The organism is Tolypothrix tenuis PCC 7101 (assembly GCF_963874875.1).
In the GTDB taxonomy this organism is placed as follows: domain Bacteria; phylum Cyanobacteriota; class Cyanobacteriia; order Cyanobacteriales; family Nostocaceae; genus Aulosira; species Aulosira tenue.
In genome coordinates, this window is record NZ_CAWNJS010000001.1 from 346,028 (window position 1) to 461,370 (window position 115,343).

93 protein-coding genes, 1 tRNA gene and 1 CRISPR repeat array (2 of these 95 running past the window's edge) are annotated in these 115,343 nt (G+C 41.0%); of the genes, 51 read left to right on the plus strand and 43 right to left on the minus strand.

Annotation, left to right across the window (positions count from 1 at the left end):
- Together AACU25_RS01380 and AACU25_RS01385 are read right to left on the minus strand one after the other, a co-directional pair.
- Positions 1 to 181 carry the start of an ABC transporter permease gene (locus tag AACU25_RS01380; protein WP_096573569.1) on the minus strand. Its footprint begins 665 nt before the window's first position, so only the first 181 of its 846 coding nucleotides appear in the window; its start codon is at positions 179 to 181; its stop codon lies beyond the left edge, outside the window.
- 443 nt (positions 182 to 624) lie between these two features.
- Positions 625 to 1,380, minus strand: a complete 756-nt coding sequence (locus AACU25_RS01385; protein ID WP_096573570.1) for a Uma2 family endonuclease — start codon at positions 1,378 to 1,380, stop codon at positions 625 to 627.
- A 207-nt stretch (positions 1,381 to 1,587) separates the two neighbouring features.
- Here AACU25_RS01385 and petP point away from each other — a divergent pair, with 207 nt between their 5' ends.
- From petP to AACU25_RS01405, 4 genes are all read left to right on the plus strand, one after another.
- The gene (gene petP / locus AACU25_RS01390; protein WP_096573571.1) at positions 1,588 to 1,782 is read left to right on the plus strand and encodes a cytochrome b6f subunit PetP; all 195 of its coding nucleotides are present in this window, start codon (positions 1,588 to 1,590) and stop codon (positions 1,780 to 1,782) included.
- Between the two features lie 72 nt (positions 1,783 to 1,854).
- The gene (locus AACU25_RS01395) at positions 1,855 to 2,955 is read left to right on the plus strand and encodes a Get3/ArsA fold putative tail anchor-mediating ATPase NosAFP (RefSeq protein WP_096573572.1); all 1,101 of its coding nucleotides are present in this window, start codon (positions 1,855 to 1,857) and stop codon (positions 2,953 to 2,955) included.
- A gap of 199 nt (positions 2,956 to 3,154) precedes the next feature.
- Positions 3,155 to 4,195, plus strand: coding sequence for a chlorophyll synthase ChlG (chlG, locus tag AACU25_RS01400; protein ID WP_096573573.1), 1,041 nt, complete (start codon positions 3,155 to 3,157; stop codon positions 4,193 to 4,195).
- Positions 4,196 to 4,286: 91 nt separating this feature from the next.
- Positions 4,287 to 4,574 carry a hypothetical protein gene (locus tag AACU25_RS01405; protein WP_096573574.1) on the plus strand — a complete coding sequence of 96 codons (288 nt, stop codon included), beginning with the start codon at positions 4,287 to 4,289 and terminating at the stop codon, positions 4,572 to 4,574.
- A 153-nt stretch (positions 4,575 to 4,727) separates the two neighbouring features.
- Here AACU25_RS01405 and AACU25_RS01410 read toward each other — a convergent pair whose 3' ends face one another.
- Positions 4,728 to 5,552 (minus strand): Rpn family recombination-promoting nuclease/putative transposase, encoded by an 825-nt coding sequence (locus AACU25_RS01410; protein WP_096573575.1) that lies wholly within the window; start codon positions 5,550 to 5,552, stop codon positions 4,728 to 4,730.
- 484 nt (positions 5,553 to 6,036) lie between these two features.
- On the opposite strand from AACU25_RS01410, the gene AACU25_RS01415 reads away from it, so the two are divergent.
- From AACU25_RS01415 to AACU25_RS01430, 4 genes are all read left to right on the plus strand, one after another.
- Positions 6,037 to 11,235 (plus strand): choice-of-anchor I family protein, encoded by a 5,199-nt coding sequence (locus tag AACU25_RS01415; protein WP_096573576.1) that lies wholly within the window; start codon positions 6,037 to 6,039, stop codon positions 11,233 to 11,235.
- Positions 11,236 to 11,461: 226 nt separating this feature from the next.
- Positions 11,462 to 12,778 (plus strand): cytochrome P450, encoded by a 1,317-nt coding sequence (locus AACU25_RS01420; RefSeq protein ID WP_096573577.1) that lies wholly within the window; start codon positions 11,462 to 11,464, stop codon positions 12,776 to 12,778.
- Positions 12,779 to 12,786: 8 nt separating this feature from the next.
- Positions 12,787 to 13,554 (plus strand): hypothetical protein, encoded by a 768-nt coding sequence (locus AACU25_RS01425; protein ID WP_096573578.1) that lies wholly within the window; start codon positions 12,787 to 12,789, stop codon positions 13,552 to 13,554.
- 109 nt (positions 13,555 to 13,663) lie between these two features.
- The gene (locus AACU25_RS01430) at positions 13,664 to 14,692 is read left to right on the plus strand and encodes a threo-3-hydroxy-L-aspartate ammonia-lyase (protein WP_096573579.1); all 1,029 of its coding nucleotides are present in this window, start codon (positions 13,664 to 13,666) and stop codon (positions 14,690 to 14,692) included.
- Between the two features lie 119 nt (positions 14,693 to 14,811).
- Here the strand turns inward: AACU25_RS01430 and AACU25_RS01435 are convergent, their stop codons facing one another.
- Complete coding sequence (locus AACU25_RS01435) at positions 14,812 to 15,351, minus strand: hypothetical protein (RefSeq protein ID WP_096573580.1); 540 nt, start codon at positions 15,349 to 15,351, stop codon at positions 14,812 to 14,814.
- A gap of 669 nt (positions 15,352 to 16,020) precedes the next feature.
- On the opposite strand from AACU25_RS01435, the gene AACU25_RS01440 reads away from it, so the two are divergent.
- Entirely contained in the window at positions 16,021 to 16,659 is a 639-nt protein-coding gene (locus tag AACU25_RS01440; RefSeq protein WP_096573581.1) for a histidine phosphatase family protein, read from the plus strand.
- 130 nt (positions 16,660 to 16,789) lie between these two features.
- Here the strand turns inward: AACU25_RS01440 and AACU25_RS01445 are convergent, their stop codons facing one another.
- The 7 genes from AACU25_RS01445 to AACU25_RS01475 form a co-directional block, all read right to left on the minus strand.
- Positions 16,790 to 17,341 (minus strand): Uma2 family endonuclease, encoded by a 552-nt coding sequence (locus AACU25_RS01445; protein WP_096573582.1) that lies wholly within the window; start codon positions 17,339 to 17,341, stop codon positions 16,790 to 16,792.
- Between the two features lie 406 nt (positions 17,342 to 17,747).
- Positions 17,748 to 20,450, minus strand: a complete 2,703-nt coding sequence (locus AACU25_RS01450) for a CHAT domain-containing protein (RefSeq protein WP_096573583.1) — start codon at positions 20,448 to 20,450, stop codon at positions 17,748 to 17,750.
- A 9-nt stretch (positions 20,451 to 20,459) separates the two neighbouring features.
- The gene (locus tag AACU25_RS01455; protein WP_096573584.1) at positions 20,460 to 22,316 is read right to left on the minus strand and encodes a ShlB/FhaC/HecB family hemolysin secretion/activation protein; all 1,857 of its coding nucleotides are present in this window, start codon (positions 22,314 to 22,316) and stop codon (positions 20,460 to 20,462) included.
- Positions 22,317 to 23,551: 1,235 nt separating this feature from the next.
- Positions 23,552 to 24,234: a CRISPR direct-repeat array (repeat unit 37 nt; unit sequence GTTTAAACTTCACTTAATCCCTATTAGGGATTGAAAC).
- A gap of 859 nt (positions 24,235 to 25,093) precedes the next feature.
- On the minus strand, positions 25,094 to 25,495 hold the full coding sequence (aroH, locus tag AACU25_RS01460) for a chorismate mutase (RefSeq protein ID WP_199347539.1): 402 nt from the start codon (positions 25,493 to 25,495) through the stop codon (positions 25,094 to 25,096).
- A 213-nt stretch (positions 25,496 to 25,708) separates the two neighbouring features.
- Positions 25,709 to 26,530, minus strand: a complete 822-nt coding sequence (gene sppA, locus AACU25_RS01465) for a signal peptide peptidase SppA (protein WP_096583423.1) — start codon at positions 26,528 to 26,530, stop codon at positions 25,709 to 25,711.
- A 136-nt stretch (positions 26,531 to 26,666) separates the two neighbouring features.
- A complete protein-coding gene (locus AACU25_RS01470; protein ID WP_096573589.1) occupies positions 26,667 to 26,876 on the minus strand; it encodes a hypothetical protein in 210 nt (69 codons plus the stop codon).
- Positions 26,877 to 27,622: 746 nt separating this feature from the next.
- Positions 27,623 to 27,919: a hypothetical protein gene (locus AACU25_RS01475; protein WP_096573590.1), complete on the minus strand. Its 297-nt coding sequence runs from the start codon at positions 27,917 to 27,919 to the stop codon at positions 27,623 to 27,625.
- Positions 27,920 to 28,471: 552 nt separating this feature from the next.
- Here AACU25_RS01475 and AACU25_RS01480 point away from each other — a divergent pair.
- From AACU25_RS01480 to AACU25_RS01500, 5 genes are all read left to right on the plus strand, one after another.
- The gene (locus tag AACU25_RS01480) at positions 28,472 to 29,269 is read left to right on the plus strand and encodes an MlaE family lipid ABC transporter permease subunit (RefSeq protein ID WP_096573591.1); all 798 of its coding nucleotides are present in this window, start codon (positions 28,472 to 28,474) and stop codon (positions 29,267 to 29,269) included.
- A gap of 119 nt (positions 29,270 to 29,388) precedes the next feature.
- Complete coding sequence (locus AACU25_RS01485) at positions 29,389 to 29,775, plus strand: DUF3119 family protein (RefSeq protein ID WP_096573592.1); 387 nt, start codon at positions 29,389 to 29,391, stop codon at positions 29,773 to 29,775.
- Positions 29,776 to 29,960: 185 nt separating this feature from the next.
- Positions 29,961 to 31,256 (plus strand): DUF3086 domain-containing protein, encoded by a 1,296-nt coding sequence (locus AACU25_RS01490; RefSeq protein WP_096573593.1) that lies wholly within the window; start codon positions 29,961 to 29,963, stop codon positions 31,254 to 31,256.
- Between the two features lie 110 nt (positions 31,257 to 31,366).
- Positions 31,367 to 32,047 (plus strand): glycerol-3-phosphate 1-O-acyltransferase PlsY, encoded by a 681-nt coding sequence (gene plsY / locus AACU25_RS01495; RefSeq protein ID WP_096573594.1) that lies wholly within the window; start codon positions 31,367 to 31,369, stop codon positions 32,045 to 32,047.
- Positions 32,048 to 32,736: 689 nt separating this feature from the next.
- Positions 32,737 to 33,936 (plus strand): argininosuccinate synthase, encoded by a 1,200-nt coding sequence (locus tag AACU25_RS01500; protein ID WP_096573595.1) that lies wholly within the window; start codon positions 32,737 to 32,739, stop codon positions 33,934 to 33,936.
- A 209-nt stretch (positions 33,937 to 34,145) separates the two neighbouring features.
- Here AACU25_RS01500 and AACU25_RS01505 read toward each other — a convergent pair whose 3' ends face one another.
- The gene (locus AACU25_RS01505; protein WP_096573596.1) at positions 34,146 to 34,775 is read right to left on the minus strand and encodes a DedA family protein; all 630 of its coding nucleotides are present in this window, start codon (positions 34,773 to 34,775) and stop codon (positions 34,146 to 34,148) included.
- Between the two features lie 463 nt (positions 34,776 to 35,238).
- On the opposite strand from AACU25_RS01505, the gene AACU25_RS01510 reads away from it, so the two are divergent.
- Positions 35,239 to 35,592, plus strand: coding sequence for an STAS domain-containing protein (locus tag AACU25_RS01510; RefSeq protein ID WP_096573597.1), 354 nt, complete (start codon positions 35,239 to 35,241; stop codon positions 35,590 to 35,592).
- A 356-nt stretch (positions 35,593 to 35,948) separates the two neighbouring features.
- Here the strand turns inward: AACU25_RS01510 and AACU25_RS01515 are convergent, their stop codons facing one another.
- Both AACU25_RS01515 and rpsF read right to left on the minus strand, forming a co-directional pair.
- Positions 35,949 to 36,512, minus strand: a complete 564-nt coding sequence (locus AACU25_RS01515) for an Npun_F5560 family protein (protein WP_096573598.1) — start codon at positions 36,510 to 36,512, stop codon at positions 35,949 to 35,951.
- Positions 36,513 to 36,698: 186 nt separating this feature from the next.
- Positions 36,699 to 37,025 carry a 30S ribosomal protein S6 gene (rpsF, locus tag AACU25_RS01520; RefSeq protein ID WP_096573599.1) on the minus strand — a complete coding sequence of 109 codons (327 nt, stop codon included), beginning with the start codon at positions 37,023 to 37,025 and terminating at the stop codon, positions 36,699 to 36,701.
- Between the two features lie 232 nt (positions 37,026 to 37,257).
- On the opposite strand from rpsF, the gene AACU25_RS01525 reads away from it, so the two are divergent.
- Complete coding sequence (locus AACU25_RS01525) at positions 37,258 to 38,031, plus strand: fumarylacetoacetate hydrolase family protein (RefSeq protein WP_096573600.1); 774 nt, start codon at positions 37,258 to 37,260, stop codon at positions 38,029 to 38,031.
- Positions 38,032 to 38,034: 3 nt separating this feature from the next.
- Here the strand turns inward: AACU25_RS01525 and AACU25_RS01530 are convergent, their stop codons facing one another.
- The 3 genes from AACU25_RS01530 to AACU25_RS01540 all read right to left on the minus strand — a co-directional run bounded on the left by AACU25_RS01530 (position 38,035) and on the right by AACU25_RS01540 (position 39,245).
- Complete coding sequence (locus AACU25_RS01530) at positions 38,035 to 38,514, minus strand: Tic20 family protein (RefSeq protein WP_096573601.1); 480 nt, start codon at positions 38,512 to 38,514, stop codon at positions 38,035 to 38,037.
- Between the two features lie 81 nt (positions 38,515 to 38,595).
- Positions 38,596 to 38,793 carry a hypothetical protein gene (locus AACU25_RS01535; RefSeq protein WP_096573602.1) on the minus strand — a complete coding sequence of 66 codons (198 nt, stop codon included), beginning with the start codon at positions 38,791 to 38,793 and terminating at the stop codon, positions 38,596 to 38,598.
- 251 nt (positions 38,794 to 39,044) lie between these two features.
- Entirely contained in the window at positions 39,045 to 39,245 is a 201-nt protein-coding gene (locus AACU25_RS01540) for a hypothetical protein (protein ID WP_096573603.1), read from the minus strand.
- A gap of 104 nt (positions 39,246 to 39,349) precedes the next feature.
- Between AACU25_RS01540 and glyA the strand changes: the two genes are divergently transcribed.
- The 3 genes from glyA to AACU25_RS01555 all read left to right on the plus strand — a co-directional run bounded on the left by glyA (position 39,350) and on the right by AACU25_RS01555 (position 43,231).
- On the plus strand, positions 39,350 to 40,633 hold the full coding sequence (gene glyA, locus AACU25_RS01545; protein ID WP_096573604.1) for a serine hydroxymethyltransferase: 1,284 nt from the start codon (positions 39,350 to 39,352) through the stop codon (positions 40,631 to 40,633).
- A 165-nt stretch (positions 40,634 to 40,798) separates the two neighbouring features.
- On the plus strand, positions 40,799 to 41,839 hold the full coding sequence (locus AACU25_RS01550) for a glycosyltransferase family 4 protein (protein WP_096573605.1): 1,041 nt from the start codon (positions 40,799 to 40,801) through the stop codon (positions 41,837 to 41,839).
- Between the two features lie 135 nt (positions 41,840 to 41,974).
- Positions 41,975 to 43,231: a competence/damage-inducible protein A gene (locus AACU25_RS01555; protein ID WP_096573606.1), complete on the plus strand. Its 1,257-nt coding sequence runs from the start codon at positions 41,975 to 41,977 to the stop codon at positions 43,229 to 43,231.
- A gap of 25 nt (positions 43,232 to 43,256) precedes the next feature.
- On the opposite strand, the gene AACU25_RS01560 is transcribed toward AACU25_RS01555, so the two are convergent.
- Together AACU25_RS01560 and AACU25_RS01565 are read right to left on the minus strand one after the other, a co-directional pair.
- The gene (locus AACU25_RS01560) at positions 43,257 to 44,240 is read right to left on the minus strand and encodes an alpha/beta hydrolase family protein (RefSeq protein ID WP_096573607.1); all 984 of its coding nucleotides are present in this window, start codon (positions 44,238 to 44,240) and stop codon (positions 43,257 to 43,259) included.
- Positions 44,241 to 44,292: 52 nt separating this feature from the next.
- Entirely contained in the window at positions 44,293 to 44,919 is a 627-nt protein-coding gene (locus AACU25_RS01565; RefSeq protein ID WP_096573608.1) for a class I SAM-dependent methyltransferase, read from the minus strand.
- A gap of 94 nt (positions 44,920 to 45,013) precedes the next feature.
- Here AACU25_RS01565 and hemH point away from each other — a divergent pair, with 94 nt between their 5' ends.
- A complete protein-coding gene (gene hemH, locus AACU25_RS01570) occupies positions 45,014 to 46,177 on the plus strand; it encodes a ferrochelatase (RefSeq protein ID WP_096573609.1) in 1,164 nt (387 codons plus the stop codon).
- Between the two features lie 343 nt (positions 46,178 to 46,520).
- Here the strand turns inward: hemH and tnpA are convergent, their stop codons facing one another.
- Positions 46,521 to 46,928, minus strand: a complete 408-nt coding sequence (gene tnpA / locus AACU25_RS01575; protein ID WP_096573610.1) for an IS200/IS605 family transposase — start codon at positions 46,926 to 46,928, stop codon at positions 46,521 to 46,523.
- Between the two features lie 79 nt (positions 46,929 to 47,007).
- On the opposite strand from tnpA, the gene AACU25_RS01580 reads away from it, so the two are divergent.
- Positions 47,008 to 48,345, plus strand: coding sequence for an RNA-guided endonuclease InsQ/TnpB family protein (locus tag AACU25_RS01580; RefSeq protein ID WP_096573611.1), 1,338 nt, complete (start codon positions 47,008 to 47,010; stop codon positions 48,343 to 48,345).
- Positions 48,346 to 48,424: 79 nt separating this feature from the next.
- On the opposite strand, the gene AACU25_RS01585 is transcribed toward AACU25_RS01580, so the two are convergent.
- The 3 genes from AACU25_RS01585 to AACU25_RS01595 all read right to left on the minus strand — a co-directional run bounded on the left by AACU25_RS01585 (position 48,425) and on the right by AACU25_RS01595 (position 51,111).
- On the minus strand, positions 48,425 to 48,988 hold the full coding sequence (locus AACU25_RS01585) for a DUF4126 domain-containing protein (RefSeq protein ID WP_096573612.1): 564 nt from the start codon (positions 48,986 to 48,988) through the stop codon (positions 48,425 to 48,427).
- 235 nt (positions 48,989 to 49,223) lie between these two features.
- The gene (gene purB / locus AACU25_RS01590) at positions 49,224 to 50,519 is read right to left on the minus strand and encodes an adenylosuccinate lyase (RefSeq protein WP_096573613.1); all 1,296 of its coding nucleotides are present in this window, start codon (positions 50,517 to 50,519) and stop codon (positions 49,224 to 49,226) included.
- Between the two features lie 40 nt (positions 50,520 to 50,559).
- Complete coding sequence (locus tag AACU25_RS01595; protein WP_096573614.1) at positions 50,560 to 51,111, minus strand: DUF421 domain-containing protein; 552 nt, start codon at positions 51,109 to 51,111, stop codon at positions 50,560 to 50,562.
- 797 nt (positions 51,112 to 51,908) lie between these two features.
- On the opposite strand from AACU25_RS01595, the gene AACU25_RS01600 reads away from it, so the two are divergent.
- The gene (locus AACU25_RS01600) at positions 51,909 to 52,871 is read left to right on the plus strand and encodes a protochlorophyllide reductase (RefSeq protein WP_096573615.1); all 963 of its coding nucleotides are present in this window, start codon (positions 51,909 to 51,911) and stop codon (positions 52,869 to 52,871) included.
- A 213-nt stretch (positions 52,872 to 53,084) separates the two neighbouring features.
- On the opposite strand, the gene AACU25_RS01605 is transcribed toward AACU25_RS01600, so the two are convergent.
- The gene (locus AACU25_RS01605; protein ID WP_096573616.1) at positions 53,085 to 57,986 is read right to left on the minus strand and encodes a PAS domain S-box protein; all 4,902 of its coding nucleotides are present in this window, start codon (positions 57,984 to 57,986) and stop codon (positions 53,085 to 53,087) included.
- Positions 57,987 to 58,305: 319 nt separating this feature from the next.
- Between AACU25_RS01605 and AACU25_RS01610 the strand changes: the two genes are divergently transcribed.
- The gene (locus AACU25_RS01610) at positions 58,306 to 58,863 is read left to right on the plus strand and encodes an NUDIX hydrolase (RefSeq protein WP_096573617.1); all 558 of its coding nucleotides are present in this window, start codon (positions 58,306 to 58,308) and stop codon (positions 58,861 to 58,863) included.
- Here AACU25_RS01610 and AACU25_RS01615 read toward each other — a convergent pair.
- Positions 58,799 to 59,230, minus strand: a complete 432-nt coding sequence (locus AACU25_RS01615) for a hypothetical protein (RefSeq protein WP_096716298.1) — start codon at positions 59,228 to 59,230, stop codon at positions 58,799 to 58,801. The genes AACU25_RS01610 and AACU25_RS01615 overlap by 65 nt on opposite strands.
- A gap of 118 nt (positions 59,231 to 59,348) precedes the next feature.
- On the opposite strand from AACU25_RS01615, the gene AACU25_RS01620 reads away from it, so the two are divergent.
- The 12 genes from AACU25_RS01620 (at position 59,349) to cls (ending at position 77,004) form a co-directional block, all read left to right on the plus strand.
- The gene (locus tag AACU25_RS01620) at positions 59,349 to 59,708 is read left to right on the plus strand and encodes a VOC family protein (protein ID WP_096573618.1); all 360 of its coding nucleotides are present in this window, start codon (positions 59,349 to 59,351) and stop codon (positions 59,706 to 59,708) included.
- A gap of 96 nt (positions 59,709 to 59,804) precedes the next feature.
- Positions 59,805 to 61,097 carry a recombinase family protein gene (locus tag AACU25_RS01625; RefSeq protein ID WP_096573619.1) on the plus strand — a complete coding sequence of 431 codons (1,293 nt, stop codon included), beginning with the start codon at positions 59,805 to 59,807 and terminating at the stop codon, positions 61,095 to 61,097.
- Positions 61,098 to 61,774: 677 nt separating this feature from the next.
- Entirely contained in the window at positions 61,775 to 63,394 is a 1,620-nt protein-coding gene (locus tag AACU25_RS01630) for an ArnT family glycosyltransferase (RefSeq protein ID WP_096573620.1), read from the plus strand.
- Between the two features lie 81 nt (positions 63,395 to 63,475).
- Positions 63,476 to 64,144 carry a peptide-methionine (S)-S-oxide reductase MsrA gene (gene msrA, locus AACU25_RS01635; protein WP_096573621.1) on the plus strand — a complete coding sequence of 223 codons (669 nt, stop codon included), beginning with the start codon at positions 63,476 to 63,478 and terminating at the stop codon, positions 64,142 to 64,144.
- 327 nt (positions 64,145 to 64,471) lie between these two features.
- Positions 64,472 to 66,244, plus strand: coding sequence for a M61 family metallopeptidase (locus AACU25_RS01640; protein WP_096573622.1), 1,773 nt, complete (start codon positions 64,472 to 64,474; stop codon positions 66,242 to 66,244).
- Positions 66,245 to 66,404: 160 nt separating this feature from the next.
- On the plus strand, positions 66,405 to 68,267 hold the full coding sequence (locus tag AACU25_RS01645; RefSeq protein ID WP_096573623.1) for a sensor histidine kinase: 1,863 nt from the start codon (positions 66,405 to 66,407) through the stop codon (positions 68,265 to 68,267).
- 293 nt (positions 68,268 to 68,560) lie between these two features.
- Positions 68,561 to 69,160, plus strand: coding sequence for a WGR domain-containing protein (locus AACU25_RS01650; RefSeq protein WP_096573624.1), 600 nt, complete (start codon positions 68,561 to 68,563; stop codon positions 69,158 to 69,160).
- Positions 69,157 to 71,622, plus strand: coding sequence for a PAS domain-containing sensor histidine kinase (locus AACU25_RS01655; protein WP_096573625.1), 2,466 nt, complete (start codon positions 69,157 to 69,159; stop codon positions 71,620 to 71,622). Before AACU25_RS01650 ends, AACU25_RS01655 begins: the two co-directional genes overlap by 4 nt.
- A gap of 355 nt (positions 71,623 to 71,977) precedes the next feature.
- The gene (speB, locus tag AACU25_RS01660; protein ID WP_096573626.1) at positions 71,978 to 73,015 is read left to right on the plus strand and encodes an agmatinase SpeB; all 1,038 of its coding nucleotides are present in this window, start codon (positions 71,978 to 71,980) and stop codon (positions 73,013 to 73,015) included.
- A 285-nt stretch (positions 73,016 to 73,300) separates the two neighbouring features.
- Complete coding sequence (locus AACU25_RS01665) at positions 73,301 to 74,392, plus strand: glycosyltransferase (RefSeq protein ID WP_096573627.1); 1,092 nt, start codon at positions 73,301 to 73,303, stop codon at positions 74,390 to 74,392.
- 311 nt (positions 74,393 to 74,703) lie between these two features.
- Positions 74,704 to 75,540 (plus strand): endonuclease/exonuclease/phosphatase family protein, encoded by an 837-nt coding sequence (locus AACU25_RS01670; protein ID WP_096573628.1) that lies wholly within the window; start codon positions 74,704 to 74,706, stop codon positions 75,538 to 75,540.
- 21 nt (positions 75,541 to 75,561) lie between these two features.
- Positions 75,562 to 77,004 (plus strand): cardiolipin synthase, encoded by a 1,443-nt coding sequence (gene cls, locus AACU25_RS01675; protein WP_096573629.1) that lies wholly within the window; start codon positions 75,562 to 75,564, stop codon positions 77,002 to 77,004.
- A gap of 71 nt (positions 77,005 to 77,075) precedes the next feature.
- On the opposite strand, the gene AACU25_RS01680 is transcribed toward cls, so the two are convergent.
- On the minus strand, positions 77,076 to 77,204 hold the full coding sequence (locus AACU25_RS01680) for a hypothetical protein (RefSeq protein WP_321206547.1): 129 nt from the start codon (positions 77,202 to 77,204) through the stop codon (positions 77,076 to 77,078).
- 61 nt (positions 77,205 to 77,265) lie between these two features.
- On the opposite strand from AACU25_RS01680, the gene AACU25_RS01685 reads away from it, so the two are divergent.
- Positions 77,266 to 78,303 carry an aldo/keto reductase gene (locus AACU25_RS01685; RefSeq protein ID WP_096573630.1) on the plus strand — a complete coding sequence of 346 codons (1,038 nt, stop codon included), beginning with the start codon at positions 77,266 to 77,268 and terminating at the stop codon, positions 78,301 to 78,303.
- A gap of 870 nt (positions 78,304 to 79,173) precedes the next feature.
- On the opposite strand, the gene AACU25_RS01690 is transcribed toward AACU25_RS01685, so the two are convergent.
- On the minus strand, positions 79,174 to 80,394 hold the full coding sequence (locus tag AACU25_RS01690; RefSeq protein ID WP_096583425.1) for a HetZ-related protein: 1,221 nt from the start codon (positions 80,392 to 80,394) through the stop codon (positions 79,174 to 79,176).
- 369 nt (positions 80,395 to 80,763) lie between these two features.
- Complete coding sequence (locus AACU25_RS01695; protein WP_096573631.1) at positions 80,764 to 81,423, minus strand: L-threonylcarbamoyladenylate synthase; 660 nt, start codon at positions 81,421 to 81,423, stop codon at positions 80,764 to 80,766.
- Positions 81,424 to 81,622: 199 nt separating this feature from the next.
- On the opposite strand from AACU25_RS01695, the gene larC reads away from it, so the two are divergent.
- Positions 81,623 to 82,894 (plus strand): nickel pincer cofactor biosynthesis protein LarC, encoded by a 1,272-nt coding sequence (gene larC / locus AACU25_RS01700; protein WP_096573632.1) that lies wholly within the window; start codon positions 81,623 to 81,625, stop codon positions 82,892 to 82,894.
- A 176-nt stretch (positions 82,895 to 83,070) separates the two neighbouring features.
- Here the strand turns inward: larC and AACU25_RS01705 are convergent, their stop codons facing one another.
- Complete coding sequence (locus tag AACU25_RS01705; protein WP_096573633.1) at positions 83,071 to 83,610, minus strand: hypothetical protein; 540 nt, start codon at positions 83,608 to 83,610, stop codon at positions 83,071 to 83,073.
- Between the two features lie 78 nt (positions 83,611 to 83,688).
- The gene (locus tag AACU25_RS01710) at positions 83,689 to 84,255 is read right to left on the minus strand and encodes a DUF6658 family protein (RefSeq protein WP_096583427.1); all 567 of its coding nucleotides are present in this window, start codon (positions 84,253 to 84,255) and stop codon (positions 83,689 to 83,691) included.
- A 585-nt stretch (positions 84,256 to 84,840) separates the two neighbouring features.
- Between AACU25_RS01710 and AACU25_RS01715 the strand changes: the two genes are divergently transcribed.
- Positions 84,841 to 85,764 carry a lysylphosphatidylglycerol synthase transmembrane domain-containing protein gene (locus AACU25_RS01715; protein ID WP_096573634.1) on the plus strand — a complete coding sequence of 308 codons (924 nt, stop codon included), beginning with the start codon at positions 84,841 to 84,843 and terminating at the stop codon, positions 85,762 to 85,764.
- Between the two features lie 35 nt (positions 85,765 to 85,799).
- Here AACU25_RS01715 and AACU25_RS01720 read toward each other — a convergent pair whose 3' ends face one another.
- Complete coding sequence (locus AACU25_RS01720; RefSeq protein ID WP_096573635.1) at positions 85,800 to 87,134, minus strand: hypothetical protein; 1,335 nt, start codon at positions 87,132 to 87,134, stop codon at positions 85,800 to 85,802.
- A gap of 1,208 nt (positions 87,135 to 88,342) precedes the next feature.
- On the opposite strand from AACU25_RS01720, the gene AACU25_RS01725 reads away from it, so the two are divergent.
- Positions 88,343 to 91,237 (plus strand): glycerol-3-phosphate acyltransferase, encoded by a 2,895-nt coding sequence (locus AACU25_RS01725; protein WP_096573636.1) that lies wholly within the window; start codon positions 88,343 to 88,345, stop codon positions 91,235 to 91,237.
- The gene (locus tag AACU25_RS01730; RefSeq protein ID WP_096573637.1) at positions 91,234 to 91,584 is read left to right on the plus strand and encodes a cupin domain-containing protein; all 351 of its coding nucleotides are present in this window, start codon (positions 91,234 to 91,236) and stop codon (positions 91,582 to 91,584) included. The genes AACU25_RS01725 and AACU25_RS01730 overlap by 4 nt, the downstream gene beginning before the upstream one ends.
- A 64-nt stretch (positions 91,585 to 91,648) precedes the next feature.
- On the opposite strand, the gene AACU25_RS01735 is transcribed toward AACU25_RS01730, so the two are convergent.
- Together AACU25_RS01735 and ruvB are read right to left on the minus strand one after the other, a co-directional pair.
- Positions 91,649 to 92,455 (minus strand): tetratricopeptide repeat protein, encoded by an 807-nt coding sequence (locus AACU25_RS01735; protein WP_096573638.1) that lies wholly within the window; start codon positions 92,453 to 92,455, stop codon positions 91,649 to 91,651.
- 162 nt (positions 92,456 to 92,617) lie between these two features.
- On the minus strand, positions 92,618 to 93,718 hold the full coding sequence (ruvB, locus tag AACU25_RS01740) for a Holliday junction branch migration DNA helicase RuvB (RefSeq protein ID WP_096573639.1): 1,101 nt from the start codon (positions 93,716 to 93,718) through the stop codon (positions 92,618 to 92,620).
- Between the two features lie 155 nt (positions 93,719 to 93,873).
- Here ruvB and hisF point away from each other — a divergent pair, with 155 nt between their 5' ends.
- From hisF to AACU25_RS01755, 3 genes are all read left to right on the plus strand, one after another.
- Positions 93,874 to 94,647, plus strand: coding sequence for an imidazole glycerol phosphate synthase subunit HisF (gene hisF, locus AACU25_RS01745; RefSeq protein WP_096573640.1), 774 nt, complete (start codon positions 93,874 to 93,876; stop codon positions 94,645 to 94,647).
- 100 nt (positions 94,648 to 94,747) lie between these two features.
- A complete protein-coding gene (locus AACU25_RS01750) occupies positions 94,748 to 94,939 on the plus strand; it encodes a hypothetical protein (protein WP_045869562.1) in 192 nt (63 codons plus the stop codon).
- Between the two features lie 82 nt (positions 94,940 to 95,021).
- Positions 95,022 to 95,094, plus strand: a tRNA-Ala gene (locus tag AACU25_RS01755).
- A gap of 1,271 nt (positions 95,095 to 96,365) precedes the next feature.
- Here AACU25_RS01755 and cas12k read toward each other — a convergent pair.
- Both cas12k and AACU25_RS01765 read right to left on the minus strand, forming a co-directional pair.
- Complete coding sequence (cas12k, locus tag AACU25_RS01760; RefSeq protein WP_096573641.1) at positions 96,366 to 98,402, minus strand: type V CRISPR-associated protein Cas12k; 2,037 nt, start codon at positions 98,400 to 98,402, stop codon at positions 96,366 to 96,368.
- An 87-nt stretch (positions 98,403 to 98,489) separates the two neighbouring features.
- Entirely contained in the window at positions 98,490 to 98,657 is a 168-nt protein-coding gene (locus AACU25_RS01765) for a hypothetical protein (protein ID WP_190445541.1), read from the minus strand.
- 135 nt (positions 98,658 to 98,792) lie between these two features.
- Between AACU25_RS01765 and AACU25_RS01770 the strand changes: the two genes are divergently transcribed.
- The 7 genes from AACU25_RS01770 (at position 98,793) to AACU25_RS01800 (ending at position 107,139) form a co-directional block, all read left to right on the plus strand.
- Entirely contained in the window at positions 98,793 to 98,957 is a 165-nt protein-coding gene (locus AACU25_RS01770; RefSeq protein WP_010996845.1) for a ribbon-helix-helix domain-containing protein, read from the plus strand.
- A gap of 197 nt (positions 98,958 to 99,154) precedes the next feature.
- On the plus strand, positions 99,155 to 101,653 hold the full coding sequence (locus AACU25_RS01775) for a type I restriction-modification system subunit M (protein ID WP_096573642.1): 2,499 nt from the start codon (positions 99,155 to 99,157) through the stop codon (positions 101,651 to 101,653).
- Entirely contained in the window at positions 101,644 to 102,867 is a 1,224-nt protein-coding gene (locus tag AACU25_RS01780) for a restriction endonuclease subunit S (RefSeq protein ID WP_096573643.1), read from the plus strand. Before AACU25_RS01775 ends, AACU25_RS01780 begins: the two co-directional genes overlap by 10 nt.
- Positions 102,868 to 103,156: 289 nt before the next feature.
- Complete coding sequence (locus AACU25_RS01785) at positions 103,157 to 104,461, plus strand: SprT-like domain-containing protein (protein WP_321206548.1); 1,305 nt, start codon at positions 103,157 to 103,159, stop codon at positions 104,459 to 104,461.
- Positions 104,462 to 104,735: 274 nt separating this feature from the next.
- The gene (locus tag AACU25_RS01790) at positions 104,736 to 105,221 is read left to right on the plus strand and encodes a hypothetical protein (RefSeq protein WP_096573645.1); all 486 of its coding nucleotides are present in this window, start codon (positions 104,736 to 104,738) and stop codon (positions 105,219 to 105,221) included.
- Positions 105,222 to 105,249: 28 nt separating this feature from the next.
- A complete protein-coding gene (locus AACU25_RS01795) occupies positions 105,250 to 105,693 on the plus strand; it encodes a hypothetical protein (RefSeq protein WP_096573646.1) in 444 nt (147 codons plus the stop codon).
- A 69-nt stretch (positions 105,694 to 105,762) separates the two neighbouring features.
- Entirely contained in the window at positions 105,763 to 107,139 is a 1,377-nt protein-coding gene (locus AACU25_RS01800; protein ID WP_190445544.1) for a hypothetical protein, read from the plus strand.
- A gap of 299 nt (positions 107,140 to 107,438) precedes the next feature.
- Here AACU25_RS01800 and AACU25_RS01805 read toward each other — a convergent pair whose 3' ends face one another.
- Positions 107,439 to 107,696, minus strand: coding sequence for a hypothetical protein (locus tag AACU25_RS01805; protein ID WP_096573648.1), 258 nt, complete (start codon positions 107,694 to 107,696; stop codon positions 107,439 to 107,441).
- Between the two features lie 197 nt (positions 107,697 to 107,893).
- Here AACU25_RS01805 and AACU25_RS01810 point away from each other — a divergent pair, with 197 nt between their 5' ends.
- A complete protein-coding gene (locus AACU25_RS01810; protein ID WP_096573649.1) occupies positions 107,894 to 108,196 on the plus strand; it encodes a hypothetical protein in 303 nt (100 codons plus the stop codon).
- Between the two features lie 245 nt (positions 108,197 to 108,441).
- On the opposite strand, the gene AACU25_RS01815 is transcribed toward AACU25_RS01810, so the two are convergent.
- The 7 genes from AACU25_RS01815 to AACU25_RS01845 all read right to left on the minus strand — a co-directional run.
- Positions 108,442 to 108,954: a TniQ family protein gene (locus AACU25_RS01815; RefSeq protein WP_096573650.1), complete on the minus strand. Its 513-nt coding sequence runs from the start codon at positions 108,952 to 108,954 to the stop codon at positions 108,442 to 108,444.
- A 54-nt stretch (positions 108,955 to 109,008) separates the two neighbouring features.
- The gene (locus AACU25_RS01820; RefSeq protein WP_096573651.1) at positions 109,009 to 109,929 is read right to left on the minus strand and encodes an AAA family ATPase; all 921 of its coding nucleotides are present in this window, start codon (positions 109,927 to 109,929) and stop codon (positions 109,009 to 109,011) included.
- A gap of 5 nt (positions 109,930 to 109,934) precedes the next feature.
- Positions 109,935 to 111,836, minus strand: coding sequence for a Mu transposase C-terminal domain-containing protein (locus tag AACU25_RS01825; protein WP_096573652.1), 1,902 nt, complete (start codon positions 111,834 to 111,836; stop codon positions 109,935 to 109,937).
- A gap of 308 nt (positions 111,837 to 112,144) precedes the next feature.
- Positions 112,145 to 113,701: a hydantoinase B/oxoprolinase family protein gene (locus tag AACU25_RS01830; RefSeq protein ID WP_096573653.1), complete on the minus strand. Its 1,557-nt coding sequence runs from the start codon at positions 113,699 to 113,701 to the stop codon at positions 112,145 to 112,147.
- A 65-nt stretch (positions 113,702 to 113,766) separates the two neighbouring features.
- Positions 113,767 to 114,312, minus strand: a complete 546-nt coding sequence (locus AACU25_RS01835; RefSeq protein ID WP_096573654.1) for a protein-tyrosine phosphatase family protein — start codon at positions 114,310 to 114,312, stop codon at positions 113,767 to 113,769.
- Between the two features lie 76 nt (positions 114,313 to 114,388).
- Positions 114,389 to 114,952, minus strand: a complete 564-nt coding sequence (locus tag AACU25_RS01840) for a hypothetical protein (RefSeq protein ID WP_096573655.1) — start codon at positions 114,950 to 114,952, stop codon at positions 114,389 to 114,391.
- Between the two features lie 133 nt (positions 114,953 to 115,085).
- Positions 115,086 to 115,343: the 3' portion of a hydantoinase/oxoprolinase family protein gene (locus AACU25_RS01845; RefSeq protein ID WP_096573656.1), read on the minus strand. The gene runs 1,842 nt beyond the window's last position; the window shows 258 of its 2,100 coding nt (coding positions 1,843-2,100); the start codon falls outside the window, past its right edge; its stop codon occupies positions 115,086 to 115,088.

A 115,343-nucleotide genomic window follows, 5' to 3' on the forward strand; every position in this document is an offset into this window, starting at 1 on the left:
AAATTAATAATTGCGATAGCTGATTCAGCAAAGGCCATAAATTGCCTAAAACGGAACCTTTGTATCGCCCTTCTAAGTCTCTTCTGACCAAAGTTCTGAGTAAATCAAACTTTACCCATAATCTTTGATCTACTGGTAGAATACGCCTCAAACTTCCTGCTTTACGTACAACTCCTCGCATTGTTCTTAGCAATTTCTGCTCCCTTGCTCATTACAGATGGCATCCTAGTGCTATTGATGAAGCTAATTAGTGATTAAGGTTCCCTTTGCATGACTAAATAAGCAAATCATTATACCAATTTCAGCAGTCTTTGCAAAATACCAATATGTATCAAAATCGCTGATGTAAATCTTGAGCAAATTATCTATGGCACAATACAGTTCAGAGTTGTGGAAACAGCTAGCTCAATTGGGGGAAAATCCCCTAAACCCCTCCAAAATTATTGTTGAGTAACTAGTTTTTTGGTGTTTTTGTCAATTAATTTTCTTAACTCAACCGTATTGATCTATGGCAGCATTTTTACTACTTGATATTAATAGAAAATACTGTCTTGAATTAATTTGCTTTAATATCAATAAAATGTCAGGCAAGGTGATAATTAGAAAAAATTAAACGCAGATTAATCAACTCAAATTATCAGGATCTACGCCTAGCGAACGTACATACTCTGCCAATTTTTCTGCACGTTGCCTTTCCTGTTCTGCACGTTGCCTTTCCTGTTCTGCTTTTTCTGCCAGGGTAGGTACCCAGCCCTGTGCATTATACCAACGCAACCATAAACCTGTGATCTGCTGATAAGTGCCTTGCCACAATCCTAATCCCAGTTCTAACTCTTCTAGCCAAAAGCGGTTTTCTGTTAGAGATATTGCTTCATAACGACTGCCTATAAGTTGAAAGATCCTCAGATGATTTTCGTAGCGATCGTATACGACATAGTAAGGAACCCGCAAAACACGTTCATAAACTTCCCATTTAGTTGGCGGTTGATTGACTTCCCTGAGAGTTCTTCCTAAGTCTTCTTGTTCTGTACCGGGTGAAAGTAATTCAACTACTAAAAATGGATTAATTCCTTCTTGCCAAACAACGTAACTTAAGCGTAAGTCTTGCTGTTGGCTAGCACCAGCTACCCCTAAAACTACGTACCAATCGGGCCTTTTGTACCACAAAGGATGGCGAGGATTGTAGTACAGGTTTAAATCGCTAGCCAGTAAAATTTCTGTGGGTAAATAGTTGGGAGGTTGACAAGTTTCAGTTAATAAATCAGCCTGAATACAGTGAAATTCGTCCGGCAAGCCTGATTCCCCTATTAATTCGCTGGGTAAATCATACATCGTCGGCATTGTTTCTTGGGGCGGGCGCGGCGGATTTGGATCGTACATGGCTGCTCGTTGACGCAAAGAAAGCGATTTTTTACTTAAATCAAATTATCAGGGTTAACTCTTAGCTATCGCAGACAGTTTATCAATTGATGTTGTGATTGATTATTTGTTGCCTGATTGTTGATCTACCTCATCATCCTAAATGTATTACAGAAGAGTCACGGATTCAGTTAAACTGAGACTTGGTTTATTGCATTATATCTAGGCATGGAAATCGGACAGAAGGTTAAGGTCTTTCGTTTGCGCGATCGCGTATCTCCCGCTGTTGTAAAAAAATTAGGACAAGTTGGTACTATCCTCGGCTACAAAATGACAGATGGTAGCAGTGTGGGTATAGTGGTGCAATTTGAAGATAATTTCTCCACTTGGTTTTTTGAAGATGAGCTAAAAGTCGTACAGTAGGCGGAAGCACAGAATATTTGCCGAGTGCTAAGTTGGAGTTGAAAACATCGGCGGTAAGGTGGAAATCAACTAATGACTCTGATATTGACATTTTTGGGCAAAGGCGGCATTGCTCGTACCAAAATTGCGATCGCCGCCGCTAAATTATTGGCTAGCGAAGGCAAGCGCGTACTTCTGGCTGGATTGGCAGAACCAACATTACCGATTCTGCTAGAAACTAGCCTAACACCCGACCCTCAAGAAATTGCTCCCAATTTGCAAGTAGTACAGTTTCAAGCATCTGTATTATTAGAACGCCAATGGGAAGAAGTGAAAAAACTGGAGGCGCAATATCTCCGCACACCAATTATTAAAGATGTTTTTGGTCAAGAATTGGTGGTATTGCCGGGGATGGATGGTGCTTTAGCCTTAAATGCAATCCGTGAATATGATGCCAGTGGCAAATATGATGTGATTGTTTATGATGGCACAGGTGATGCTTCTGGTTTACGAATGTTGGGATTACCAGAGTCTTTGAGTTGGTATATGCGACGCTTTCGGCAATTAATTGTTAACTCAGATTTGGGGAAAACAATCGCTGAATCGCCTTTAATTCAACCACTGATTAGCACTCTGTTCAATTTTAATTGGACAGCAGATAACTTCGCTCAACCGACTAATCAAGTTAATAATTTTTTAGAAAAGGGTAAAGCTGCCCTTGCCAATCCCCAGCGTGTTGCTGCCTTTTTGGTAACTACACCAGATCCAATTGAGGTAGCCAGCAGCCGTTATTTATGGGGTAGCGCGCAACAAATCGGTGTGACGGTTGGTGGTGTAATTGTTGTGTCTTCCGAGACCAACCCCAATCTCACAGAGGAATTTAGCCCTCTGTCCATTAGTGTAGTGCCTGATGCCTCAACTGGTGAATGGCGATCGCTCATGGATGCCCTACCAGATTTTGCTCAGGAAGCACTAAAAGCTCCCAAACCCATAGAAGTAGATACCCATAACCGTCAGGTACGATTATTTTTACCTGGATTTGATAAAAAACAAGTCAAGCTAACTCAGTATGGGCCGGAAGTAACTGTGGAAGCAGGCGACCAACGGCGCAATATTGACCTTCCACCTTCTTTAAGTGGAAAACCCATTACTGGGGCGAAGTTTCAGAACAGTTATTTGATCATTTCGTTTTAAGTTAGAGATAGTGGGGACTGGGGATTGGGGACTGGGGACTGGGGACTGGGGACTAGGTAAATGAGGGAAGGCAAAAATCTTAATGCCCTATGCCCCATGCCCCATGACGGCAGTTGCTACAACGGAGGAGACCTCCGCAACGCACTGCCTCCCCCATGCCCAATCCCCAATGCCCTATGCCCTATGCCCAATTAATCTTATGTCTGAATCATCTCCCATTACTCCAAATTCCAATTCGGCGGAAGCAATAGAGTCCGTTAATACTACTGAAGAGATCACCGCAGTTGGCGATCGCAGTTCTAAAACTCGGCAACTGTTGGGGATGAAAGGCGCAGCACCAGGGGAAACCTCGATTTGGAAAATCCGGTTGCAACTGATGAAGCCGATTACCTGGATTCCCCTGATTTGGGGTGTAGTCTGCGGTGCGGCTTCTTCGGGTAACTATACTTGGACGCTGGAAAATGTGTTGAAGGCGGCGGCTTGTATGTTGCTTTCCGGCCCCTTGCTAACGGGTTATACCCAAACCATCAATGATTTCTATGATCGCGAAATTGATGCGATTAACGAGCCTTACCGTCCTATTCCTTCTGGTGCTATTTCCGTACCCCAAGTAATTACGCAGATAGTTGTATTATTACTTGGTGGTATTGGTTTAGCTTTTGTACTGGATTTGTGGGCTGGTCATGACTTCCCCAACATTACAGTGTTGGCTATCTTTGGTACTTTTATTGCCTACATCTATTCAGCGCCACCACTGAAGCTGAAGCAAAACGGCTGGTTAGGAAATTATGCCTTAGGAGCCAGCTATATTGCTTTACCTTGGTGGGCGGGTCATGCTTTATTTGGCGAACTGAATTGGAAAATTATGGTTCTTACCCTGGTTTACAGTTTAGCTGGACTGGGGATTGCCATTGTTAATGACTTCAAGAGCGTAGAAGGCGATCGCCAATTAGGATTACAATCACTACCTGTAATGTTTGGTGTCACTACTGCGGCCTGGATATGTGTAGTGATGATTGATGTATTTCAAGGATTTATTGCTGCATATCTGGTCAGTATCCATGAGAATTTGTACGCAGCAATTCTTGTACTGTTGATTTTGCCGCAAATTACTTTCCAAGATATGTACTTTTTGCGTGACCCCTTAAAGAACGATGTGAAGTATCAAGCCAGTGCCCAACCATTCTTAGTCTTAGGAATGCTTGTGGCTGGTTTAGCACTAGGTCATGCAGGTATTTGATTTATACTTCTAGAGTAAGAAGTTTAGATATAGGGGTTAGGAGGTAACATTACTTCTAACTCCTAATTTTTAATTACTATCAGAACTTGCCGTGTTATACCTAATTGTTGCTTTGATACATGGGATTCAGGCTTTGTTAGTCCCTATTTGCTTTGTTGTTGCTTGGGCTGTCATGATTCTAGGTGGTTGGAGTTTGTGGTCAGCAGCACGAGATAGCGTCAGTAAAGCCAAGCAAATGCATCAAATACCTTGTACAGGTTGTCAGTTTTTTACCGATAATTACCGCCTCAAGTGTACTGTACATCCTTCTATTGCTAATACAGAAGAAGCAATTCACTGTCATGATTTTCAGGCTAAGACCAATTCGATGTATTACTAACAGTCTGTGCCATTAACTTTAATAGTGTTGACCGTTTACACTCAACAGTGAACGGTCAATTATTCAATAAAGTTATTATGCATTGAAGATGTTTCTTAGCTTCATGCTATTGGGGAAACGGCATTGGGTGTATTCTATCCTTGTAGTTTCTACCTATTGACTTGCTAACCAAGCCTGTAAATCAGCAAGACTAGTAAAATCTAACAGCGCTTCGCTTAAATCTTCCAAAACAGGCAAAGATAAATGAGAAATTGCAGAGCGCGTTTCTTCAGATAGTTCTCCAAACCGCTTAGTTAACAGTCGGATAACGAGGTTAGCGATCGCTTCTTCTTTAATTTCTTTGTAAACTCTAGTTTCTTTTAATGTGATTCCCAGCATAGCCTCTACTTTCCTTCTGCTGAATTGTTCAAACTTGTACACCATAATTGTCGTAATTATCTCTATTATGGCTTGACTCGCTTGTTCTGTGACTTCTTGACTAGTTCTGGTTAACAAATATCTAGCTTCTTCTGGTGCTTGACTTTCCTCTACAGTAGTCAGTACCATCAGCGCTAACCATAAAGGTAATTGACGAATATCTCCCAACTCATTCAAATACACTCGATGCACTTGTTCGCTGTTAAGCAATGAGCGATGGGGATGAACATCACCTTGTTCAATATCGCGTGAAGGATAAATTATGACTGTTTGCCAGTCGCTAAATCGATGGCGATTACGGTAGAAATATAGTGAAGACTCCGCAAATACTCTTTCGTAAAGCTGTTCATCCTTTTGGAATTGTACCTCGCAGAAATACACAACTCCCGCACCTGCATTTTCTGGCGGTAGGAACACTCCATCAATTTCAAATTTGGGTTCTTTAACAGCTACCGAATCAAATCGATAAGCATCAGGATTGCTGGGAGGATTTGCTAGTAATTGAAACAACAGACTAGGAGATTGTTGAAACAGTTTGTAAAATATTGAATCTCGGCGCATGAAGTCTTGTCAGAAATCTGTGTTGCTTGTCTAGGAAATTTTTGGATGTCGGGCATTAAAAATATTTTTATTACTTCCCGTATACGTAGTTCATCAAAACTACACATTCTTAAATATTTGGTAAATTCACATTTACATAAGCTTTTCTTAACCTGAAACCAGCCACTACATATATTTAATAAAATCAGCTATTTATAAATCTTAAGTAAATGGATCTACTCATAGCCTGTTCTTAACCTTCACCCAGTAAATCCTAAGTAACTATTTACATCTGTAGAAATACAGAGTGCTGATTTTATGCAATGAACAAAAGAATACTCAACAAGGTACGACCTGTTTCAACATAGGCCGTGATTCTTTGCGTCCTCATTCATTTGTCTTACTTTGGCTCAGTTTGATTCTCTGCATGATTGCATCCAATCATTAATCTGCTTTTGACAATTTGCGAAAAACTCTCACCGCTACTTTACTAGGAGATTTTTTGATGGCACTGAAGACAGGCGATATTGCTTTCGTAGGTTTTAACTCTGATGGTAACGATAACCTAGCGTTCGTTACCTTGGTTCAAATTGAAGCTGGAACAGAAATTCACTTTACTGATAATGAATGGACAGGCTCGAGTTTTAATACTGGGGAATCTGGGTTTACTTGGACTGCTAATTCTACTATTCTCCCTGGTGCAGTCGTCACTATCGATAATATTGGCACCGGGACAATCTCATCAAATCTGGGAACTGTAGCTTTTTTTGATTCAAGTAACCGAGGTATCGCTAATAGTACTGAGGTTGTCTATGCCTATGTTGGTACACCAACTATACCAACAGCATTTCTTACAGCTATTGGTAACAACACATTAACAGGTTCCAGCGGCGGCGGCGGAACTCTCGATGGTACTGGCCTCATAGTTGGTACTAATGCTATTGAACTTGCATCCAAAGATGCTGATGCTGATATTGCTATATATAATGGCACTCGCAGTGGAGAATCAAGCTTCGCTTCTTATCTACCGCTCATTAATAACCCTGCTAACTGGGTGACGCAAGATGCAACTGGCGATCAAAGTAATGATGGGGTTGCACCAGATTTACCGTTTAGTACATCTGGATTCACTGTTACTTCTGGTATTCCCAGCGTCAATCTCTCTGTTAGCAGTAACTCTGGTTCGGAAGCAGGGACAACAGTAATTACAGTCACTGCTACCGCCTCTAGTGCTGTTACTGGTGACCAAACAGTTGACTTAAGTGTTTTGGGAACTGGTATTACTCCAGGGGATTACACTCTTAGCAGTAATAAAATCACAATTCTCAATGGACAAACATCTGGTTCTGTCACCTTTACAGTTGTCGATGATGCTTTAGTTGAAGGCAATGAAACAGCAACTTTAACTCTCAGCAATCCTTCTGCTGGAATTACTCTCGGTACAGCTTCGCAGAATATTGCGATCGCAGATAATGATACTCCTGCTGTGCCGACTGTGAATTTATCTGTTAGCACTACTGCTGGTTCGGAAGCCAATACAACAGCCATCACCATTACTGCTACTGCTTCTAGTGCAGTTGTTGGTAATCAAACAGTGAATTTAGCAGTTACAGGGACAGGTATCACCACTAGCGATTATTACCTCAGCAGCAATACCATCACCATTGCTAACGGACAAACTAGCGGTTCTGTTACCTTTATCGTGGCAGATGATGCGATCGCAGAAGCAACTGAAACTGCAACCTTGACAATCGCGACACCTTCTGCGGGTATTGCTTTAGGTAACACCACTTCCCAAAATATTACGATTACTAATAACAACACCAGCACTTTGCAAAAAGTTGGTGGCTTCACCAGTGCGAATGGCGCTGAAATCTCCGCCTTTGATCCAGGAAGCGATCGCCTGTTTGTTGTCGCAGGTAGCACCATTGAAATCTACAATGTCAGCAACACTGGAGGATTAACAGCAGCAGGTAGCCTGACTCCTGGATTTACTGCGCCTACTGGTACGGAAATTATTCCCAACAGTGTAGCCGTTAAGAATGGAACAGTAGCAGTTGCTTACGCTATTCGTAACACCACAACTGGCGCGCAACTTCTCGGACAGGTGGGCTTCTTTAATGCCGCTAATGGTTCTTTCTTAAACTCTGTGGAAGTGGGCTATCTGCCGGATATGCTTACCTTTACACCCGATGGTACAAAGGTCTTAACCGCTAACGAAGGTGAACCGAATAGCTATAAACAAGCTGGTTCCTTTGACCCCGAAGGTTCTGTGAGCATTATTAACTTGGCGAATGGAGTTGCCAACGCTACAGTGCAAACTGCTGGTTTCACGGCGTTCAATAGCCAAATTGATGCCCTAAAAGCAGCAGGTGTGCGGATTTTTGGCCCTGGTGCCACCGTAGCCCAAGATGTAGAACCCGAATATATTGCCTTTTCGGGAGATGGCACTAAAGCTTACGTAACATTGCAGGAAAATAATGCGATCGCAATTCTCGATATTACCAGCGCTAGCATCACCGACATTTTGCCCTTGGGTGTGAAAAATCACAACCTGCCTGGCAATGGTATCGATGCTAGCGATCAGGATGGCGGTATTAATATTAAGAACTGGCCTGTGTTTGGATTGTATCAACCTGATGCGATCGCTAGTTTTACAGCTAACGGACAAACCTACTACATCACAGCCAACGAAGGCGATTCCCGCAACTACACAGGATTTAATGAAGAAATTCGTGTTGGTGCATCTGCATATGTTTTAGATCCAACTGTTTTCCCCAATGCAGCCACCCTGAAGCAAAACGCTAACTTGGGCAGATTACAATTAACCAACGCCACGGGTGATATAGACGGCGATGGAGACTTTGATCGTATTGAAGCATTTGGCGCGCGTTCCTTCTCAATTTGGGATGCTAGCGGTAAGCAAGTTTTTGATAGTGGTGATCAACTCGAACAAATTACCGCTAGTAAAGTCCCAACTTTGTTTAACTCAGAGGGCTTGGCTGCTGGCTTTGACACCCGCAGCGATAATAAAGGGCCAGAACCGGAAGGTGTGGCGATTGGAGTTATCAACAACCGCACCTATGCGTTTATCGGTTTAGAACGCACTGGCGATGTCATTATCTATGAGGTGACAAATCCTAACAAGCCAACTTTTGTTCAGTATATTAATACACCAGAAGATGTGGCAGTAGAAGGGCTAACATTTATTTCAGCCGCCGACAGTCCCACAGGTAAGCCTTTGTTGGTGACAACAAACGAAGTTAGCAGGACGGTTGCTGTATTTGAAGTTACCCCACCTGTGAGAATTAGCGACATTCAAGGAGTTAGCCACACCTCCCCATTCAATGGAAAAACTGTTACCAATGTTCCGGGGATTGTGACAGCCGTTGCAGCGCGCGGTTTCTACCTGCAAGACCCCAACCCTGATACTAGCGATCGCACTTCTGAAGGAATTTTTGTTTTCACTTCATCAGCACCCACTGTCCAAGTTGGCGATGCAGTGCAGGTTAGCGGTACGGTGACGGAATTCCGCCCAGGTGGTAATGTTAATAACTTGACAACTACCCAAATTACCAGTCCCTCAATTATCAAACTTTCCAGTGGTAATGCTTTGCCGACTGCCACAATTTTAGGTAACGGTGGTAGAACTATCCCTACATCGGTAATTGATAACGATACTACTGGCAATATTGAAACCGGAACAACCACCTTTGACCCCGCCCAAGATGGGATTGATTTCTACGAAAGCTTAGAAGGGATGCTGGTACAGGTAAATAATCCTGTTGCAGTTAGCCCGACTAATAACTTTGGGGAAATTTGGGTATTAGCGGATAGTGGCGCGAATGCTACCGGACGCACAGCTAGAGGCGGTATCGCAGTTAGTGCTAATGATTTTAATCCAGAGCGTATCCAAATTGATGATACTTTATTTACCTCTGGTAGCTCTCCCAAGGTGAATGTCGGTGCAACTTTTGCCACAATTACAGGCGTGGTTGATTATAACTTTAGTAATTACGAAGTTCTACCAACTTTTGTAAGTGTTACCTCTGATACTCTCCAAAAGGAAGTTACAAATCTTACTTCTAGCGCTGATAAATTAACAGTTGCTACCTTCAACGTCGAAAACCTTGACCCTGGCGACCCTGTAAGCAAGTTTCAAAATATTGCCAATAGAATTGTCAATAATCTGAAATCACCAGATATTATCACTCTGGAAGAGATTCAAGATAATAACGGGGCGACAAATAACGGGGTAGTTGATGCGAGTACAACTTACCAAACATTAATTAATGCCATTAAAGCTGCGGGCGGCCCTAGCTACGAATATCGCCAAATTGACCCAGTAAATAACCAAGATGGCGGTGAACCTGGTGGGAATATTCGCCAAGGCTTCTTATTTAATCGCGATCGCGTGCAGTTTGTCGAGCGTGCTGGTGGTACTTCTACTTCTAACATTACAGTTAGCGATGTTAATGGTGTACCTACCCTTTCTGCTAGTCCCGGTCGCCTTGACCCCACTAACTCCGCTTTTAATACCAGCCGTAAGCCTTTAGTCGGTGAATTTACTTTCAACGGGCAGACTGTTTATATCGTTGGTAATCACTTTAACTCTAAAGGTGGTGACCAACCTTTATACGGGCCAAATCAACCGCCTACTCTCACCAGCGAAACTCAGCGTCAGCAACAAGCTACGGTGGTGAAAAATTTTGTTGAGAGTATTTTAGCCATCAACCCCAACGCCAATGTCGTAGTAGCAGGGGACTTGAATGATTTTGAGTTTTCCAAACCTGTCAGCACTCTAGAAAATGCTGGACTAAGTTCCCTCGTTGAAACCTTGCCGGAAAATGAGCGTTATACTTACAATTTTGAAGGTAATGCCCAAGTACTTGACCATATCCTTGTCAGTAAGAATCTGCTAAATCAACTCGATGGCTATGATGTAGTACATATCAATTCTGAGTTTGCTGACCAGGATAGCGACCATGACCCCAGTGTAGCGAGATTTAACATACCAGTTCCTAACACCATCAATGGCACATCCGGTAATAATATCCTCATCGGTACTGACAAAGTTGATATTATCCGGGGTTTAGCTGGTAACGATATCATCACAGGTAACAAAAACAATGATTTCCTGTATGGTGGTAGCGGCAATGATGCGCTGGAAGGTGGAGATGGTAACGACAACCTTTACGGTGATGAAGGCAATGATGGTTTGCTAGGTGGAAAAGGTGACGATACCCTGAGTGGTGGTAGCGGGAATGATGCACTAGAAGGGGGAGATGGTAACGATAGGCTGTATGGTAATCAGGGGAATGATGTTTTACTTGGCGGCGATGGCGATGATTGGCTAGCTGGCGGTGAAGGAAGGGACTTTTTAACCGGTGGTAGCGGAAGCGATCGCTTTTACTTAACTGGTACAGGTGAATTTGATACTATCATCGACTTTAACCCCGGCGTTGACAAAATCGTCATTTCTAAATCCGAATTTAGTCTCTCGCAAGCACTCGGTACACTGGATGCTGGTTTATTCCGCGCTGGAACAAGGGCGACGACAGAAAGCGATCGCTTTATTTATGATCGCCTTCGGGGTAACTTGTTCTTTGATGCTGATGGTACTGGTAGCAGCGCACAAATTCAGATAGGTCAATTATTCAATAGAGCCGCACTCACAAGTAATGATATTACTGTGATTGCATAGATTTGGTGGGATGCGTTGCTGGGATGCGTTACGGCTGCGCCTAACGCATCCTACGAATTATGAATGATTTATCTGTTGTAAAGTTGCTGGGATGCGTTACGGCTGCGCCTAACGCATCCTACGAATTATGAATTATCTGTTGCAAAGCATGATGGTAATTGCTATTGCAATGTGTGGCTTTGGTGTTTTTTGTTAATCTTGATAATTATCAGAAAACAGTTCAAGAATGAAACCTGCTCAACTACCACCTGGAAAATCTGGTTTACCTATATTAGGTGAGACGCTTAACTTTGTTGCTGACCCTTATAGCTTTGTTAAAAAGCGGTATCAGCAGTATGGTTCAATATTTAAAACTAATATTTTGGGTAGACCTACTGTGGTAATGGTGGGGCCAGAAGCAATTGAGTTTGTGCTTTCCAGTCACATGGAATGTTTTTCCTGGCGTGAAGGATGGCCAGAGAATTTCAAAGTATTATTAGGCGAATCTTTGTTTCTGCAAGATGGAGAGGAACACCGCAAGAATCGCCGCCTGATGATGCCGGCTTTACATGGGCCAGCATTAGTCAATTATGTCGCCACAATGGAAGATATTACACGTGTTTATCTCAAAAAATGGAAAGCTCAACAAGAGTTTACCTGGTTTTATGAGTTTAAACAGCTAACATTTGATATTGCCAGCCAGTTATTGTTGGGTACTAGTAATGGTTCCGAATCTGCGCGTCTGAGTCAATTATTTACCAACCTCACAAATGGACTATTTACTATTAACCCCCTACCATTACCATTTACAACATTTGGTAAAGCTTTAGCAGCGCGCAATCAAATTTTAGAACATTTAACTCAAGTTATCAAACAACGGCAGCAAAACCCTACTAAAGACGCGATTAGCTTGTTAATCCAGTCCAAAGATGAGGATGGTAATAGCATGAGTGAACGGGAACTGATTGCCCAAGCTGTGCTATTACTTTTTGCTGGACATGAAACTACAACTTCAATGTTGACTTGGTTATGTTTAGAATTAGCGCGTCATCCTGAAGTTAAGGAACGTGCTGTAAAAGAACAAATGCAACTTGCTAGTAAAGGTGCTTTGAGTTTAGAACAATTGGGACAAATGCCCTATTTAGAGCAAGTTTTATTAGAAATTGAAAGATTACATTCGCCAGTTGGCGGTGGGTTTAGAGGCGTAATTAAAGACTTTGAATTTAAGGGTTTTCATGTTCCGGCAGGCTGGCAACTATTGTATTCAATTTATGTCACCCATAGCTTAGAAGAAATTTATCCCCAGCCAGAAGTTTTTGATCCAGATAGGTTTAGTCCCCAGCGTCAAGAAAATAGACAATATCCCTTTAGTTTAATTGGTTTTGGTGGCGGGCCGCGCATCTGTATTGGTATTGCCTTTGCCAAAATGGAAATGAAAATTATTGCTGCCCATCTGTTACGTAGCTATGATTGGGAAATATTGCCTCATCAAAGTTTAGCTACAGTACGAGTACCCACGAATCAACCTAAAGATGGTTTGCGGGTGCGATTTCAACCCCGGTGAAATGTGCCATGACACCTCCAATAGATATGAATTTTTCTGAAGGAATTTGGCAAAGCCTTCAACAAGCGAAATATTTTGTTGATGATAGCGTTAATTCCTTGACTAACTCAGCACAGCAAGCAGGACAATCTTTCAAAGACACTGCAAATATCGCTACCGATAAAGCAATTAATACAGTTACAACAACCTGGGAACAAGCTAAAGGTTCTCTAGAACAAAGTTTACAAACTGCTGGACAAGTTAAAAGTACAACATCAACAGCAGTACAAACAGCGATCGCGTCTTCGATGAATGATTGGCTAGTGCAACACCCAGCAATTTTTCGGCTAGTGCAAATGCTCAGTTGGGCTGCTAATCATCCTATTATCAGCTGTATCTTGCTGGTGTTCATCTTGGCTCTGCTTTGGAGTATGATTAGAGCCGTCATGCGCTTGATTGAGACAGCTAGTTTGTCAATCTTGCAAGTGCCGCTCAAATTACTTCAGGCTTTAGCTAAAGTTATTTTTATCTCCTTCGCTACATTTGGTAGTTTGGCAGTGCAAAAAATTAAAGGCACTCAAGGGACTGATAAAACATCAGCTATACTGCCCATAAATGCAGAAATTATCTATCAAACTAAGCAGCAAAGATTAGCAGAAATTTCTACTCGGTTAGAGGCGATTCAAAAGGAACAGCAAGAACTTTTACGAGAAGCCGCAAGCTTAATCGGTGATGACAGTAGTGTCACAATAGAAGAGTGGAAATTAAATGGTCATCAAAAGTATACGAGCATTTAAAGACTTGCAACTAAAAAATAATACTATCGCTTTCTTGGCAGGGAGCAGGGGGAAAAATAAAATATTATCTCTTGTAAATTGGATAATTTGTTTTCTGGAAGTTCCTTAAATGCAACAGGATAAATCTGTCACTATAAATGATGTGCAAGCAGCCCAAAAGCGGCTTTTGGGTATTGCTCATTTAACACCTGTGCTAACTTCAACAACAGTGAATGAACGTATTCACAGCCAGGTGTTTTTTAAATGCGAAAATTTTCAACGCACAGGCGCATTTAAATTTCGGGGTGCGTACAATGCATTAGCACAGCTATCGGAAGCGCAAAAACATCAAGGCGTTCTCACATTTTCATCGGGAAATCATGCCCAGGCGATCGCACTTGCGGGAAAATTACTCAATATCCCTGCAACTATTGTCATGCCTGATGATGCGCCCGCAGTCAAGCAAACGGCTACCAGGGGTTATGGCGCTGAGATAATTCTCTATAATCGCCACACCACGAACCGGGAAGAATTAGCCCAAAATTTAGCCAGCGATCGCAATCTTACCCTGATTCCTCCTTACGATCATCCCCTCATCATCGCGGGGCAGGGAACAGCAGCTTTAGAATTGATACAAGAGGTAGGCGAACTGGATTTATTGCTAGTTCCTTGTGGAGGTGGCGGCTTAATTTCCGGTTGTGCGATCGCAGCTAAAGCACTTTCCCCAAACTGTCGGGTGATTGGTGTAGAACCAGAACTAGCTGATGACGCTACCCGTTCCTTTCATAGCAAAACTCTGCAAACTGTCACCAATTCTAATACAATTGCCGATGGCGCTCGTACTCCTTACTTGGGGAAAATTACCTTTCCCTTAGTACTGAATTATGTTGATGATATGGTGACAGTTTCGGAATCAGCAATTATCACTACGATGTTGTTTATTTGGGAACGGTTAAAAATTGTTGTTGAACCCACAGGAGTACTAGCCGCTGCTGCTTTATTAGCTGGTGTAGCGAAAGCACCAGGCGCGAAAATCGGCGTAATTATTAGCGGTGGGAATGTGGATTTAGGGGACTGGGGACTGGGGATTGGGGACTGGGGACTGGGGACTGGGGACTGGGGATTGGGGACTGGGGAAGGGGTAATGGGTAAGGGGTAAGGGGGAAGGGGGAAAGAGATTAGATTATCGATTTTTCACAGCGAAGGACAGAATTGTATTTTTTCTCCTCTGCTTCCTCTGCTTACCAAAGCAATTGATTATTTTTTATTTGCAAGTCTCTAGCTACTTGATGAGGTAGATTCTTCTGGCGATTTGACTTTGACTATTCTTCTACCCCAAGGTTTCAGGACGGAAATGCCAATAATAATAAGTACAGATAAAGTTTGAATTGTACCGCCAATGAGAACACCTTTGATGTCAAATGTATATAGGGGATTGCTCAATGCTTGCGATCGCTCTATCTCAGAAATACTTGTGGCTGCATTTAACCAAGGCCCTAACCACACAGTTCCTGTAGTAATCAACAGAACTGTCGCAATCCATTTGACAATTACCCAGTAATGCTTAAAAAAGCCCCAAATCGTTAACCAACAAAGCAGCCCTCCGGTTAACAAAGATAAGTTAGCTGAGGGAATAATCACGAAATCATCGATTAACTTCAAACTAGCATTGACTGCATATAGTTCATCACCGTTAGTAGTATGAGTATTTTTAAGTGCGATCGCTACTATGCATAAAGCCGTACCCAACCAAATGCTACCAAATGCAACATGGGCGGAAAGAAGCCAGTTTTTCTGCTTAACGTTGAGCTTGGGCATGAAGTCTCCAGATTTTCAGATTTTTGAGTAATAATTGCTGTCTACGTCTAGATTATGTCAATCTATTACCAAAATCATTCTAGTACTAGCTGAAACCACTAGGCGAGTGTTGTACAAAAACCCTCGCGCCCTCATCCCCTAGCCCCTTCTCCCTCAGGGAGAAGGGGAATTGAATCTCTTGCTCCCCTCTCCCTCAGGGAGAGGGGCTGGGGGTGAGGGCAAAACCTTGCAACCAAGCGGGTTTGGTGTTAACTTGACACGCATAGGCACTGCAGTGGTGTCAACTTAAGCTTAAAGCTATATACGGCGCGTGTTGTACAAATACCCTCGCGCCCTCATCCCCTAACCCCTTCTCCCTCAGGGAGAAGGGGAATTGAATCTCTTGCTCCCCTCTCCCTGAGGGAGAGGGGCTGGGGGTGAGGGCAAAACCTTGCAACCAAGCGGGTTTCACGTTAACTTGACACGCATAGGCACTGCCTTGACCGCTACAATTTATTGATATATCCCAAACATTATTTGATTTGGTATAACTCTTTCTGCGATTTTAAAAGTTTGTGGTTGATTAACTTTTTTGGTTGCATAGTTTGTCCTAAGGGTACATACGCGATTAAGAGATAGATGCTAGTTTATGGTTGCACAAACTCCTCAATCCCAATCGCGATACAAGTTATGACACTCAATTTATATTTACTGCGACATGGAGAAACTACTTTTAGTCAGAGTGGTAATTTCTGCGGTGAGACTGATGCGGAGTTGACTGCAGAAGGAATACAAATGGCGGAGAGTTTCGCTGATGTTTATCAAAAATTGCAGTGGGAAGCAGTTTATGCTAGCCCGATGAAGCGCACCATTGCAACTGCCAAGCCATTTTGTGATGCTACTGGTATAGATATGCAGTTGCGTGAGGGACTGAGAGAAGGTAGTTACGGCAAATGGGAAACTAAGAGTAAATCTTTTGCTCAAGAGAAGTATGCAGAGAACTATGTCAAATGGATGACAGAACCCGCTTGGAATGCGCCCATAGGTGGAGAAACGGCGGTAGATATTGCTAACCGTGCTATGCCTGTAATTGCGGAGATTCAGGAAAAACATCCCGAAGGTAATGTTTTAGTAGTTTCCCATAAAGCCACAATTCGGATTCTACTTTGCAGTTTACTGGGAATTGATTTAGGACGCTATCGCTACCGGGTAAATATTTTGGTTGCGTCGGTAAGCATGGTGAAATTTGATGTTAATGGGCCTTTGTTAGAAATATTAGGCGATCGCCATCATATACCCGATCATCTCCGCTCTCGTGCAGGAACATAAGGAACTTCTAACTCAAAAAATATTCACAGATGTAGGGTGTGTTACGGCGATGAGAGAATTTTAAACATAGCGACAATAAAATATCGCCGTAACGCACCATTGATGCTGTTCAATTACGAATTACGAATTCTCATTTATTAATAATTCTTTCCACTAAGATAGAAACATCTGGAAATGCTAGCGGTTGAATTATGCCAGCAGTTAGTGTCAATTTTGTAGCATATTCTCCATCTAGAGGTTCTCTGAATACTATTAAATGTAGCTTTTTGAGATTGACAACCCAATACTCAATAATTCCAACTTCTGCGTAAATTTGGCTTTTAGTTTCTAAATCTTTTTCTAAACTGGATTTAGCATATTCAATCACCCAAAATATATTTTCTGGGTAAGGATGATGCTCTCGATATTCCCGTCCTAAACGTTGCACAATGGCAATATCGGGTTCTGGTTCGGAGTTGTTAGGTAGAGTCATGGGTTTGGCTTCACGAATTGTAGCGCGCTCTCCCAATAAATTTGCTAAATACTCAGCAGCTTCATCACTACAATAAGCGTGAGGTTCCCCTTCCGGTGACATTTCTACTATTTCTCCCTTGAGTAATTCCACCCGGCGATCGCTTAAAATGCCAGCGTCAATCATGCGGTGATATTCGTCAATTGTCCACTTGGCAGTAATAACGCTCATGGCGATTGCTTCCTCCCAATTATTCTATCTATTTTGTCATATTCTTATACCAATTTAAATAATGGTTGCAACCAATAAATTCCATGTAAGGGCACGGCACCATTAAGATAATTGCATCTACCAAAATATTATCAATGCCGTGCCCTTGCCATCTGTTGTATTCTTTTTTAAATATCTGATTGTACAGTACATTAATTTGTTGCAGGTGCGTTGCGCTCCGCGACAACACACCCTACATTTAAATTATTATTCAATTACGAATGACAAATGACGAATTATTGTTGCAGGTGCGTTGCGCTCCGCGACAACACACCCTACATTTAAATTATCATCCCATTACCCATTACCTATTACCCATTACCAATTCCCCATTACCCATTACCCATTCCCCATTCCCCATTCCCCATTATTGCCAATTCCCCACTAATACAAAAGGTGCCCAAAAATAGGGATGCTTAAAGCGAGGATTTAATTCTCCTGAAAGTAGATATAATTGAGCATTACGCAAGGCTTCAGCTTTTTTTTGATGGTGAGCTATCTCTTTATAAAATTGAATCATTAAAGCTGCTGTCGCTTCATCATTTACACTCCACAGGGTTGCTAATGTACTGCGTGCGCCTGATTGTACTGCTATTCCAGCTATTCCTAAGGCGGCGCGGTTATCGCCAGCCGCAGTTTCACAAGCGCTGAGAATCAGTAAATCAATTACTCCTTGTTTGCTAGTTTCGTGAGACTTCAATACAGAACTGAAATCTCTGACATTGAGTCTGGTATTCCAAGTCAAAATGAAGGTATCTTCAACTTTGGAACTAAATTTACCATGAGTTGCTAGATGTAAAATGCCGCCAGAAAAAGATTTAATTGCTTGTTCAATTGTTTGCGGCGTAAAATTTTTATCGAGAAAGTTTCCTGAGGTGGAAAATATAGTTTTGATTTGCTCTAATTCATATTTTACGCCAGGTAATGCGGGGAATTCGTCACGCGCTTCACTCAATCCGCCAACTAATGCTTGTAATTGTTTTTTGGCTAAAGGTTGGGGTGGTAATAGTTCTAAACCTGGGGTAATGGCAATGTTATATTGTTTCTGAATTAAATATTGCTTTTTCTGTCTATCGTAAAGTGCAGAGATGGGAATATTTTGCAAGGTTCCATCTAAGACAAATACGAGATTTTTAACACCACTATTTTGTAAGTCTGTTTCGATAGGTCTAATCAACCAATCATATACTTGTTGTGATGTACGAATAAATTCATGGGCGCTGACAGCAAAGATTTTTTTATGTAGTTCTTTAACTGTGGTTTCAAATTGATTTTTGGGGATGACAACGGTATGCAATTTTAGAGATTTGTTTTTTTGCTGATTAGGTAGGGAAACGATAGTGGCGACGCGATCGCTTAAAATTACTGGGTAGATGACGGCGGTTTGTCGTTGCTGATCAATGTCATCAATTTGTACGGGTTTGCTGTCTAAACAAGCTTGGCGGAAAAAGTTATCTAGTTCGGCTAACTGTAAGGATTCGATGACTTTTCTGGCTTTATCGAGGTTATCGGCGCTGGGTTCCCCGGTTTTGGGCAAGAGCAAACTCACATACTCGCGGTAAACTGGTTCTACTTCATCGCGAAAGGAAAATTGCGCGTCACGGTTGACGCTAACTAAATCGCGCCGGATAGATTTTAAGTTCTTTACAGCTTGATCGTAAGCGGCTATTGCTCCTAGTTGATTATTTTTAGGGTTACCAGTAGCGCTGAGAATCCTTCCTAATTGCCATTGCCAACGATAAGCAATATCTCTAGCTTGTATACCTAAAGCCAATTTTAGCGCTTGTTGGGTGAGGATTTGCGCTTGGTTCCATTGCTGGGTGCGTTCGTACAAACTACCCAAAGTACCCAAAGCGTAGGATTGCGATCGCACATCTGCTAAATTTTGGGCTTGCTGATAACCTGTAGCGACAATTTTGGCGGCGGTACAGAGGGAAGCCGCAGCGGTACAATTATCCTGGCTAGTAATGTCACTCTTGGGTAACAATCCGGTTTTGGCTAGTTTTAGCAGCGTTTGAGCAAAATTAATCCGCGCAAATACACTGCTACGACTGGGGGGTAAAGTCTCCAGCTTTGCAGGTAAGGTATTTACTAAAGCGAGAATTTGCGGTTGAATTTCTGGTGTGGCTGAAGATTGCGTTAACAGATTTAATTGATTTAACTGTGCTTGTAACTGAGTTGTTTGCTGCGGGGAAAGACTCGCAGCGCGTTGATAAAACTCTATAGCTTCTTGAGTGTTTTGCTGTACTTGCGCTGTATTCCCCAAACTCAGGAGAATTTCTGCAAGCTTTTCTGATTCGGGGATTGGCTGTACTGGCGTAGTAGTTTGCGGATTACAAAGATTTTCGGAGTGCGATCGCTTGGCTTGCATCTCACAACTTTGTGCTAATATCTGGCGAGATTGAGTCACATCCCCCACTACCCGCAGGGTATTACCCAGACTCAGCAAGCCTGTTACCTTTAACAAAGAATCTGGTTGTTGATCTAAATTCCGCTTAATTTCTTCTAAAGTAATTGTAGCGCGACGGTAAAACCCTAATGTTTGCAATGCTTCGGCTTGATTAATCTGACTCCCGATTTTTCCTACCTGATCGCCAATTTTATTGTAAGTAGCGGTTGCTGCTTGCCAACTAGTCAAAGCTTTTTCAGTTTCTCCTTTGGCTAATTGTAATTGCCCTTGAGTATTCAACGCCTGAGCTAGGATAGATAAATAATCTTTACTATCACTTTTATTTTGTAATAGTTGCCAACTCTCAGCACTAGATTTTTCCGCATCAGTTAAATTTCCCAACTGTTGATAAGTTAAAGAAAGATAATTTAATACCAGCGCTTGATTAAGTTTCTCACCCTTCCCTTGAAAAGCTGCATAAGCCTGTTGAAAAATCTCCAATGCTGGGGAATATTGCTCTTGTTGATATAAACTTAAACCTTTCTCTAATAACGATTGAGTATTTGGAGTTGGATTACTAGATACTTGGGAATTAATAATTGCCGCTATTGATGTAACTTGGGAAAATACATGAGGATATTTGCCCAGAGATAAAGCAGTTAATAATAAAAATATAAACATAATCAGGCTCTAAAATGGTTGTGTATAAATGATAGAAAAATAAAGACCGTTTTCTTGCCAAGTATTTTTATTAGCAATATTAATCCCCAAAGGAATCCCCCAATCTAAACGCGCGGTTAAATTACTTTGTTGCCACAATAACCCGATACCAGTTGATGCGATAGTATCAGGATTAAGAGTCGTTCTCCCAGGTTGGTAAATATTCCAAGCTGTCCCAAAATCTAAAAATGGCGTAACTTGTAATAACCCGTTTACCTGTGGAACTCTCAACACCGGATAGCGTAATTCCGCAGTTGCCACAAAGCCATTATCAGCTAATATTTGGTCTTGACGATAACCGCGCACAGTCGCAACTCCTCCCAAACCAATTTGTTCGGAAGCTAACAATGGCCTATCAGCCAATTGCAAATCAGCACGGATTAAAAATAGCGTTTCTGGTGCTAACAAACGTACCCATTGCGCCTGTCCCCGCCAGGTAAAAAATCGCCCATCTGGGGGGTCTGCATTAATTGTCGTACCTAAAGCATCAATCCCCAAACTAAATTGAGAACGCGCCGCTAATACTTGTTCACTACTGCGCTGAGTCCAATCTTGAAATAATCTTAAGATAGTCACTTTTGTCTGACCATTGGTATCAGCACCCGACGAAGGAAAAGGTAGCCTTTCGCCTAATTGCGATGCTAAAAAGCCCACATCACTTTCTCGATGAGTTGCACTAATTCCTACTGCAAATTCTGTAGTGGGAGTTTGGATTAGTGGTTGACGGAAACTGACACCATACTCTTGAGAAGTTCCCTCAATATCTAAGAAATCAAAGGGTTGTTCAATGACATTACTAGATGCATAGCTATAATTAAACTGCAAAGTGCCATTGCGGGGATTAATCGGCAATTTATAACTGACATCTACACTATTACTTCCATCAGTATTCGCATATCCAATACTTAACCCATCACCCAATCCCAAAAGATTTGCTTGATTCAATTGAATTTGGCGCTGAAAACTCCCAATACCAGGAGTGCGGTTATTATCTAAACTAACTTGTGCGCTAAATGTTTTTGCTTCCGCCACTTTTACCGCTAACACCGAAGCACCAGGATTCACCCCATTCCCCAGTTCCGCAGAGACATTTTTAATTAGTGGATCTAACTGTAATAATTGCAAAGCTTGCAGCAACTTCTTTAAATTCAAAGGCTTATTTGTTGCTAAAGCTAAACGACTTCTCACATAATGAGGATTAAGCCGTTTTGTCCCCTGAACATCAATACTTTCTAAACTACCTTCCACAACTTGAATTTTGACTACCCCACCCGTAGCTTTAAAAGTTTGGTCGGCGGGGATATACGCACCGGAGTTAACATAACAAGGTAAATCGGTATTTTTATATTCAGCTTGACAGCCTTTAGTATAGAGTTGCGTAACTTTATCAGCTACCTCTAATAGTTGAGCAAAAGTCAGAGGTTTATTAACAAACTCTTGAGTAACTGCGCTGAATTCTGGCTGACTAAATACAGTACTCCCAACAACATCAAACCCCGTTACTTGAATTGTCCCCGCTAAATCTTGAGGAATTTTCTGCGGCGGAGTTATATTAGGAGATGGAGACTGCAACAACTCTTCAAAATTCGGTAACTCTGGTAACTTTGGCGTTGTCGGCTCAGGTTTTTCTAATTGACGGTCAATATCTTGTATTGGTGGTTCCGTAGAAGTTTGCGCTAATGCTTGAGAAGTAAATAACCCGATAATTAAACAGCTAAATATCAGCCAAACCCTACCCACTCTCCCAACTTTCTTTCTCTGCGAACTCTGCGTTCTCCGTGGTTCGTTAATTTTTAAATCTCTTCTAATATTAGATAATCCATACATATAAATATTTAGCTTTTTAACTTATTCTTTTGACTAATTAGATAAAACCAGAAATCATTTCACGCTGGGAAAAAAGACTTAATTTGTGCTGGAATCGATTTGTTTTTAAGAGGATGCTTGAAAAATATAGATCCCCCTAAATCCCCCTTAAAAAGGGGGACTTGAAGAACTTTTAACCCTTCGCTAGTAACTAAATTACCTAGCCGTTCCCTAATCTTAAAAAGGGAGACTTGAAGAACTTTTCCCCCCTTTTTAAGGGGGGTAGGGGGGATCAATAAATCTCGAAAATCACAGCCAACCACTTTTTAAACAACCTTTAACAGCACATCTAGAAAAATGCAGACAGTACAGAGAAAATCTCAGTACATCAAAGACTAGCACTACTTCGCTACTGACGCTAAATACCGCAATAATTATAGAAATAATTAATACACCCTGCTGTTTGAGCAAAGGTGAGATTGTAGTATAACTGCAACTGGGCTATTATGTCGTGTGCGGCAGTTGACAAATATCTTTACATAGTCAATTACTGAGTATAATTGCGTAGTTTACCCGCGCCTATACATACCAGACAAAGTCAATAATTAGCATTATTGGGTGCGATTTCTACGGATATACTGCGTCTACATAGCTTGCGATCGCTCATCCATAGAGAACATTGGTTCCTTCATAACCAACCAGATCGGGTTGTCTATCAACGAGCGCTCATCCATAGAGAACATCGGTTCCTTCATAACCAACCTGATCGGGTTGTCTATCAATGAGCGCTCATCCATAGAGAACATCGGTTCCTTCACAACCAACCAGATCGGGTTCTCTATCAATGAGATCTCCTTCACGCACAACCAGATCTCCTTCACGCACAACCAGATCTCCTTCACAACCAACGAGCCAATTTTTCGATTAACTAGCTCTCAATAATTGATGTTTTAGCCTTCCCTAATGCATTGCCTGTGCTGCTAAGATTGAATATCAGCCGCCCGCAACCATACTCTTTTCTTGCCAGAATGCGCGGATGGGTAGGTGTTAGAAAAGTAATCTCACCAAAAACCGTTAAAACTATTTGTATATAAGGCTTCCACCGCTTTATTGCTTCTTAATCACCCGCGCGCCTTACAGGGATTGACTTTCAGCCATTTTGGGTTTGCTGTTTCATTCTTGCTTATGTTATGATTGCACTGTCCGCGCAACCGAACCTTGAAAACTATATATACATTGGCTTTGGGGCTTCCGCAGTTTAAACTTCACTTAATCCCTATTAGGGATTGAAACTCTCAAACTTCTTTAGATGGTGCTTTTAAAGAGTGTTTAAACTTCACTTAATCCCTATTAGGGATTGAAACGAGCTTGTCTAGCCTTTCATCCCAAATCCCTTCAGTTTAAACTTCACTTAATCCCTATTAGGGATTGAAACCTAGGACTAATGCGCCAGAAAACGCACCAGATGAGGTTTAAACTTCACTTAATCCCTATTAGGGATTGAAACCCGCAACTATTGCTAAGTCACGAGTCTACTAAAAGTTTAAACTTCACTTAATCCCTATTAGGGATTGAAACTTAATGTGCAATGCGGTAATTGCTCATCTGGTAGGTTTAAACTTCACTTAATCCCTATTAGGGATTGAAACATTAAGATAACGATTTCCTGCACAGAGCTATTTTGTGTTTAAACTTCACTTAATCCCTATTAGGGATTGAAACAAGGAATTCAGACAGCAGGTATTGAGTTTGCTCAATGTTTAAACTTCACTTAATCCCTATTAGGGATTGAAACTAAGGGTTGCTCGTGTCCACTGTGGACACGAAGGGTTTAAACTTCACTTAATCCCTATTAGGGATTGAAACGCGCCGCTTTTAGTGCGTCGCACTGCGCCATCTAAAGTTTAAACTTCACTTAATCCCTATTAGGGATTGAAACAGCTAACACGCGATTCTCATTAACTGCTTTCTCAAGTTGAAATTTCACCTAATACCAATTTAAATAATGTTGGCGACAAATAAAGTCTTTGTAGGGGCACGGCATCCACAATCTTTTGGTAGATCAAATTATGTTACTGGTGCCGTGCCCCCACCAAGTATTAGAAATTGAAACTGATATTTAATTTCTCTGCACATTCCCTAGGCTGGTTGAAATTTCACCTAATACCAATTTAAATAATATTTGCGACAAATAAAGTCTTTGTAGGGGCACGGCATCCACAATCTTTTGGTAGATCAAATTATGTTACTGGTGCCGTGCCCCCACCAAGTATTAGAAATTGAAACTGATATTTAATTTCTCTGCACATTCCCTAGGCTGGTTGAAATTTCACCTAATACCAATTTAAATAATGTTGGCGACAAATAAAGTCTTTGTAAGGGCACGGCATCCACAGTCTTTTGGTATATCAAATTATCTGACTGGTGCCCATTGGTGTCAACTTAACGTGAAACCCGCTTGGCGACAACGTTCTGCCCTCACCCCCAGCCCCTCTCCCACCAGGAGAGGGGAGCAAGAGATTTAATTTCCCTTCTCCTGCTAACGCAGTTTTACCAAGTTAAGGGAGCTAATAGGAGAGGGGAGCAAGAGATTTAATTCCCCTTCTCCTGGGGGAGAAGGGGTTAGGGGATGAGGGCGAGGGTTTTTGTACAACACGCTTAAGTTGACACGGATGACGGGTGCCGTGCCCCTACCAACCCATCTGTCGTATTCTTTTTTCAAATTGATATAAGATTTCTCTTCTCTGTCCTTTGGCTTTGAAGGTAGATGATTTCATCAACTCATCTACTAACGCACTTTAAACCTTTGACTCAACTACTTGTTGCACTCCATTTAATTGCTGAGGCAAACTCCAGTCAGGACGCAAGTTAGCCGCATGACGCAAATATATGTGATAAATTGGCGCAGAAGTTGGCAGGTAGACGTGGATTAAAAAGCGGATACAGCGCTGTAAACTGCCTTCAACGTGCATTTGCTGCACATCCAACATAGCGACACCATCCCAACCTGGACGAGTTCTTGCGATCGCAGCTGGAAAAATTGCATCCAAATCCCGTGTCACAGAAAACGTCACACTAATCATATCCTTTGGCTGGAGATCATTTCGTTGTTCCAGTTCATCTAATAATTCTGTTACCGCTTCTCGAATCGCCTCAGTAGTATTTTCTGAAACCGTTATCGCTCCACGAATAGCCCGCATTTGCCACTCCACGCCCAATCCTCCTTAATTAGTCAGTTGTCAATTCTCATTGGGTAATAGCGAAGGGGGTAATGGGTAATGGGTAATGGGTAATGGGTAATGGTAATTTCTCCTCATCCCCCTCATCCCCCAATCCCCAATCTCCAATCCCCAGTCCCCAATCCCCAATCCCCAGTCCCCAATCCCCAGTCCCCAGTCCCCAGTCCCCAATCCCTACGGCCGATACAACCACAGGGGTAAACCACTGGTAGACATTTCAAATTCCAACCAGTCAATACCTGCGCCGATGCTTGATGAAGCTTGGCGACTTCCTGGAAGTAAGCGACTCAGCAGGGGTTTACGTTCTTCTAGAGTGAAACATTGTGTTTTTTCAGGGTCGAGGCCGACTAGTTCTGCTGTCCAACGACGTGCATCTTCCTCTGTTCCCAGACGATCTACTACACCTAACTCTAAGGCTTGCTGTCCGGTGAATATTCGACCATCGGCAAAACTTTTCACAGTTTCTACCGCTAAAGAACGACCTTCAGCTACGGTTTGCACAAACTGCTGATAACTAACATCAATCAATTCTTGTAGAATACCTTGTTCCGGTTCCGTCAGTTCCCGATCAAATGCCAAAATATCTTTGTAAGGGCCGGATTTAATGACTTTAAAGGAAACACCGATTTTATCTAACAAGCGTTCTAAGTTATTGCCACGCAAAATTACACCAATGCTACCCGTAATTGTACCAGGATTAGCCATGATGTACTCGGCTCCCATGCCAATGTAGACACCGCCAGAAGCCGAAATATTACCAAAACTGGCAACAATTTTCATCTTCTCCCGCAAACGTTTGAGGGCACTGTAAATTTCTTGAGAATCTCCCACCGTACCGCCAGGGCTATCAATCCGCAGCAGTAACGCCGGAAACTTCTTTTCCTCTACCGTTTTCAGTGCTTCCAGAACCCGTTTACGAGTGCCACCAGAAATTGCACCATTAATTTCAATTCGCGCTATTTGTTTACTAAACCTGGGCTTAAAAGGCCAAACCATAACAGTCATTAAATCTCGTAATACACCCAATATAGAATGCCCAGTGGTCAGACGACCTGCTTTTGTCAGCATCAAGTAATGCACAGGTACTATCCTCCACTAAACTTTAAGGAAGTTTTTAGATTGAAATAGCTATTTATTGAAAGTTATTGAAAGCTGCGGGAAACTCCATCCCCTTTTGGGTGGAGAGGGACAGCCGCCCCGCCGCTTGGGGCATTGGGCATTGGGGAGGCAGTGCGATGGGCGGGTTTCCCGACTTGTAGCAACTGCCGTCATTGGTAATTTCTTCCCCATGCTCAAAAACTCCATCCCCTTGTAGGTGGAGTTTTTCATTTAGTATTTTCATTTTTATTCAGCTTGCAAAAACTCAGAATCTCAAAAATCAATAACTCAAGTTGAGTGTGTAGCACCATTGCCACAAACACTTAACCTGTTTTTAACTTTAGTATAAATAATAGTGCTAAGTTGCAGAGACGCGATGAATCGCCCAGGTGGAGAGACGCGATGAACATACGTGTCAACTTAAGCTAAAAGCTATATAGGGCGGGCGTTGTACAAATACCTCGCGCCCTCATCCCCTAACCCCTTCTCCCTCAGGGAGAAGGGGAACTAAATCTCTTGCTCCCCTCTCCTGGTGGGCTATCCATTAGTCACATCTTTCTTTACAATCTTGAAATGCTTATTTTGTGGGCATCTTGAACACTGAGGTGTCAAACATACTTGACAGATTAACTCTTAGTCTTCTCGCTAAAATTAGGTTTTTATTGAGAATTGATGACGAAGGAATCAGGGTTATAAAAAGCGTGAGTGAATACTCTCGTAAATGTTGAGAAAGATCCGGGTAATGGATAGCCTGGTGGGAGAGGGGTTGGGGGTGAGGGCGAAACCTTGCACAAGAGCGGGTTTCACGTTAAGTTGACACCAATGCGCGATGAATCGCGTCTGTACAAGAGACTGCATTTTGCTTTAATTAATAAAATTCCAAGAATGCCCATCCAGAGCTAATTGAGGATAAGCATCCTTTAATTGTGAAATATAAATACTTATAGATTGGTCAGCCAATCAAAAATTGAATATGCTAATTCACTCAACTTAAGAATCAATGCGGAGAATTTGACACCGATAATAAGCGTAAACGTCAAACAGCGCTCCCACAAAACTACAAGTTAAACTAATAACAAATAAGCCACGCAGAGGCGTACCACTACCAAAGGTAGCGAGAAAATGTATAATTTGTTGAGCGATCGCTTCATTAATGCCTTGTAACCCGGGGATATGACCCAACAGGGATACCACAAGCAAGAAGCCACCAACTAAGAGCATGGGTAAAGAAAAACTAAAGACAATCGTAAGTAGTAGAGAACGGAGAAAGTTAGTAAACACAGTCATTGAGACAACACTCCGCGGTTAGGGTAGACAATAGCGATAAAAGCTGCAATGTCATCTTCTACAATACGTGCGATCGCTCCTCAGCAACCAAGATGTCAAAAATCTTAAGTTTTCATTAAAAAAAAGTCTGATCTCACAGATGAGTTTGGTTCAGCATAAATAGACTAAGAAGCGAGCCAAACCTTTATGATATATAGATTGTAGTTTATAGTTATCATCCAAAAGCAATTCCAGCTTGCTCAAAAAACGCTTAATTTTATGAGACGAGCTTTAAAGTAAGTTAATGTTTGGCATGGGGCATGGGGCATGGGGCATTGGGCATTGGGCATTGGGCATTGGGGACTGAGTAAGGCAAAGGGGCAGGGGGCAGGGAGCAGGGGGAAAATTCTTCATTCCCATTACCAATTACCAATTACCAATTACCCATTACCCATTCCCCATGCCCTATGCCCCATCCCCAATGCCCCATCCCAAACTTTTTCCATTTACCAATTCCCTGAAGGCGTTTAGTTTCGCTATTCTTAAGGCAGTTACCGAGTTAGCTACAAAACATTGAGTGAGACTACATCCAAATCCAGTCTAGGCGCGTGGGGTCAGCGGTTGCTGGCGGCGATTTTTTTGGGTGGACAAGTACTGGTTCACCTCCTACGAATCAGAATCCATTGGCGAAATACTAAAGAGCAAATGGCAGCAGTGGGCCCAGATTCGCTCTTTATTGCGCTGTTAACGGCGATTTTTGTGGGGGCTGTGTTTACTATTCAGGTAGCACGGGAGTTTATTAACTTTGGGGCGGGAAATTTTGTTGGCGGTGTGCTGGCGGTAGCCTTAACCAGAGAACTTTCGCCTGTATTGACAGCCGTAATTTTAGCGGGGCGAGTGGGTTCGGCTTTTGCGGCTGAAATTGGCACTATGCGGGTTACAGAGCAAATTGATGCTTTATTAATGCTCAGAACAGACCCCATTGATTACCTTGTGATTCCCCGTGTCTTAGCTTGTTGCATAATGTTGCCAATTTTAACTCTCTTGTCTTTGGTGACAGGGTTATTAGGGGGAATGTTAATTGCCACAAATTTATACGGCATCGCTGATACTGTATTTCTCGACTCGGCGCGGAATCTGCTTGGTCTTTGGGATATTTTGAGCGCCATGATTAAGGCCTTTTGCTTTGGCATTTTAATCGCGGTAATTGGTTGTAGTTGGGGTTTAACAACAACCGGAGGCGCTAAAGGAGTAGGACAATCAACTACCACTGCTGTAGTAACAGCCTTGCTCATTATATTTGTAAGTAATTTTTTCCTTTCTTGGTTAATGTTTCAAGGCCCTGGTAGTGCATTGATCAAAGGGATGTAGCAAGACTTTTCGGTTAAGGGGAAAAGGTAAAAGGGAAAAGGGTAAAATCACTCCACTGGCGACAACGCTATTAACCCGCGCAACCCAGTGGCTCTAAAATCCAACATTTAATAATTGGTATGACTAGTTCATTTGCGCCTAACTCTACATCTACAGTTGAACTCAAACCTAGCTACAATATCCCTGTAGTTTTGCTAGTTGCTTCGATTCCACTGCTGCTAGTTCAACCTTTAGTAGGCGGTGTCATTGGCTTGCTGGGTTTGTTTCTCATGTTTCAGGCTGGCATTATCCGGTTGCAATTTACCGCCACAGACTTGGATCTTTACAGAGGCGACAAATTAATTCGGCGGTTTCCTTATCAAGAATGGCAAAATTGGCGGATATTTTGGCCAGGGATTCCGATTCTGTTTTACTTTAAAGAAATTAACAGCATTCACTTCTTGCCCATTTTATTTGACCCAAACACCCTCAAAGCTTGTTTAGAACAACGCTGTCCGCGTATTTAGTGCTTTGCAACAGACGCGATGAATCGCGTCTGTACAAGAGTTTTTCCCATTCCCCAGTCCCCATCCCCAATCCCCAGCCCCCATTCCCCAATTAATATAAAATGCAGACTTAGGACTTTTAGTCCAGGTCAATTGTATATTTCTGAAAGCTATTTATTCGCGTCATAGGAATTACACTATTATTTATGAACCCAGAGGAATCTCAAACCCCAGAATCAATTGATGAGTGGTTGGCGCAAATAGAAGAGCCGAGCGAACCAGTTGCAGAGCCGGAAGACTCATCGGTTGACTCAGAGGCGGAAACAGAAGCACAAAATTTATTGGTGGACTCACAGCCCGATGACGCAACTTTGTCAGCACCAATTTCCCAAATAGAAGTAGAAGTTGCTACAGAGCCAACAGAAGATGCAACTGAGTTACTTGTACCATTATTACCAGTGGAAACTGTGGCAGTGCGATCGCCAATAAATTCAGAATCCGCAGATAATTCTCTATATACACAAGCAGCACAACAAGTTGCTGAGTTAGAAACTACCAAAGAAGCTCTCAAAGCCGAAATAGCTAATCTGCAAGCGACTTACAAAACTCTGCAAGCACAAGTTGGGGAAACTCAACAGACACTCAGTAAAATTGTGCAAGAGTCGCTCTCGCAATTAGAACAACGCAAACAAGCCCTGCAAATTTCCGTTGAACAGTTAGAACGCCGTCAAGAACGCATCCGTAATGAAATGCGTACCACATTTGCTGGCGCATCCCAAGACTTAGCAATTCGCGTCCAGGGTTTTAAAGATTACCTCACAGGCAGTTTACAAGATTTAGCCGCCGCCGCCGAGCAGTTGCCGCTAGTACCGCCGCCAGTAATTGAACGAGAAAGGCCTATAGTCAAAGAGGTAAAGCCTGCTGTTGAATCTCAGCCAGGTATCCCCCAATTTGCCCCCCAGCAGTTTCAAGATACTACTAAGCAAATTCGCCGCCTCATTGACCAATATCGCAACAAACCAGATTATTATGGCCCAGCTTGGCAACTGCGCCGCACCTTTGAGCCAGTCCACGCCGAACGAGTTGCTAACTGGTTTTTCACCCAAGGCGGTAGAGGTGCTTTGCGGACAATGGGTAGCCGCTTGCAGAATATCTTAATTTCTTCGGCGGTAATTTCTATCCTCAACAGTCTCTATGGCGATCGCGTCCGTGCTTTGATATTATCTAATACACCAGAACGTCTCGGTGAATGGCGGCGCGGCTTACAAGACTGTTTAGGCATCGGTCGTCCAGACTTTGGCCCAGATAGAGGAGTGGTATTATTTGAAACTCCCGAAGCTGTCGCACAAAAAGCAGAGCGATTAGTTAAAGCCAATCAAATGCCTGTAATTATCATTGATGATTCCGAAGACCAAATTAGTCTAGGGTTACTGCAATTTCCTTTATGGCTAGCTTTTGCCCCAGACCCCAAAACAATGAGAAATTATGATGATGATTTTTAATTAGTCATTAGTCATTGGTCAAGTATTATGGCTTTGGACTCTTGACTTTTTAAGTACAGACGCGATTAATCGCGTCTCTACAACTTTTGACTTTTGAATTTTGAATTGTTATGGCTATTTGGTTAAGTTTGTGCGGGGCGGTTTTAGTTGTAGCCTACCTACTGGGTTCTTTCCCTACAGGCTACATTGCAGTAAAGCAGTTAAAGGGTATTGATATTCGGGAAGTTGGTTCCGGTTCCACTGGCGCAACAAATGTGCTGAGAACCTTGGGTAAAGGCCCTGGGGCATTTGTGCTATTAATTGATTGCTTGAAAGGTGTATTGGCGATCGCTCTAGTTTATCAGTTATTTCACCTGGCCCCAGTTTATAACTTAGTCCCCGCTACGGTAGATGCTAACCTTTGGCAACCCTGGTTAGTTACTTTAGCCGGATTATCAGTAGTTCTCGGACACAGCAAATCGATTTTTTTGGGCTTTAGCGGTGGTAAATCTGTCGCCACTGGTTTAGGGACTTTATTAGCGATCAGCTGGCAAGTAGGTTTAGCAACAGCAGGTGTATTTGCCCTTTTCTTTGCCATATCGCGCATCGTCTCCTTGGGTTCCATTGCAGGTGCGATCGCAGTAACAATTTTCATGATAGTTTTCCATCAACCCTTAGCTTGCATTCTCTATGCTTTTGTGGGTGGGTTGTATGTGATTATCCGCCACCGCAGCAATATAGAACGTTTGCTTGCAGGCACAGAACCAAAAATTGGGCAAAAGGGAACGACGGAACCAGAACAACCTGCATAAATTCATCATTCACACTCATGTGAATTAGAAACCAAGAATGCGATAGATGAGTAGGGGTGCGGGCAATACCAGTGGTGTCAACTTAACGTGAAACCCTCTTGGTTGCAAGGTTTCGCCCTCACCCTGTGCCCCTCGCCCACAGGGAAAGGGGAGCAAGAGATTTAGTTCCCCTTCTCCCGGGGGAGAAGGGGTTAGGGGATGAGGGCGCGAGGTATTTGTACAACGCCCGCCCTATATAGCTTTTAGCTTAAGTTGACACCAATAGGGCAATGCCGTGCCCTCGAGAATATATTGATGTGTCGCCAACATTATTGGAATTGGGATAATTTCAAAAATTAAATATGAGTCCGAGATAATCGCCTTTCTCGCAATAATTAATGTTGACATTAAAAAGCTTATTTTCAAAAGATTAATGCTATAGCTTTGCTATAAATTGTGATTCAAAAAACTAAATACAGTGTTTTATGACAAATTAACCAGAGGATTTTTGTCTCGCACAGAGGCGCATTCGGCGAAGCCGTTCCCGAAGGGTAGACGCAAAGAAGAACGTGCGACTGCGATTCAAAAATTGCTTGCTATGTTGACAAAAATTACTAAGGTAATCCCAGGTATTCAAATAACTTAATTTCTAGAGAAAAGATATGTGTATAATAATGACTCATTGTTTGTTTTCCTAAGTGGAGAAACTAATGGGTCGCGCCAAAAAGGTTGTCCTGGCTTATTCTGGGGGAGTTGATACTTCAGTGTGCATTCCTTACCTCAAAGAAGAGTGGGGTGTGGAAGAGGTAATTACGTTAGCAGCAGATTTAGGTCAAGGAGATGAATTAGAACCAGTTCGAGAAAAAGCTTTAAAATCGGGTGCAAGTGAATCTCTAGTAGCGGATGTTAAAGATAGTTTCGTTAAAGATTACGCGTTTGCAGCGATTCAAGCTAACGCCCTCTATGAAAATCGTTATCCTCTAGGAACTGCGCTCGCCCGTCCACTAATTGCCAAGATATTAGTAGAAACAGCAGAAAAATATGGTGCAGATGCGATCGCTCACGGTTGCACTGGTAAAGGTAACGATCAGGTACGCTTTGATGTTTCCTGTGCGGCGTTAAATCCTAATCTCAAAATCCTTGCACCTGCACGGGAATGGGGGATGAGTCGGGAGCAAACCATTGCCTATGGTGAACGCTATGGTATTCCCGCACCTGTAAAAAAATCTTCTCCATACAGTATTGATAAAAATTTGCTCGGTCGTAGTATTGAAGCTGGGGTGCTGGAAGATCCAGCATTTGAACCACCAGAAGAAATTTATGAAATGACTAAAGCGATCGCAAATACTCCCGATCAGCCTGAATATATTGAAATTGGTTTCCACAACGGGATTCCGACAACTCTCAACGGAGTGGCAAAAAACCCAGTTGAGCTGATTGAACAACTCAATCAACTAGCCGGAAATCACGGTATTGGGCGGATTGATATGATCGAAAACCGCTTGGTGGGTATTAAATCTCGGGAAATTTACGAATCCCCAGCAATGGTGGTATTAATTCAAGCACACCGAGATTTAGAAAGCTTAACCTTAACAGCAGATGTGAGCCACTACAAGCGCGGTATTGAAGAGACTTATACGCAATTAGTCTACAACGGTCTGTGGTACAGTCCCTTAAAAGCAGCCCTAGATGGGTTTATTCAAAAGACACAAGAACGAGTTTCTGGTACTGTACGGGTGAAACTGTTTAAAGGTAACGCTACCTTAGTCGGGCGCTGGAGTGATAATTCTCTTTATACCCCTGACTTAGCAACCTACGGCGCTGAAGACCAATTCGATCACAAAGCTGCTGAAGGCTTTATTTACGTTTGGGGTCTACCAACCCGGATTTGGGCACAGCAAAACAAGTAAATATCCAAGTAAAAGCAATACTACAAGGGATAGCGTTTTGAACTCAAAATTAGTTAAGGGGAAAAGGTTAAAGGTTAAGGGTTAAAGTTTTTTTCTTTCCCTTGAACCATTCCCCTTTTTCCCCTTAACCGAAAAGTATTGAAAGTAAAAAGGCAAAAGCTCAAATAAATGAGGACTTTTGCCTTTTTACTTTTTACTTTTTACTTAAATTATTCTCCCGCTGCACGCTTGACTTGGCGAGATTCCAACCACAGGGGTATAACAATCAAGGCTACTAAAATTAGTAAGGCCGCGATCGCAAAATGGCTTACCCAAGAAACTAATTGTTCTAAAGAAACCACTTTTCCTGCAAAGAAAGCTAATGTCACCATGACACCAGCCCACGCACTAGCCCCTGCTAAGTTATATACAAAGAATTTTCCGAAAGACATATCAGCTATCCCAGCTAGTGGGGCTGCAAAAATTCTTAGTAATGCAAAAAAGCGGCCAAAAAACACAGCTTTAGCTGCATTTTCACTAAATTGCGCTTTAATATTTAGCAGTTTTTCTTCAGATATCCGGAATATCTTACCCATTTGAAGCAAGAAACTCCAACCTCCGAGTCTACCAATCCAATAGCCACAAGTGCCACCAAGCACAGCACCGGCAACGGCGTTCCCAAGCACAAACCAGTAATTAAGTTCATTACTGCCAGCTAAAAACCCACCCACAAGAGTTAAGGTTTCGCCAGGAAGGGGAATGCCTAAATTTTCTAGCAAAATTCCCAAAAATATTGCCCAATAACCATAATGGTGGGCGAATTCCTGGATGTTTTCTAGTGAAATCAACTCAAGAGACATTCCGCACCGCCGTCTTTACAATTTTTTACTTGTATTATAATCTTGGCTCCTTTCTGGCTGGCCTGTCAATCAAGCCAATTACAGGGTTTTATAGTTTCTACTCTATCTTAACTATTAACTATCGGTGCTTGACTATTAGTAATTAATAGGTTATTAGCATAACCGTATAGTTACTGATGGTCAGTATAATCTTTTTATAAAAAATTTATTAAAGGGCTAGCAAATATAAAAATCTTGTAAAAGATATTTAGGATACTGCCATTCTTAGGGGGTTATGCCTATATTGATGAAAGTTAAGACAAATTATACGGCATGAATACTGAAAAAACTTGTCTCAACTGCTATGCTGAGATTACCCGCAGAGTTCGGTAATACTGTCATGGTTGTTGTCAAGCGAACACAGTGTTAATGCCTGTTTTTTGTTTTTGTTTGTTATAGTGTTGCAATTTATTCAGTGAAATTCATGACTCTAAAACAGAAACATCAAGTGGTTTTGTTCCAACCTCAAGGCAGCATTGATTTAGAGGGTGGTGTAGCTTTAAGTAACGAGATGCTGAAAGTAGTACCCCAATCGCATCAACTTTGGGTGATTGATTTAGCCGCAGTGGATTTTATGGATAGTTCTGGATTGGTCTCCCTAGTAAAAGTATTAACAGCTGCGCGCCAAAGTGGATGTCGCTTAGTTCTGTGTGATGTAAAAGCACCCGTGCGATTAGTGTTAGAACTGACTCAACTAGATTCAGTATTTGAAATTTTTGATACCTATGAAGATGTTCACTCTCTTGTCCACGATCGCAGACTGGCTCTAGCAAGTTGAATCTCCATTGCATCGGAAAATACATGGTGAGGTCAATTAATTTTATAAATTCTTAATAATTTCTCTGGGTACTATATCCTCACCATGATTAACCATCACAAACTGGTGCTCACAAGAATTTACTTAAATTTTAACTATTCCAGAGAAAATCGCTCATTAAGCGTCAATAAAAAAACCTTAAGGGCAATTGCCCTTGGGGAATCTAAATAAACTTATATTTAAAAACTTTAAGTTGGATTATAAAAAGTCAGGGAAAGCGCAGGGGCAAACAATTCAAAATTCAAAAGTCCATTTAACCTCCGACTTTTGACTTTTGATTCTTGACCCTTAAGCCATGCTCAATAGCAAATCACTTATTAACTATTAGTTACAGGCGAAATAGAAGTTTCTTCTGATGCTGGACGGGGAAAAGTTGGCAAATCAATGCCACTATGGTTAGCATTACGGCTTTTGAGTGCTAATCGATAACTAACACTTTGTAATTCTGCTTGCAATTGCCGATTTTCACGTTGGAGTATTGCTACTTTTTCTCTCACAGGAGCCATGCGCTCCTCGAATTTGCGACGATAAATTTGGGGTAACTCTTGTACTACTTGCTCCAACATCCGACTGCGATCGGTCAATTCTTGCACGTTTTGCCGCAACTGATAAATTTCGGCATCACGCGTTGTAATTTGCTCTTGGTAGAATGTCACCTGTTGTTCAATAGCTTGCAATTGTTCTTGCAAAGCCTGCAACTGCTTCGTATCTTGCTCTGGCTCTGGCGGCTTTTGGGGCATAAAGCTAGTATTGCCCTTCACCAGTCGGAAGAGTTCTTGCGATAGCTGTTGCACTAATTGATCGCGAAGCTGCAACTCTTGGCGCAGTTGCGATACTTCGGTAGAGAGAGCTTGGATATTGGATGTATCAGATTGGCTCACAGAGGCTTACAGCTCCCATTCAAAAAAATATGCACTTTTAGGTAGAACTGCGGTCATACTTGCTCAAGCAAGTACTTGTTAATTTAGCATTACTAGCTAAGTTAGTCAGAAAAAAAAGCACATTTTTTTTGAGTTTTATGTTAACCATTTTTAAGTGCTGAGAGTTACTCTCAGCACTTAACTTGCTTAAGCGCTTACAGCCACTTGAGCCGCTTTTTCCTCGTGAACATCCTGTTTAATAGTCAGGTAGCGAATTACTTCTTCGCTTAAGCGCATAGCCCTTTCTACAGGGGCGATCGCAGTTCCCGGGCCAGTATAGTTGAATTGAATGTAAATGCCATCCCGCTGCCTTTGAATTTCATAAGCTAGACGACGCTTGCCACGATTTTGAATTTGGATATCTTCTGCACCGTGTTCTTTGAGCAAGTTCTGATATTTAGTAATCGCTTGCTCTACTTGTTCGTCTCCTAAGTCAGGACGCAGGATGAACATTGTTTCATAAACTATGGACATGGTTTTTAGTCTCCTTATGGACAAATAGGCTGCTAGTGTTAATTTATACATAAACTAGCAAAAGCAAGCTCAGTAATAATCAACATCTGAAGCAACAAGGAACTATAATCTTACCAGTTTTCAAATTGAATCTAGAGCCAAATTAGCCAAAGTTTTGAATCTCTTAGCTAACTAATGGTTGCTCTTGGGATCACAGCTTGTAATTGCATCCAAAAGGACATTAATCAAGGTTATGGCGCAACGCTATGTGCGAGTTCAAAATCAGGAAGGACAGATTTACTATGGGTTGTTACAACTCTCCCTAAATGTCCAAGTGCTAGATGCTCCGCCTTGGCTACAGGGACAACCTACAGATTTAATCTTGGAACCAGAAGAATATCAAATTCTGGCTCCTTGCGCTCCCTCAAAAATTGTCGCGGTGGGTAAGAATTATGCCGATCATGCAGCAGAAATGGGAACTCCTGTACCAAGTGAGCCACTCCTATTTCTCAAGCCGCCCACATCAATTATTGCCTCTGAGACGGAAATCAAATATCCAGTGCTATCACAACGAGTAGACTACGAAGGCGAGTTGGCGTTGATCATTGGCGATCGCACCAGTGAATGTACCCCAGAAGAAGCTCAAACTAAAATTTGGGGTTACACCATTGCCAATGATGTTACAGCCAGGGATTTGCAAAAAAAAGATGGACAATGGACGAGAGCTAAAGGTTTTGACACCTTTTGCCCCTTGGGCCCGTGGATTGTGCGAGAATTAAACCCGGGAGCGAGATTGCAGACCTTTTTAAATGACAATGTCAATCCAGTACAATCTAGCTGTATCGATCAAATGGTATTTGCACCAGATTTTTTAGTGTCCTATATCAGCCAAGTGATGACACTAATGCCTGGTGATGTAGTACTTACAGGTACACCAGAGGGTGTGGGAGCTTTGCAACTAGGCGATCGCGTCCGTGTCGAAATTGAAGGCATTGGCCGCCTAGAAAACATCGTTGTCTCTCGTTAATCCCTAGCGTACTTGCATATAAACAGCATCCGAAACTGCGGGAATTTCTGCGTAGCGTCCCATCAAAGACTGGGCAACAGAATATACCACTGCTGCTACTAAGCCGAGAAAGATTGTGCTAGCTACTGTTTGCACCGCAAAAGCTATCCCAGGAAGTGCAATCACCCGCAAAACTATACTGCCAAGAAACACAATAATATCTAAAAGAATTGCCTGCATCGTGTTGTAGCGGATGAAATGATTGATTTTTTCATTTCTCACTACTAAAAAGAATAAGGCAAAGAAGACAATTAATTGACCAAATTGTCCTAAACTACCATAAACGAGAACAACAGGCTGAAGGGGCAAAAGTAGCACTTGCAGCGCCGGAAATTCTCTAAATAAAGATACATAACCAAACATTAGCCCATCAATTAAGGGCAGCAAATAAGGTAAGCAAGCAAAAATCCGGTCGGAAACCGTTGTAGACCCGCGCCAAGCCATTTTGCGTTCTCCTGTGCCAAAAAATCAACAGTTACTTGAGCCTAGGATAACGCAGTTACCTGCTCATGCTAGCAAATCTAATTATTCTATATTGGCAATGCGGAAACCCATCATACATTCATACTGCTCTGGCTGTTGTGCAGTGAGTTTGCTGACCTGGTAACCGCAACGCAGTTGACCTTGACTCCAACGGGGTTGACCACTCCTATCAGCTAATAAACAAGACTGGCAAACCTTCCCAGGGGCAAGGATTTGATCTTCCATTAAAATGACTAGCATCTCATCCCTCCTGTAAATCCTCACTGTGACCCAAAATTTTACTGAGGAAAGGATCGGCCTTTCAGACGCTCAAGCCGTAGAATTACCAAATATTCCAGCTTTGCTCAGTCTAGACTGGGGGAAAAGTGGATTGTGATTCACATGGGCAATGAACGCCTAAAATTAACCTTTCAGGCTTTCCTGGGCAAAAATGTCAGCCAGAGCAACTCAAACACAATTGTCCAGTAGCCTCTAAATTTATTGTATGTTGTCTATCTTTTGAGAAGGGCTTTTTTAGTTAAAAGTAATACAGGGATTGGGAACTGGGTAATTGGTAATTGGTAATTGGTAATTGGTAATTGGTAATTGGTATTTGTTATTTTCCCCCTGCTCCCTGCTCCCTGCCCCTCTGCTTTTTCCCGATGCCCAATGCCCCAATGCCCAATGCCCAATAATTTATTTTCAAAAGCCATTGAACTATAGCCTTTGAAATATGTAATCTTGACTGTGGACTGTTGCTAAAATGTGACACTCAGGCAAAATACACAGTTGGGCAAATCCCCTAAGGATAGCGGAAGTGACTAAGACAAACTCAGACATTCTTAACTCTAGCGATCCGGCGATCGCAGAGCTACTTAATCAAGAATTACAGCGTCAACGCGACCATTTAGAGTTGATTGCTAGTGAGAACTTTACCTCTGCAGCTGTACTGGCGGCTCAGGGTTCTGTACTAACAAATAAATATGCTGAAGGACTGCCTGGTAAACGCTACTATGGCGGTTGTGAATTTGTCGATAAAGTTGAGCAGCTAGCAATTGACCGTGCGAAAAAGCTTTTTGGTGCTGCTCATGCGAATGTTCAACCCCATTCCGGCGCACAAGCAAATTTTGCGGTGTTTTTAACACTCTTAGAACCTGGTGACACAATCATGGGTATGGATTTGTCTCATGGGGGACATCTGACCCACGGTTCACCCGTGAATGTGTCTGGTAAGTGGTTCAAAGTGAAGCACTACGGCGTTAGCCAACAAACAGAACAACTCGACTATGACCAAATTCGCGAGCTGGCGCTAAGGGAGCGTCCTAAGCTACTAATTTGCGGTTATTCGGCTTACCCCCGCATCATTGACTTTGAAAAGTTTCGCAGTATTGCAGATGAAGTTGGTGCTTACCTATTAGCGGATATTGCTCATATAGCTGGTTTAGTTGCAACTGGTCTGCATCCTAACCCAATTCCTCACTGCCATGTAGTGACCACTACCACCCATAAAACTCTACGCGGCCCTCGCGGTGGCTTGATTTTAACAGGCGACGCAGAATTGGGTAAAAAGCTTGATAAATCAGTTTTCCCCGGAACTCAAGGCGGGCCTTTAGAACATGTAATTGCGGCAAAAGCTGTAGCTTTTGGCGAAGCACTCAAGCCAGAATTCCAAACCTATTCTGCCCAAGTAATTGATAATGCCCGTGCTTTGGCAAGTCAACTACAAAATCGTGGGTTAAAGATAGTATCCGATGGTACAGACAACCATCTCATGCTAGTAGATTTACGGTCTATTGGGATGACAGGTAAGCAAGCGGATCAGTTAGTGAGTGGTGTAAATATTACCGCTAACAAAAATACAGTTCCCTTCGATCCGCAATCACCATTTGTCACCAGTGGTCTGAGATTAGGTTCACCAGCTATGACCACTAGAGGTCTAGGTGTGGCAGAATTTACCGAGATAGGTAATATTATTGCCGATCGCCTATTATCTCCAGAATCAGAGGAAGTAGCAGCTGATTGTCGGCGCAGGGTAGCAGCATTATGCGATCGCTTCCCCCTCTACTCTCATCTAGAGATTCCTGTACCAGCTTTGGCATAGGGCATGGGGCATGGGGCATGAGGCATGGGGCAATTCAATTTTGGATTTTGGATTAGGTTTAAATTTAAAATCCAAAATCTAAAATCTAAAATTCCCAATCCCCATTACCCATTACCCATTACCCATTCCTCAATCCCTAGACAATTTACTTATTGAAAATTACAGATGCCTCCTGAGATTTATCATCTGATTTCCTTCCTAGTTGCGGCTGTAGTCGTTCTCTGGACAACACCAGATATTAGGAAAATAGGTATAAAAAGTGGACGTGTAGATCAACCTGGTGAGCGAAAAGTTCATCAGCGCCCGATGGTACGCTTGGGAGGAGTTTCTATTTTCGCAGGGACTATAACCTCTCTACTCATTGTCTGGTGGTTAGGTGGATTTGGCAGCCTACCCCCAGACAAAGAATGGCAAATTTGGGGTGTTACTTTAGGTGGTCTCGGCTTTTTCCTGATTGGGTTAGCTGACGATTTGCTGAACTTGTCACCCTTGTCGCGTCTGCTAATGCAAGTAATTGTGGCAGCTGGTGCCTGGAAAGCAGGGGTAAGTATAGATTTCGTAACTATTCCCACAATGGGGATTGTCAACCTAAACTGGCTGAGTTTACCGATTACAGTAATTTGGCTAGTAGGAATGGTTAATGCCATTAATTGGATTGACGGTTTAGATGGATTAGCTGCGGGAGTCAGTGGAATTGCGGCTGTGGTGATGCTAGTTGTCGCACTATTTATGCACCAACCAGCCGCCGCCCTCATCGCCGCCGCCCTTGCAGGTGCAGCACTAGGATTTCTCCGCTACAATTTCAACCCCGCTCAAATCTTTATGGGAGATGGCGGGGCTTATTTTATGGGATTCACCCTAGCTTCTGTAGGCGTAATTGGTCTGGTAAAAATTCCTGCTTTTACAGCTGTATTATTGCCTTACTTGATTCTTGCTGTGCCGATTGTCGATATGTCAGCAGTGATTTTAGCGCGGCTAAGACGCGGTAAATCTCCGTTTACAGCCGATAAAAGCCATCTGCATCATCGACTACTCAAAGCAGGTTTATCTCATCGCTGGACGGTTCTGTTTATCTATTCTTTAACCCTATGGGTGGGAAGTTTGGCATTAGCTATTGCGGGGATACCCAGTGGTATTGCTTACGCCTGTGCTGGTACTTCATTGCTGAGTTTCGCAGTTTGGCGAGTTTGGAAAATATCTCGATAAAATCCGTTATTTTAAATGTGTCAATTAAGTTTGTAGTCAGGAATTTAATCTTTATTTTGAAGCATTAAAGCCCTGACTGAAAAACTATCAATATACACTAACTGATATTTACGAATAATCTAAATCTAAAATCCTATGAGTGCAGAAATTATTTGTGTTGGTACGGAAATGTTGCTGGGAGATATTCTGAACAGCAATGCCCAATTTTTAGCGAAACAATTAGCTCAGTTAGGTATTCCCCATTACTATCAAACAGTAGTAGGAGATAACCCAGAACGGCTAAAACAAGTTATAGAAATTGCGATTTCTAGAGCGCAAATTTTGATTTTTACAGGTGGTCTTGGCCCCACACCAGATGACCTCACCTGCGAAACCATAGCTGATTTTTTTGGCGTTCCCTTGGTAGAACGTCCTGAAATCATCGAAGATATGGCTGAGAAATTTGCCCAACGGGGTCGGGTGATGACTTCTAGTAACCGCAAACAAGCTTTGATTCCTGAAGGTGCAGACATTTTACCCAATCCTACAGGAACAGCACCAGGTATTATTTGGCAACCCCGACCTAATGTCACTATTTTGACTTTTCCTGGTGTACCTTCCGAAATGTACCGGATGTGGGAAGAAACCGCAGTACCCTATCTCAAAAGCCAAGGCTGGAGTCAAGAAATTATTTACAGCCGGAGTTTAAGGTTCTGGGGAATAGGTGAATCTGCTTTGGCTGAAAAGGTCACCTCTTATTTTAATTTGCTGAATCCGACAGTTGCTCCTTATGCAGGTAACGGGGAAGTACGGTTAAGAATTTCCGCTAAAGCCCCTTCTGAAGCAGCAGCAGAAGATTTAATCGTTCCAGTTGAAACCCAAATTAAAGAAATTGCTGGCTTAGATTTTTATGGTGTCGATCAGGAAACTCTAGCTTCAGTAGTTGGTAAGTTATTGCTACAGTCAGGTGAAACCCTATCCGTGGCAGAATCCTGTACAGGTGGAGGACTGGGGCAAATGCTGACGGAAATTTCTGGTAGTTCAGAATACTTTTGGGGTGGGGTAATTTCTTATGACAACTCTGTGAAAGTAGGAATGCTAGGAGTTAACCCAGATGATTTAGCTAAACTGGGTGCTGTTAGTGCTACTGTTGCAGAGCAAATGGCAGTTGGGGTAAAAACTCGCCTTTCTACAACCTGGGGATTGAGTATTACTGGTATTGCAGGCCCTACTGGCGGAACAGATACCAAGCCTGTAGGTTTGGTTTACATAGGTTTAGCAGGGCCTAAAGATGAAGTAGCTAGTTTTGAATATCGATTTGGACAAACGCGGACTCGTCCTTTTATTCGCCATGTCAGTGCTTGTACAGCATTGGATGTACTGCGGCGGAAGTTATTGACGAGAGAGCCTTAAATCTAGCTAATTAAAGGTTAATCAACTACTTTCGCTCAAATAATGAGATTAAAGGGTGATGAGATACTAGATGTTGATTGAGAGTTTCCAGGGCTGTTTGCTGATGGCAGACATGAGCATCAATGAATAAACCAATCATTTCTGCTATCACATTTCGTAGTTGCTCTTCTGGTTGAGTTGCTGGAAAATCTAAGTAAGGTGTACCCGTGGTGGAATCAAAGGGATAGGCAATAGAAAAATGGTTGGCACCCTCTAAAAGCAGCAAATAATTATCTCCTCTATGACTAGAGATTGCTTCTTTGAATGTTCTGACTATTGGGGTTGTTGGATATTCCCAATTAATTCCATAACGATTGCTGCTTTGAAAAATTACGCCATCACAAGTGCCGCCAATTAACATTAGTGGTACAGCATTAGGCAAGGGTAAGATTGTGCCGGATGGATATCCTATCTGTACGCCTGCTGCGGTATGAGCACCATAGGCAAAAGACGCTACAACTTGGGGAACAAACTGTGGATTTGCACTTTCGATTGCAACTCTACCCCCAGCAGAATGACCTCCTAAAATAATATGCTGTAAATCAAGCAATCCAGCTAGAACACCCTCTGATTGTAAACGCTCTAATTCGGATAGTAATGTTGATAAAGCCCAGGCTGTTGGCCCTGAACCATAGGTGTTTGGAGTCAACATTTTAATATCAACACCAGGGGTTAAAGACACCATTCCCGGTAAATTTTGGGCAACCCAGGAAAATGTCACAACTACAAGCCCACGTTCTGCCAATTTAACAGCAAGCCATTGATATATTTCAGGGCCACAGTTGATGCCGTTAAAAAAAATTACTACTTTAAAGGGAGCCAGTTGAGAATCAGCAGGAACAATACCCATATCTTGTTCCTGATTACTACCTGACATTTGACCTGGATAGAAAACTTTCAAGTGAATGGTGTCATATGGGGGGAAAGCATCTTCGACTTTGGTAGCGTGGAAAAATGCTCGAACGCTCATACCCTAAAAATTTGATTTACTTCGGTTTAGTTAATTTTAGCGAAATATGATCTCATGATTTTTTAGCTTGAATTACTTGTAAACTTCCACCAGCATATAAAGTTGTCTTACTAACTTCAAAGCCGATTTCTGTTAACAATTTTGGCAAATCTGTCTTGATTAATTGCCAGGCTGTTTCTGTCTCAAACAACAGCAAAAACAGTGATACTCCAGGCCAAAATATGGGATTGGTGGGAGCGTGAAAATCTACTAATGTAAATACACCCCCTGGTTTCAGAACTCGATAAACCTCACTAATAATTTGCTGCAATTGCTGAGGTTCCATTTCGTGTAATGCCACACTTGTATGCACTACATCAAATTCACCATCTGCAAAGGGCATATTTTCTGCAAATGCTTCCACATAGAAGGCGCTAGGTACATTTTGCTTCGCCCGCTTCAAAGATAAGGGAGATGCATCCAGCCCTGTTACGTTTTGTGAAAGTTTTACTAAAAATTGTGTAGCTTGACCACTACCGCAACATAAATCTAAAATCTTGCTGTCTGAGGAAATGGTTAAGCCTTGCAAAGCTAGTTGCCGAAACCGAGTTTCACCGCCTACACTTAACGCCGCTAAACCAGATATGCCGTCATATAACCACTGATAACGATAACTCCAGTCTCTTAAAATTGTTGCCATGACATTATTGAGTCCTATTAACCTTTATATTTAATAAAGATATATTGTTAACATTAGTAAAAAAAACTGAAAGGGTTGGGGGAAAGTAACTGCTATGGGTCGTGTAGGCGTTTTATTACTCAATCTCGGCGGGCCAGATAAGTTAGAAGATGTTGGGCCATTTTTGTTTAACCTGTTTTCTGATCCAGAAATTATTCGCCTACCATTTCGTTGGCTGCAAAAACCCCTAGCTTGGTTTATTGCTTCACGACGTACGAAAACCTCACAAGAAAACTACAAGCAAATTGGTGGTGGTTCGCCACTAAGACGTATTACAGAAGCGCAAGGAGAAGCGCTGAAAGAACAATTGAGAGAGTTAGGGCAAGAAGCCAATATTTATTTGGGAATGCGCTATTGGCATCCCTATACTGAAGAAGCGATCGCTCAACTAAGTCAAGATCAGATCGAACAGTTGGTTATCTTACCTCTATACCCACAATTTTCTATTAGTACCAGTGGTTCTAGCTTCCGACTTCTAGAAAAACTTTGGCAAGAAAACCCAAAAATTCAACCTCTGGAATACACTGTTATTCCTTCTTGGTATAAACGACAGGGCTATCTGCAAGCAATGGCAGAACTCATCGCCCAAGAACTCGATCAATATCCTAATCCTGATGATGTTCATATCTTCTTCAGCGCTCATGGCGTACCGAAAAGCTACGTTGAAGAAGCAGGTGACCCCTATCAACAAGAAATTGAGGAATGTACTGTTCTGATTATGCGTACCCTCAATCGTCCTAATGCTCATACCTTAGCGTATCAAAGTCGTGTTGGCCCTGTAGAGTGGCTGCAACCATACACTGAAGATGCTCTGAAAAAATTAGGGGAAAAAGGCGTTAAAGATTTAGTCGTCGTACCTATCAGTTTTGTCTCAGAACATATTGAGACATTGCAGGAAATTGATATTGAGTATCGTGAAATAGCTGAAGAAGCTGGGATTCACAACTTCCGGCGTGTAGCTGCTCCTAATACTCATCCAGTCTTTATTAAAGCATTAGCAGATTTGGTGATTGATTCGCTAAAGCAGCCTAGCTTGAAGCTATCACAAGTCACCCAAATGAAGAAGAAGGTGAAAATGTACCCCCAAGAACGTTGGGAATGGGGGATTACAACCAGCGCCGAAGTCTGGAATGGCCGAATTGCCATGCTTGGCTTTATTGCTCTCATCATTGAGCTAGTCACCGGACGGGGACTGCTGCACATGATTGGCTTGTTGTAAAAACTATCGGAATACGAGTAGGAGTTATCAAACTACTCGTTGAGGTTTTAACGTAACGCGAAAGTCCCTACCTTCAGCGAAGCAAGGTAGGGATGAATAGCGGGTTACGACGATTGCATACCTGACCAAAATCAACCGCAAGGTTGATAAGGGAATGGTATGTATGAGCCCGGATTTCTCACCAAACCTCGAATGGAGGAGTAATGAGTAGTGAGTAAGGAGTAATGAGTAATGAGTAAGAATGCGCCTGTTGCTCTCTTACTTATTACTCATTACCCATTACTTATTACTCATCATCAAACGCTTCATAAGCTTGTGAGAAATGCGGATGAGGAGTAACCGATCAATCTTCTGGTGTTTCTTGAGATTGTATATATTGCTTGATTCTCTCGATTGGTGCGCCACCAGTAGAAGCAACATAATATGAACCAGACCAAAATACAGGTTTTCTATAAAAAGTAGATAAATGTTCTGAAAATTCTTTTTGGATAACTCTACTAGACGCTGATTTTAAACTACCCACAAGAGCAGATAGATTGTTATCAGGATGAAAGTCTATTAGTAAATGAACATGGTCTATTTCACCAGAAAACTCGATTAGTCTGCACTTGGTTTTGATACAGACATTAGCAAATATTTCATGCAACCGTTCCAAAATTGGCGCGGTTATTGTTTTGCGTCTGTACTTGGTCACAAATACAAGATGTAGGTGAATAGAAAAAACTGAATGAGAACCTTTTCTAGGAACCACTTGACAAGCCTATACGTCAACCGTAATATCATAAAACAAATCAAAAAAGGAGGCAAATAAATCAGTGGCTACAAGGCGAATGACTTTTCGGTTATACCCAAACAAGCAAATAGAACAGTCTTTGAGGTATCACCGAAAGTTACACAAAGACTTGTACAACGCTGCTGTTTATAACAGATTTACTCAATATCAAAAATTCAATCATTCTGTTAGCTATTTCGAGCAACAGAATTGTTTACCTGCATTTAAAGATGTTTGGACAGAGTACAAGGAAATTAACTCTCAAGCTTTACAAGCAACTCTAAAACGAGTTGATTTTGCTTTTGAAAGATGGTTTAAAAGTTTAGGTAAGCGCCCTAGATTTAAGTCTATTCGTCATTATTCTGGTTGGACATATCCAGCCAAAAGCGGGTACTCTGTTGAATCTAATGGGGAGAATGGATACCTCAATCTCTCTATGATTGGACGTATTCAGATGCGAGGTCAGGCTAAGTTTTGGGGAACTCCTACTACTTGCACCATTGTTCACAGAAATGGTAAATGGTACGCATCTATTACCGTTGATTTGCTAGACCAAGTTCTAAAACCAAATATTTTACCAGTTGGCGCAATTGGTATAGACTTAGGTTGTAATTCAGCATTATCAATTACCGATGGTGAAAATCATCAACAAATTGAAGCACCATTATTCTTGAGGAACGCTGAACACCTAATCAAAAAAGCTTCTAAGAGTAAAAGACGGAAGCAAGCGCCAAATAGAAATAAAAAAATCAAAGCTTCTAGAAGATGGAAAAAAGCCCAATCTAAGGTTAGCAAGATAACTCGTAAAGTTGCTAACCAGCGTCAAAATTGGGTACATCAAGTTGCATCAGAAATAGTCAGCAGTAATAGCTTCGTTGCAACTGAAAAACTAGAAGTCAAGAACATGGCTAGTAAAGCAAAGAAAGGCAAGCGCAAAAAGCAAAAAGCTGGTTTGAATAAGTCAATACTTGACGTTGGTTTTGGAATGCTTCGGAGTACCATCAAGTATAAAGTTGAGCAAATTGGTGGTGTGTTTGTAGAAGTTCCTACCAAGAAAGTAAAACCTAGTCAAACTTGCCCAAAATGCGGTCATCAGCACAAAAAGACTCTTGATATTAGAGTCCATAATTGTGCTGTTTGCGGATATCAACAAGACCGTGATATTGCTGCTGCTGAAGTAATGCTTTACTGGGCAAAAGGCACTCTACCGGGGTTAGGAACTAGCCTCGTAGACGCAGAGTCGTCTGGCTCTACTTCATGCACCAAGGCGCGTCAGCAAGCTGGAAGTATGAAGCAACTAGGGGCGAAGAAGCGTCAAAAATCTGTGGAAGTCTCCGCTAATAACGAACTGAGGGATGTAGAAACCCACAGTTCAGGCGGAGCCAACTGTGGGTAGTTCATTCAAGACTAGGGAAAGGAAAAGTGGGAAAGAGAATAGGGATTAAAGTTGACCTTTGACCCTTGACTCTTGACTATTAACTTCTAGCTTTTGAGCGTTGACGGCGATATTGCCAATACCAGTCATACCATTGCTTGGCGCTATGAATTGCAAACCAAAGAAGGACAAAAGTGATTAATCCTCCAGGCCAAGGAGCATTAAAGGCAAATAGTACTAAAACAACGCATAAAAAATCTTGTAGAAAGACTGCCCACAATGGTAAGCCACGTAAGCGATAAAACCAACCAACTTGCACCAGTTGAAATACCAAAGCCAACAAACCACCAATACAAGCCATTAGCCAATTTGGGGCAGATGTTGTGGAAGATACTGCTAACCCCATAATTGCGCCCACAATGGGGGACAATAATAACTCAAATATTTGTAGTACTCTCTGCCCCAAACGCTTTTTAGAAGCAAATAGCTCGAGCAAAGACCAAATGCTAAAGAAGCCTAGCAACACTGATGGCGAAATGTGAGCCAAAAGCGGAACTTTTGACCACAATTGACCTCCGTGCAACAATCCGATAATCAGTAAGGGTATACCAATTCTGATTCCTGCAGCCGCCGAAGCAGAAAGTGTGGCTAGGATATCAATCATTAGTGCATTCAATGTGCTACTAAATAGTTTTATAGTTATTAATTGTACTTGTGAAAAAATTAATCAACAGTTAGAGCTTCAATAATTTCAGTATACTGTCTATATAATATTTTACAAAAAATCTATCCGTTTTGGGGGCTAGGGACTGGGAAAAAGCAAGAGAGCAGTGGAAGCAGGGGAGAAAGAGGAAATACATATGCCCCATGCCCAATGCCCCATGCCCCATGCCCAATTTTTAAATCCCTAACCGTTGGTAAACCTGTTCTAAATGACGCAGGTGTTGTTGGGGGTCAAAACAAAACTCAATTTCTGCTGGCGATAACTTTTGAGTTACACGTGGGTCTTTGGTAATTAAATCGTGGAAATTGCCTTCCGGCTTGTTCCAAGCGGTATGAGCATTTTCTTGCACGATCGCATAGGCTTCTTCCCGGCTAGCTCCTTTTTCTACTAAAGCTAGTAGCACTTTTTGGCTAAATACTACACCGCCATAGCAGTTGAGATTTCTTTGCATATTCTCGGGATATACCAGCAGGTTGGTTACCAATTCAGTAATTTCTACCAGCATAAAATGGGTCAAAATACAAGCATCTGGCAAAATTACCCGTTCTACAGAACTGTGCGAAATATCTCGTTCATGCCAAAGGGCGATATCTTCTAAAGCCGCACCTGCATGACTTCTGACTAACCGCGCCATCCCTGTTAGCCGTTCGGAACGAATGGGATTACGTTTGTGCGGCATAGCTGAAGAACCTTTTTGGCCTTTGGCGAAAAATTCTTCAACTTCGAGAACGTCTGTTTTTTGCAGATTGCGAATTTCGACAGCAAAGCGTTCAATAGATGCGGCAACTAAAGCTAATTGCTGCACATAATCGGCGTGGATATCGCGGGAAATGACTTGTGTGGAAGCAGTATCAGGTTTCAGTCCCAGTTTTTGGCAGGCGATCGCTTCTACACGTGGTTCAATATTGGCATAGGTTCCCACAGCACCAGAAATTTTACCCACAGCAATTGTTTTGCGGAGAGTTTGCAATCTTTCTTGGTGTCGCAATACCTCTGCTAGCCACCCAGCTAACTTAAATCCAAAAGTGATGGGTTCAGCATGAATGCCATGAGAACGCCCAATCATCACCGTATTACGATGTTCTTTTGCCTTTTTACGAATCGCCTGAATTAAATCTTCGAGACGCTGTAAAATTACATCTAAACTAGCTATCAATTGCAATGCTAAAGCTGTATCTAGCACATCAGAACTAGTTAAACCCAGGTGAATATAACGCCCAGCATCACCAACATATTCATTGACATTTGTTAAAAAGGCGATGACATCGTGGCGGACTTCAGCTTCAATTTCTAGCACCCGCTTTGGGTCAAAATTCGCCTTTGCTTTAATCTCTTCAACTGCCTGAGATGGGATGTAACCAAGTTCAGCCTGTGCCTCACAAACAGCTATTTCTACTTGCAACCAAGTTTTCAGTTTATAGGCTTCACTCCAAAGATTACCCATTTCGGGCAAAGTATAACGCTCAATCACAGTCCGCCACAGAATACAACCGTCATATTTTACATTTTTATTAGGGCAGATCGCTTTTTGTTTTAGATTCTTGGTTAGCTAGAGAACTAGTTTTAGAGTCGGATGTAATGACACTAATGCTACCGTCGGCTTCCATATAAGCCAACTTGACATCTGTTAAAAATTCTACACTTTGTTGGCGGAGCTTACTCATTAACTCGTCCTCTGTAATCAGTTCTCGTTCTAAATGCCGATGAATAATCCGACCATTTTTTACCAATAACAGTGGAGGCGGATTGAGAAAACGCTGAAACTCTGGAAGTTTGTAACCTAACCAATTAAGTAAATAGCTCCAAAAAATTACGGTTCCTACTAGAATGGCTCCCTCAGTAATAGACGTGTAATTACTGGCCATTGCATTTTGAGCAGCTTCCGCGAATAAGACAACTACTAATAAATCGGTAATTCCTAGAGTTCCCATTTGTCGGCTAGGAAGCAAGCGTAAAACTGAGAACAAAGCCAGATAGACTAATGAGCCACGGATAATTAATTCCAAAATACTGATGCTAGGAACAAAGATTGCTTGCCAATCAACAAAAAAGAATTTTTCCATGATTGCTAATTTTCTTATAGTTTGATAGATGCAATACACTTGCGGGGCATTTAAAATTCAAAATTAATTACCCTACAGGTTTGTATTAAAGCTGCGATTATGCTTGCCTTTAATAGTCGTGCCAACCTAAGTATTAATAGGATTTCACGTTTTTGCTAGTTACCTTATCTTTTGTAATATCAACAATAATTTTGAATATATTTATTAATGGTTTTACCAGAAACATCATTTACGAAATAAAAAAATCATTACCATGTTTTAGTAGGAAATACTATAAGAATCATATTTGTTTTTTTAAATTAGTACAGTTTAATTTATTCTTCTCTGCTCGCTATTCCCTATTATCTTACTACAGAAATAATTTCAGAAATTAAAGTAAATTTCTATAGTATTATTGATAATTGATTGTCAGAGCTTGACTTAATATACAGTAATTCTAGATAGGTCATGAACCAAAAATTATAATAGCGAAGTGTGTTAGGAGAGGCGATCGCAGGGAAGGATCTTGCTGACACCTACAGGAGGTAGACTTCAGCTAGCCATACATAGGGTCTTGTAGACAGTAAACGCATGAGGTAGAGGGTAGTAAAAGTGTCAAGGTTTAGGAACACAAAAATTATCCTGAAAGCTTTTTATTTAATTTCTTCGATGTAGTATATAAAAGCTGATCTATGCATAAACTGTAGCTCTTTAGTGAAAAGATAAGAATCTTTTTAATTGCATATTACTTGTGTTAATAGAAGCCATTGGCGTGAGATTCTAGATAAAGTCAACACGTCACAGGAGTTTAAACAGACATGGAACAAAATCGGAAGTCAACGGTTGTGATTACGGGTGCTTCTTCCGGGGTTGGGTTATACACTGCAAAAGCGATGGCTAACAAAGGCTGGCACGTTGTGATGGCTTGTCGAAATTTAGCCAAGGCGGAAGAAGCTGCTCAATCGGTAGGAATACCTAGGGACAGCCACACCATTATGCATCTCGATCTAGGTTCCTTGGACAGCGTCCGACAGTTTGTGAGCAACTTTAGGGCTAGTGGCAAAACTCTAGACGCTTTGTTGTGCAATGCGGCAATTTATATGCCCCTAATCAAAGAACCGTTGCGTAGTCCTGAAGGTTATGAATTGACAATGACCACTAATCATCTTGGTCATTTTCTGCTGTGTAACCTCATGCTTGAGGATATGAAAAATTCACCATATCGCGATCGCAGATTGGTGATTTTGGGAACAGTAACGCACAACCCTGACGAATTGGGTGGAAAAATTCCCCCACGTCCCGACTTAGGAAATCTGGAAGGTTTTTCAGCTGGGTTTAAAGCGCCAATCTCGATGATTGACGGTAAGAAATTTGAACCCGTGAAAGCTTACAAAGACAGTAAAGTTTGTAACGTGCTAACCATGCGGGAACTGCATCGCCGTTATCACGATTCAACTGGTATTACCTTCAGTTCTTTATATCCAGGATGTGTGGCAGAAACTCCACTGTTCCGTAACCATTACCCCTTGTTCCAAAAAATCTTCCCATTGTTCCAGAAGTACATTACTGGGGGATATGTATCTCAGGAATTGTCTGGTGAAAGGGTAGCGGCGGTAATAGCTGATCCGGAATACAAGCAATCTGGTGCTTACTGGAGTTGGGGAAATCGTCAAAAGAAAGAAGGTAAATCATTTGTGCAAAGAGTTTCTCCCCAAGCACGTGATGATGAAAAAGCAGAACGCCTGTGGGATTTAAGCGAGAAGTTAGTAGGATTAGCTTAATTCTCCAGTCAGTAGTTGTGCAAAATTAAATTCATGCATAGAGGGAACAGGGAACAGGGGAGAGAAAAAAAGAGCATTTAATAATTCTGTTTAGGTATTTATTAAGGATGGGGCATTGGGCATGGGGCATTGGGCATGGGGCATTGGGCATGGTTGATTTAATCAGAATTTCTCTCCTTGTCCCCTTGTCTCCCTACCCTCTGCCTCTCTGCATTACGAAAGGGGTTGCAGCAATTGCGCGACAGCCTGAATTAACATTTCTGGTTGCACAGGTTTGGAGATATGCAGATGAAATCCGGCGGCTAGGGCTTGTTGCTGGTTGATTTCTCCGGCATAAGCGGTGAGGGCGATCGCGGGAATGGTTCCTCCCTGTTCTGGTGACCATTCTCTGATTTGCCGAATTAGGGAATAACCATCCATTTCTGGCATACCAATGTCGCACAGTAGTAAATTGGGGGTAGACTGCTTTAACAGCGTCAAGGCTTGTAGTGCAGAAGCGGCGGTTGTTACTTGTGCCCCTGATTGTGTAAGGATAAATTCTGCTAAATCCCGCATATCTGCATCATCATCGACAACCAAGATGTTAATACCTGTGAGGTCGGTGAAACTTTCAGACGCACCATCATCATGAGATAGCTGCGGCTCGACAATATTTAAAGGTAGTAGCACTGTGAAGGTTGCGCCTAAATTCTGTCCGGGGCTGCTGGCTTGAACGGTGCCACCATGTAGTTCGGTAAAATGGCGGACGATCGCTAGTCCTAATCCTAGTCCCCCAAATTGTCTTGTGGTTGTGCCATCTTCTTGACGGAAGTATTCAAATACAAAGGGTATAAACTCGGGTTTGATGCCAATTCCTGTGTCTTTAACTTGAATTTGGGCATACATTCCCACTTGGTCTAGTTTTACTTCAATTTTTCCTGCGGCTGGGGTGAATTTTACGGCATTAGAAACCAAGTTCCAGAGAATTTGTTGTAGACGATTGGCATCGCCTGTAACGGTGCCGGCAACTGGGTTGATTGTGGTTTGAATTTCGATGCTTTTGGCTTGGGCTGCCAGTTGTACCGTTTCTAGGGCGGCTGTGATGGTGCTAGCTAAATTAACTGGCGCAACGTTTAAGGTCATTTTTCCTTGGAGGATGCGGGAGACATCCAACAAATCCTCAATTAATTGCGCTTGCAATTTAGCGTTGCGTTCGATGGTTGCTAAAGCTTGATCGGTTTTTTTAGCATCTAGCCGCTGACTGCGGAGAATTCTTGTCCAGCCAAGAATAGGATTAAGGGGCGATCGCAATTCGTGAGAAAGTACCGCGAGAAATTCGTCTTTAATGCGGTTGGCAGCTTCGGCTTTGGCGCGATCGCTTTGAGCTAATTGATATAACTGAGCATTATCGATGGCTAGAGAAGCACGACGCGCTAATTCTTCTGCTAATTCTAAATCGCTTTGAGTATAGCTTCGCCCAGATTCGGCACTCACAAAAGAAATTACACCTAAAATGCGGGCTTGAGTGCGTAATGGCACTGTCATTACCGATTTAAACCCAACAGAGCGCAGAATTTCTAAATGTTCTGAGTCATGGGCTGATTGCACAATTAATTCATCAGGAATATCTGCTACAATATCGGACTGCCCTGTACGTAACGTTAAAGCAGCGCCACGAGGATTATTAGGGTTAAAAGGATATTTATTATTGTTTTGGTTTGCCCATTCTAATTTTGCGGGGTCGCTGTGAGCTACGGCAATTTGCTCAATAGCACCATCTGCTGCAACAATGTGGACTGTACACCAATCTGCCAACTCGGGTGTTGCTAGCTGTGCTACTTGGTCTAAGGTGGTTTGATAATCGAGGGAAGAAGCTAAAACTGCACTGGCTTCTGCGAGAAATCTTTGGGCACGCTCTAAACGGACTTGCTCTGTAACATCGATAACATAGGCTAAAACATCTTCTAACTGACCCTGTGAGTTGATTGTGGGTAGATAGTAAAGATTGTAGTAACCGGGGGAGCGATCGCTACGGCTGGGAGCATTGACAGCAAAGTTATTGGCAACAAAGGGTTTACCTGTTGTGTAAATTTCTGAGAACAGCGCAACTATATTGGGGTCTATTTCACCAAAAAGTTCAGTAACCGAATGCCCTAAGTGTTGTTCGCGGGTTAAGCCGTTGATTTGGGCTAATGCTTCGTTGATGGCAACAAATCGTTGTTGAGCATCTAACAGCGCCATACCCACTGGAGCAGTATCAAAAATAGTTTCTAATTGGCGCTTAATCGCTTCAGCTTGAGTACGGGCAATGCGTTCGCGTTCTAGCAATAGTTCTCTTTCTTGTTCAGCCTGCTTGCGTTCTGTGATGTCAATGAGAACGCCAATCATTTGTATCGGTTGCCCTTGGGCATTGTATAAAAATCTGCCCCTAGCTTCTGTCCAATGAATAGAGCCATTTTCCCACAGCGTGCGGTATTCATGATGATATTCAGTTTTATTGAGCATAGCTTGTTGCAGCGCTAATTCTGTGTGCCCTAAGTCATCGGGGTGGACGCTGTTAGCCCAAAGTTCATAGCTGGGTGGGTACTCATTTGCTTGGAGTCCCATGATGTTGTAATGACTATCTGACCAGGTGAGGGTATTGATTTGCATATCCCAGTCCCAGGTGCCCATGCGTCCCACCATTAACGCTAGTTGTAGGCGAGTTTTGCTGTGTCGCAGTTCTTCTTCTGCCCGCGATCGCTCTACCGCTAGCCAGGTTTTTTGGGCAATTCGCTCCATGACTATGACATCGTCTTCTGTCCACTGGCGGGGGGTGATATGGTGTAAAACAAATAGGGCGACAAATCTTCCTTCCTTCACCAAGGGTACGCACAGAAAAGATTTGGTTTGGATGGCATCAAAAGCTACCGCCCCATATCCAGCAGTCCGCGGATCGGTATCGACATTATTTACAAAGATGGTTTTGCCCTGTTTGAGTTCAGCAATGATTTCTACACCAAAGGAATTCATGTAGTGACTACCAGCGATGCTGATCACCCCATTGCAATAGTCGCGATCAATAATTACGTATTCTTGGGTAGCATCAATCTCACCATAGGTACAGCGGCTAACTTGGAAATGTTGCCCCGTAGTGCGAACAACCTCCCACATAATTTCTTTGGAGTCTTGAATGGCGCGAATCGTGTCATTCAATTCAATTAAGAATTGCTGCTGTTTTTCTTTGTGCTGTAACTCTTGTAGCAATTGTTCAATTTGTTGCCTGGCTCGTACTTGGGTTGTAACGTCAATTCCATGCAGCAAAACCCCCTGAATTGTCCCTTCCGCATCCCGTAAAGCTGGAAAAACGCAATTAAAAAATGCTTCTTCTAAGACACCATCACCGTTGTTATCCCAATAAACAGGTGACTCATCTTCAATGAAAGGTTCCCCAGTTTGGTAAACCCAATCAAGCTGTGCAAAATAAATCTGTCCTTCTGTTTCTGGTAAAACTTCCCGAATTGATTTACCGATAATATCTGGAGTGCGTCCAGTCAGGCGCAAATAGGTGGGATTAGCAAATTCAAATATATGTTCTGCACCCCTCACGATCGCAATCATTGCAGGTAACTGCATGAGGATTTCATACAAGCGTTTGCGCTCGGTTTCTGCTTCTAACCTGGCAGCTTGTTCTCTCTCAAACAAGCGATCGCGTTCGGCTTCAATTTGTTTGTGTTCTGTGATATCAACTGAAACACCAGTCATTCTTACTCTTTGCCCAGTTGCATCGAGATAAACTCGTCCTTGGCTTTTGAGCCAGTGCGTAGCACCATTGGGAGCAATCACCCGATAGTCTTGGTTATAGTCAAATTCTCCCGCGATCGCTCTTCGCACTGATTCTATTACCTGTTGGCGATCGTCTGGATGAATCAGAGCAAAAAACTCGGCTGCTGTTCCTACTTGAATTCCCCAAACTGAGAGCGCATTAAAAGAACAAATCACTTGATTGGTAATTAAATCCATGTCCCAAGCCACCATTTGCGCCGAAGACAAAGCTAGCTCTAACCTTTCTTCCGTCTGCCGCAAATTTTCTTCAATTTGCTTGCGTTGTGTGACATCTTGAAAGATGACAACAGCAGCAACTATTTGATTTTGCTGATTGAGAATAGGAGCAGAATTGACATTAATTACAATTTGGCTGCCATCACTGTAATGCAAATATATTTCTTCATTAGCAATCACTTCACCTGTGAGGAGCGATCGCATTAGTGGATAATCGTTAGCCCCGTAGCGTCTGCCATCACCGTTAAAGCCGATAAAAGGAGTAATAGATTCATATTGTTCAATTTCTAGCGATGGTTCGTAACTATAACCAAGAATTTGCTTTGCTTGGTCGTTAGACAAAGCTAACTTCCCTGCAGCATCTGCTATGAGCACCCCGGCTGGCATTTGCCGTAAAACCGCTTCCAACCGGCTGCGTTCAATTTCTAATTCGTTCAGCAACCTTTCACGCTCGGTTTCAGCTTGTTTGCGCTCTGTGATATCACGAAAATACACTGCCAAACCATAAGCTGAAGGATAAGCATTCACTTCTAACCAACACTGAAGAGGCTCTCCAAATTCTTCCCATGAAACAGGGATTTGCTCTGTCATGGCTCGATGTAGGTTTTGGTAAGCTATGCTACCTACAAGGCTAGGAAAGATTTCTGTCCAAACGTTCTTGCCAAGTAGGTTTTCTGGGTTTCTGTGCAGAATTTTAACTGCTGCTCTATTTACGTAGGTATAGCACCAATTTTTATCAAAGGCGACAAAAGCATCTGTAATATTTTCGAGGATGAGAGATACTGAGTGCTCATTAGCTTGGGAATCGGGAGTATTGGCGAGTTGATTTTCCAGCTCTTGCTTTTGACGTTGCAAAAGTGCGATCGCTTCTTGCTGCTCAACAATCTTGGCTTCTAACACAGCTTGCTCCGTAGGGGAGGGATTCTGCCCAAAACTGCGAGCCATTTGTTCAATTACTTCCGAGCGAGAAATCCCTTGCTGGTGAGCCTCTTCATCCAGCGATCGCCAAGCCGTACTGGTAAGAGATATGCTAAATCGTTGTTTCTTTTCTGAATCCCAATTACTAACAAATCTACCAGTAATATCGCGCTTCATGAATTATTAATCCGTATGCATACACGGTTTCTTATATTGAATCTGACTAACACCCTCATCAGGATCTCCCTTCAGACTGAGGTTTGATTGTCAAAAGTCAAGGGTTGTAGAGACGCGATTAATCGCGTCTGTATTCAAGGGAGAGACGCGATTAATCACGTCTGTACAAGAAAGCTGTTTGGATATTTGACATTTGACGCTGAACGGCTTTTGATATTGTGAAGCTATGTAGTAATACGAATTACACAACAAATAGATAACAGATTTTCATGCCCCATGCCCAATGCCCAATGCCCATTTTCAAGTTAAAAATTAGAAAATGAACCAAGAATCAGGAGAATGTTGGAAAGTCCAGCATCGGTTTGTGGAAATGCGCTCAGATTGGCTAACTGTGATTGGCGAACATCTGCAAGACAATTGCGGACAAACTTTGGAATACTGGCGCGTAGAAAAAGCCGATTCTGTGGTCATTTTACCGATTCAGTCTCATCAAATAATTCTGCCACCCCCAAGTTACAGACCTGGATTAAGCAAACTCACCCTGGATTTTCCTGGTGGACGTTTACCCTCTGGAAAATCCCCTGATGTTGCAGTACCAGCTATTCTGCAAAGAGAACTAGGAGTTGAAGCTACAGCCATCAGCCAACTCATAGCCTTGAATAGTGAAGGTTGGCCTGTGAATAGTTCTTTTTCTAATCAAAAACTTTACGGCTTTGTCGCCCATCTTGAACCTACTCCCCCAATTAAGGCTAATTATCTAGGCGCAACCTATCCCGCAACTTCCGCAGGTGTACATGATTTACTCCAAAGTCTCATCTGTCTTCAATGTCGTGCTGTGCTGATGCAGTGGTGGTTAGAGTTAGGGACTTCCAAGTAAATAAATATTCCATCGCTTTTGAACTTTTGAGCCTTAAAGGTGCAACTTTCAGGTTCAAAACCGCAACTTTCCGATTGAAAACCGCAACTTTCAGGTTCAAAACCGCAACTTTCAGGTTCAAAACCGCAACTTTCAGGTTCAAAACCGCAACTTCCAGCTTCCAAGCCACAATCGTCAGCCTCCAAACCGTAACTTCCAGCTTCCAAGCCACAATCGTCAGCCTCCAAACCACAACTTCCAGGTTCAAAACCTCAACGTTCAGCTTCCAATCCTCAACTTCCAGGTTCAAAACCTCAATCGTCAGCCTCAAAACCTCAACTTCCAGCTTCCAAACCGCAATCGTCAGCCTCAAAACCTCAACGTTCAACTTCCAAACCTCAACTTCCAGCTTCCAAACCTCAATCCCCAGTCCCTAATCTCCAATCCCCAGTCCCCAATCCCCAATACAATTTAAAATAAACGCGATCGCACCCACATCATAGATAATGCAAATTACCAACAGTCTTCATACCGCCATTCTCGTTACTGACTTAGAACGCTCGGAATTCTTTTATGGCAAAGTATTAGGACTAGCTAAAATTGATCGCTCTCTGAAATACCCTGGCGCATGGTATCAAGTCGGTAACTATCAAATTCACTTGATCGCCGCGCCATCTTCCCCCACAGATAACCAAAATGAAAAATGGGGACGTAACCCCCATGTGGCGTTTTCTGTTGCAGACTTAGAAATCGCTAAACAAGAATTACTCGCTCAGAATTACCCTATCCAAGCCAGCGCCTCTGGTCGTCCTGCTGTTTTCACCCAAGATCCAGACGGGAATATTATCGAGTTGAGTCAGCAGTGAGGGGAGGGACAGGGGGGAAAGGGGAATTACCAATTACCAATTACCAATTACCAATTACCAATTACCAAATGACAAATGACAAATGACAAATGACAAATGAAAATCATCGCCTACAGCTACACCGATCCTTTGTTAGAAAATCCTCCTGATATTGATAGTTGGGGATGGGAAGTTGATCGGGTTTATCATGATTTGGGAGGGCGATTGCAATTACAACAATTAATCAAAGATTGCCAAACTGAAACTGAAAGTTATCTGTTGATCCGGCGTTTGGAAGAGTTGGGTGATACGGTAAAGGAAGTAAGCGATCGCCTCAACGAACTGGAAGCTATGGGGGTTGTGGTGATCGCTATTGAACAACCTTACACTTCCAAAAAAGGTAATCTCCGCGCTCAATTGTTGACTTTGTTACAGGAAATTCAACGTCAGCAACGTAGCCGTCGTATCCGCCAAGGACACGCCCGTAAGCGTTTGGATACTGCACCACCACCGGGGAAACCTCCTTACGGTTACAAAAAAAGTAAAGATAAATACACGATTGATAGAAGCACTTCTCCAGTTGTTAAGGATTTTTTTGAACAATTTTTGCTCTATGGTTCTTTGCGGGGAGCAGTTCGCTATTTAGCTAAAAAATACGGTAAGAAAATCTCGGTAACTACAGGGAAACGCTGGTTAACTAATCCGGTTTATCGGGGGAACACAGCTTATCAAGATGGCGAAATTATCTCTAATACCCACGTTCCCATTATTTCCCCAGAAGAAGCAGCCCAAATTGACAGGCTTTTACGTCGTAACAGTCGTTTACCATCTCGCACAGCTAGCGCGCCACGTTCTTTAGCTGGGTTGGTGATTTGTGGTGAATGTCAATCTCACATGACTGTCACCCGCGTTACCCAACGTCGCCAAAACAAAGAGTATCTTTATTTACGTCCAATTAGCTGTGCTAAAAATCCTAAGTGTAAGGCTTTGGCTTATGATGCAGTTTTAGATAATACGATTGCCAAAGTTTGCCAAGAATTACCCCAAGCAGTAGCAGGGTTAAACTTTCCCCAGTTGGATGCAATTAAAAATAGTTTAGGAGATGCGATCGCTCGTCAACAAGAAATACTCACTCAGTTACCTGCTTTAGTAGAATCTGGAGTATTAGATACAGAAACAGCAAAGTTACGCGCCTACATACTCCGCACCGAAATCTCTGCACTGCAAGCTAAGTTAGCTACTCTTCCACCAGTAAACTTACGTTCAGTAGCTCAAGCTGTTTCCATTCCTCAATTTTGGTACGATTTATCGGAAGCAGAACGCAGATTTTATTTAAGAGAATTTATTAGCCGCATTGAACTGATTCGTCAAGATGCACAATGGAGTTTGCAAATTATTCTGATTTTTTAATTAGTAATTATCAATTAAATTATTAAACAACTTTAAATAACTATAAACTTGTTTTGTCTGAGTATTTTTTACACCCAGATTAGGCAATTACAAAAATAATACAATGCCCAAAATATTGGCAACACATCTATTATCTATGTGAGCACATCTCTGTATACTCATAATCTGATATTTAGCTAATTACCAGTGGGAAATTACGGATTTATCATGAATACCATTTTCATTTTGTAATTAAATTAGCTATTTTTGAGTTTTGGAAATTACAAGTCATCAGAGTTTAATTGATGAGCTTCCGTGTTCACTTCTATGATGCAACACGGTGGCTGCTATTACTTGAGAAATTACATCAATAAAAGGTGTGAAGGATATCAATGAGTATCATATCCTAAGAGAGTTTTGAGATGGCAATTCTGATATTTAACTAAGGATACTAGATGAATTTTAGGCTCGGATCATGGTATTAATTATATCTTTTAAGCAAAGAATATTTTAGAGAAATTCAACTTTCAAAAACTTAGGTGTTTTTGTCACAAAAAAAAATTCCGATTCTGATAAATTTGAGTTAATTTGGAATCTAGCAATTACCAAACACACAGTTGATTACCGGGTGGCAACATTAGAGATTCGCTCTAATCTCTATGTAATCAAACCAGCAAACAAAATGATTATCATAGAATATGCAAGAAAGAAGCTTTATTTGGGGTCATCTAGGACAACGGTACCGCACAGTTGAAACATTAATTGATGGGGTATGGATAATTGTCCTGCTGATAGCAGCAGTATTACTGTTTAGCATCAATCTTGGTGGTGTACCTCTGCGAGATTGGGATGAAGGTACAGTGGCACAGATTGCGCGTGAAATTGTGCGTTCTCCGGCGAATTCTTTAAGTTGGCTTTACCCAACGCTGGGAGGTGTACCTTATCCGCATAAGCCGCCTTTGATGCATTTGCTAGTTGCTTGGGCTTACCAACTAGGAGGCGTTAATGAATGGACTACCCGCTTACCAGGGGCAATTTTAACAGCTTGTTCCGTACCTTTACTGTATTGTATTGGTCGAGAAGCATTTCGCCAACGCTGGGCCGCGATTTATAGCGCCTTAATTTACCTAACAATGCTTCCTGTGGTGCGTCATGGTCGATTGGCAATGATTGATGGCGCAGTGGTAAGTTTTTTAATGGTGATGATCTGGTGCTTGTTGCGATCGCGCCGAGATTTGCGTTACTGTCTGGGTGTTGGTTTGGCTTTTGGCTTAATTTGCCTAACCCAAGGGATATATGGTGTATTGTTAGGTGCGATCGCCATTGTCTTTTTATCTTGGGATACTCCCCGACTACTTACTTGTTATTACCTTTGGATAGCCGTTTTTCTGGGTATTTTACCTGTACTTGGTTGGTACGCTGCTCAACTGTGGCACTATGGTCATACTTTCCTGCAAATGGCTTTTATCAATCCAGCCATCAACAAACTAGGAACAGGTGCGGCGGGTAATTCCAGAACATCTTGGTACTATCTTAAAGAAGTTTTGCTGTATGCTTGGCCTTGGCTGCTGTTTTTACCGCACAGTTTGCGTTTAGCCTGGGAAAATCGCAATCTTAGCTGGGCAAAACTCGTATTAGCCTGGAGTAGCGTTTATTTAGCAATTATTGCTTGCATGGGCAGTAAAATTCTCTGGTATTTATTCCCCATTTACCCCAGTTTAGCTTTAGCTTTGGGTGTGCAACTCGCGGAAACTGAGAATTTACCATTACTCTCATCCTATCCGCGTTCGTGGATAGCTGGCTTATCTATACTTGCATTAGCGGCTTCTGCGGGAAGCATCTTTTTTAGTTCTGGTGCAAACCCAAAAACAGATTTACAGGTAATTTTTGCCGCAGTTGCTTTAACAATGACTTTAGCAGCGATTTACGCAGAGCGTGGTGACGGGCAATTTCTTAAAATTTTGTTTTGGGGAAGTTATATTTCATTGCTGCTGTTGATGAAATCTAACTACTGGGTGTGGGAATTAAGCGATGCATATCCCGTCAAACCAGTGGCTAGCATGATATTAAGAGCAAATCCAGCAGTCAAACAGATTTACACATCCTTTCCTTACAATCGCCCTTCCTTAGATTTTTATAGCGATCGCACAATTATTCCTGCAAGTATAGGGGAATTGCAATACTACTGGCGCTACAACGGACAACCCTATTTTTTGCTGAATGCATCTGCTTTCAACAGTCTCCACCTCGATTCCATAAAGCTGATTGATGAAGCTGAAGGCTGGAAACTGATTACTAAAGATACCAATCGCTTATGAGCATCCTCTGCGATCGCTCTCTAAAATCGTTAAAATATTAAGTAAGGTAAAGACATTTATGAGAAATCAACATCAAAATCAATGGGATTATTTGGATTTGGCAAGAAAACAGTAATACCTACCCGCGAGGAAGCTTTACCAGGAAGAGCAGCAACAATGCCGGTACCTGCTCATCATTATGTTAATGGTAATCCTCTCAAGCCACCTTTTACCGATGGATTAGAAACAGCTTTATTTGGTTTAGGCTGTTTTTGGGGTGCAGAACGTAAATTCTGGCAGCTTAAAGGAGTTTATACCACAGCAGTTGGCTACGCGGCTGGACATACACCCAACCCTACCTACCAAGAAGTATGTACCGGATTGACTGGTCATAACGAGGTAGTATTGGTTGTGTTTGACCCCAAAGTCATTAGTTATAGTGAACTACTGAAAGTGTTTTGGGAAAGCCACAACCCTACCCAAGGGATGCGCCAAGGTAATGATGTCGGGACTCAATATCGCTCAGGAATTTACGTTTATTCTGAGACTCAAAAGCAGCTAGCAGAAGCATCACGCGACGCATATCAGCAAGCGCTTCAAGATGCAGGCTACGGCAAAATTACCACAGAAATTTTAGATGCGCCTGAGTTTTACTACGCCGAAGAATATCATCAGCAGTACCTTGCTAAAAACCCCGGTGGTTATTGCGGCTTAGGTGGAACAAACGTTTCTTGTCCTGTAGGAATTGCTGAATCACAACTCAGCAGTTAATTATCAAGTCAGTGTAGTAGCGTGTTAGGCGTAGCCGTAACGCACAATTTTGAGAAGTTTTCTCCTTTGAACAAGCAATTTTAAGAGGTAGGATGCGTTAGCGCCAGCGTAACGCATCCTATTTAATCAGATCGATCATCAAAGTTTCCTGATGCCAGAAATTTAGGCTTTCAATTTTTATTTTTACAGATTAAATTCAGATAGAGTGTTGTAGGCGCACCAGGTTTCTGACTTACCTAAGTTTCCACCAAAGTGTAGCGCTGAATAGCACACCCTACAGATTTAAGATTGAGTTTATAGATTAATTCGCAGAACTTAGGACTCACGATGACTGAAGTCACAGCGCCTCGTTCCGACACCCGCATTCAAGAACGCTTACCGACTATACATTATCAGGTAGCAATGCCTCAACCAGAAACACATCTGTTTGAGGTAACTTTACATCTTGTTAACTATACATCACCAATTCTGGATCTCAAACTCCCAGTATGGACACCTGGCTCCTATCTGGTACGAGAATATGCTAAAAATTTACAAGATTTTACTGCTTTTGCTAACGATCAACCTTTACCTTGCTGGAAAAAAAGTAAAAATCATTGGCAAGTAGATAAAAGTAATGTTTCTGAATTAACTATTCGTTACCGGATTTTTGCGAATGAGTTATCAGTAAGAACCAATCATTTAGATATAACTCACGGCTATTTTAATGGTGCGGCACTGTTTTTTAGATTACCTGGTTGGGAAAAGCTACCAATTCTGGTCACTATTTTACCGCCTAACCCAGAATGGCAGGTAACTAGTCCTTTACCTACAGATGCTGAAGCTAGCAATACTTTTTATGCGGCTGATTTTGACACCCTAGTTGATAGCCCTTTTGAAATTGGTAGCCATCAAGTTTATCAATTTGCAGCCTTAGGAAAACCTCATGAATTAGCTATCTGGGGACAAGGAAATTTAGAACCAGAGCGAGCCATTGCTGATATCCAAAAAATCATTAAAGTAGAAGCAGATATATTTGATGGTTTGCCATATCAAAGATATGTGTTTCTATTACATTTATTTCACCAAGCTTATGGTGGTTTAGAGCATAAAAATAGTTGCTCTTTAATTTATCAACGTTTTGGATTTCGCGCTCAAGACAAGTATGAGCGGTTTATGCAATTGGTAGCACATGAGTTCTTTCACTTGTGGAATGTCAAGCGCATTCGCCCCAAAGCTTTACAGGTTTTTGATTACGACCAAGAAAACTATACGCCATCACTATGGTTCTGTGAAGGAACTACTAGTCATTATGATTTACTAATTCCACTGTGGGCAGGAATTTATGATAGTAAATCATATTTAAATCACTTGAGCAAGGAAATTACTCGATTTCTGACTACTCCGGGACGGAAAGTACAACCGCTTTCTGAGTCAAGTTTTGATGCTTGGATTAAACTTTATCGCCCGGATGCTAATAGTGGGAATTCGCAAATCTCTTATTATTTAAAAGGGGCGATGGTCTCCCTTTTATTAGATTTGTTAATTCGTGCTAAACATCGTAACCAACGTTCCCTTGATGATGTAATGCGGCAAATGTGGCAACAATTTGGAAAAGCAGAAATTGGCTTTACTGCCGAACAGTTGCAAAGTGTAATTGCATCGGTAGCCGACATAGATTTAGGTGATTTCTTTAAACGGTATCTTGATGGAACAGAAGAGTTACCTTTTAACGAGTGTTTAGAACCATTTGGTTTAAAATTAGCGGCAGAAGCAGACGAAGAACCTTATTTAGGTATCAAGGTAAATACTGAAAATGGCAAAGAGATAATTAAGTTTGTGGAAGCGGGTTCACCAGCACAAAAAGCAGGAATCGATCCAGGTGATGAGCTACTAGCGATTAATGGTATTAAAGTAACAGCAAATAATTTAAGCGATCGCCTCAAAGATTTCCAAGCTCAGGATACCATTCAAGTCGCAGTTTTCCACCAAGACTTACTCCGTTCTGTCAATGTCACTTTAGCCGAACCACGCCCTAGCCGCTATCAGGTGATTTCCATACATAATCCCGATTCCGTTCAGCAAGAGAATTTGGCTGGATGGTTAGGGGTTAGGGTTTAGGGATTCGGAAGATGCAGGGGGGCAGGGAGCAGGGGGCAGGGGGAAATAACGGTTGACTGTTGACTGTAGACCCTTGACTTTTTTTATCGAAACTGGTGGACTCAAATTTTGACCAAGCAAATGGGGAACTCTAAATAAAGGTCATCTTTAAAAGAGTGCTATGAGCTTGCAAACTAATGGTTCAGATTTACCACCAGTTTCCCATAATACAACTGCCCCAAAGGTAAGCCGCAAAGAGTGGTTATCAGCGATAGTTAATGGTCTAAGTATTGGTAATAAAATTAAACTAGGTTATGCTCTGGCGCTAGGTGTGGGAATTTTCGGAACTACGGTTGGGTTAGTTTTAAGCGATCGCTATCAGCAACAAGCCTTGGAAAAACAAGAAAATGCCTTTAGAGAACTGAATATACTTTATCGCCTCCAGACAAGTATTCTTCAGACTCGCACGCATCAACAACAACTAATTCCATTAGTAGGAAATCCGGAATTATACCAAGAAGAATACAGCCATATTATTCATGTACATGGGCCAGAGATTAAGCAGGTTTGGTCACAACTACAAATCTACACCACAACATCGAATTATATAGGCAAAAATCATACCGAGCATATTCCTCAATTGCTTAAAACCTATGATGGTGTACCAAACACTTACTTACAGGAGCTTGATACACTACTTCAGCAAATTGATGTATCGTCACTTACTCCAGAGAAAATTGTCATTGCCCAGCAACAATTGTTAAAGTTTACTAATAGTGAATTAGCACTCAAATTTGATGGCATTTCTGATGAACTTGTTACCATTATTAATGCGTCTTATGAAGATTTAAAAGCTGCCACTACTGAGTTTAATGCTGCAGAAAAAATGCGTTTCCAAATCATACTTGGTAGCATACTGTTATCAGTGGCGATCGCAGTGCTATTAGCAGTGTTAACGAGTCGTACCATCACTCGCCCGGTTCAAGCCCTAACAAATATGGCACAGCGGGTTACCAAAGAATCCAACTTTGATTTGCAAATCCCTGTGACGGCAAACGATGAAATTGGAATATTGAGCGATAGTTTTAACCAAGTTTTACAGAAAGTCAAAAGCTTACTAGAAGAGCAAAAAGCTGCAGCCCTCCGTCAGCAACAACTACAAGAAGCCCAGCTAGTGCAAAGTGAGAAAATGTCTAGCTTAGGACGAATGGTAGCTGGTGTAGCTCACGAAATTAACAATCCAGTAAATTTTATCTATGGTAATTTAGAACCGGCTATGAATCACGTAGATGATTTATTGGAATTGCTGCGAATTTATGCCCAAGAAATTCCTCATCCGCCTTTAGCAGTGCAAGATTATGCTCATGAAATTGATGTGGAATTTGTGGCAGAAGATTTACCTAAAGTCTTGCAGTCAATGAAATTTGGTGCTGATCGCGTGCGTCAAATTGTCTTGAGTTTGAAAAACTTCTCCCGTCTAGAAGAAGCACAAGCCCATACCGTAAATTTGCACGAATGTATTGATAGTACGCTCTTGATTCTGAATAACCGCCTCAAAAAAGGAATTACAGTTGAGCGTCACTATGGCGATATTCCCGAGATTGAAGGTTTTGCTGGCTCACTGTATCAAGTATTCATGAATATCCTCAATAATGCTTTAGATGCATTGGATGAAAAAGATAATACTCAAGAGCCACCAAAAATTGCGATCGCCACTGAACGCCAAAACAATAACTCTGTAGTTGTCCGCATTACAGATAATGGTTCTGGTATTCCCCTAGAACATCAAGCAAAAATTTTTGAAACTTTCTTCACCACAAAACCCAGAGGTGTGGGTACAGGAATGGGACTTTCAATTAGTTATCAAATTGTCGTCGAGAAACACCGAGGACAATTAACCTGTCAATCAGAGGTAGGAAGCGGTACAGAATTTATGATTTATCTTCCCATTCGCTTACAACCTGCTGAAGTATCATCTCTAAAGAGTAGTTCGAGTATATATCCCAGTTGTGAACTATCTCCTGTAAGAATTAATTTCGGATAGATTAACAGTTGCAAAAAATTATGCGACCAATACATGAATTTAAGGCTCATATCTGCGCGCTTTGACGAATTATTCATGTGTTGCTTAGGGTGTAACTACTCAACTTTATTGAGTTTTTCTATAATTCTTCTTCTACTCAAATATAGTTTTGGTTGGTTATAACAGAACAGCAGGCTTTGGTAAGCAAGGCTACTGGCATGAATCAATAGTATAGAAAAAATACTGGGATTATATAGCTGGCAACAGCTTAATTAGCCAATTCAGCGCTATTTTCTGTCAACAGGAGCATTTAGATGCCAAGGGAAACGACATATCTAGAGCTTTCGGATGGTAAGTCACATAAGTTCTATGAAGTCACAATCAATGATGTAGAGGTAACGGTACGCTATGGCCGAATTGGGGATGCTGGTAAAACGACTGTGACATCCTATGATACTTCTGAAAAAGCGCAGGCAGAAGCTAGCAAACTCGTTAATTCTAAGCTGAAAAAAGGCTATGAAAGCGCACAAAAAGGCGATCGCACTAAGCAACCAATTTCTCGAAGCGATCGCCGTTTAGCTCGGTTAAATCATTTGCGGCGCACTGGCTGGAAACCTTTAATTAAACCGACTCTTGATGCTCCCTTTGCATCTAAATATCTGGGTAAACCTTGGCTAAGTCCTGGTAATGCTCATCCTAATTGCTCTCGTTGTGGCGGTTCTCTCAACTTTCATTTTCAACTGAATCTGCAAGAATTACCTGAAAGTTTGCAAGGTAAAGTAGGGGCTGGACTATTTCAACTGTTTACCTACTTCACCTGCTACCTACACTTCCCTGAAGCAGTGGCAATTCCTGAAGCTGCAAAATCAACACCATCTATAGGGAATTCACAATTTAAAATTCAACTATTATGATGTTCGGATTTTTTCACTATCCCTCCCATGTCAACAGTTTCATTCCTCATGGGCATTGTTATCTCTGGAAAACAGGATTAGTGTGGCTCCACATTATTTCTGACGCGACAATTGCCTTGGCTTATTATTCTATTCCTCTGCTACTGCTTTACCTGATTTCTAAACGCAAAGATGTTCCTTTTAATGGAGTTTTTGTCTTATTTAGTGCTTTTATCCTTGCCTGTGGTACTGGACATTGGATGGAAATTTGGACGCTTTGGCATCCTGATTACTGGATTACAGGCGTTTTAAAAGCTTTTACTGCCATTATTTCCATATATACAGCATTTACATTAATTCACCTCATTCCTCAAGCTCTCACGCTACCCAGCCCGGCTCAGTTAAAAGCTATCAATAAAGACCTTTCACATGAAATTATTGAGCGCATAAAAACGGAACAAGCTTTACTACGCATTAGTAAGGCTGTGGAAAGCGTTAGTGATGCTATTGGGATAGCGGATGTTACAGGTAAGTCAATTTATCAAAATCCTGCCTTTATTAATTTGTTCGGTTATACAGTTGACGCACTGAATGCTGCTGGCGGGCCAATAGCAGTCTACAACAACCCAGAGCAAGCACAAACTATCTTCGCTACTATTGGTAACGGTCAGTCTTGGCGTGGTGAAATCACTATGCAACAAGCTAGTGGTAAAACAATGCAAATCGATTTACGGGCAGATGCTATCAAGGATCGGACTGGTAAGATTATTGCTTTAGTTGGTGTGCATACAGATATTACTGAGCGTAAGCAGGCAGAAGCGCAACTACAAACTGCTCAACAGTTTATGTGTTCTGTAATCCAAGCAATGCCTATAGCAGTCTTTGTGAAAGATGCTACTGACCTGCGCTTTGTTTTATGCAATCGAGCCGCCCAAGAGTTGGTTGGTGTCAGCGCTGATGAAATATTAGGCAAGACCGATTATGATTTTTTTCCTCAACAAGAAGCTGATTTTTTTACTCAGCGAGATGAAGAAGCACTGACTAGCAAAAAAGTTATAGAAATTCCTGAAGAGATAGTTCATCCAAACAATGGCGGTGGCGAAACCCGCATTTTGCACATTAGAAAAACTCCTATTATCGATGCTCAAGATCAGCCCCAATATTTGCTGGTAATTCGAGAAGATATCACAGAGCAGAAACAAATTCAGGCTGCACTCACAGCCAGCGAAGCGAAGTTCCGTAGCTTGGTAGAAAATGCTAACGATGCAATTTATGCCATGACAATTGATGGCATATTTACTTATCTTTCTCCAAACTTTACGCGTATGTTTGGATATGAAATATCAGAATTTATAGGGCAATCTTTCGTACCGATGATTCATCCAGACGATGTGGCAAATTTTATGGAGTTTCTGCACAAAGTTGCCCAAACAGGTCAAAAACAAGCTGGACTTGAGGTAAGAGTTAAACGTAAGGATGGCACTTACGGCTGGATTACATCCAACACTTCCCCCGTCATTGATACTAATGAAGAGGTTGTCAGTTTTCAAGGTATTATTCGCGACATTACTAATCGCAAACAAGCAGAAGCGCTACTCCAGCAGCAAGCAATAGAACTAGCGCAGACTCTCAAACAATTGCAAACTACTCAATCACAACTCATCCAGAGTGAGAAAATGTCTTCTTTAGGTCAATTAGTCGCTGGAGTTGCCCACGAAATCAATAATCCAGTTAGTTTTATTTATGGCAATTTAGCTCACGCTAACAGCTATACTCAGCAACTGCTAAATCTAATTCAGCTTTACCAAAGCAACTATCCAAATCCTGTAGAAGAAATTCAACAAGAAATTGAAGCTCTTGACCTTGATTTTTTAATAGATGACATACCAAAACTGTTTTCTTCTATGGAAGCAGGTGCCGGGCGTATCCGTCAAATTGTTGATTCTCTGCGGACTTTCTCGCGACTAGACGAAGCTGAATTGAAAGCAGTAGATATCCACAAAGGTATCGAAAGCACTTTGATGATTTTAGATCATCGCTTGAAACTAAAGCCCAACCAGCCACAAATTCAAGTTATTAAAGATTATGACAATTTACCTTTAGTAGAGTGTTATGCCGGGCCGCTGAATCAAGTATTTTTAAATATTTTGGCAAATGCTTTAGATGCCTTGGAAGATTCATTAATCCAAGGAAAACTTACACATAACCAGCCACAAATTAGCATTTGTACTCAACAGCTACCTAGCAAACAAATAGTTATCCGCATCATCGATAACGGCCCTGGTATTCCCGAACAAGTTAGGCAAAAGTTATTTGACCCGTTTTTTACTACCAAAGCTGTAGGTAAAGGTACTGGTTTAGGTTTGTCTATTAGCTATCAAATTATTACCGAGCGACATGGTGGTTCATTACAGTGTATTTCCTCACCAAACGAGGGCGCAGAATTTATCATTGAAATTCCAGTTGCACAGATGCATAAGTAATAAGTAGGGCGGTGCATTTAAAGATAACTAGCTAGTTAGGGCTGTCATTCTTACAAAGTTCTGAGCGGAGGTTTCCTCCGCTCAACGCCAGTTCGTTCAAGTCGGGAGACCCCTTCGGGTGAATCCTTCGGATACGCTACGCGAGCGGCAGTCCACTCGGCGGCATAGCCGCACGTGTGGCTGCACTCACCGCCACACGACTGGCTCGACTTTGCGCTTTGTCTTTTGTCTTTATCTGGATAAAAATATTACCTGCTATGCTCTTTGCTGAATTGAAAACCCATCTCTAGAGCGTTAAGCTATTAAAGCTCAATGCCTAACATGGTTATTAGTGTTTTTCACATCATCAGGTGTTATGAATAATCCCCTTTTAGACTACAACCCTAGTGGCGTAGGTGAAATTAATGGTAACCTCTTAGGTCTACCCTTCGATTACGAATCGGCAAACCTGATTGTGTTTGCTGTACCTTGGGAAGTCACAGTTTCTTATGGCGCAGGAACCGCCAACGGCCCGCAGCAGATCTTAGATGCATCTATTCAATTAGATTTATTTGATTTTGATAACTCTGATGGTTGGAAACAAGGAATTTTCATGATGGAAATTCCCCGAGATATTTTAGAAAAGAATGAATATTATCGAGGTTTAGCTGCAAAAATTATCGAACGCCTCGCCCAAGGGAAAGCACTGACAGATACGCCAGATTTAACACCTGTGCTTACGGAAATTAATCAGGCTTCCCAACAAGTAAATCAATGGTTGTTTGAGAATTGCCAAAAAGCAATTAATGATGGTAAGCGAGTCGCGGTGATTGGGGGCGATCACAGTTCGCCTTTAGGATATTTTCAAGCTTTAGCAGCTAAGTACCCTGAATATGGCATTTTACACTTAGATGCCCACGCAGATTTACGGGATGCATACGAGGGATTTGAGTTTTCTCATGCGTCGATTATGTTCAACGCCATGAAAATACCGCAGATTACCAAGTTAGTCCAGGTGGGTTTGCGGGATATTTGCCACGATGAAGTGCAAATAATTGACGAATCACGCGATCGCATCATCGCCTATTACGACCCAGCTATCAAACAAAAACTCTATTCGGGAACAACTTGGATTGATTTGTGTCAAGAAATTGTCAGCCATTTACCGGAATGCGTTCACATCAGCTTTGATGTTGATGGTTTAGATCCTAAACTCTGCCCAAGTACAGGAACTCCGGTTCCTGGTGGCTTGGAGTTAGAACAAGCGTTTTGCCTGTTCCGTGAATTGGTGAAGAGTGGCAGAAAAGTTATTGGCTTTGATGTCTGCGAAGTCGGTGATGCTGAGTGGGATGGTAATGTCGGGGCGCGAATCGTTTACAAACTAGCGAATTTCATGGATTTATCGTGGCGATAAATCGGGCAATCGTGGGCAGAAAAACCCCGACTCTCTATCATGGATGATTCCGAAAAACAACTGCCTTTAGACAGATGCATAAATATTCGTTGGTCTGTCAGATTAAAAACGTGAACTCAAATTACACTCACTGGAGATGAGTTTTTCGGTTCTACTCACCCAATTTGCCAAGTTCGCGGCAATCAAAGTGAAAGTCAATTGCAGATATCGAGGAAGAATTGTCTTCCCATATCTCAAATCAAGTCCAAGTGACAGGGACTTTTGACTTCTGAACCCTATACAGCTATGAAAATCGCACAAATCGCACCCCTGTGGGAACAAGTTCCGCCTGTAACCTACGGTGGAACAGAGCTTGTAGTGAGCCGTTTGACTGATGAACTGGTACGCAGAGGTCACGAAGTGACACTATTTGCATCTGGTGATTCTCAAACTCTAGCTCGTTTAGAAGCTGGAAGTCCGCGTGCTTTGCGTTTGGATACTAGCATTAAAGAACCCATAATGTATGAACTCATGCATGTTGGGGAAGTGTTTCAACGCGCTGATGAGTTCGATATTATCCACTCCCATGTTGGCGTTTGGTCGTTAGCTTTAGCGAGTGTTGTTGCCACTCCAACAGTGCATACCTTGCATGGTATCTTTACCAACGACAATACTAAAGTATTTCGACAATACAAAACGCAACCATTCATCAGCATTAGTGATGCTCAACGGTTGTTAAACCTGAATTATGCTGCCACCGTTTATAACGGCATCAGCGTGGAAAAATTCCCATTTTTTGCTGAACCCCAAGATCCACCATATTTAGCCTTCCTGGGACGCTTCTCACCGGAGAAAGGGCCACAACATGCGATCGCCATTGCCAAAAAGACAGGTTGGCGCTTAAAAATGGCTGGTAAGGTCGATGTAGTCGATAAAAAGTTTTTTGAAGAAGAAGTTGCTCCCCATATAGATGGTAAGCAAATCGAATTTTTAGGCGAAGTTAATCACGGACAAAAAGCTGAACTGTTGGGTAATGCAGCAATTACGCTGTTCCCTATCACCTGGTGCGAGCCCTTTGGGTTGGTGATGGCTGAATCTATGGCGACTGGTACACCAGTAATCGCTATGAATATGGGTTCTGTGTCAGAAGTAATTGCGAATGGCGAGACTGGTTATGTTTGCCAAAGTTACGACGAAATGGCAGATATGATTCCGAAAGCTTTAAAACTCAGTCGCCAAAAATGCCGCGAACACGTCGAGACTAAATTTAGCGTCACCCAAATGGTTGATGGCTATGAAGCAGTCTACGAAAAAATCGTTGGCGATCGCAACTTCAGACATTGGTTCAATGCTGCGATCAGAAACTCTTTAGAATCTTTCACATCTTTAAAACGCTAGTCAGAAATTTCTGTCAGCAAATGCTTCCTTAGCCTTCAAACTTGTACAAACTAAACAGTAAATAATCAATCTACATCTGCTCCCCTCATACGGGAGCTTTTATTTTTTCCGGAATAATAGACCTTTTGCAAAAGTGCTTTTTGTAAAAGATGGAAAAAGGGGAAGGGAAAAAAGGGGAATGGGAAAAGGGAAAGAAAAAACCTTTAACCCTTAACCTTTCCCCCTTTTCCCAACTTCTACAAGAAGTCTAGTCAACACTCCCACAGCCCAGATTATAGTTAAGCTAGATAAAGTCATATTAAGTATTAATAATGTCTAGTATTAAACAGCACGTAGGCACTTTCGCCAAAAAATTTGTGCCATCCCATAGATTTCTGCGAACACAAGAATCTACGATTGACAGAATCCACGTTATTCAAACAGCACTAGATGTGCAATCGATTAAAGTGCTGAACTGGAATATTGCCAAGAAAAATTATGACAAAACTTGGTTACAGGATTTTTTCAATATTCTTGAGGAATATCAACCAGACCTAATTTTTTTACAAGAATTCCGCCTAGATGTAGATGCAGATAAGGTCGCAGAATTGATAAATATGAGTTGGAATTTTGCGCCTAACTTTATTGATGCTCATCATCAAACTTACGCGGGAATTTTCACAGCAGCTAAAATTAGTCCTTTAAAAAAGAGAGCTATCATCACAAAACATTATGAACCAATTATTAAAACTCCTAAAGTTTCTCTAATGACTGAATATCCTCTATCTCATCACAAAGATAGCCTTTTAACTATCAATAGTCATTTAATAAATTTTGTAAATATCACTAAGTTTAAAACCCAACTTCATGAATTAGAAATCGCCCTATCTACCCATCAAGGGCCGATTATCTTTGCTGGGGATTTTAATACTTGGAGTCGCAAACGAGCATTACTTTTATATAAAGTAGCTACTCGCTTAGGATTAATGCCAGTAGCTTTTGCACCTCATCAAAGTAATAAAATTAAACGCTTCTTATTATCACCACCTTTAGACTATATATTTTACCGAGGACTCAATGAACAAAAAACCAGTGCCAAAGTACTAGAACATATTAATTCATCGGATCACAAGCCATTATTGGCAGAATTTAGTTATATCAATAATTAAAATAATTAATATAAATTGGGAATGATTATAGATACTGGTGCTATAACTCTTTTTAGTGCAGCTACAGTTGTGGTTCATGCTTTAGGAATCGCCCATGCAGCTCATGCAGTGATGAATGTTCGTTCTTCTCAAGGAGCGATCGCTTGGGGAATTTCTTTAGTTACCTTTCCTTGGCTAGCTATTCCCTTGTATTGGATTTTAGGTAGAACTAAATTTCATGGATATGCAGAAGCCTTGCGCTTAGTTTATGCACAGCACCATAAGCTAGCTCGTCAAACATATAATGATATTGCTAAATTTCAAGTACCGTTATCAAATAAAATAGCAACCCTACAACCATTAGCCGAAACATTTACAGGAGTTCCTTTTACATCAGGTAACGCAGCCGAATTGCTAATTGATGGTAAGAGAACTTATAAAGCCATGTTGAGTGCGATCGCCATCGCCACCAATTATATTTTGCTACAATCTTACATCGTTAATGATGACCAAGCAGGTCACGAGTTTAAAGAAGCATTAATTGCGAAAGCCCAGCAAGGAGTAAACATTTACTTTCTCTACGATGAAATAGGCTCTAACAAATTATCTCGCTCTTATCTTCAATCTCTACGAAAATCTGGTATTCAAGTTAGTGCTTTCCACACCACTAAAGGTAAAGGTAATCGCTTCCAACTCAACTTTCGCAACCACCGTAAAATTTTAGTAGTAGATGGTGAAATAGCTTTTGTTGGTGGTTTAAATATTGGCGACGAATATTTAGGAAAAAATCCTCGCCTCAGCCCTTGGCGAGATACTCACATGAAACTTCAAGGGCCAACTGTCCAAAGTTTACAAGCATCTTTTCTGCAAGATTGGTATTGGGCGACTCGCCAATTACTTGATGTCAATTGGCAGATTAAACCTAATCGCGAACTGAATCAAAGTGCATTTGTACTTCCCACAGGCCCCGCAGATCGTTTAAAAGCCTGTAATCTTTTCTTTGTCAATGCTATCAATGAAGCGCAAAATCGCCTATGGATTGCGACTCCTTATTTTGTCCCTGATGACGCTACTTTAACAGCATTGAAACTCGCTTCCATGCGCGGCGTAGATGTGCGAATCCTCTTACCAAATCGCCCGGATCATTTATTTGTTTATCTCTGTTCTTTTTCCTACTATAGCGAAATGGAAGCGTTTGGAATCAAACTTTATCGCTACAAACATGGATTCATGCATCAAAAAATTATTCTCATCGATGACGACATGGCAGGGGTAGGAACGGTTAACTTAGATAATCGTTCATTTTTCCTTAATTTTGAAGTCATGGGTTTTGTCGCTGCACCCCAATTTGTAACCAGTGTAGAGAGAATGTTAAAGGATGATTTAGCTGTTTCTGTTGCAGTTGATTTCTCGGACTATAAAAGAAAACCTTTGTGGTTTAAGTTAGCTGTGAGAATATCTCGTTTGTTGATGCCATTGCTGTGAATATTTACTAATGATTAGTTTTAAAAGCTTGTTTACTACTGCTAAAAAGAGTAACTCAAGGAGCGATCGCCTTAACTATCCACAATATCGGTGAGTGCTTCATTAATGACATCATCGCTGACACCAGGCCGTTTTAAAGGGTCTATGAGAGCAAAAATACCTCTCTTTAACTGCTGTTCTCTCTCAACAGTTAGATGCACCCTGTTTAGCAGGGTGTGATCCTATGAAAGGGCGCTTGAAAGAGTTTGGGGAAGAAAAATAGTGGATATCAGCAGGCGGGATTTAATAAAAGTAGTTTCTACTTCTGGTTTAGTTGCAGCCGGGTTAGCAGGTGGAGAAGCATTATTTTCAAAAGCCTCAGCCCAAAATACACCGACTCCCACTCAAACCAAAAGCGGCGAAATGCTCTACAGAACCTTGGGTCGCACAGGAGAAAAAGTCTCTGTGATTGGCTTAGGTGGTCATCATATTGGGCGACCTAAAGATGAGCAAGAAGGTATCCGTCTCGTCCGTGCTGCAATTGACCGTGGCATCAATTTTATGGATAACAGCTGGGACTACCATAACGGAGGCAGCGAAATTCGCATGGGTAAAGCCCTCCAAGACGGTTACCGTCAAAAGGTTTTTCTCATGACTAAAATTGACGGACGCACTAAAGATGCTGCTACTAAGCAAATTAATGATTCTTTAAAACGATTGCAGACGGATAGGATTGATTTACTACAACATCATGAAATCATCCGCATGGAAGATCCTGACCGCATCTTCGCTTCTGGGGGTGCAATGGAAGCGGTGTTAGAAGCGCAAAAAGCCGGAAAAATTCGCTACATCGGCTTTACCGGACACAAAGACCCGTTAATCCACTCGAGAATGCTAGAGGTTGCTGCTCAAAATAACTTCCGTTTTGACACAGTGCAGATGCCATTAAATGTCATGGATGCTCATTTCCGCAGTTTTGAACGGCAAGTTTTACCCAGACTGGTAAAAGATGGTATCGGTGTGCTGGGGATGAAATCAATGGGCGACCAAATAATTCTTAAAAGCAACACAGTCAAGCCTATCGAATGCCTGCATTATGCGATGAATTTACCAACATCAACTGTAATTACAGGTATTGAAAGCATGGAAATTCTTAACCAAGCATTCGAGGCAGTACGCACCTTTAAACCCATGAGTCAAGAACAAGTTAGAGAATTACTAAATCGCACTCGTGAAGTAGCAGCAAAAGGTCAGTACGAACTATTTAAAACTAGTAGTCAGTTTGATAGCACAGCTAAAAATCCCGAATGGTTAGGATAAAGAGAATAATCAGTAATGTCTTGTATAGTGAAATACAGTTCAGTGAAGAAAATTAATTACAGGACTTACTCAACTGGTACACCAATTTTCTGGTTTAAGAGTCAAAAGTCAAGTGTCAAAGGTCAAGGGTTAAAAATTCAGTTTTTTTGGACTTTTGACGGTTGAACGCCAGTTCACTCAACGGAGGGAACCTCCGCACGTGACTGGCTCCCCTGGACAGTCTAAACAAAAAATAATGTGACACTTACGTAAGTCCTAAATTAATAACAAAACCAAAAAACTAGGTACTCAACAAAAAAAACAGAACAATAATTTTGGAGGGGGTTTGGGGGACGCAACCGTCACCCAATCGGGGGTTTGGGGGATTCTCCCCCAATTGATCTGGCTTCTTTCTATAAGTGATAAATCAATCGCTAATGATATTAACCCAAGCGTATTGTTGTATAGTGGATATTCTGCCCAGCCCAATCATATAAATTAAAATTACATTAGCTGTAAATATTAGGAAAAATCAATCCAAAATCCAAAATCTAAAATCCAAAATTAATTAACCCCCATTTCTCTCTACAGCTATGCGAGAGGATGGAGGTTAATTGTTGTATTTAATAATGTCAAAATGCGACTTTAATAAAATATTAACTGTTTGTTTGAAAATAACAAACACAATAGCTTAAAATCTGAAAATTCCGACTTGCAAATGTCCTGAACACTTAATTAATAAATGACAGGTTAAATCAAAATAAAATAGAAAATCTAGAAACAGCCTACAAATTTGGTGTTGAGATTCATTTTTTACTTTTCATAATTCAAAATTTTGGTACTAGTGCGTAAATTTGAATTTTGAATTTTAAAGTTGAATCTTGCACTTCATCAGCCTGTTTGAACTTCCAGATTGCCGTTACGGATAGCCCATGCTAGGTCTAACAGTTGAGTCCAACGCTTTTGCAGTTGTTTGGGGGTACATTTGAGTGTTTTAGCGATCGCTTGGTCGCTGTGTCTGGCTGTTTTTAACTGCAAAATTTGCTGTTGCTGTTCAGTCAGTAGACCTAAAAAGGTTTGCCACTGTTGAGCAGATAAGCCCAATCTATGCTCTAAACCAGCACCTAACCATTGATGTACCAATTGCCAATGATGTTGCTTGGCGAATTTTTCTACATGATATTTAAAGCGTTGTTGCAGATAATCGCGCTGACGGCTGGTGAGACCGAGAATTTGGTCGATTTCGGGTGCAGATAGGTCTTGTAGTTTCAAGGTGAGGTAATCTACACAATCAGATTGACCTTGAGATTCAAGATAATTAATTAACTCAGTAATAACGCGATCGCGTTCTGATTCTTCTGAGGGATCGAAGTTAGTTTGGGCGATCATCTGGGATCTCAGCTGTTGTACAGCCGAGTTACGCTGGTAGGCTTCGCCTTCTTCACTCTTGGCAGACTCTACTGCCATTTCAATATCTACAGTAGTTTCTTGAGGCTGGCGACGCGCAAAACCTTGGGCGCGTAAGATAATTAACTGCTGACTCGCGCTACCTGGTAAATTGATGCGGCGCTTGGCATACTGTTCTGTAAATGCCATGTATTCCGCTAATTGTAACTGAGTGCGTGGTGTGTAATCTTCAGCTAGTTCATTTTCCCGGCGGAAAGCTTTGATAGCTTCGATATAAAAGGCTTGCAGAAAATCTTCAATCAGGTTGTAACGCCCCTGAAATCCCATATCTGAGCCGGAAATAGTCACATGACGGTAAACCATAGCACCGAGACTGCTATGTAATTCTACCCGACCTCTGCGTGATCCCAGTTGGTAGTAACGCAGACATTTTTGCAAACGATGTCTCGCTAAGGTTAGCTGCCAAGCTTGGATTTCTCCCGAGGTTTGGATGCGGGCGCTTTTATCACAAATGCGTTCCACTTCCTTCGCTATGCGTTTTGCTACCGCTTGCACACACCCAGGTGCAGCTTTTACTTGAGTTTGGATTTCTTCAACTAGCAGTTGCATCAAAGTATTAATGTTACTGGCTGTTACTTCGTCAGTTGCAGCTTGGAAGTCAAAAGCGGATGTAGAAGTTGGTAGATTAGCAAGGTTAGCTTTCATAACTTTTTCCAGGAAATGGTATTGCACCTTATAACAATGTCGTTTCAGCACCTGAGTTGTTTCTTGATTGGTGAAAATTTTGGTATTCATCATCAAGACTCCCTGTGAGCACCGCTCACATATATGACTGTAGGCAATCTGAAAAAGTTACAGGGAAGGTATTGTGTCGGTTTTTTCAAAAGCAACCTCATGACTAGTGGCACAGGGGGATTTACCATGTTCTAAAATCAGCCACAACTCTTGCTGCGCCGGACTTTGCCGTCAGCTGCTTCTAGCCGTTCCTCACCCTGTATTTAGGACAATTGTTAAACTGGAGCTTTTTTAATTAGATTTTCCGAAATCGACGAATCAGGTTGTGAATTATACTCTCTAAACCCATGCTGCTGCGGCTTCCCAACCTAAACCTCGTCTTGTAACCATTGGCTGATCTCCAGTTAGATCTAATATTGTTGACACTTCATATGTGGGTTCTTCGCCAGTGTCTACAATAATATCTACCAAGCTATCCAAACGGTCAAATAATTCTACCTGAGACAAATTAGAATTGGCGTTAGCTCCTACTATCCCATCATCATCCTCATCTGGCGGCAGATGAGCTGAAGTAGAAATAATGGGATTGCCCAGTGCTGTCAGTAATGCTAAACATACAGTATGGTCTGGTACTCGTATGCCAGTAGTTTTGCGCTTGGGGTTCTGCGCTAGGCGTGGTACTAACTTTGTAGCAGGTAACAAAAATGTGTATGGCCCTGGAATCAGGCGCTTCATAATTCGATAGCCTATATCACTTACGAACGCATAAGTTGCCACATTTGACAGTGAAGGACATAAAAATGTCAGTGGTTTGTCATTCGCTAGCTGCTTAATTTTCCGTACTCGTTCCACCGCCGATTTAGCATTTAAATCACAACCAATTGCATAGACTGTATCAGTAGGGTAGAGCATTACTGCGCCGCTAGAGAGTGCCGATTTTATTTCCTCTATTCGGCGGATTTGAGGATTATCAGGATGGACTGTGAAAATTTTTGCCATAAAAAGTTTAGGAAGGAAAATTGAGGGTTGTATATTGCCAGGAAAATATAAAATTGAATACTAGGATAGGCAGTAAAGATAACTATATTTAAAACTGCGAAAACATCCTCAAAAGTTATTCAGTTGTCAGTTGTGAGTTATCAGCTTTTGCAATTTGTACTGTTAACTGATTACTATGTACTGATGAGTAATTTTATATATGACCACACTTGTTTATCTTCAATGTCCATCGGGAATTTCCGGTGATATGTGTTTGGGGGCCTTGGTAAGTCTGGGTGTTCCCTTGGAGTATTTAAGTGAAAAACTCAACAAATTGGGAATTGCCAAAGAGTACGAATTAACAGCCCAATTAGTCCAGCATCATGGTCAGCAAGCTACTAAAGTCCATGTGGATTTAGTACATAATCATGCACACCATGATCACGAACATAGTCATCATCATGGACGACATCTGCCAGAAATAGAACGCATGATTTTGCAAGCCGAATTGCCACAAAGAGCAGAAGCTTGGAGTTTAGCTGTATTTCGCCAACTAGCAGTGGCAGAAGGGGCTGTACACGGCATCGCCCCAGAGAAAGTTCATTTTCATGAGGTGGGTGCCGTGGATGCAATTGTGGACATTGTTGGCACTTGCTTGGGGTTAGATTGGTTAGGCGTTGGGAGCGATCGCGCAGGATGGCCTTTACTTTACTGTTCAGCGTTTCCCACAGGCGGAGGCACAGTGCGTGCAGCGCATGGAAAAATGGCAGTACCAGTACCCGCTGTCTTGAAATTGTGGGAAATGCGGGGTTGTCCAGTTTATAGCAACGGAATTGAACGAGAATTAGTAACACCTACAGGAGCTGCGATCGCCACTACTTTGGCAAGAGAATTCGGTTCACCACCACCAATCACCATCAAGCAGGTAGGATTGGGAGCAGGTTCGATAAATTTGCCCATCCCCAATATACTACGCATGTGGCTGGGTGAAAGCAGCAGTTTACAGGCAGATATTAGCAGTTATGACGATACTAGCCCTACTCTCGAAACCATTTCGGTACTAGAAACTCAAATTGATGACTTAAATCCCCAAGCAATTGGCTATGTATTTGAAGCATTATTTGCCGCAGGTGCAGTGGATGTCTTCACTCAATCTATAGGGATGAAAAAATCTCGTCCTGGAATATTGCTCACTGTTATTTGTCATCCAGAAAATTTACTCAACTGTGAAGCAATTTTATTTCGGGAAACTACTACATTAGGAATTCGCCGCACAACTCAGCAACGGGCAATTTTACAAAGAGAAATTCAACAAGTAGAAACTGAATATGGTACAGTCCGCGTCAAGGTAGCTTGGCAGAGTAAAGGTGTTCTAGCTAATGTTCAACCAGAATACGAAGATTGTGCAGAATTAGCACGTAAACATCATATTCCTTGGCGCGAAATTCAACGGTTAGCGCTGCAAAGTTGGTATTTAAAAACAACAAGCTAAGTTAATCAAGCAAAGGGGAAAGGGGGAAAGGGAAAAGGTTAAGGGAAAAACCTTTAACCTTTTCCCTAAATTTAAGCAGTATTCTTGGATCTACTTATTGATTGCAAACATAAAAAATAGGGCAAGCATTTCGCTTACCCTGAATTTCATTTAACCGATGAGTGATTTTGATGAACTTATCTCAATGTTTTATTTACAGCATCACCTGCATTTCTGCCTAAGTCTTCAGCAGCATTTTGAGTGTTTTCTTTGATGTTTTCAAGACCGCGCTTGGTTCCTTTAGCAACACCTTCGCCTAATTCTGCAGCAGAACTACCGATATCTTCACCTAAGTTTTTCACTCTTTGACCAAAGGGTGTGCCTTGACGATAGTTTTCTACATATTGTCCTGTGCTATCAATGCTTTTTTCATCTATGTTTCTTTGAGAATTATCGCGCAAAGCTTTAGCTCTTGCTTCTGCTGCTTTTTCATCTGCGCGGGCGCGGGGATCTACATCACTAAAGTTATTCATACCACCTTTAGGAGAGGCAAGCTCATAACTCTTTGTGGGATCGTAGCGTTCAGCATTGGGTGGTTGAGAACCAGGTTGAGAAGGTTGTCCAGCTATTGTAGGACGGTTACAAGCTTGTGTTACTAATAAAAGGATTCCTGCTAAGAAAACTCCTACTATTTTCACCGGACGAAAGTTTTGTAGCCAAGCTGTGAATTTTTTCATGATGTTACTCCTTGCATTTTTTGACTAAATTATTGGACTGTAATTCCAGTACTTAACTTCAGTAAGCAAATAAATTTCTTATCTGCCTACTGCTGGATCTTTTTGTAATTCAGGTCTCGCACTTGCTTCATCTGCTTTCTCTTTCAAAAAGCCAGAAGCTTCTTTCACATTTTCTTTGACAGTATCAATACGGTCTTTAATGCGAGTGCCTACATTTGGTTCGCGCTGAATTAAACCACCTGGTTCGGGTTGTTTAAAATTCTTTTCGGTAATCAGGGGTAATTCACCTTCTTTTAGCACTCTACCTGTTGGTGTTTCTGCACCAGGATAAAGTATTTTGGATTCTTGATTAGTGGCAATTAACAGTCCTGAAATTGGTTCTAAGCTAGCTTGGTCACGTTCATTCCGGCTGCTAGAGTTAGTAACTTTCGGATCGGTGGACATTCTATAATTGGTATATTTATCTCCACCGTTTTTATATGGATTGTTTGCACCGCCAGCTTGTACAGCTGGATTTTGAGGATTTGCTCCTTGTGCATTTGCTCCAGTACAAGCAGTACTAACTATCAAAAATAGACTGGCCACACAGACAGTTAAAATTTGGCGCAGTCGTAGTTTTTTCAATAAGGCTGTCAAACGATTCACTAAGTCCTCCTTGCAACTGTAAGCAAGCAAATTGACGCTGAACATAATTTGTTTGTCAGCGAAATTTTTGCTTGATTTAGTTGAGCAATGTTTTGTTCAACAATTATCAACAATAGAAACTTTAAAAATGCTTTTCCTCTAGCGTAGGTCACATTTAAATAGCAACCAAGACACTATTTTTATCTAACTATGGAGAGAGATTATCTAAGATAATTAGCTTGCAATACTGATGGTACCTATTATTAAGCTACGCATCACAGTATATGCTCTTGCTTGTAAATTTGATTTTCAATTTATACTTGCTAATAAAAGCTTGTTAAAGAATATTAAATATTCGAGTTATGCTGAAGATAATTAGTAAAATACTCTTTTGTTTTTCCGGAAGTAGCTAGTAAGTAGGCGTTTACTTAACTAAGTTGAATGCAACTAAACCGAAATCATAAACTTGATGTTAGGTTTCGTTTATTAACCCAAGTTCTACAGTTTTCAGTTTTTCTCTTCCCCTCAACCATAATGTTAATCAGCTGATGTAACATAAAATTTGAGATGTTCAGCCTGAGGGTATTTAATCGTTAAATTGCTGGAATGTGGAAAAAAATTTTACGTTGGGTAATTTTAGGCGGAACGCTGGTTTTTTTAGGCAAAGCCTTAAAAGATCATTGGCAAGAAGTAACAAATATCCAGATTGATACATCCGGATGGGCAATTTTAGCGATCGCAACTGGTGTGACTTTACTTGCACATACCTGGGCTGGCTGGGTATGGACTTGGATTCTCAAAGAGTTAAATCAACCTGTAGTATCCATTGAATTGATTCAGGTATATCTCAAAACAAATATTGCTAAGTATTTACCTGGCAATATTTGGCATCACTACGGCAGAATTGTAGCGGCAAAAAATGCTACAGGTTCTACTGGGGCTGCGACTTTAAGTGTCGTACTAGAACCACTCTTGATGGCTGCGGCTGCTTTAATTATCGTACTTGTATTTGGTACGCAATTGACTGCTGCCAATACTAATATTTTGTTTTTAATATTGCAATTTCTGTGTTTGGCTGTGGTGCTTTGTGCGCTTCATCCCTGGTTTTTGAACCCAGTCATTCACTTTGTACATAAATTGAAAGCGAAAAAGCTGGATCGACAGGGTAGCGACTCCAGCAGCAATGTGCGTATTGAACGCTATCCTGTACGCCCTTTATTAGGAGAATTAGCCTTTTTAGGGTTGCGTGGGGCTGGGTTTATCTTAACTCTATTTGCCTTGGGGCCTGTGAATGCAGACCAAATTCCTTTATTGCTAGGGGCGTTTAGTTTTGCTTGGCTACTGGGGTTTGTTGTTCCTGGCGCGCCTGGGGGATTGGGTGTATTTGAAGCCACTGCGATCGCACTTTTGCAAAATCATTTTCCTGCGGCTGTGGTGATTAGTGCGATCGCGCTCTATCGTTTAATTAGTATTGTCGCTGAAACTGCTGGTGCTGCTCTAGCTTGGCTTGATGAATACCTAGCTAAATAGTTATTGGATTTGTTCCCTGACAGAATTATTAATTCTCAGTCATCCATTCTCGACTGAGAGAAGACTCGATAATCATCTATATTTTCTGAATTTAATGCTTCTACGTCTGGCACACTTTCGTTGATTTTTATCAATGTGTATTCTACATTTTCGGCATAAATTGCAAATGTAATATTAAAGAACTCCAAAAAATTAATAAATTTTTGGCATTCTTCTTCTGGAAAATTTTCATAGTATCTAATTAAGTGAGCAATTTTAATTTCTAAATGGCTACGTGCATTTTCACAAATTAAAATAATTTTTAATAGTAAAATTATTAATGTTAAAGGATGTCCTTGAGAAAGCAACAAATTAAATAATGCTGATGGTTCCGTGCCATTCTCTATAATTAAACAATCAATTAATCGAGTACAAATTCTCAGGAATAAGTTAGGAGTAACAACCTTTTCATCAGCCTCTTTTTTCCAGGAAGATAGAGTTTCTGATAATTGCTGCATCACGGTGTTTGTACAACCTTGGGATGCTATAGTAAAAAATAAATAATTTTGCAGACTTTGTTTAAAATCTTTTAATTTCTGATTTTCTGTTTGTTTGATAAATATATTAGCAAGATTTTCATAACTGAATCTACCTTTTTTAACCAAAATAATTTTAATTATTCTGATAATATTATCACCCAAAAGACTAGGATTTTTGTAGCGAGATTTGCTAGACGCGGAAGACTGAGAACGAGCAATGTACATCGCTAATTCAAATTTAAATTTATCCTTCATCTGCCTAGAGAGCTTTCTGGCTACCTCTTGCTGTTCTCTGGGTTTCTTGTCGTCAAAGGCTTGGGCGGATAATAAATAAGAAGTGTAGCGATTAGCCCAGTTACTTTTAGTTGGTAAATCATTTACTTGTTTTTTGTATTTTTCAGCCAATAATTTGATGTCTTGATACTCTTGGCTGTTAATAAAATTTTTTAACCAAATCTTGTGTATTATCTCGTCACTGCTATTAGGTTGTTTTTGATATTGATAATCATCAAATAATTTAATTAATTCGTGGATATATTTATATCGCCTTTGAGCTTCCCAGTTATTTACTAATATATAAAAGCAACGTTTGATTGTATAACTAAAATCTTTTTCTTTCTTCATGAAAGAAATTCTATATAATCCAGTTGATTTAGCTAAATTAGGTGAATCATTGAAATCTATAAATAAACTTTTAAACTCTTGCAACGTATCATCTGGTCGCCATTTTTGCACTATTCCGACAAGAAAGCTGTAAAGCCTTTCTTGTGCAATTTGCAGATTCATTGGTTGAGACTTGCTTTTAACAATATCCTGCTCTTCCTGACTAATGTCTAAACCATTAATTGCCATACCTGTTTTCAAGAACCAAAGCGTTGCTGATCATATTGTTATCAGCTTAACCTTAGCAAACCAGAGTATCAATCAATAATTCATAAATTACGTAATTTTTTACCGAAATTTAGGTAAAAATACCAACAAATTTCTTCGATGTAATATGAAAATTTAACTTACACTTCAGCAGTCTTCACTGTTAAGTAAGCTTAGAGTATAAAATTTATCTCTAAAAAATGTCAATGTTTGTGTTTCTTTCATCTTATATTGGCTGCAAAGCCGCACAAGATCAAGATTTTAATCTAGTTTACTCATCTAATTTGTTTGAGCATAAACGAAATACTGTGAGCTTTATTACCTCTCGGACATTCTCTAAGCACATACATCTTGCTTGTACATCTTTGGGCTGATTTATACTTAAGCTGGTTAAATATTTTATTAAGTAATATTACAAAATAACTAGATTTATTAATGTATAAAAAATACTTGCAAATTTTGCGTTTAAAGCTTTTGGGAGATCGGCGTAATTCGCAATTCAAAATAACTGGAGAGGTTGGTCATTGGTCAGGGTTTCAAGCTTATTTACAGTTCGTAACATAGTTCGGTTTACTTCCACTGAGTTACTTATGTTTAAAAGCTGATTCAGGAGCATAAATTTTCCCGACTGCGCCTGATGCTCAAAACCTACAAGCAAACTTCAGAAAAATCTTCTGGACTAAATCCCCGGTTCCTAGTATAAAATTTCCCCTAATTCCACAGGCAGATATAAATTTATCTTAGTTACCGTTGCAAAGCTTAAACAAAATAATAATGATGATTTAGCACTATCTTTAAACAGAAGGACTACAATCAAAACGGATAAATTAGCACTGTAACCAAGGAGGCATACAAAGCTATGTCCGACTTAAATCGCGGAATTATGAAATTTGAGGGCGCTGACTCTCCAAAAGTGGTCACTATCTCTACCGTGCTGCTTTTGGGGTCAATTGCCGCCCTAATTATTTGGGCCCTACAAGCTGCCTATGCGCTAAACTAAGTAACTAGCAGCTTAGTATTTGGTAGTTTAGCAGGACACTGGTAAAAGCTTCTGCCATAGCCAAGTGTTCCCTGCTCATCCTGATAAAAGCGCCCTTAGACGCATCAATAAAATTTCCCACCGATTTTAGATTTGAGATTTGAGATGCAACGTGCAAAATGCAAAATAAATCTAAAATCCAAAATCCAAGATGTTTGAACTTTGGGGTGCCTTAACTATTTTAATTGTCTGCCCCCTATTGGGTGCTATACCGCTAATTGCCTGGATTACCTATGCCATCACTGGTAAAAACTTGGCAAGACTGGGGACAGGAAATATCAGTGTGTCAGCCGCTTTTTACCACGGTGGCAAACTGGTAGGGATTCTAGCAGTATTATCTGAAGCTTTTAAGGGTATTGCCGCAGTTCTCATTGCCCGCGCTTTCTTTGGCGAGGGGTCAACATGGGAATTAATTGCTATGATTGCCCTAGTCTTAGGTAGATACTCGCTAGGTAAAGGAGCTGGTACAACCAACGTAGTCTGGGGATTTTTGGTACATGATCCACTTGTGGCTGGGTTTATAGGTTTATTAGCAGCGATCGCCTTTTCAGTTTTTCAATCGAAAAATCTAGTGAAATTTGGAGTTTTGTTGCTGTTACCTATATTTGAGATTGTGCTGCACACGGAAGACTTCTCCAGAGTGATTGCAGCTGTAGCTCTAGCTGGATTACTAGGCTGGATTTATACCAGAATTCCTGATGATTTGAAGTTACCCGTCCCAGGGGCGAAAAGTGAATCAAAGCCCATGCTGGAATTTTTGGGCGGGGATATCAAGCTTTTCTCTCTGAATGAAGACTTAGATGAATCGATAGTTGGGCACAAAGCAGCCGCATTATCTCAAATTAAACGCTGGGGTTATCCCGTTCCCAAGGGATGGATACTAATACCCAATGATGATATAGATGCAGTCATAGATTTTTTTCAACCTTCGGAATTATCGCCATTAGTGGTGCGTTCCTCGGCAATTGGCGAAGATTCAGAATCCGCCTCGGCTGCTGGACAGTATTTAACAGTATTGAACGTTACCACCGAACAGGGACTAAAAGAAGCGATCGCACAAGTTAGAGCTTCTTACGATCATCCCACGGCTGTACAATATCGGCGCGATCGCGGTTTACCTGATCAATCGATGTCTGTATTGGTGCAGCAACAAGTCCAGAGTGTGTATTCTGGTGTGGCATTCAGTCGCGATCCCATCACTCAGCAAGGTGATGCCATTGTGATTGAAGCTTTACCAGGCAGCGCCAGTCAAGTTGTTTCCGGCAGAATTACACCAGAACAGTATCGGGCTTTTGTGGTGGAAACTGAGAATTTCTCCTCTGTGCAATTGGAAGGTACAGGAAGAGTACCACAAGCTATTATTAAGCAAGTGGCATTTTTAGCCCGTCGTCTGGAAAAACGTTACTACGGCGTTCCCCAAGATATTGAGTGGAGTTACGACGGACAAACACTGTGGGTATTACAAGCTAGACCCATCACTACCTTATTACCTATTTGGACAAGGAAAATCGCTGCGGAAGTGATTCCTGGTGTGATTCATCCCTTAACTTGGTCAGTGAATCGTCCCTTAACTTGCGGTGTTTGGGGAGAAATTTTTACTATAGGTTTAGGCGATCGCGTCTTAGGATTAGACTTTGCCGAAACCGCTACGCTTCATTATTCTAGAGCCTATTTTAATGCATCCCTCCTGGGAGAGATTTTTCTCAGAATGGGTCTACCGCCGGAAAGTTTAGAGTTTTTGACCAGAGGCGATAAATTAAGTAGACCACCCTTACTGGCTACATTACGAAGTATCCCCGGATTGCTGCGGTTAGTGCAGCGAGAAAGGGATTTAGAGCAAGACTTTAAGCGAGATTACCGGGAAAAATTTGTACCTGTATTGTCGCAGTTAGCCCATGAATCCATCAGCGATTTAGAACCAGCGCTGATTTGGAGAAGAATTGAATTAATTTTAGATGTGCTGCGCTTGGGGACTTACTACAGTATTTTCGCTCCAATCAGTGCTGCCGTCAGACAAAAGATATTTCGCATCAAAGAAGGGGAAATCGATCATAGCATTGCGCCAGAGGTAGCAGTACTGCGAGCTTTGAGTAGTTTAGCGCAAACTGCCAAACAAATATTACCGGAATTTGAGCCTGAGAAAGTGTTTGAGCAGTTGGATGAAACACCTGAAGGCAAAAACCTGTTGTATGATTTCAACGAACTGCTGCAAGATTACGGCTATTTAAGTGAAGTTGGCACAGATATTTCTGTGGTTACGTGGAAAGAAAACCCGCAGTATGTACAGCAGTTATTTGTGCAGTTAATGCAGGGAAACGATCCCCAGCCTGGTGGAGTAGATCCGATAAATCAGGTATTTTCTGGAAAGCGGAAGCGGGGAAGCGCGCAAAGAAGAGTGGATCTCAAAGGTCGAGTTACCGAAGTTTATTCCCGACTCTTAGCCGAATTACGTTGGAGTTTTGTCGCATTAGAAGAGATTTGGTTAAAATCTGGCTGGTTAAGTCAACCTGGAGACATCTTCTTTTTGGAATTTGAGGAAATCGGCAGTTTAATTGCCAATCCCGATTTAGAAATTAGTACTCAGTTACATAAGTTAGTCCAAAAAAGGCGATCGCAATTTGTTCAAGACGGCGAAATCACGCAAATTCCCTTACTAGTTTACGGTCATACACCACCCCATCCTCTACCCCCATCACCGTTATATTCTGACCAAGTTCTACATGGTATCCCCGCCAGCCACGGACAGGCGGAAGGCAAAGTTAAGGTGTTACGGAATTTACAAACAATTCCCGAAATTGATAAAGAGACAATTCTCGTCGTACCTTATACCGATTCCGCCTGGGCACCTTTCCTAGTAAGGGCTGGGGGATTAATTGCCGAAGCCGGAGGCAGGCTGTCTCACGGTGCGATCGTTGCCCGTGAATACCGTATTCCTGCTATTATGGATGTGCGCGGTGCTACATGGCTGTTGCAAGATGGGCAGAGAGTCCGCATAGATGGTTCTAGGGGTATTGTGGAATTATCCAATGATTTGAGACCTGAATGATTACCGCATCCTTGAACGATTTACCCGAAGAATCCGTTTCTCATAATCCGGAAATCAAGAAAAAAGTGATGCTGCGTCTGGGAGATTTACCTCACCTGACAAACTTTTCGCAAGCGCGTTTTGCACCTGGACAAAGCGCATCAGCCCACGCCCATCAAGATATGTCAGAAGTGTTTTTTGTCGAAGCTGGTGAGGGGGTAATTCATGTTGATGGTGTGGAATACCCCCTACTTCCAGGTAACTGTATAGCCATAGAACCGGGAGAAGTTCACGAAGTTGTAAACACAGGTAAAGATGAACTCATACTTACCTACTTCGGCTTGCGCGTTGAACAGCCCACATCATGAGTTCTATCTACAGATAATTCTCCCCCTGCACCCTGCACCCTGCCCTCTGCTATCTATGTTTTGGCTACTGGAGTTTCAAAAACTTATCCAAAGCAGATATCATGCTGGGAGGCCAACGGCGAATAGTTGTTACCCAGTTGATATCTTTGTAGCGTGTATCAAGTCCTACGGCTGCAACCCAGTTACTTTCAGCTTCGCCTTTTTGTCCCGTCACCCAATAGGCGGCTGTCAGCGCTGCGCGCATATCCGCAAATTTGGGATATTTACGGACTATATTCCGCATTTCGCGAATAGCTGGTTCAATTTGCCCAGTTTCATATAGTGCTAGAGCATAGTTAGCACGGGCAAAGGCAAAATTAGGAGCGATCGCAAATGATTTTTGATAGTCTGCGATCGCATCTTGCCATTTTCCCAATCCGGCTTTAGCATTACCGCGATTGTTATATGCCATTGCGTCCTTGGGATCTAACTCTAGGACGTGATTATAATCTGCGATCGCATCTTGCCATTTTCCCAATCCTTCCAAAGCTGTACCGCGATTTAAATAAGGATCGGTAACTTGGGGAGCCAGTTCTATAGCTTTGTTATAATCCGTCAGCGCTGCTTCTAATTTATTCTGACTCACCCGAGAATTGCCGCGATTACTCCATGCACCAGCATTAGTCGGGAATTGCTCAATAATCTGTGTCCAGTAGGTTTCCGCCGTCGCAAAATCGCCTTGATTAGTAGCAGCAAAAGCTTTATTAGCTAACTCATCCCCTTGTTCTAACTGTTCTTGAGTGACACTAGGAGTTTGGGAGAGTGCCATCACTGGTGTACCCCAGGCAAACACAAGTAAAAAACTGAGAAAAATACTAATTAATTGAATCATCTGGGTTTATCGGTGTCTATCTGTAATGGGGATTGGGGAATGGGGAATGGGGACTGGGGACTGGGGACTGGGTAACGGGGACTGGGTAATGGGAAAAATACCAAACTCAATGCCCAATGCCCAATGCCCTATGCCCCATGCCCCATGCCCTATCTAAAATCATTACAGCAAAGACATCTGTTCATTAGGTGGCTTAAAACCTAAATGCTTGTATGCTGCGGTTGTGGCGGTTCTACCACGGGGAGTGCGGCTTAAATAGCCAATTTGCATGAGGTAGGGTTCGTAAACTTCTTCAATCGTTTGGGTATCTTCTCCTGTGGCGGCGGCGATTGTTTCTAAGCCCACTGGCCCGCCATTAAATTGTTCAATGATGACACTTAACATTTTGCGGTCTGTCCAGTCTAAACCGCATGGATCTACTTGGAATAGTTGCAGTGCTTCACCTGCAATACTTTGGTTAACTTCACCTGATTTTTTTACTTCCGCATAATCACGGACTCGTTTTAGTAGCCTATTTGCTATCCGTGGCGTGCCTCGCGATCGCTTGGCAATTTCTGTAGCGCCATCTTCTGTAATGGGTGTTTGAAGCAGTTGAGCAGTTCGCAGGACAATTTTGCTCAGTTCATCAACTTCATAAAATCGCAATTTTTGGACTAAACCAAAGCGATCGCGTAGTGGAGAAGTTAAAGCACCTACACGGGTTGTAGCCCCTACTAGAGTAAATTTGGACAAAGGTAAACTCCGGGTGCGCGCACTGGAGCCTTTACCAATGGTAATATCAAGGCGATAATCTTCCATGGCCGGATAGAGAATCTCTTCGGTCATGCGCGAGAGCCGATGAATTTCATCAACAAAGAGAATATCTCCTGGCTTTAAGTTCACTAGTAGCCCTACAATATCCCGTGGACGTTCTAGTGCTGGCGCACTTGTAATTTTGTAGTTTACCCCCATTTCCGATGCTAAAATCATTGCCATTGTGGTTTTACCCAGTCCCGGCGGCCCGTATAGTAGCAAATGATCCAGCACTTCACCTCTTGATTTGGCAGCTTTGATGGCAATATCTAGCACATCTTTTAGATCTTTTTGCCCAATGTAATCGGCAAATCGCTGCGGGCGAATACTTTCTTCTTGTTTACCTTGTTCATCGATCGCAGCTTCGGCTTGCAAAAGTTCCTGGTGACCAGAAGCTTTCGCTGACTCGCGACGCTGCGGTGGTTGTTCATTGGGTTCTTGAGGCTGTTTTTTAGAGGAGATAATCGCCATAATTTCAGCTATCAACGGTTAGGGAAGACTGTGTAAGCACGATGTTGGCTACAAAACAACGCATAAACAAGGTATCCAAATATTTTCGCTTGAGAACACGCACGCCAATTTAAAATTTAAATTCCGGACAATTACCCAGGAGTACAAAAATTATTATGTTAGCTAAAAGAATCTTACCTTGCTTAGATGTGAAGGCGGGACGAGTTGTCAAAGGTGTTAACTTTGTTAACCTGCAAGATGCAGGCGATCCGGTAGAACTGGCAAAGGTTTACAACGAAGCCGGTGCTGATGAGTTAGTGTTTCTAGATATTACCGCCACTCATGAAGATAGAGATACAATTATAGATGTGGTGTACCGCACGGCAGAGCAGGTCTTTATCCCCTTAACCGTAGGCGGTGGGATTCAATCCTTAGAAAATGTTAAAGGTTTGTTACGAGCCGGGGCAGATAAGGTTAGTATTAATTCTGCGGCAGTACGTGAACCAGACTTGATTAATCGGGCAAGCGATCGCTTTGGTAATCAATGCATAGTTGTTGCTATTGATGCTAGACGCAGAGTTGACCCAGAAAATCCAGGTTGGGATGTGTATGTGCGAGGTGGCAGAGAAAATACAGGTAAAGATGCCTTACTCTGGGCACAAGAAGTAGAAAAGCGTGGCGCTGGAGAACTATTAGTAACAAGTATGGATGCTGATGGAACTCAAGCCGGTTATGACTTGGAATTGACAAAATCTATCGCTAACGCTGTCCAAATTCCGGTAATTGCTTCGGGCGGCGCGGGCAATTGCGACCATATCCACGCTGCATTAACTGAGGGGAAAGCAGAAGCAGCGCTATTAGCATCATTGTTACATTATGGACATTTGAGTGTAGCTCAAATCAAGAATCATTTGCGCGATCGCTCTGTTCCAGTAAGAATGCTTAACTGAGCAAAAACTTATTCTTATAGGGACATTTATCCCAGGTCAGAGACGCTTTCTTGAAACAGTGTTAATATAAATTAACTACTATGAATAAATATTAATAAATATGTTGATTCCTATTTTGTTATTCGATGTGGCGCTGGTGGCTTGGTCACTCCACTTAATGGAAAAAGCCTTTGAGCACAAGGAATTTTCTTTAATGTTGGCTGGAACCTTAGTGGCCCTAGCAGCGGCAGCTATGTTAGTAGTGTACTTTCTGATGGGACACTGTATCAGTTATTTGTTGCAAGTATCTTAGTTAAGCTCTGGAAGTAGAAATTCTCATTTACCAATCTTGACAAAGATAATATTATTCAGCGATAATTAGAAACGCGTATTCCGGGGTTATAGCTCAGTTGGTAGAGCACTTCAATGGCATTGAAGGGGCCAGCGGTTCGAATCCGCTTAACTCCATATGTACATTAAATTATTATTGTCAGTTTTAAAGAATTCTTGTCCATTTTGACGTAGTTAAGGGACATAAGTAACCTATTTTCTTGACTTTCAGCACTCAAACCAGTTTTAAATAATTATTGTCCAGAGTTGAAACCAGTTTTAAATAATTATTGTCCAAAATTAAGTTAAGTTTCTCGCAAGATACATTGACTCTAAATGTATCTAGAGATCTATGGGATCAACTGCACAGGTTTTGGCAATATGCCATTGAAGTGCTCCTTTCAAACCACCCTAATAAATAATTTTACAATAGAAGACATAATAGTGAAATTGCTGAAAACATAGCGATAAAATCTTTCAACCCACCACCAGCCGTGAGGGTTATTGAAACATAGCTACAGTATTTATTTTCATACAAATAAGCCCCTTTCAACCCACCACCAGCCGTAAGGGTTATTGAAACGTCGTACTTGGATTTAAGCCAAACGTTCGTGGGACGCTTTCAACCCACCACCAGCCGTGAGGGTTATTGAAACTGGCTTTCGCTGCTGGATATAACAACTACTTGACTCCTTTCAACCCACCACCAGCCGTGAGGGTTATTGAAACCCCGCACTTGTCAAACTCTTATCCTGACTATTTTCCAGAAGCGATTTTGGCAAGTCTACTTAAAAGCCTATTTTCTATCACTAACAAATAAACTTGCATTCGCATTGAAATGAATGAAATGCAGTCAAGACAATAGTTTTAGCCATTTGGCAGCACTCCAGGGATTTTGCCCCTGCTTTGACTTGCCAAAAATAAAAATTAGGGGGTGGTAGTTCGGTAGCCACCATGACGGTATACCCGTACCCTTACTTTGCTGTAAAGTAAGAGGTAATGATGTACTCATACAACCAAAATCCCAGATTTCAGTCATATAGTCCGCTCTGTCACCTAACACCAAGCAAAAAGAGTTTGATGTCAAGAGCTAAGGTTCTGGGCTGTTTGTCACCCTAACACCTTATACTTCCCATGCGTCTCGGTGCGAGTCCTTTCTCATCTAACAGCAGCATTTGCTTACCCAAGCAATTACTGCTAACAAACGCTTAGATGAACGCACAGGTTGAGTTGGCAGCTACCAGGGTCAGAAAGAATACGCTTGTACAAGCGTTAAACTAACCCATTCCACAGTATCTACACAAAGGGGCTGACACTGTCGCGTCATATATAGTTAACTCTCGAAAGAGCATATATATATGACGGCACCGATTTAATATAAAAGACAATACAATATTTAGGTAGAAATTTTATCTACCAATAGTATTAATTCTGCATTGGTAAGCAGACAATGCTAGATTTATCGCTTGTTCTTGCAGAGTGTCATAAGATGCCTGGATACTAAATTCAATACTAATTTTCAATTCGGCAGCTTTTGACTTTATGGATTCTTGAAGTCTGCTGTAGCTCCAATTGTGTATCTGGTGATTATACTCCTTCACATATAATTGTTGGGCATTTACATCTCCGGGAAATTTGGTTTCCGCTTTCGCTTGAATTACACTGGTACGAATTTCCCTTGTGTCTTTTAATGTTGGTAATACAATGCAAATAGCCTGATATTCCTTAGCGACTTCTACTATTCTCTTGGCTAACAATTTATCAACGTATTCTCCTAGTTGTGATTCACCTATATTACAAGGAGAGTCTTTTTTCTGAGCTTTTTTTCTTTCTTTACGAAAATGCACTTGTTGCCGTCGTCTACGACTTAACAGGGAAAAAGCATCACCTAGTAACTGTTTGACTGTTTTACAGATTATTTTTTCTTTAGTAATTATATCAACTACAGCAAGTGTTACTAATTCAACAGGATGGAAACTAACACCAACAATTATGTTAGACTGACCTCGATAAATTGGCTTACTGGGACGAGCAAATGAATTATTAAGCCGAGACAATGAAGATATATTTCTATTCAGGTTTTTTTGTTCATCGCTATCGATATTTTCATTAGCTTCTGCTTTAGTTACTTGTTTTTGTGTAGTATCAGTCTTTTCTTGTCTTACATCTTCAGTACCCTCTGCTGTCAATAAACGAGCATCATAGGTACAATGCAAAGCTAATTTATTAACTTTCCACGGCGCACCAGCGCCTTCACCTTGTTGCCACAACAACTGTACAGAACGTAGTGTAACCAAGCTACCTGAAAGTTTTGTTTCTCCTTTCTCACTTTCTTTAAGAGCTTTATAGTCTTCTAGAAAGCTCTTAAAAAAATGAAGTTGGCGTTTATTACAACAAATTTGAAAGTGAAATTTAGCCCAGCCATTGAAGTAAACACAAATTTTTTCTTGTTCATTTTTGTACCAAGTTAAATCGCTATACAAATAATCAATAGGATACGGTAAATGTGAGACTTTAGTTGATAAGCTAGCTATCCATTCTGCGAATTCTTCATTGTCTTGAGGTACTTGATTGATTAAATTATCAAATGCTTGATTATATCTTTCTCCTGTTATATCTCTACCATTAGGTAATTTCTTATTATGTATTTGTTCTTCTAGACGTTTGATCTGAACTTGTTTTTCAGTGCGACGCTTTTTAAGGTTTTTGATATCTTCCTCTATATCACTAACTTGATTATGGTTTTTTATCAGGTAGGCGACGGCACACTGCGTTAGAATATCCTGAGTTATTTTATGGATTTTATATAAAATTTCAGTCAATGTTTGCGGGATGTTTTTATCTACGTTTTCTTTTAAATCAGAATTTTCACTTTGTTTGGAAGCGTTAATTTCATTACTACTATTTTGAACTTTTTTCCTCGCTGACTTTGTTTGATTTAGAACGGCATCATTATTAATAATCTTTTCTAGAAATTCTTTTGGCTGGCTTAGTATATCTTGTGCTTTACAACGGATTGTCTGTAAATCACAATTGCTTTCTTCTACAAGTTCAACATCACTTTTGAGAATATTATTTAGAAAATATTCTTTACCTTCTTTCTGCTTTTTTATTTTTTGAGATAATGTAAGCCATGAGGTATAAACCTCTGTTACTAAAGAGTCTGCTGATGAGCCAAGACGACCTGACTGTTGTTGAATATCAGAATCGTTTGTTAGAGCTTTGCGTAATTTTGTGATTTCTTTTTTACTTATTGTTCCCTTCTCTTGATTGGCTTCAAATTCTGGTTGCTCACTTACACTCTTCAATAATTGAACAATCAGAGGAGTATTTTTTTGGGTCATTTCTTCCCATACTTTACGCAGTACATCTTCACTAGCATGGAGATGGCATCGTATAGTTCTATGGATTGGACTTGTGGATTTCTTCTGGCGATCGCGGCTCATAGTGTGAACCTCTCCATAAAATAAATAATTTCTTAGCTTGTGTAGTTAGAACTTGATTGCTTATTGGTCTTCGTCAGGTAACTATTGCTACTTGATGCGATCGCAATCTAAAAATTTCGGCGCTGTGGCAATATCTGCAAAATCTGCTGGCAACTTTGCAGATGAGGGAAGTTGCCCAAAATCCCTACAAGCTAAGTAGCAAATATTACTTAAGTGGCGCATAGCTTGGACTTTCGAGATATACAGATTTAACATTGCTGAACATTAATTTAATGTTCAGCAATGTTTTAAGTTTATCATTAAACATTGCCAAACATTGTTAAACATTATTTAGCCTTGTAACAAGGTAGTGGGGTTATGATGAACTGGCGATAAATGTTTTGAAGATTAATGAGCCAGAGCGATCGCGTACAAACTTCGATATATTTCCCCAAAGATATCCACGATGCTTTGGTAAGATGGGCGCAGGAAGAAGACCGTCCCATCAGTAATCTTGTTGTGCGGATTGTGAGTAAGGCAGTTGAAGAGCGAGAGAAGCAAAATCCGCCGCAATAATATGTAGCTGTTATATCTACGCCAATTTGAGCATTCCTGGTATAGGATATATCCTCAGCCACTACATGAGCTAAGTTCTTGTGCGTGGTATGTTATTGGTTCTTTGCGCGATGTAAAAACTTCAAGGCAAAGTGTCAGACGGGCTTGAGAACATCTGGCAAAGTTGATTGGGGAAAGTCTTTTAAAGGCTATACAAAATGGCGATTAAGAAAAGTGAACTTTATAGTTCGTTATGGAAAAGCTGTGATGAACTGCGGGGTGGCATGGATGCCTCGCAGTATAAGGATTATGTACTGGTATTATTATTTGTTAAATATGTATCTGATAAATATGCTGGTGTAACAGATGCGCTGATTGAAGTGCCTGAAGGTGGCGGCTTTCAGGATATTGTGGCGCTAAAAGGACAGAAAGATATCGGGGATGGTATCAACAAAATTATCACCAATTTAGCGGAAGCCAATGATTTGAAGGGCGTTATTGATGTCGCAGATTTCAATGATGCTGACAAGTTGGGCAAGGGTAAGGAAATGCAAGATAGGCTTTCCAACTTGGTGGCGATTTTTGAAACCCCTGCTTTGAATTTTAGTAAAAACCGTGCTGATGGCGATGATATTTTAGGCGATGCCTATGAGTACCTGATGCGGAACTTTGCGACGCAATCGGGTAAAAGTAAGGGACAATTTTATACTCCGGCGGAAGTCTCCCGTGTCATTTCTCAAGTTATTGGGGTTAATTCAGCCCGAAGCCAGAGTCAGACGATTTACGATCCGACTTGTGGTAGTGGTTCTCTGTTGTTAAAGTCGGCGGATGAAGCCGAACGGGGCTTAACTATCTATGGGCAGGAAATGGACAACGCTACCCGTGCCTTGGCTCGGATGAATATGATCCTGCACGGACACCCCACTGCTGAGATTTGGCAGGATAATACTTTATCAAGTCCTTATTTCAAAGATGCGGATGGTAGCCTGAAAACTTTTGATTTTGCTGTGGCTAATCCTCCGTTTTCCTCAAAAGCTTGGAGTAATGGACTTAATCCAGCCAAGGATGAGTTTCAACGGTTTGATGGCTTTGGTATCCCTCCGGCTAAAAATGGGGACTATGCTTTTTTGCTGCACATGGTGCGTTCTCTAAAAAGTAATGGCAAAGGGGCGATTATTCTGCCGCATGGGGTGTTGTTTCGGGGAAATGCAGAAGCGGAAATTCGGAAAAATCTGATTTGCAAGGGCATTATCAAGGGAATTATTGGGCTACCACCGAACCTGTTTTATGGGACGGGGATTCCCGCCTGCATTATTGTTTTAGACAAAGAAAATGCCGAGAATCGCCAAGGCATTTTTATGATTGATGCCAGCAAGGGGTTTGTTAAAGACGGCAATAAAAACCGCCTGCGGGAGCAGGACATTCATAAGATTGTTGATGTCTTAAACAAACAGCTTGAGGTGGCGAAGTATTCGCGGATGGTGACAGTTGAGGAAATTGCGGGGAATGATTACAACCTGAATATTCCGCGTTATATCGACTCTCAGGAAGAGGAAGATATTCAGGATATTGAGGCGCATCTGTTTGGAGGGATACCCAAGCGAGATATTGAAGCTTTGAAGGATTACTGGCAGGTTTACCCGACGCTGCAACAGGAGTTATTTGAGGCGGCGGATCGCCCAGGATACCTGATGCTGAAAATTCCAGGATCAGAAGTCAAAGCTTGTATTTTTGCTCATCCTGAATTTATCAGCTATGGGAAAGACATCCAAGCGGTTTTTGAGACGTGGCAAGAAAAACACACGCCTTTGCTCAAAGCCATCAAACCAGGAGATAAGCCCAAGGCGATTATTCACGCGCTTTCGGAAGACTTGTTGCAAGGGTTTATAGGTAAAAGTCTGATTGATAAATACGATGTTTACCAGCACCTAATGACATATTGGGTGGAAAGCATGAAGGATGATGTTTATATTTTGGTCGAGGATGGCTGGAAGGCAGAACTGAAAGCGGTGAAAAAAGGGAAAGTAACGGATTTTATCTGCGAACTTATTCCCAAGGAATTGGTAATTAACCGCTATTTTCCAGATGAAAAAGCCAAAATTGAGCAGTTAGAACTAGCAAAGGAGACTATCACTCGCCAAAAAGAGGAAATAGAAGAAGAGTACTCAGGAGAAGAAGGTATTCTGGATTGCTTAAAGAATGACAAAGGCAAAATCACAAAGGGTAATCTGCAAGACAGAGTAATGATCCTAAAAAATGAAATCAAAGAGAGCGTACTTTATTCAAAAGAGCTTAAAAAGTACGCACATGCTATTAAAAAAGATTTTGCTGCTGTTCATTGGAGTAAAGGGATTAATGATGAAGCATTTCAAGAACTAGATGTGATCTATGACTATCTCATTCTTATAGATAAAGAATCCGATTGCGATAATGCTATTAAAGAAGCACAAACAGCCTTGGATAAAAAAGTAATTAAAAAATACGGAGATATGACTGAGGATGAGATTAAAACACTGGTTGTAGATGACAAGTGGATGCCGACGCTGCGACAGGCGATCGCTTCAGAGATGGATCGGATCTCACAACGGTTGACGCTGCGAATTCAGGAGTTGGCGGAACGATATGATACACCTTTACCACAGTTGACGAGTAAGGTTGAGGAGTTGACGAGTAAGGTTGAGGCGCATTTGCAGAGGATGGAGATGGTATGGAACTGAAGCCGGGTTACAAGCAGACGGAGGTGGGCGTAATTCCAGAGGATTGGGAAGTGCGAGCATTACTCAGTGCTGTTCGCATTGCTAAAGGGCAAGTTGATCCAAAAGTCGAGCCATTTAGATCAATGACCTTAGTAGCACCAGACCACATTGAGAGCCGGACTGGTCGTCTTCTTGAACGAAGCAAAGCTTCAGATCAAGGTGCAATTAGCGGCAAATACTTATTCATGCCTGGAGACATCGTTTACAGCAAAATTCGACCCTATCTTAGGAAGGCGATTTTGGCAGATTTCCGTGGGCTTTGTAGTGCTGATATGTATCCGCTTACACCTGCACCGGATGTATCACCAGCATTCATGTTTGCTGTATTGCTAAGTAACTCATTCTCCTGCTTTGCCGAGAATGTATCTGTGCGAAGTGGCATACCGAAGATAAACAGGGATGAGCTTGCACAGTATATTCTTGCTCTCCCTCCTCTCCCTGAACAAAAAGAGATCGCCCAATCCCTCAGTGATGTTGATGCCTTGGTTACAGAGTGCGATCGCCTCATCACCAAAAAGCGGAACACCAAACAAGGCACCATGCAGCAACTCCTCACAGGCAAAAAACGACTCCCCGGTTTTAGCGGTGAGTGGGAGGTGAAGACTTTAGGGGAGATTGGAGACTGCATTATAGGACTGACTTATAAGCCAGAAAATGTTAAGGAAAACGGTTTATTAGTTTTAAGGTCTTCAAATATTGGAAACAACCAATTGAAGTTTGATGATAATGTCTACGTTGATGTTGCAGTTCCAGAGAAGCTCATTACGAAACAAGGAGATATATTAATTTGTGTTCGTAACGGTAGCAGACAGCTTATTGGAAAAAATGCAATTATTGATAAACATTCTGAAGGTTTTACCTTTGGAGCTTTCATGTGCGTTTATAGAACCAAATTTTATAAATATGTTTTTCATGCGTTCCAATCAAATGGTATAAAAAGACAAATTAACGAGAATATAGGCGCAACAATTAACCAGATAACTAACAAGAATTTAAATTCTTTCCAAATATTGCTTCCTCCTTTAGAGGAACAACAAGCGATCGCCCAAATCCTCAGCGATATGGATGCAGAAATCACAGCCTTAGAACAAAAGCGCGATAAATACAAAGCCATAAAACAGGGCATGATGCAAGAACTTCTCACCGGAAAAACGAGACTAATTACCAGTTCTTGATCAACGTTAGGGTTTTCAACCGCCAATCTCTAGAATAGAAGCAAGAACAAAAGTTAAACCTTACTATGGAACACATTGCTACCAGCGAACTACCTGAAACCCTACAACAAATATTCGCAGAAATACAACGCAGCAAAACACCCGTAACCGTCACCCATGATGGGGAACCCTTAGTCATTATATATCCCGCCACCCCTCAACCCCAGCGACCAGCATTTGGAGCAATGAAAACCTCGATAACCAAAAATCCATATTTATTAAATCCTTCTTCACCACTATGCAGTTTGTCATGGCAGGTAACGACACCGAAGGACTCCGCTACGCCACCATTGAAACCCCAGAGAAATACTTCCTCACCTGGAAAGAAGATACTAACACTGACATCGCCAACCCTTTAGATAAACACCTGCTGCAACTCTGCACCAAAGAACGCTTTTTAGAGTTAATTCACGACTTTATTGTTTTTGACAGGGGTATTAAAAAAGTTTGCCGCCACAATCAGTATTTTGGGGTTAATGCTGCCCAATCTTACCTGCGTCGCCGAGAAGGGGGTATTATCTGGCACACTCAAGGCAGTGGCAAAAGCCTGACAATGGTTTGGCTAACTAAATGGATTCGGGAAAACATCACTGATGCTCGTGTCTTGATAATTACCGACCGAGATGAACTAGACAAGCAAATTGAGAATGTCTTTAAGGGAGTCAACGAAGCCATTTACCGCACCACAAGCGGGCAAGACCTGATTAACAAACTCAACAACACTACCCCCTGGTTACTCTGCTCCCTAATCCACAAATTTGGCAAGAAAGACAAACCAGACGACGCAGACTATAACAGCTATATTGAAGAACTTAAGCGCAGCTTGCCCAGCGATTTCAGCGCGAAAGGCGATACTTATGTATTTGTGGATGAATGTCACCGCACCCAATCAGGCACGCTACACGACGCGATGAAAGAAATCCTACCAAATGCTGTATTCATAGGCTTTACTGGCACACCCTTACACCTGGATGACGAAGCAGTCCGTTTATTCGCCATCTCCAAATTAGCCTGGATTAAAAAGCATCAAGCTAACTTTGAAACACAAGAACGCCAGTCACCAAGAGAATTTGTATCTGGTGAAAGCCATTACTTCCAAGGTAAACGCTATTTACTAAATGTTATCTATTGTCAGGGAACTCCCAAAGTAGAAATTAGAAATAATACATATATTGACCTTTATGTGAGAGAAGGAAGTAATGAAGCGCAACGCCAACAAGTGATGATGTCCTGGTATCGACAGCAGTTAAAACAAGACATTCCCTCATTAATCGCCAAATGGCAAAAGAACATGGGAGTTCAGGTTGAGGACTGGGGGGTAAAACTGATGAAAACTAAATGGGGAACCTGCAACATTCAAGCCAAACGCATCTGGCTCAACCTGGAACTAGCCAAAAAAGACAAGTACTGCCTAGAATACGTTGTAGTTCACGAGATGGTACATTTGTTGGAACGTCATCATGGCGATCGCTTCGTGGCTTTGATGAATAAATTTCTCCCCAATTGGAAATTTTATAAGGATGAATTGAACCGCTCACCCCTGGGAAGTTACTGAGTTCGGCTTTTAGCCAGATTACATTGACAAGGTGCAGGCGATCGCTATTTTCTATGAAGTGTTATGAAACCAAAATAAATTTTCAGCGAAAACATCCTATTAGCTATCTTTGTTGACTAAGCCTCAGTAATTAGCTAATATTTGCTAACACCAGTAATTTAATAATTAACTGAAAATAATTATTTCATGGTAATATACTAAATTTGTTAAAATAAAAGGTGATTTATTAGGCTATTATTAATCTTTAAAAAAGATGTAAAATGTTCAATAAATTATGCAGGGTTCTATCATTGGCAGCTTTCGTAAATATTACAGAGAAATTAGGGGTGTTATAGATTTATTTGAAAGTGCAGGAATTTTTATTCTTTCTCCCAAAAAATCACAAGTGATAAACCCAGATGAGGAATTTATATTACTTGAAAGTGATGACTTAAACTACTCTCCTGTGGAAATACAACTCATAGCTTTTCATAGAATTTTAAGATCAAGTTTTGTGTATACATTTTGTCCTAACGGTTATATTGGACGTACTACAGCATATGAAATAGGACGAGTTGTAGAACGTAAAATAAAATTATTTTTCAGTGAAGCTCCAAAAGATTTACCTATTTTTCTGCCGCAAAATTCTATTTGGAGTCCAAAAGATTTTAGTAAATATTTTTTAACTAATGGAAAATTACCTGAAACTTTAGAGGCTGGAAGTAAAGCACTTTCAGAAAAGTTACATAATGATTTATTCTTAGGAAAGTATCAAGATTAAAGTAGGTACATAATTTATAGGTGTTAGTATGGAAAAAAAACATATTGTAATATGCGGTAGCATGTCTAATTATGAGGAAATGTTAAAATACCAAAATATTTTAATAAAAAATAACATTCCTTGTCTAGTTCCTGAAAATGAGGGAGAACTAATCAAACACCTTTCAAGAGATGAATTTAATGAGTTCAAAAGAAAAGTCTCAAAAAGGCATTTTGAAGAAATTATCAATAATAATGTTTTTGCAATTTTAGTAGTCAATCCTACCAAAAATTATATTCCTAATTATATAGGTGCTAATACCTTTGCAGAGATTGCTATAGCATTTTATAAACAAAGGCAAATATTCCTTCTCTATGATATATATGAGGGTTTCAAAGATGAATTGATTGCTTGGGATATAAAACCACTTCAAGGAAATATTAATTCATTGATAGAACAATACAATTCCTGTATTTACTCTCAAACTAAATAACTCAGTTTATCAAAAAATCTGATTAGAAAATTAAACAAATGAATGATAGGCAAGATACTGCTACACTTTTTGGATAATGAATTAATCACTTTATTTGGTATCAAACAATCAGGGAAAATTTCTAAAAAAATATATCAAGAATTTCGCTTGTCTACTAGATTAGCCTTCCTTCTATGTTCAGACAAGGTTGTCATTCCTGCATCAAACTATTTTGAATCACCTTTTGCCAAAAAAATTCTTGATGAACTACAAGAATTTAGTGAATTTGGTTATCTTGGTCTCATTTCTAGTTCAATGAATGTCTTAGAGTTTGTTGAAAAAAAGAAGGAGCAATATTCAACCGATAGAAATCGTTATCCCATATATTTTAAATCTCTTGAATCACAGTCTAGTCTTTCTATTTCTGCTACATGGATACCCCGCAATAAAAGTGCTACAGAAGACATTACACAAAACTGGATTACTAATATAGATAATAGTAGTATTTGGAAAAAGTTTTTTTCAAAAACATCTTATTCAACAGTTGAAAAATTTGAAATAGAACTGTCCAAAGTGCCAGAAAAGCTAGAAGATTCTGCATTTATATCTGATTTTGTTGTTCCTCTGTTGCTATGGAAAGATAAAGAATCTTTGTGGATCAAAAATAATGTTAACGTTTTAATAACAAAAGCTTATATTGAAAGTTTTTTAAATGAATATAATGCGATTTGTATGAGTGATTTTTCATTTTTTGATACTTCTATCATTTTACCAAATGATAGAACACACTTATCTGTATCCAAGATTAAAAGACTTTTATGGGAAAGAGGTTTGCTTGAATCAATCTCTCATATAAATGGTGAAAGTCTCTTTAAACTAAAACATAGTAAAGAATGGTCTAGTTTTCTCAGTGAAAAGATACACCCTCTTGTTTTTACTCAAAATAGTCTACATACCTCTTTAGAAGCATTAGATAGGGATATTCAAGAAAAAAATAATATTCCATTGAGCCAGCCAGTAGAGGTTATAGACCAAAAAAATACAGATATGAGACCTATTTATAATAATATTATTCAACTTAATGCACTAGCAGAAAACTATATGTCAAAAAATCAAGGAAACGACCTACGTGGTGCAAAGTTCGGAGGTGGATATGCTGAAGGAAATCAGTACGGTGGTATTCTAAATGATTATTCATCAGAGCAAAAGCAGAGTTTAGCTGAAGTAGCAGCAGAGATTGAAGAACTGTTGGTTCAATTACAGAATCAAGGAGTTAGTCCAGAAGTTGCTCAACAACAGGTTGCAGAGGATTTAGCTACTCAAGCTCAGAAGAACCCTACAGTTATGGGAAAGCTGGTTAAGTGGAGTCAATCTTTAAGTGATACGGCTGCTAAAACCACTGTAGCTGAGGCAGCAAAAGAAGTTTTCAAATTAGCTCTACGATTATCTGGAATTCCAATTCCATAACTAATTTAATAAATTTTGTTAAAAAACCCAACTGATAGTGATGCACTTGAGTTTTCTTTAACTTAGTGTAACTACCCTAGCATTACATAAGAATAGCCATATTAGCTTAGACACAAGAGTCTGCTAATTTGAGTACGATCCCCATCATTATCATTTAGTTACTACTTGTATATACTTGTAATAACTTTATTTTCCTTGACAAAGCTAAACCCGTCAACTGTCTGACGGGTCTTGTTGAATCCTGGGTGCAGAATTAATAATCTCATCTATCCAGCGCCTGAGAGAATCGTTTTCATCTCTCAGGCTGCGGTTTTTCCCAAGAGTTCGTTTTGAATGATTGCAACCTGTTGCTTTAAGTTCTCTAATTCCCTGTGCATTAGGGTTAAATCCGGTGCTTCGTGGCGTTCTTCGGTAAGGTAAGACCGAATCCATCCCATAATTAATTCCGAAGCTGTTTTCCCTTCAGACTGAACTTTATCCATAAAAGCTTCCTTCGTCTCATCATCCATTCTGACGATAATTTGATTGTTCAGCTTTGTTGACTGACGCTTTGCCATGTTAGTTATCGCTTCAAACCTTAAATCTGTAATAACTCTATTTACCTTAATTTTGCAGGGTTTGGAAAATTTTGTAGTAACGCTCTTGTTTTAGTAGTAACAAGTAACTACAATATAGTAACAAAGTAAAGGTGATCGCCCTCCGCCAAGAGTAATGCGATCGCCTTTTGTAAAACCCCATTAGTGAGGTTATTCACATGATTACACAAGAGGTATTTGACGACCAAACTTTGGCACAATCAGAGTTTGAGGAATACATTGACCAATTAACTGACCCAGCACCACCAGAAATAGAAATTGACTCTGTAACCGATGATTTTGGAGACATGTATCGAGTTTGGAATGGTTGGCAACTGCTAGGCACTTTTTACCAAAATCTTGAAGGTAAATGGATCGTGCAGCCTTGTAATAGCGATGAAAGACCTTGTTGCGATACTCCTTTGCAAGCGCAGTTGCTCATCATAGCTATTAATGGCTTGCTAGTGGCAGATGCAGCGTAAACGCTTTGATATATAAATTTCCCATCGCCTAGAGACGTGGTTCATTCCCGTCTCTTTTTTATTGCCTGTGCCTGCCAAGCTGCGGGAGATGGTAAAGGTATTTTGCAGTTACTACATTTGGTTTGCAGACGTAACTGGTAGCGATGTCTACGACAGACTAAGGCTAAGTATCTTTGAGAAAATGTTGGTAGTAACAACCTCTCGAACGCCTGGTTAAACCAATAAAACTTAACTAGCAGTATTGCTTAGTAAGCTTTCTGGCGCTTTTTCATACTTCTAAAAGGCGTATGGCATTTGTTACATTCTCCCTGTTCCCATAACGCTGGGATAGCAAAACGCTCTTTGCAAAAGGGACATTCGGAAAGCAAACGCAACTTGTGGCGATCGCAACCCACTGTTGATTGAAACTGCCACTCCAGTCGATGATATGCTTGCTCTGCATAACATACAGCACACAAGCGGATTGGCTCTAATTTCATTTTTTCACCCTTGGAAGGGAGCATTTGAGCAATTCGGTCTGCATCCAAGCCAATTAATTTACCAATTGCCTCTAATTCCTTTTGACTAGGAAACGGATTAAATCGAAATTTCTCCCACCTTGCTAATACTGGACCAATTCCTACAGCTTTACTTAAAGTTCCAGGTGATGATACACAGACTGCTTCGTGTCGCCTAAATCGACCAAAATAGTGACTGATACTTTCTCCTTCCTTCGGTTCGATATACCAAGGCGGATTTTGTAATACTTCTGGCTCCATGAACCCATAGTTTACGTTTTACTAAATACTTGAAATCAAAGCAAATAAGAGCCTTCAGCTTTTTCTTTTAAATTTAACTTTTGGTTCTTTACGTCTGCCAAACCGTTTCGTCAAATTATATTGATTCAGTTCAAAATGTGGCTCATCTATTTTTAGTATTGCAATCTTGCGAAGTAAATCATACAAAGGCTCAATCAAACCTCCAGATTTTAGCCGCAAATAAGAAACTACGCTCTCCATTTGGGTAAGATTTAATCGATGCTTCTCTGGTAAAAATTTTTCTTCCCAATCGTTTACAACCTCAATTACCTCTTCCTCATTTAAATTAGGAAACTCGTATGACTCTAAAAACGAGTCATGAACGCGTACGTATGGGAGACTTTTCCGTTCAAGAATATTATCGCCTAGATAGTAAGTGCCGACTAAGATAACGGGAATTCGCATTTTTGTAAAAACATCAATTAGCTCGTTAAAAGCTTCTAACGTTAAGTAGTCGGCATTACCAATGATGAGTATTTTGACACCATATCCCTTAATAGTTCCCCATGCACGCGATCGCAAATCTCGCAGTGTTCCAACATGAGCAAGCGGATGACCAATTTCTTCTAGAATCGAACAATATAAATCCGTTGGGCCACCATGCTGTTCAATTTCTGCATAGAGAACAGTTGCAGGGATTTCTAAAAGAGTTCCTCTTCGTTTTACGTATTGCGTCCTGTACAGTTGACAGGCTTTTAGTAAGCCAGAACCCGTAGCAGATGTAACATAACCACAGAGTTTTGCATCACGCTGGTCATCAAGCCAGTCAAATAATTCCGTATCACGATCTAGAGGAAGGTAAGTGTTAGCTTTACCAATTCTTTCAACCTCAGCTTGTGCTTCAGGCGATCGCCGTAGTTCCTCAGCAGATTGCAAACTCGCATCATACGAATTCTGAAATTCTAGATTGGCATTGGCTAAGTTTATCTCCGACATGGCAATTACCAATTATTCTCCAAAAATTGGTTCCAATCTTTCTCACCTACTCTAGGTCTTCGTCTAGCTTTAGATGTTTGATTAGGATTAGGTTTATTCTGCGTAATTTGCTTATCTATTGAATTTACAATATTTTTGGCATTTACGTCAAAATTAGATGTTAAATTTTCTTGTGAATTTATTATTTCCTCTGTTGTTAAATTTTCAGGAAATAACTCAACTATTTTGGATTTATTAGATTTAGCCTCATGTTTTTGCTGGGCTTTTTTCCGGCGGTGTCTGCGTCGCTCCTTGCGGTTTTGTTCAACATCCTCGAACGTAGATAATCGCTCATTCAAAATAGAAGAGTTATCAACTTCTTTACATGCATCACGCAATTTCTTCTTAATATAATTCAATTCTGCCAGAGACATCCTTTCTCGTTCACAATCTCTAGCTTGTATAACACCAATAAACTCTCCAGGTTCACCATTAATAGGGCGAGTATAAGCAAGAACACTTGTAATATTACGCTTATCATATCTTAAAGAAACTTGCTTCCCTTCATAATTTAGTAACCAATCTCCTTGGTACACCCAACCCTGAAAGTTGACAGAACCATATTTTTCTACATTGCGGATCGCAACTTTCATTAAACAAATATCTAGTTCACGTTGATCAAGGATTTCAGGTTCTTCCAGCAACCTTGATTTCCATCGCTCAATACGTTTTTGATTTTTCACCCTTGGGTAATCATGACGATTATAGTTGTCTACAAAATATCTCACTAATATTTTTTCAAGATCATCCAGCGTCAGACAAGCAGTCCTTTCTGCTTCTGGAGGACGTTCTTCAACACTGGAACCAGTATATCCACCATATAAGGACAAAATCTGCTGATTAATTGTGCCAAATATAGTTTCAATTAAACCACCTGCTTGAGGAAAAGCACGCAACCTTCGTTTAAAATCCAATTGCAGTGAAATCTGTATTAAATGCTCTGACTTAAATTCCTTAGCACGGTCTGTCACCATATATTCAGGAATGCCATAAATTTGCCATGTGTCTTGAAGTTCATATTCTGTTCCGTAGTGCTTTGGCAGAATTGCGTGGCGTAGAGCCAAACCAACTTCATGCGAACCAGCAGGTTCAAAACCTAAATAAAAGCCTGTGACACATCCAGAATAGCTATCCATTACTAACGTAATATAGGGACGAGAAATCACTTTCTTATCTTCTTCGTCAATTAACAAAATATCTAACTTTGTATGGTCTACCTGCCAAATCTGGTTGCTATGGGTAATTTCTAAAATTCCCTCTGTTGTTTGAATAATTTGTCCTTCGATGGGTGAACCGGGATGGCGAACTGTTTTATGTTTCTGTTCTAAATAGGAATTGATGATCTTATAAACAGTCACATGAGAAGGATGTGTGCCTGCTACTAAATCCTCCCTAACTTGAGAGTACTCCTTAAATTTTTCGTCATGCTTCTTGTGTAGCAGTTTTTCTCCTTGGGAGGCTAGAGCTTTTAAATAACCAAAAATCTGATTGTGATTAATCCGAGAACCTTCTCTGTTACCCCATTTATGAAGGTTGACAATAAAATCATGCCACTGCTGGGAAATACGATATTGTCCTTTATCCTTACGCCCAACAGCTAGAGTCGCAACTCCTACCTGCTCAACTTTCTCCACCATGCGCTTAATAGTTCGGGTGCTTTTACCCAAAGCTTTCGCCGCATCTGCGATCGCATCCATACGAGCTGCTTTGTTAGGCGCTTGGCGGATGGCATCTATTAATTCCACCTTTTTAAGATAGTCGGATGAATCTTCGTTAACTAGTAGGTGCTTTGTTTGCTCTTCTTCCTGATTTGCCGCTTCCTCAATCTCTAATCCTGGAAAGGCTTCGCTCGTAGGCTTCCTGGGCATCAGCTCATCTCCAAAAAATATGTCATCATTTACTTTAAAATTTTATATGATTTATGACATCATTTGATTTAAAAATAGGAAAAGAATAATCTAAAAACAAAATAGCTGAACCCCTTGCTATGAATAGGTTTCAGCTATAAGCGCTATAAATTGAAAATGGACAATAATTCTTTAAAATGGACAATAATTATTTAATGGACACCATATGGAAGTCAAATAATTATCGTTATTTTTAACGATAACAATAGTATAAATTGAGTTTTGGAAAAACTATATTTTCATTACTCAAATCTTACTCCTCAAAACTCTTAAAAAAATCCTCCTCCGCCTGGAGTTTCTATCACAAATACATCTCCAGGTTTCATTTCTACAGTTGCAGTGCTATCTAAAGTTTCTTGATTACCATTTTGACGTTGTACCCAGTTGCGTCCTACTTTTCCTGCTTCTCCACCATTTAATCCAAAAGGAGGAATACGCCGATGATTAGAAAGAATATTTGCTGTCATTGGTTCTAGAAACTTGATGCGGCGAATGACTCCATTACCGCCAGAAAATTTGCCTTTACCGCCGCTATCGGGACGCAAACTAAAGCTTTCTACTTGTACAGGATAGCGAGTTTCTAAAACTTCAGGATCAGTTAGGCGGGAGTTAGTCATGTGGGTATGAACTGCATCAGTACCATGAAAGTTAATCCCTGCGCCGGAACCACCACAGATAGTTTCATAATATTGATAACGTTCATTCCCAAACGTAAAGTTATTCATGGTTCCCTGTGAAGCAGCCATGACACCTAAAGCACTATATAATGCATCAACAATTGTTTGAGATGTCTCTACATTACCTGCAACTACGGCTGCTGGATAAGTTGGGTTCAGCATACAACCTTCAGGAATGATAATTTCCAAAGGTTTTAAACACCCTGCATTTAGGGGAATACTATCTTTTACTAAAGTACGAAAAACATATAATACTGCTGCCTGTGTGACAGCTTGAGGAGCATTAAAGTTACTATCTAATTGTGCAGATGTCCCAGTAAAATCAATAGTAGCACTGCGATTTTCATGATTGATTTTTACTACTACCTGAATTTTTGCCCCGCTATCCATTTCATAGCAAAATGAACCATCTTTAAGAATATCAATTGCTCGTCTAACTGCCTCCTCTGCATTATCTTGCACAAATTTCATATAAGCTTGCACTGTTTGCAAACCATATTGATTAACCATCTTATGCAGTTCTTGCACGCCTCGTTCATTTGCAGCAATTTGTGCTTTAAAGTCTGCAATATTTTGGTTAGCATTACGAGCAGGATAACGATGATTTAAAAGTAAATTTCGTACTGGCTGTTCCCGAAAGTTACCTTCTTCTACTAAGAGAAAATTATCAAATAAAATTCCTTCTTCTTCTACATTTTTACTGTGGGGAGACATAGAACCTGGGGTAATACCACCAATATCGGCTTGATGTCCGCGAGAAGCAACATAGAAAAGAGGACTGTTAACTAAAATATTTTCACTACTATCAAGAAATACAGGAGTAATTGCAGTGACATCGGGAAGATGGGTGCCGCCATTATAAGGATTATTAGATAAATAGACGTTTCCGGGTTTTATATTTTTGCCTTTATCGTTAATTAAACTGCGGACACTTTCACTCATAGAACCTAAATGTACGGGAATATGAGGCGCATTCGCTACTAATAATCCAGCAGTATCAAAAATAGCGCAGGAAAAATCTAGACGTTCTTTGATATTCACAGATGCAGCTGTATTTTGCAGAACAATTCCCATTTGTTCAGCGATAAATTGATAGAGATTTTTAAAGATTTCTAGACGAACAGGGTCGGGTTGAGAAATTTCGTACATTTTTGCTCCTATTTTTGAGATATAGCAACTTCCGTAGTTTTATATCATGAGAATTAAACAGGTGCTTAAAGCATACTTTTGCTTGTAAGGCGACAATCATCTAATAGTTGGTTTAATTCTGCAATCACCTTCCACGGATTTCGACCTTTTAAAAAAGCAGCAATTGCTGCTTCATACGGATTCCTGCCAGTTTTTCTCACTGCTGATATCGCCGCTTGATTAGAGAATCCTCGCGCGCTAACTAGCCAAGCGGCTAAGATATGTCCTGTGCGTCCAATTCCCCCAGCACAGTGAACCACTACTTTTTCATCTAACTGATTTGCAAGTAGTAAGAAAGGCAATATTTTTTGATTGAGGGTTTCACTATCAACTAGTTGGAAATCTTCAATTGGTGCCCAACAAACCTGCTCAACTCCAAAGTTGTTTTGATAAATTTGTAGTAAATCTGAGTATCGATTGAGCTGAGTTTCAGCAAGTAAACAGCAAACACGCTGAATATTTTGACTCTGCATAAACTCAATCCACTGATTGATTTTTTGGCTACTATATCCAGGTCTTGCAGCACCAAATACAATAGTTTCATTTTCAGAAGCTGCAGCAAATTTGTACATAATTTGATATTTTTAATTTTTTATAATTAAAATTTATTATTAAAATAATATTGAAAAACTGCGCTATATTCAATAATTATTGAGATTTTAATTTATATTTTAATATATTTATAATCTTCTTAGCTTCATACTGGAAATTAATTGTTATTCCTGCATACCACAAGATTGAAACAAAGGTTAGCCATATAATTAGCATAAATATCATAAACATTGATGACTGTGAGCCTTGTAAAGCTTGTTCCCATGAAAAAATAATGCCAGTGATTACAATAGATAACATCAACAACCACATGCCCATCAATATTAATAATTCCCGGTTCGATGGTCGCATTTTTAAAGCTACAATCAATTCCTTATTAATATTTTCCATACTATGTATCTGGGCTTGAGTTTCAATACAAAGTTTCTTGTAGGCGTAAGGCCCATTAATGCGGAAAGAATTATTATTTATTGCTTTGACAAAATACCGTCTTTCGATGCTACCAAATAAGCCAGGAGTTCTATCTATAATTCCTGTATTGGATAAATCTAATAGGGTTATTTGCAAGTTTTCTAAAGAAAGTGTGATGTATAGATGACAACGTTTGAACGGGACAACATATGAAAATAAGTTTCTCAATTTCAAAATGGCTTGTGTCATAGTATTTTTTATGGCATATCATAATTTTCCTTAATGATGAGAATTTTAACTACTTAAACTTCAGTAGGCATTGTAGTATTTACGGTTAATACTCAATAGCATGGATAATTTGTTGATTATTTAGCAAAATCAATTAATCTTTACGATTTAAAATTAAGTGATTACGTTCAGTTAATTTTGCTTCCCAGCTAGGCTCAACTACAATTGTACTAATCTTTTCAACAATGATGGCAGGCCCATGAATAACATCTTCTGGCTGCAAATCTTCGCGACGATATACAGGTGTATTATGCCATTGTTCGTTAGCAAACATCCTCACTTGCTCAACAACGTGAGGCTTTTCATCTAAAGAACGAGTGCGAGTAACCAAAGGTTCTTCAGGTGTATCCAT

Bases quoted from the DNA above. Each gene is read 5' to 3' on its own strand.
- AACU25_RS01455 (WP_096573584.1), bottom strand. From the start codon at position 22,316: ATGTATGGATTATCTAATATTAGAAGAGATTTAAAAATTAACGAACCA.
- AACU25_RS01840 (WP_096573655.1), bottom strand. From the start codon at position 114,952: ATGACACAAGCCATTTTGAAATTGAGAAACTTATTTTCATATGTTGTC.
- AACU25_RS01805 (WP_096573648.1), bottom strand. From the start codon at position 107,696: ATGGCAAAGCGTCAGTCAACAAAGCTGAACAATCAAATTATCGTCAGA.
- AACU25_RS01725 (WP_096573636.1), top strand. From the start codon at position 88,343: ATGTTTGAACTTTGGGGTGCCTTAACTATTTTAATTGTCTGCCCCCTA.
- AACU25_RS01470 (WP_096573589.1), bottom strand. From the start codon at position 26,876: ATGAAAATACTAAATGAAAAACTCCACCTACAAGGGGATGGAGTTTTT.
- AACU25_RS01395 (WP_096573572.1), top strand. From the start codon at position 1,855: ATGACTCTGATATTGACATTTTTGGGCAAAGGCGGCATTGCTCGTACC.
- AACU25_RS01795 (WP_096573646.1), top strand. From the start codon at position 105,250: ATGGAAAAAAAACATATTGTAATATGCGGTAGCATGTCTAATTATGAG.
- AACU25_RS01815 (WP_096573650.1), bottom strand. From the start codon at position 108,954: ATGGAGCCAGAAGTATTACAAAATCCGCCTTGGTATATCGAACCGAAG.
- AACU25_RS01500 (WP_096573595.1), top strand. From the start codon at position 32,737: ATGGGTCGCGCCAAAAAGGTTGTCCTGGCTTATTCTGGGGGAGTTGAT.
- AACU25_RS01430 (WP_096573579.1), top strand. From the start codon at position 13,664: ATGCAACAGGATAAATCTGTCACTATAAATGATGTGCAAGCAGCCCAA.
- AACU25_RS01445 (WP_096573582.1), bottom strand. From the start codon at position 17,341: ATGAGCGTTATTACTGCCAAGTGGACAATTGACGAATATCACCGCATG.
- AACU25_RS01625 (WP_096573619.1), top strand. From the start codon at position 59,805: ATGAAAATCATCGCCTACAGCTACACCGATCCTTTGTTAGAAAATCCT.
- AACU25_RS01510 (WP_096573597.1), top strand. From the start codon at position 35,239: ATGACTCTAAAACAGAAACATCAAGTGGTTTTGTTCCAACCTCAAGGC.
- AACU25_RS01530 (WP_096573601.1), bottom strand. From the start codon at position 38,514: ATGGCTTGGCGCGGGTCTACAACGGTTTCCGACCGGATTTTTGCTTGC.
- AACU25_RS01415 (WP_096573576.1), top strand. From the start codon at position 6,037: ATGGCACTGAAGACAGGCGATATTGCTTTCGTAGGTTTTAACTCTGAT.
- hisF (WP_096573640.1), top strand. From the start codon at position 93,874: ATGTTAGCTAAAAGAATCTTACCTTGCTTAGATGTGAAGGCGGGACGA.
- AACU25_RS01790 (WP_096573645.1), top strand. From the start codon at position 104,736: ATGCAGGGTTCTATCATTGGCAGCTTTCGTAAATATTACAGAGAAATT.
- sppA (WP_096583423.1), bottom strand. From the start codon at position 26,530: ATGGTTTGGCCTTTTAAGCCCAGGTTTAGTAAACAAATAGCGCGAATT.
- AACU25_RS01780 (WP_096573643.1), top strand. From the start codon at position 101,644: ATGGAACTGAAGCCGGGTTACAAGCAGACGGAGGTGGGCGTAATTCCA.
- AACU25_RS01475 (WP_096573590.1), bottom strand. From the start codon at position 27,919: ATGACTGTGTTTACTAACTTTCTCCGTTCTCTACTACTTACGATTGTC.
- AACU25_RS01695 (WP_096573631.1), bottom strand. From the start codon at position 81,423: ATGGCAAAAATTTTCACAGTCCATCCTGATAATCCTCAAATCCGCCGA.
- AACU25_RS01555 (WP_096573606.1), top strand. From the start codon at position 41,975: ATGAGTGCAGAAATTATTTGTGTTGGTACGGAAATGTTGCTGGGAGAT.
- AACU25_RS01830 (WP_096573653.1), bottom strand. From the start codon at position 113,701: ATGTACGAAATTTCTCAACCCGACCCTGTTCGTCTAGAAATCTTTAAA.
- chlG (WP_096573573.1), top strand. From the start codon at position 3,155: ATGTCTGAATCATCTCCCATTACTCCAAATTCCAATTCGGCGGAAGCA.
- AACU25_RS01580 (WP_096573611.1), top strand. From the start codon at position 47,008: ATGACTTTTCGGTTATACCCAAACAAGCAAATAGAACAGTCTTTGAGG.
- aroH (WP_199347539.1), bottom strand. From the start codon at position 25,495: ATGCGGGCTATTCGTGGAGCGATAACGGTTTCAGAAAATACTACTGAG.
- ruvB (WP_096573639.1), bottom strand. From the start codon at position 93,718: ATGGCGATTATCTCCTCTAAAAAACAGCCTCAAGAACCCAATGAACAA.
- AACU25_RS01770 (WP_010996845.1), top strand. From the start codon at position 98,793: ATGAGCCAGAGCGATCGCGTACAAACTTCGATATATTTCCCCAAAGAT.
- AACU25_RS01595 (WP_096573614.1), bottom strand. From the start codon at position 51,111: ATGGAAAAATTCTTTTTTGTTGATTGGCAAGCAATCTTTGTTCCTAGC.
- cas12k (WP_096573641.1), bottom strand. From the start codon at position 98,402: ATGAGCCGCGATCGCCAGAAGAAATCCACAAGTCCAATCCATAGAACT.
- msrA (WP_096573621.1), top strand. From the start codon at position 63,476: ATGGGATTATTTGGATTTGGCAAGAAAACAGTAATACCTACCCGCGAG.
- AACU25_RS01490 (WP_096573593.1), top strand. From the start codon at position 29,961: ATGAACCCAGAGGAATCTCAAACCCCAGAATCAATTGATGAGTGGTTG.
- AACU25_RS01560 (WP_096573607.1), bottom strand. From the start codon at position 44,240: ATGAGCGTTCGAGCATTTTTCCACGCTACCAAAGTCGAAGATGCTTTC.
- AACU25_RS01810 (WP_096573649.1), top strand. From the start codon at position 107,894: ATGATTACACAAGAGGTATTTGACGACCAAACTTTGGCACAATCAGAG.
- AACU25_RS01715 (WP_096573634.1), top strand. From the start codon at position 84,841: ATGTGGAAAAAAATTTTACGTTGGGTAATTTTAGGCGGAACGCTGGTT.
- AACU25_RS01735 (WP_096573638.1), bottom strand. From the start codon at position 92,455: ATGATTCAATTAATTAGTATTTTTCTCAGTTTTTTACTTGTGTTTGCC.
- larC (WP_096573632.1), top strand. From the start codon at position 81,623: ATGACCACACTTGTTTATCTTCAATGTCCATCGGGAATTTCCGGTGAT.
- AACU25_RS01385 (WP_096573570.1), bottom strand. From the start codon at position 1,380: ATGTACGATCCAAATCCGCCGCGCCCGCCCCAAGAAACAATGCCGACG.
- AACU25_RS01720 (WP_096573635.1), bottom strand. From the start codon at position 87,134: ATGGCAATTAATGGTTTAGACATTAGTCAGGAAGAGCAGGATATTGTT.
- AACU25_RS01585 (WP_096573612.1), bottom strand. From the start codon at position 48,988: ATGATTGATATCCTAGCCACACTTTCTGCTTCGGCGGCTGCAGGAATC.
- AACU25_RS01825 (WP_096573652.1), bottom strand. From the start codon at position 111,836: ATGCCCAGGAAGCCTACGAGCGAAGCCTTTCCAGGATTAGAGATTGAG.
- rpsF (WP_096573599.1), bottom strand. From the start codon at position 37,025: ATGTCCATAGTTTATGAAACAATGTTCATCCTGCGTCCTGACTTAGGA.
- AACU25_RS01440 (WP_096573581.1), top strand. From the start codon at position 16,021: ATGACACTCAATTTATATTTACTGCGACATGGAGAAACTACTTTTAGT.
- AACU25_RS01820 (WP_096573651.1), bottom strand. From the start codon at position 109,929: ATGTCGGAGATAAACTTAGCCAATGCCAATCTAGAATTTCAGAATTCG.
- AACU25_RS01645 (WP_096573623.1), top strand. From the start codon at position 66,405: ATGAGCTTGCAAACTAATGGTTCAGATTTACCACCAGTTTCCCATAAT.
- hemH (WP_096573609.1), top strand. From the start codon at position 45,014: ATGGGTCGTGTAGGCGTTTTATTACTCAATCTCGGCGGGCCAGATAAG.
- AACU25_RS01775 (WP_096573642.1), top strand. From the start codon at position 99,155: ATGGCGATTAAGAAAAGTGAACTTTATAGTTCGTTATGGAAAAGCTGT.
- AACU25_RS01640 (WP_096573622.1), top strand. From the start codon at position 64,472: ATGACTGAAGTCACAGCGCCTCGTTCCGACACCCGCATTCAAGAACGC.
- AACU25_RS01605 (WP_096573616.1), bottom strand. From the start codon at position 57,986: ATGAAGCGCGATATTACTGGTAGATTTGTTAGTAATTGGGATTCAGAA.
- AACU25_RS01565 (WP_096573608.1), bottom strand. From the start codon at position 44,919: ATGGCAACAATTTTAAGAGACTGGAGTTATCGTTATCAGTGGTTATAT.
- AACU25_RS01505 (WP_096573596.1), bottom strand. From the start codon at position 34,775: ATGTCTCTTGAGTTGATTTCACTAGAAAACATCCAGGAATTCGCCCAC.
- AACU25_RS01410 (WP_096573575.1), bottom strand. From the start codon at position 5,552: ATGCGCCGAGATTCAATATTTTACAAACTGTTTCAACAATCTCCTAGT.
- AACU25_RS01525 (WP_096573600.1), top strand. From the start codon at position 37,258: ATGGCGCAACGCTATGTGCGAGTTCAAAATCAGGAAGGACAGATTTAC.
- AACU25_RS01485 (WP_096573592.1), top strand. From the start codon at position 29,389: ATGACTAGTTCATTTGCGCCTAACTCTACATCTACAGTTGAACTCAAA.
- AACU25_RS01730 (WP_096573637.1), top strand. From the start codon at position 91,234: ATGATTACCGCATCCTTGAACGATTTACCCGAAGAATCCGTTTCTCAT.
- AACU25_RS01450 (WP_096573583.1), bottom strand. From the start codon at position 20,450: ATGTTTATATTTTTATTATTAACTGCTTTATCTCTGGGCAAATATCCT.
- AACU25_RS01690 (WP_096583425.1), bottom strand. From the start codon at position 80,394: ATGAAAGCTAACCTTGCTAATCTACCAACTTCTACATCCGCTTTTGAC.
- plsY (WP_096573594.1), top strand. From the start codon at position 31,367: ATGGCTATTTGGTTAAGTTTGTGCGGGGCGGTTTTAGTTGTAGCCTAC.
- AACU25_RS01835 (WP_096573654.1), bottom strand. From the start codon at position 114,312: ATGTACAAATTTGCTGCAGCTTCTGAAAATGAAACTATTGTATTTGGT.
- petP (WP_096573571.1), top strand. From the start codon at position 1,588: ATGGAAATCGGACAGAAGGTTAAGGTCTTTCGTTTGCGCGATCGCGTA.
- AACU25_RS01425 (WP_096573578.1), top strand. From the start codon at position 12,787: ATGACACCTCCAATAGATATGAATTTTTCTGAAGGAATTTGGCAAAGC.
- AACU25_RS01705 (WP_096573633.1), bottom strand. From the start codon at position 83,610: ATGAAAAAATTCACAGCTTGGCTACAAAACTTTCGTCCGGTGAAAATA.
- AACU25_RS01535 (WP_096573602.1), bottom strand. From the start codon at position 38,793: ATGCTAGTCATTTTAATGGAAGATCAAATCCTTGCCCCTGGGAAGGTT.
- AACU25_RS01785 (WP_321206548.1), top strand. From the start codon at position 103,157: ATGGCAGGTAACGACACCGAAGGACTCCGCTACGCCACCATTGAAACC.
- AACU25_RS01610 (WP_096573617.1), top strand. From the start codon at position 58,306: ATGAACCAAGAATCAGGAGAATGTTGGAAAGTCCAGCATCGGTTTGTG.
- AACU25_RS01435 (WP_096573580.1), bottom strand. From the start codon at position 15,351: ATGCCCAAGCTCAACGTTAAGCAGAAAAACTGGCTTCTTTCCGCCCAT.
- AACU25_RS01765 (WP_190445541.1), bottom strand. From the start codon at position 98,657: ATGTTAAATCTGTATATCTCGAAAGTCCAAGCTATGCGCCACTTAAGT.
- AACU25_RS01540 (WP_096573603.1), bottom strand. From the start codon at position 39,245: ATGGCTTTTGAAAATAAATTATTGGGCATTGGGCATTGGGGCATTGGG.
- cls (WP_096573629.1), top strand. From the start codon at position 75,562: ATGATTATAGATACTGGTGCTATAACTCTTTTTAGTGCAGCTACAGTT.
- AACU25_RS01420 (WP_096573577.1), top strand. From the start codon at position 11,462: ATGAAACCTGCTCAACTACCACCTGGAAAATCTGGTTTACCTATATTA.
- AACU25_RS01650 (WP_096573624.1), top strand. From the start codon at position 68,561: ATGCCAAGGGAAACGACATATCTAGAGCTTTCGGATGGTAAGTCACAT.
- AACU25_RS01655 (WP_096573625.1), top strand. From the start codon at position 69,157: ATGATGTTCGGATTTTTTCACTATCCCTCCCATGTCAACAGTTTCATT.
- speB (WP_096573626.1), top strand. From the start codon at position 71,978: ATGAATAATCCCCTTTTAGACTACAACCCTAGTGGCGTAGGTGAAATT.
- AACU25_RS01665 (WP_096573627.1), top strand. From the start codon at position 73,301: ATGAAAATCGCACAAATCGCACCCCTGTGGGAACAAGTTCCGCCTGTA.
- AACU25_RS01670 (WP_096573628.1), top strand. From the start codon at position 74,704: ATGTCTAGTATTAAACAGCACGTAGGCACTTTCGCCAAAAAATTTGTG.
- AACU25_RS01630 (WP_096573620.1), top strand. From the start codon at position 61,775: ATGCAAGAAAGAAGCTTTATTTGGGGTCATCTAGGACAACGGTACCGC.
- AACU25_RS01620 (WP_096573618.1), top strand. From the start codon at position 59,349: ATGCAAATTACCAACAGTCTTCATACCGCCATTCTCGTTACTGACTTA.
- AACU25_RS01600 (WP_096573615.1), top strand. From the start codon at position 51,909: ATGGAACAAAATCGGAAGTCAACGGTTGTGATTACGGGTGCTTCTTCC.
- AACU25_RS01750 (WP_045869562.1), top strand. From the start codon at position 94,748: ATGTTGATTCCTATTTTGTTATTCGATGTGGCGCTGGTGGCTTGGTCA.
- AACU25_RS01550 (WP_096573605.1), top strand. From the start codon at position 40,799: ATGCCTCCTGAGATTTATCATCTGATTTCCTTCCTAGTTGCGGCTGTA.